Origin of the sequence: Treponema medium (assembly GCF_017161265.1) — a bacterium.
Classification (GTDB): Bacteria; Spirochaetota; Spirochaetia; order Treponematales; family Treponemataceae; genus Treponema; species Treponema medium.
In genome coordinates this window covers 1,095,756-1,211,098 of the sequence record NZ_CP031393.1, presented here as the reverse complement: position 1 = coordinate 1,211,098, position 115,343 = coordinate 1,095,756, and the positions used below count along the sequence as shown (strand labels likewise).

Sequence of the window (115,343 nt, the reverse complement as noted above, 5' to 3'; positions counted from 1 at the left end):
ATCCTTGCCTTTTTTGCAGCTTTGATGATTTCTTCTTTTGTTGCCCCTTTTTTACCTACTCGGATATTTTCTTCGATGGTGTTATCGAAAAGCTGAACATTTTGCATAACGATGCTGATGCGATCCAAAAGCTCATCGTAGGGAATATCCCGAATATCGGTACCGCCGAGTGTAATACTTCCGCCTTGCACATCGTAAAAGCGCAACAGCAAATTCGTAACCGTCGTCTTACCGCTTCCCGATTCTCCTACAAGCGCGGTCATCGTTTTTTCCGGAACGGAAAAAGTTACTCCATTCATTTTGAACTCATCTTGTGCATAGGAAAATGCTACATCTTTAAAAACAATATCGTTTTGTGCAGGAGTAACTCCGTCTGTTTTATCGGCTATTACCTCGGCATGAAGAATTTTTCCCAAGCGGTGATAGCTGTCTACGGCAGACACATAATACATATAGTGCGTTTCCAGAGCTGCAAAAGGTTTATAAAATTCTTTTGAAATGACTGCGATAATCATAAAGCTGAGCACATCAATGCTTCCGCGTAATGCGGCAAGACCTGAATAAATAAAAAGAACAAAATACCCTGCATCGATTAAAAACGAAAAGACCGAAAGCTGTCTTGCCTTAAAACGGGAAGCAGCCTTACTTGTTTCTCCGAATTTTTTTGTCTTTTCAAAAAGCTCATTATCCAGACTTTTATTATGCGAAAAACTTTTGAGCACCGGAATACCGCGTACATATTCGACAAATAAACTCACCATGTCGGCAAGGGCGGAATTATTGTTATGTTCCGTTTTTTGTGCTCCCTTAATTGTGTAAAAAAGATAGGCAAGCGAAAGCGGAATCGACGCGGCCATAACAAGGGCTGCACTAAGGTTGATAAAGCAAAGACCTATAAATACCGTAAAAGCAATAAGAAAATCACCGAACATCCGCGGCCACATGTGCCCTACCACCATCGACATATTGTCCACATCTTTATGAAGAATTGTATTTAATTCTCCCAGCCGTTCATTCGTATAAAATCCCAAACTAAACAGCTTTAATTTTACAATCATCCGCTCCCGTATTTGCTGCACTACATCAAAGCCGGCTCCGTGCTTTTTTAAGTCGGCAATCATATTGCAAAGTCCCTTAAAAACGACCAAGCCTATCAGCATTGCAAAAGTCCCGTAGAGCCCCTGCACATCAATCCCGGCAGCAATCTTAAACAATATCGAAAACACCGTAAGCAACATCCCCACGGAGCTCAATCCGTACAAGGTAAAAAACAGAGAAGAAATACATACATCGATTTTTCCTCTCTTACTCAAAAATGCAAATAATTCTTTATGCATAAAAACTCCTTTTTAGGGGAGGAAAGACACTTTTTCGGATAAAAGATTTCTTGACCTCGAAACTTCGTTGGTGGTTGCCTCCCCTATAACCCCTCCTATCTTCAAAAGAACCGCTTAGGGCTGCCGCCCTAAGAACCCGCTGACGGCAAAGCTTTGAGGTTATACTTTAATAAGCCGGTTATCCTATGCTTGTAGTTTGCATAATGCATACGCCGCTCCTACTTGTTTATCCGCCATAATTTCTCCTCAATTCGGCAGTGAGTAAATTATCAAATTTAGGAACTGTCGAATTCTCACGCTTTCGTAATGCAATGAGAAAGCGCATATAATACAGCGATGTTTCAATGAAAAATATACATCCGTGTACATTTTTCATCTTCGAGTATTTTTGCTTACGCAAAAACTCGATAGAGCTTTAATCACCGCTATCCGTGACAGAAGTACGAAACTCGACGTTGAAACACCGAGCACTTATGTAAAATGTTTCAACATTTCTCCTCAATTTAATTGTTAATTAGGAATTAATTCCCCGAGACTTCCCATCCGGCGGCTTTTTGTTGTTCTTGTATCATTTCAAAGTAGGTGCCGCGCTTTTGCATAAGTTCCGTATGAGTCCCTTTTTCTTCGATGCGGCCGTTTTTCAATACGATGATTTGATCTGCATTACGAATGGTGTTCAGCCGATGAGCGATGACAAAGACGGTTTTACCCTGCATAAGCGTATCCAAGGCGGCGTTGATTTTCCATTCGTTGTCGGCATCGAGTGAGGCAGTCGATTCGTCTAAAAGCACGATGGGCGCATTTTTTAAAAGAGCACGGGCAATAGCAATGCGCTGTCTTTCGCCGCCTGAAAGAGCAGCCCCGCCTTCCGCAAGCAGGGTGTTATATCTGTCAGGCAACTCGCTGATAAACTCATGACATTGAGCCGCCTGTGCCGCAGCGATAACCTCCGATTCCGAAGCATCGGGCTTTCCGATTTTAATATTATTGTAAATGGTGTCCGATAGTAAAATGCTGTCTTGAAACACCGCACTGACGGACTGCAAAAGCGTATCGGGTTCTGTTTCTTTTATATCCTTTCCGCCGATTTTAACCGTACCTTTTTGCGGATCCCAAAAGCGGGCTATTAAATTGGCAATCGTGGTTTTGCCTGAACCTGACGGGCCGATGAGAGCAGTTACCGTTCCCTGCTTTGCCTCAAAAGAAATGGAATGCAATACCGCTGTTTGTTTTGCACCGTCTGTTTTCCGTTCGGCATTAGCTTCACCGCTTTGGTTTTGAAACGTATGGAACGGTTCTCGATAAGAAAATGAAACATCCTCAAAGGAAACGTCAAAAGGCTGACTTTGTTCCTGCCTTGTTTCTCCCACCGTTGTGCCGGTATTTACCTTTGCAGTTCCGGCAGTTTGTACGCACGGTAGGGGCTGAGCCGTATACGCTTTCTGCACATGTTCCGCCGCAGGCTTTAAACCTTTTAGTAAACCGTATGCGTGTTCAAATGAAATTAATACTCCCGAAAGCGCAAGGCTCATCAACATAAAAGCGGTGAGTTTTTCGGGGCTGACCGATCCGCTCTTCAGAATATATACCGAAGATAAAAGAGCAAGCGGTAGTAAAAAATGAGCTGCTATAAAATAGACGGCAGCAGGCAGCGAAAGTTTTATTTCCGCTTTGATATTGGTTTTCCTTACCGTTTCCAACGAGTACAGCATTCTGTCAAATTTTTCTCCGGTTAGATTATACGCCTTAAACACTTTTATTCCTTTAATGTATTCCAGCACAATGGAAATCATACGAGCGGTGAGTCGATGCTTTTCATTTCCGAAATATTCCGCCAAGCTGTTTCCCCAGTGCAAAAACGGAACAAGCACAAGGAGAGCTGCCGTTTGCGCTATCGCCAAGGGAACATCGATATAATACATACCGATTAAAATCAGCGCTGCCGTTACCGCGGTTTTTACCAGTGCGGGAAGCGTATGCGTAATGATCAGTTCAAAATTGGTAATATCTTTTACAAGGGTTTCCAAAAGAGCACCTGAACTGTGCCGGTTAAAATAGCCGAGGCTTAACGCGCGATAGTGATTTGCCAAATCGAGCCGCATTTGCGCACATACTTCCGCACCGCGAGCAAAGCAGAGATAGTAACCCGTGCGGTAAATAATTAAACGGAATACCACCGCTCCCAAACAAATCAGCGAATAGGTAATGATAATTTCTCCGGTCAATGTATTACGTACTAATCCGACCACCGTAAAATAGAGCATAATGTATAAGAGCATACCGCCCACAGAATCAAGCGACATTAAAATAATCGGCAGCCTTAATTCTTTCCGTTTTTCTTTTAATATATGTGCAATCAGTTTTAACATATCAGTTTTCCTCCTTTACATTTATACTACCGTGGTTGAGAGCGGATATATACGTGCGCTGCATCTGTGCATACAAACCGTTTTTATTCATCAGTTCAGTATGGCTACCTTGTTCAGCGATGCTGCCTTTTTCAAAGACAAAAATAGTATCCGCATTTTTTATCGTGTGCAGACGGTGCGCAATCATAATGACCGTTTTTCCTTTGAGCAAATTTTGCAATGCGACTTGGATCTTATGTTCATTTTGAATGTCCGAATATGAAGTTGCTTCATCAAAAATGAGGATAGGCGCATTTTTAACTAACGCACGCGCAATAGAAATCCGCTGCCGCTCTCCGCCTGAAACCTTTACACCCTCTGTGCCGATTTTCGTTTCATAACCGTCGGGTAAACTCATAATAAAATCGTCAATTTGAGCTGCCTGTGCTGCCTTGCGTACTTCCTCCAAAGAAGCGGCACTTCCCATGCGGATATTTTCGAGCAGCGTGTCTTCCAATAAAAACACATCTTGAAATACAAACGAGGTAAGCGCTATAAGGTTCTCTGTTTGCAGTTCCGTAACGGGAATACCGCCGATAGAAATAGTGCCCGCAGAGCTATCCCAATATCGTCCGATAAGCTGGGCGGCGGTGGTTTTGCCTGCACCGGAAGCTCCGACAAAGGCGTTGACGGTTCCCGCCTTTACACATAGCGAAACATCATTTAAAGCGTTCCGTCCGTCTTCTCCATACGAAAATGAAACACCGTCAAACCGGACATCATAACGGCCGTTTAGCGGAAGCGTTTTTGTTCCGCTTTTCATCTGCGGCTCTTCCAAAATTTTTTTTACCGCTGCAAGTCCGCCGCCGAGTTCCATCGACTGCATAGCAATCGTAACCGAATTTAAAAACGATGTATAAAAGCACACCGTCAAAAGAATAAAAATCAAAAAAGAAGAAACGGACAGCGAGCCTCTTACATAAAGGAACCCTCCTGTCGGCAGAGTGAATAAGATTGCCGAATCCAAGATAACCGATGCTGCCGAAAGCGGATTACACGAAGCGGTGCACATCTTTTTCCAGCAAACGGTATACGTCTGTAAAGCGGTTTTATACTGTTGAAATTTTTCGGCTGTTACGCGGTACATCTTCATCACCGGCATTGCAGAAATATATTCCGTAGCCGATGCATTCAAGGCTTCCATATCCTTTGCAAAATCGTTCGCCAATCCCGAAAAATTACTTGCCGCTATCATCATCATTGGAACGGCAATACCGAGCACCATAGGAACAAGCATAACCAATGCCATAAGCCAATGGAGATGCAGCATAAATACAAACATCGCAAGGGGAACAACCGCCGCCTGCGTGAGTTCCAAAGTGCTGTGCGCTAAAAAAGCTTCCACTCTATCGATGTCATCGAACAGGATTGTCTTGATTTTACCCGCTGCATTTTTTTGAAAAAAGCCTGCATTCAGATACGAGATATGTTGCAAGACTTTTATCTTTACCGTATGCATCGTATTAAATGCCGCCGTGTGCGAACAAATTCCCGCAATCGACATCAACACTGCCTGTACCGCTGCTGCTGCAACACACATAACAGCCCAATGTAAAAGCGCTTCCGCACTCATCGACCGAGCAATAATCATTTCCAAAATCCGGTACACCGCAATGTACGGAATCAACGACAACACCGAGCTGATCGCTGCAAGTACCATACCCGCAGCTAATTTTCCCCGCTCCGCCTTAGCCAGTGTAAAAACATACGCCGCTCCAACTTGTTTATCCGCCATAATTTCTCCTCAATTCGGCAGTGAGTAAATTATCAAATTTAGGAACTGTCGAATTCTCGCGCTTTCGAATATTTCTGTTCTTATTTAATTGCTAATTGATACCGGCCTAATTACCCATTACCCATTACCCATTACAAATTACAAATTACCCCACCCGCCAGTTGTCTACTTTGTTTTGGGCTTCGACCATTTCTTTATAAAAGGTGCATCGCGAAATCAATTCTTCATGTGTGCCGGAATCCAGTATGCGGCCTTTATCCATAACGATTATTTTGTCCGCGTTTTGTACGGTGTTCAGGTGATGCGCAATCGTGATAACCGTTTTATTTTTTCTTAATTCTTCGATCGCCTCGTTTATGAGTTTTTCGTTTTCGCTGTCTACGGCAGCCATCGCTTCATCTAAAATAAGAATTGGAGCATTTTTAAGAATCATCCGAGCAATGGATATTCTTTGCTTTTCTCCTCCCGAAAGTTTTACCCCCATCTCTCCGACCCTTGTGTTGTAGCCGTGAGGTAGGGCGAAAATAAAATCATGACATCGTGCTTTTTGAGCGGCTTCTATTACTTCCGCTTGGGAAGCACCTGCCTTACCGATCGCGATATTTTCAAAGATGCTCATATTAAAAAGGATCACTTCCTGCTGAACACTTCCGATAAGAGCGGAAATGCTGTCCGTATCATAGCGTGAAATATCTTTGCCCGAAATTGTGAGCACACCTGAATCAACATCCCAAAAACCCATGATAAGATTCGCAAGCGTGCTTTTACCGCAGCCGCTCGGCCCGACAAGAGCATTTAAAGTGTTTTCTTTACACTGTACCGTAATATCTTTTAACGCAAAGCCGTCTTTTTCATACTTAAAATGTACGTTCTTGCATTCTATATCTCCCGTTTTCAGTTTTTCGCTGATCTTTTCTTTTACAAGAGGCGCACAGAGAATCACCGCTATGCTTTTGAGCTTTTCAGTAAACACGATGGAAAAATGATGGAGGGTTGCGGTTTTACTTATTGCTGACACAAACACCGAAGATAAGATAACGGACAGTATAAACTGAGCGGTAGGAATATTGTTATGTAAGAGCAGTATACTTCCTAACATCATAACCGATACCGCTCCGGCTTCCATAAAAATATCGATAAGCACCATCGGACCCGTAACGGCACCCATACTCTTTTTTACATCTTGCACATAAGAGCGTGCAGAATCCAAAGTCCTACCGCTAAAACACTCTTCTTTTGCAAAGGCCTTTATGACGGCAATATTTTTTACATATTCCATCATATCTTCCCTCATCTGCATTTCTCGTTCAAAATATATTTGGAATTTTTTTTGCATGGTCTTTGCAGATAATTGTTGTACAAGGAACATGAGCGGTACCCCTGTAATCATTATTAATGCGAGCCGGTAATCTATAAAAAGCATTGCAATAAAAACCAGAACAGGAAGCAGCGTTGCCGCCATAATTTCCGGAAGACCGTGCGCCAGATATATTTCAATCTGCTCTACATCGTGTTCAACAATGCTTGTAAGCTCGCCGGTAGTATGCTTTTTAAAAAAGCCTAAATTCAATTTTTTAAGGTGTTCAATTATGGCAAGGCGTAATTCCGTCAATGTACTAAAAGCCCTGTCATGAGCTGTCTTTACGGCAAGATAATTACAACACGCCTTGAGCATAAACGAAATGAAAATACCTCCGGCAATCATTTTAAAATATTCCCTTTCCGCTTTGCCCGAAAATAGGCTGCTTATTACCAGTACCAATAAAACCTGCGGTAGTAAGTCAAACACTATTTTAAGTGCAAGCAGCACATTGGACAAAAAGGTTTTACCCGTCACCTGTTTTTTCAATTCCTTTTCAGTCATATCTACTCCTTTCTACATCTATAATGCGCATGCATATTCGTTGATCTTTAAAACTAAATAATATTGAATATTTATTCAATATTGATAGATAAAATGAGGAGCGAATGAACGCTCCTAAAATAAATTTCCTTCTATACTACTCTAACTAATTACAGCTTACAATGATTCAACTCCATTAAAATAGCACTGATTAAGAACAAAGAGCATATCTTCTGCCCATTTTTCATTTTTATAGTGCCGTGCAATTTCCATAAGCCCTTCAACATAATTATTTGCCAAGATGTGGGCAAGCATGGGATCGTGCTTGGTTTTTGAATATCTCTTTAAACCGTCTTTTATATGCTGTTCCAACCGCTTAACCCACATATCTTTTGCATTCTCATGTTTCGTTCCCGAACTCTTATCCATCAAAATGATGAGTTTTATTCTAGTCTTTAACAGTTTGGGAAGTTGAGATGCTCCGCCCCGATTAAATCTTTCATAGGGGCTTCCGGCTTCCATCTTTTCCTCATCTTCCATCATCTTAATGATGTTATCCAACACACCTGTGACTACTTCATCAAATAATCCTTCCTTATTTTTGAAGTAGGTATAAATAAGCGCAACGGGAATATCAGCCTGTTCTGCAATATCCGTCAGCTTTGCGCTTCTATAATCTTGTTCATAAAATATTTTTTCCGCAGCCGTTAGAATTCTATCCTTGACTTCTTCTTTTAATACCTGCATACTACCTGCGCATTTGAAACGTTATCTTTTCTATCAATACTGAATTATAATTTAATATTAAAAGGAACTCAAATATTTGTCAAGTCTGGCTGACACTTTTGGAAGTATACGACGGGCAGGAACGCAGAATTAGCCGATACATTTGCCCTAGTATTCGTCCGCGGTGAGCAGCGCCAGTTCATCGTGCATGGAACGCCAGCTTTCGTAGCGGTCGGGATGGATATGCCCTGCGTCCAGTTCTTCCAAGATACGGCAGCCGCGCTCGTGAATGTGTGAGCAGGAAAGCCCGAAGGCGCATTGTATTGCTGCGGCCTCCATTTCGGGAAAGTAGAAGATGACTTCTTCCGGTTTAATGCCCCAGAGTGCAAAGTGTCTGATACCGGGCGTGTCGATGATGTTGAACGACAGCCGGGTTCCATCGTGAGCGGTAAAGGTCATCGGTAAAAAAACGCCCTGCGTTGTCGTATGGATACCGCGGTCGTACTTAAACGAAATGTCGGCGGTTTTAAGCGCAAGGTTGGAGTCAAGGCTGTTCAGTAAGCTCGACTTTCCGACGCCCGACTGTCCGGTAACTGCACAAGTCTTGCCCGAAAGGAGACGTGCGAGCGGTTCAAGTCCTTCCCCTGTCTTTGCAGACACTTCGCATACCTGTATACCGATGCGCTGCCAATCCCGTATCCGTTCCCGCACCGATTCCGGAATGCCTAAGTCGATTTTGTTCACAATGATAAGTGCGGGGATACCTTCCGCGGCGGCTTGCACCAATGTACGGTCGGTAAAGCGTGGACGGAAGGGGGGATTGGCAGGGGTGGTAACGCAGAGCAGTAAATCGATGTTTGCCGCTAAAAGTTGCGGACTGCGCGTTTTCTGATTCCAGCGGATAAAACCGTTGCGCCGCGGTATGAGCGCCGTAATTTGCCCCTGATCGGGATGGAGGGTGTCGTATTCAATATCGACCGTATCGCCGGGCGCTAAGGGGTTGTAATACCCGCGGCTTTCTTTCAGTTTTTTCCCCTTAATGGAACAACGTACTACATTGCCTTCGGGTGTGCGTACTGCAAAAAAATTATTTGCGCCGCTTAATACCAGTCCCTGCATTACAGCGCTCCCTGCCAATCGAGGTCGAAAAGTCCGCAATAGCCACGGTACAGCCGGTCGATACGCTCGGTGATTTCGCCGGTAACATAGCAACTGCTGCGGGATGCGTTCCCACCGGCCGGCGGAGGCAGCACATCCAATGCATGGGAAACGACGCCGGGCAAGGAATCGACAACCTTTATTTCCGGAGCGGCGCATTCGGTAAAGGTATCTGCAAGATGCAAAAAGTGAGTGCACGCCAGTACAATCGTATCGACACCGGCGTCTTTAAACTGCCGGATTGCAGGCATTACTGCTTTTCGTTTTTCTTCATCCGGGGCGGTAATCAGTCCGTTTTCAATTTTCGCAACCAGTTCCGCATCCGCCCGTCTTTCGATAGTACAATCGGCGGCAAATGATTCAATCAGTTTATCAAGATACGGGTCGTTGATTGTCCGCGCCGTGGCGATAATCCCAATACGCTTATTCGTACTGACTTCCGCCGCCACCTTTACCGCCGGTACGGTACCGATAAAGGGAATGGAAAAATGTTTGCGCAGCGCATCGAGGGCGGCGGTTGACATCGTATTGCACACCACGATAACCATTGCGGGATCCAAGCGGTTTATTATTTTTTCCGTAACACCGAGGGCATACTTAATCACTCCCTCACGCGTTTTTTCCCCGTAGGGAAAATGTTCCAAATCCGCCACATACGCAGCCGATGCTTGCGGCGCTTTTTTATGAAAATACCGGAAGTACGGCAAGCCGCCTATCCCCGAATCTAAAAAAACATACTTTTTGTGCATTTAATGTAACACCTCGTAAAATAAATTCATAATGCGAAATTCATGATTTTACAATTAAGGATTATAAATTATGCATTATTCTTGAGCAAGGTACATAGAATACAACGGATGCTCCTGTTATAATAACGCCTGTGAAAAATCTTCTTCGGCTCTTTTCGTATTTAAAAGGATTCCGTCTCTTATACTTTCTTGCGCTTATGTTTGCACTGCTTGCTCAGATTGCCGCAGCCCTGCAACCGGGCTTAATCAAAATCACCGTTGATTCGGTGTTGGGTAATGAACCGCTGACGCATACAGCCCTTGAACGGCTCGTTGCGCTGTTCGGAGCAGCTGCAAAGGGAACAAACGGACTGCTCATTATGGCCGCTCTCATTCTTGCATTTGCAATAAGCCGCAGTATATTTACGTTTTTGCAGATGAATACGGCAAATGCGGCAACCGAACGGATTATCCAAAATGTACGGAACCGGCTGTATAATCATATCCAGCTATTGCCATACACATATCACGCAAATGCAAAAACGGGCAATCTTATCCAGCGCTGTACATCCGATGTGGACACCATCCGTATCGCATTATATTCTCAAATCCCCGAAACGGTCGGCTCGGTGTTTTTAATCATATACACTGTCTTTTTAATGATGCAGTCGAACATCAAGCTGGCGCTCATTTCATGTGCAGCGGTTCCGGTTGCGGCAGCTTTTTCTGCCCTCTTCTTTTATGTGATTGAAAAACAGTTTAAAGCCTCAACCGAACAGGAAGCGGCAATGACTGCCGTTCTTCAGGAAAGTCTTACCGGTATCAGAGTGATCAAGGCATTCACTCGTCAACAATACGAGATGGAAAAATTCAAAACAGTCAGCGAAGCGTATATGCAGCGGAATTTGATATTGATACGCTGCTTTGCGTTTTTTTGGTCGGGAGCGGATTTTTTATCGTACACCCAGATTTTTACCGTTATCCTCTACGGAAGTTTTTTAGCATACCGCGGCGAAATTTCAGCGGGAATGTTGATAGCGTTTATCTCGTACATCAGTATGCTGATACAACCGGTGCGGCAGCTTGGACGGATTCTCGGTAATATCGGCAAGGCCTGTGTATCAGTCGGCCGTATTGAAGAAATATTCCGCGAGGAACCTGAGGAGCTTTTCCCCACACAGGAAAAACCGGAGATTAAGGGCAATATCATTTTTGATTCCGTGTCGTTTGCATATCCCGAAGCGGAGAACACACCGGTACTAGATACTGTATCGTTCAGCATCAAACAGGGACAAACGGCGGCAATTTTAGGTCCGACCGGTTCGGGAAAAAGTTCGCTGGTGCATCTGCTTGACCGGCTCTACGACTATACTTCCGGTTCCATCACTATTGACGGTGTAGAATTACGTTCGATAGACAAGGGCTGGATACGGTCGCAGATAGGACTGATTTTGCAGGAACCGTTTCTTTACGCTAAAACAATTATGGAAAATATTAAACTTGCCGCCCCCGATACGAACGATGCCGCCGCACAACGATACGCCCGCATCGCAGCCTTGGACGGAGAGATTCATTATTTTGCAGACGGATATTCGACCGTTGTCGGGGAACGCGGCGTGTCTCTTTCCGGCGGACAGAAGCAGCGGCTGGCGATTGCACGAACGTTGATAAAGGATGCTCCTATTTTGATCTTTGACGATTCACTTTCCGCAGTTGATATGGAAACCGATGCGGCCATCAGAGCTGCCCTCAAAAATGAAAACAAACATAAAACGGTGATTATCATTTCGCACCGCATTGCTACTGTAAAAGATGCAGACATTATTATCGTTTTGGAAAAGGGAAAGATTACGGAACAAGGAACGCATCGTGAGCTGATACAACACGACGGCCTATATAAACGTATTTATGATATTCAGAGTAATCGAGATCGGTGATTCATAGCAAAATTGAATACCTACCGCTTCTCAGCTGCGCTCTGCATCGGAGTGATTGATTGCCGTGCCGTTTGTTAAATTACAGAAAAGCAGTAACCGTATTATAGTGACAGTATGAACATTTCACGGAAATTGCCGATCGGCGTACAGAGTTTTAAAGTATTACGGGAAGATTATTATCTCTATGTAGATAAGACCGAGTATATACAAAGCGGTTGAGTTTATTTCCTCAGCCGCTCACGAAGATTTGGCTCCCCCTTTGCCTTTTCAACACTTGCAGCATATTTTCTTGGGCAAAAAGAACTCTTCAAAGGCTTGTATCTTGAGCAAGCGGAAGAAGAACCGGCTGCACGTTGCGTTTGAAAGCTTTTCTGCAATATACCTGATAATCTCATCAAGATCAGTATTTGCTTTATCGGTTACTCTGACTTTATAAACCATATTTGGACTTTAGCTCTGCCACTGCATCATCAACATCGGTAACACGGCCTTCTTTTACATCCTGCGCCGCTGCATTCAGAAACCGGATTATCTATGAAAGATTATATACAGGCAATCCGGCAGTGTTTGTGTTGGAAACTTCTAAAAACCGCAGTTGTTAGAGATGGCTGTTATCGTGCTCTATATTTTTTCAAGGCTTTTTTAATATCCTTGAACGCCCAATCGTAGTGACTCGATGTTGCAGACACGCAGTAGCTGCCGAGCGTCGTCGTGCCCGTCCAGTCGAAAGCGCCTTTGGAAAAAAGGGCTTCATTGGAAAATGTTTCGATAATCGCCATCACCTCTTTATGCGTTTTTTTGAGCATTGCTTCTGCATCGGTATATGATGTGTTTTGATGTTTTTCCCAAAAAGCAACATTCATCTGGGGATAGGTTTTCCAATTATAGGGTGCCGGCAAAAAAGGGGCAGGTTTCCCGTTTGTGTTGGACCGTATCCAATTCAGCAAAAGACAGTGCCACTCATAGAGGTGAACCAAAACATCCCGCACGTTTTTATCGCGTTCGTTCGGAACAATATCGGCACTCTTTTCTTCGTCAGACATTTCGTCGATTAACGTCCACAGCTTTGCGAATTGGTCAGTTGCGGCTTGGATTAAATCGGATTTGCTGGTAGGTCTTGGCATAGTTTTATGGTTACTCCTTTAGCGTGGGAAGATAGGCTATTGTACCATAGAAAGGTGACTCGTTACTCTAAGCAAAAAATAATTACGTTATTCAAAAGTAATTTCTTGTTGATTTGCATTATATATATCAATTTGATTTTTGATAGTAATTTCATTTACAATCCAGCCTCTAAGAGTACATGCCCGAATAAAATCTTCTATTCGATTAACACCTTTTATTTCTTTAAGCGTTATTACTACACCAAAATTCAAACCACCATGCATTTGCGTATCTAGTCTTTCTTTTGACGTAATTACTATTCCCCATAGTTTGTCTTCGTAGGATTTTAATGCCTGATTTTTCTTCAGCACTTTCGATATAAATTTTGTGTTTTCCCATTTTCTGAATTCTTTACGCGACTGTCTCTCATCAATATATGAGTTTTTATCATCTTGTATATTCTCATTAATATCCTCAATTGTACCATCAGATTTTATCCTTCCAAATTTCAGACTAAGTTCTCTATTGGTATAATCGATTCCTTGCGCCCGCGAGCACTCCGGAAAGTAGCAAATGATTGCACGTGCAATATATGGATATTTGTTATCGTTATCTTTCGGAACAGGTATACCATAATTTGTCGTTTTATATGCTTCAGACGTTCCATATAGTATAAATTTAATCTCATCATTATCTGTGGACAACACTTTTTCTATCTGTATTGGAACCGCCCCATAGCCAAGTAGTTCTTTATATTTCGCTGTAGAAATTTTATATTCCCACCCGGCAGCCGAATCAATAATTAAAGCCTTTGCAGTTTCTCTGGAAAATCCCATAACATCAATAAGAAAGCACATCTTTCTACTTATCCAAGGAGCAGCAAACGATGTTCCATATACTTGTTCCTCGCCGGAAGGCGCATAAGCATTGATCCGTTCGTCGTAGTCTCCGCCATAATAAACTACATCCGGCTTATTAAAGAAAGAAAGGATGGTACCTTTCCTTGAGTATGATGCAGGGGTTCCATTTCTTTTTATCGAATTAACTACAATAGAATTCAATGAATCTGCCGGAGAACCGACACGGATATTGCCGATCCGCTCATCTCTATTATCATTGGTACCTGATACGACAAATACAATATTTTTTCTTGCTTGTAATTCATCAAGAACAGCCGCATCAAAAGAAATAAAATTTTTCGACACTTCTTCATCCGTCCCCAGTGATAGGTTCCAGACATGAATATCAGGATTGTTTTTAACAATATCTTTTAATTTCCGCACTAATTTAACCATTGATATTTTGTTAGTGCAAACACCGAAATGCCGTACTCTAAATCTTCCGCAGCCGTCATCAAGCCAAGGATTCATACGAGGACCGTCGACAATAATAGATGTAATCTCTGTCCCATGTTCCCTACTATTATCGGATATAGTCATTCTTTCAATATCATCTAAATAGTCCGTGTTTTCCACCCAACGACTAAAATAAACATTCTCATCAAACAGAGTATCTATTACTCCTATTATCGGTTCATTGTTGGGGTTTGGTATTTTTATTAACTCCGATGGAGTCTCTTTATTGATAGAATTATATGTTACCTGCGCTAAATCAGATGAAATCATAGAGATTAAATAAGGCACTTTATCGTTCAAATAATCAAACAAATCTCTTGTAACAGCTAATGTGTCTTCACCATAGAACGAATATCTGTATTTTACATCATCTACATCCAGTTTTTCTAATAAGGAATACAAAGTTAATTCCGTCTTATAAAACGTAATCAAAAATGTATTATTAGGGGAGATATTATTCGCTATTTGCGGGATTGAAAACGTTTCAATAACTGAACAATCGACAATCATTCTCCGTATTTTATTCTTTGAAAGACCATACTTCTCATAGTTTTCTGTTTTTAATTTGCTTTTTACCGAATCATGTAATTCATCTGTTTCATTAAAATTTTTAGTAGTCGCCTCTCCATTCAGTTCACCTTTAATAAATTGTTTTACTATCACAAGTTTATTGAGCGTTGCATTAATCGTTTCAACATCAACATAGTAGGTAATGATGTGATTTTCTTCGCCATCAGGTGCATCTGAAAATCGTGCACCTACTATAATATCATTGATATCGGTAGCGGAAGGCTTAAGTAATTCTTTAATTCGATTTGATTTTGCAATGATATCGTTATAACAAACATCAACAAGTAATTTATTCAATATTTTTGGTTTATCTCGATAATACCTTAATACAGCTCTCAGACTTTCCGAAAGGGCATCTATTTTTTCTAAGGAAACGCTCATAGCAGCACGCAAATTTATTGCCCCAAATCCTGAATTATTTTTTTCTTTATTGAATCGTAGCTTAACTTGTAAAATGGAATTCATTATATATCTCTCAACTTTCTTGATACGCTACTTTTAGGAATTTTTGACAGTATTTCTATTTCTCTTGTAGTATATCCTTGCGTACTCAAGTCTTGAATATCTATTGCTCCTGAAAGACCATAAAGGTTAATGTACATCTTTCGCAAATAGTCATACTCGCTCGAATCATCACAAAATGCAATTGCTGTCTTTATTATTTGTTTTAAGTCTCCAGGGTATGGAATTTTTTCCATATTTCCTAATATCTTATTAAATAACCGCGTGTTTATTTTTGCGCTTTTTACATTACGTAAAGTTGCTCTCAGCATTGAGTCTGCTATCTCTATCAAATCTTCTTTTGAATACCTATCAAATGAAATTATTGCATCAAACCTACGTAATAGAGCTTTATCGAATTTATCTATCAAATTTGTCGTTGCTATAATTATTATATGCTCGTTCAGACGTTCTAATTCTTTAAGGAAGACAGATGTGACTCTCCCCATTTCTCGCAAATCATTACTATTAATCCTGTCTAAAACCAGCGAATCGATCTCATCAAAAAGAATAATTGCACGATTGTACGGAAGATGATTAATCTCGTCAAAAAGTTTCACGACATTCTTTGCGGTTTCACCGAGTCTGCTATCGATCAGCTGTTCAAAACTTATTGATAAAATATCTCGATTCAGCATTCGTGCAATTTGATACGCAGATTCCGTTTTCCCACTACCCGGTGCTCCATAGAAAAGAAATTTTGATAAACCAAGCTTTTTATTTATAGTTTTTGAAATTCCAACAACATCTTCCTCGAGAGCATTTGGGAGCAATAACGGTTTCGATGAATATTCCATTTTTGTCAAATATTTGAGATTCCTATAGCTTGTTTGAGGAACATAATAATTTGTATTAGAAACCAGCTCCATTAAATATTGCGCTGTAGATGAATCGTCATTCGCGTCAAAATCTTTTGCTATCTCGGCCACTTCTGTTATAAACGCTTCATCATTTTTTTCTACATGATACCTTATTAAATTAACCAGATTTTGTTTTTTCATCGAAAACACCTCGGATATAAAATATAATATCTTGTAATGGGACAAAAGTCAATATTTTGGGGCATATTTTACACCCAGAAATAAACCCGATACTTGTTCAAATAGAGGCGGCGATCCGCACATGCCTAAAAACCCCTATACTGCGGAGCGGATATGCAAGGAGCACATCATCAATTTTTCTATTTATAGTCTTGCTTGACAATCGGTATATACATTGGACATACTGATTATATGGCATTATCATTAAACGAAATTAAGATACGAGCGCAGCAGTTTATACTGAACTGGAAAGATAAAGCGGCAACTGCGCGGGAAGAAGCGGATGCGCAAACCTTTGAAAACGAGTTTTTTGCAATTTTCGGTGTACCGCGCAATAAAATTGCCGTGTTTGAGCACAAAGTTAAACTATTAGACGGTTCTAATGGATATATCGATCTTTTTTGGAAAGGTTACATTCTCATCGAAATGAAGTCTCCCGGCAAAGACCGGAAAAAAGCCTTTGAACAGGCAAAAGCCTACGCCAATGCGCTGCAGAATGCCGATATGCCGAAGGGCATTTTGATTTGCGATTTTGTTCATTTCGATTATTATCATTTAGAAAAAGATGCGGAACTCACCTCTTTTACGATTGATGAACTGGCGGAGTATATTGAGCTGTTTCTCTTTCTTGCAGGTTATAAAGATGTTGAATATAAAAAGCAGGATGCGGTCAATATCGAAGCAGCGGAAAAGATGGGAGAATTGCACTATACCTTAAAAGAAATCGGTTATACCGGACATCAGCTGGAGTTGTATTTGGTTCGTCTGTTATTTTGTTTGTTTGCTGATGACACCGGTATTTTTGAGCACGATCACTTTATTAAATATATTTTGCAGCGGACGAATGTTGACGGCAGCGATTTAGCGATGCACATTCAAAAGATTTTTGAAGTGCTCAATACGCCGAAAGAAAAGCGGCTTAGAACACTTGATGAGCAGCTGGCTCGTTTTCCGTATATCAACGGAGGACTTTTTAAGGAGCTGCTTCCAACTGCGGATTTTAACCTTCCCTAAAATGCAACAGTCTTAAAAAACTTCAGTTTTTTAAGACTGTTGCATTCGTGCGCGAAACGCGCACACGATAATAAGCGATGTTTGCGCTTGCGCAAACTCGACGTGTTTTTAAACCGCGCTATTTCAGCGGCTTAAAATAAATGCTGCAATGCGGGAAAAACTGATTGAATGCTGTGCACTGGATTGGAGCGGTATTTCTCCGGCAATTTTCGGTGCGATGTTTCAGAGTGTGATGAAGCCGGAAGAACGGCACGCTTTGGGAGCGCACTATACCAGTGAAACAAATATCTTAAAACTCATTCATCCGCTCTTTTTAGATTCTCTGTGGACAGAATTTGATAAATACAAACAGTACACCTCCGAAGCCCGTGTAACAAACTTGAACGCGCTGCATGATAAAATTGCACATTTAACCTTTCTTGATCCCGCCTGCGGCTGTGGGAATTTTTTGGTTATTGCATACCGTGAGCTGCGTCTTTTGGAACTCGCGCTTATTGAAGAATTACAAAGCGCAGATCAGCAGCTGCTTGATGTCGGCGAATATATCAAGGTAAATGTTAATCAGTTTTACGGCATAGAGCTTGAAGAGTTTCCCGCTCAGATTGCACAAACGGCGCTGTGGCTGATGGATCATCAAATGAATAGACTGGTCGGCAGCCGCTTCGGTCAATACTTTGCGCGTATCCCGTTGGTTAATTCCGCGTCGATTGTACAGGGTAATGCGCTTGCGCTTGATTGGGAGACCATCGTACCAAAACATAACCTTTCGTATATTCTGGGAAATCCGCCGTTTTTAGGTGCGCGGGTGATGGAGAAAGAACAGTCTGCGGAGCTTGCAATGCTTTTTAGCGGGGTAAAGAATGCAGGGAATCTTGACTACGTTACGGGCTGGTATAAAAAGGCTGCGGAGTATATTCAAGGAACGCAGATTGAATGCGCCTTTGTTTCTACTAATTCTATTTGTCAGGGGCAGCAGGTACCGATTTTGTGGCCCAATCTTTTTGCGCGCGGGGTGCATATCAATTTTGCGCACCAGACTTTTAAGTGGTCGAATGAAGCGCGGGGAAATGCGGCAGTGTACTGCATTATTGTCGGCTTTTCTCTCCGGAACCGAACGGAAAAGCAACTCTTTTTATATGACGATATAAAAGGAGAGCCGAAAGCTCAAACAGTCAAGCGAATAAATGCTTATTTAGCCGATGCGCAAAATGTGTTTATTGATAGTAGAACAGTACCATTGGATGCCGTTTCCGAAATGGGCATAGGAAATAAGCCGATTGATGATGGAAATTATCTCTTTTCTGATGAAGAAAAAGAGGCGTTTGTAAAACTGGAGCCGCAGTCCGCAGCATATTTTAAGCGCTGGTACGGTTCTGATGAGTTTATCAATAATAAAGTACGCTGGTGCTTATGGCTCGGAGATTGTCCGCCTCATAAGCTTAGAAAAATGCCGTATTCATTGCAGCGTATTGAAAATGTCCGTACATTCCGACAGATGAGCAAAAGTGAGGGAACGCGGAAAATAGCTGATACACCAACACGGTTTCACGTAGAAAATATGCCGGAGTCGGGACATTATCTCCTTGTACCGCGCGTTTCCTCCGAACGCAGGCGCTATATTCCCATCGGCTTTTTAGACACATTCGTTATCGCAAGCGATTCAACGCTTATCGTTCCCAACGCAACGCTGTACGAATTCGGGGTGCTTACTTCGCAAATGCACATGGCGTGGATGCGTACCGTATGCGGGCGGCTCAAAAGCGATTACCGCTATTCTGCACAGATCGTGTATAACAACTTCCCGTGGCCGGATGTTTCGGAAGCACAAAAGGCAGCGATTATTCAAAAGGCGCAAGCGGTATTGGACGCGCGGGCGCAGTTCCCCGATAGCTCCCTTGCCGACTTATACGATCCCAATACTATGCCGCCGGTACTCACCAAAGCGCACGCCGCCCTTGATTCCGCTGTGGATAAGCTGTATCGTAAAACAGCCTTCCCCGACGATGCCGCCCGTGTGGCTTTTTTGTTCGAGCTGTATGGGAAAAAGACGGAGGGGCTGCTTACGGGGAAGCGGAAACAGATATAAAATTAAGGAGATTAGAATACTATGTCTGATATACAATATACTGAACAACTAAAACTTGAAAAATCATCGGATATGGAAACAGTACAGGATCGGAAAAGGCCAAATGATATAGTTTCCTTTCTGCGCAAGAAAGATTTTTTATTTTTAGACTATCTTGGAAACGGCGGATTAGGAGAGACTGTTATACTACTTGATCAAGAAATGCAGATACTGTTTGTATGTAAGAAATATCAGCCCCATTCCAATCAGATTAAAGAAAAATATTATCAATATTTTAAAAATGAAATAAAATTAATGTTTCAACTCTATCATCCTAATATTGTACGAATATTTAATTACTATTTATATCCTGAACAAACCACAGGTTATATTTTGATGGAATATATTGATGGTGAGGATATCTGCACCTATCTAAAAAAGAATCCTGAAAGAATAAACTCTGTTTTTGAACAAGTTATAGAGGCATTTGTATATTTAGAAAGTAACAATATATTACATAGAGATATACGCATAAACAACATATTGGTAAATTTCAATGGTCAGGTTAAAGTTATAGATTTTGGATTTGGGAAAACTATAAATTATGATGATGATTGTGAGAAAAGCATTAGCCTAAATTGGTGGTGTGATAAACCGTATGATTTTACACAGAATATATATAGTCATAAGACAGAAATCTATTTTGTAGGTAAATTATTTGAACAAATCGGTAAGTATCTATATCAAGAAAAGATTTTTTATGAATTTAGATATGAAAGTCTATTATCAGAAATGATACGACTTAATCCATCCGACAGAATACAAAGTTTTTCCGATATAAAAGAAAAAATCCTAAAAGATAATAATCAAAATATCGAATTTTTTACAGATGAAGAAAAAAAGATATATAAAAATTTTATTGATGCACTGGTTACTTCTATTGCAATGATTGATAAAGATGCTTCATATACCACAGATATTGATATAATTATACAGAAGATTCAAAATATATATACCATAAATCAACTTGAAAACGAAGTACAAAATATATCCGATGTTATCCGTACATTTATTTCCGGTAGATTTCGTTATTATCCACAACAACACTATGACTGCTATCTTTTAAAGAATTTTATAAACCTATTAAAGAACTCAAACAATGGAAGAAAAAATATTATATTACTCAACATACATAACAGATTAAACCAGATAGAGCATAACTCTATCGATTTTTTTGATCCAGTTCCTTTTTAGAGTGAAATAATTCACTAGCGCCGAAAACATCTCCGTATAGCAAGATGCGATCAGACTACTTAATTGTTGAGTGCACAGTCATTGCAAAAACATAATAATGACAGCAGCTAATCTTTTAAATAACACCGTATACGGAAGGTGCTAAATAAACATAACAAGAAAGAAGGAAAACAGAGATTGAAAAAATCTATAAAACATTGTATGATTTGGAAATACTAATATGTTGCAAACAACTATCTTAGATTTAGAAGCGCAAGAAGCACTATTTTTCTTTTTAGATTCAAAAATATATTGTTCATTGGATTTTCCTCCGTATATCTCTTTTGGTACATTTCTAACTTCTATTAATAACTTTCTATCGAATCATCCTGATATACTCAAGCACGTACATCCCGAGAATTATGAGAATGTCAATTATATTATAGCATCAAATAAAGACGGAAAATACGATTGGAGGCCTTTTGAATTAATCAATCCTATTCTTTATGTACAGCTTGTAAGGACGATTACAGAAGAACTACATTGGCAAGATATCTGTAAACGATTTAAAGACTTTGCTGCAAACCCAGGCATAGAATGTATGAGTATTCCTGTCGTTCAAAATACATTGCAAACAAATCAGAAAGCACAAATATTCGCATGGTGGGAAAATATTGAACAACGCTCAATTGAATTATCTTTAGATTATGAGTACCTTATTGAAACTGATATAACAAACTGTTACGGCGCGCTCTATACCCATTCGATAGCATGGGCATTACACACAAAAGAAAGGGCAAAACAACAAAGACGGAAAAATTTAATCGGCAATATCATAGATAAATACATTCGTGCAATGCGTTATGGTCAAACAAATGGCATTCCGCAATGTTCTGTTTTGATGGATTTTATTGCTGAAATGGTACTGGGTCATATTGATACATTATTATCGGATCGAATTAAAGCAAATAATATAATCGATTATCATATCTTACGTTACCGTGATGATTATAAGATATTTGTTAACAATCCTCATACAGGAGAACACATCTTAAAAATAATAACCGAGGTTCTTGCTGAATTTGGAATGAAGCCAAATACATTAAAAACAAATACATACGACAATATAATTTTACATGCAATCAAAAAAGACAAACTTGCATGGCTTATAAAGAAACAATCCAATAAAGATTTACAGAAGCATTTGCTGCTAATATACAAACATGCATTAGAATATCCCCATGCAGGAAGTTTAATAGGACCTTTACAAGATTGCTATTTCCGAATAAAGAAAAGCAAACGTTTGCAAAATCATTCTAAGTCATTGATAGCTATCATCGTTGATATAGCCTATCGCAATCCGCGAACATATTCAATATGTGCAGCAATGTTAAGCATAATATTAGCTCAACTGTCGAACAAAGACGAACAAAAAGAAATTATTACCAAAATAAAGAATAAATTTAGCTTAATTCCAAATACAAGTAACATGCTTATATGGCTACAGCGGATAAGCTTATTTTTTAAATTTGATATCGACTATGATGATGCTTTATGCCGTTTGATTGATCATGCCTTCAAAGAGATGGATAATAATTCTTTATCGGATACTGATATAAATCAAATCTGGAATATGGATTGGGTAAGTTCTGAGGAATTAAAAAACATATTGAAAGCAAATAGCATTATCAATAAAACAGAATTCAAAAAACTCTCAAGAGAAATCTTGTTAAAAGAAATAGAAGCTTCATTGATAAGAAACTATTAGATAAAATTATTAACAAATCGGTTGCTTACTATTCCTTCAGCTGTTCAATCTCCTCAAAAAGTTTATGCACATTACAAAACGACACGGCGACATCTTCATCATTCTTATTTTTTTCTTCCAATTTCAATACCGTTTTTTACTTTGTATCTTCCGAGTTTTTCTTGGCATAAAACAGCTCCTTCAATACATTGACGTTCACAAGCGGTAAGGCACCGAATTTGTCGGCATTATACAGCTTTTTGCACGAAACTCCTTTGCGGATCCCTGTATAGTCAGTGATGCTATTGTATACGCTATTACCCTTATCCGTTTATCCATAAAATACAAGCTGTTTTTGCTGAAGACTTGCAAAAGCGAGATCAATTTTTACTTAACGTGCATACAACTTTTGTATCATTACAAGACATGGATTCCATGCGTCCCATAGCGTAGGGAACACTTCAAGCTTTTTGAATCCTTGTTTTTTATAAAAAGCTATTGTTTGATCGTATTCTTTGTAGTGTCCTTCATCGACGGTTTTTACCTGTAAATACTCGTATGTTGTCTTTGCAAAATTTTTCAGTGCTGCAAGCAATAAAGTGCCTACCCCTTTTCTATGATAGGCTTTTTTGACGCCCATGCAGTGTATCTCTCCGCAATCGGTACTCGATTGGCTCAGCGTTATAAATCCGATATATTCACCGTTATCTTTTGCAGCCCATAAGTCCAGTTCTCTTGAATCATGTATATATTCCGCCGTACTTTCAGGCAGACCGAACCATTCGGGCAAGTCTGATAAAACATATTCAACAATTTTAGCTTTTTCATCACTATCTGCTATTTTAAGAATTGTTGTCATAATATGTCCTCCACCGATACCACTCACCCACCCTCCCTCCATGCGTCCCACTCAACCGCTCCCGCTTATTTCAGTCAAAAATCTGCCCGGGCAGCTTTAACTTCTCTTTGTACGGAAAGCCTGCCTCATACACAGCGAAGTCATTCGGATGTTCATCGCAGGCAGCATAGCCCTTCGGCGTAGCATATTCTCCGGTAATACCGGTCAGATAGCCGGGAATTAATTCTTTACAGAGAAAGAACGAAGCATCTGCTCCCTCCGGCAATCCGTGATACCTGATGCCGTATGCACTCGCGTAGGTAAATCCGCTCTTGCCGTAAAAATTGATATTGCCTTCAAAGCATACCGCACCGTAACCGAGCGCCGTTGCTTTATCAAGGGAATAATCCAGCAGTATTTTTCCGTAGCCCTGCCGCTTTAGTTCCGGCGCAATACAAATCGGCCCCATCGTCATAATCGGAAGCGCGCGTCCATCATCAGTTTTAATCAGAGTCCTGACAAAGATATTCTGCCCGATCAACTTCCCGTCTTTTTCCATCACAAAATCAAGCTCGTGCACAAATGCCGGATCATCCCGCAGCTGCTTGAGAATATAATGTTCCTGACACCCCGGGCGGTACACATTCCAAAAACTTTCCCGAACAAGGTTTTCAACATCACGGTATTCTTCTTTTCTTTCCAAATGGATGATATAGTCATTTTTATTCATTGCGAGTTCCTTATGCAGAGAAATGCTTGTCCGAGTAGTATTAATAGGCAGTGTAGAAATGTCAATATGATGATGTAATATTGCATAAATCAACAACGAATAACCGGTAGTACAAAGTCAACAAAACTTCCGGTATGATATCTCTAAAGTTGAAAAAATATTGACACTATCAATAAATCTATCTACAATCAACATACCCCGACGCAAGCGTCGGGGTATGTTGTTCTCATAAGGTGGTTGCAGTCGGCTTTAATACCCTTTGTTACGACGCAAGCGTCGGGGTATTAAACCCTCCGCACGAATAAAGATAAAAGGAGTTACTACTATGGCACAGACAAACATAAATATCCGTATAGATGAGGACTTAAAAAAGCAGTTTGAAGCTTTTTGTTCCGATATTGGAATGACAATGACAACAGCATTTTGCGTATTTGCAAAAACGGCGGTTCGAAAGCAAAAAATACCGTTTGAAATATCAACGGATCCGTTTTACAGTGAAAGCAACATGGCTCACTTACGCCGCGGCATTGAGGCTCTGAATGCCGGGAAAGGCGTAGAGCATGAGCTTATCGAGGCATATGAATGAAAAAAATATGGTTTGATGAAGCTTGGGAAGATTATGAATATTGGCAACTACAAGATAAAAAAACAATAAAGCGTATCAATATGCTGCTTAAAGATATTGAACGGGGAAGCTTTGACGGTATAGGTAAACCGGAGCCTCTAAAGGGCGAATTGAGCGGGTTTTGGAGTCGCCGTATTGATGACGTGAACAGGCTTGTGTACCGAGTGAGTAAAAATACTTTAGAAATCCTTTCCTGCCGTGGACATTACGAAAATTAATTGAATTTTTTGAAAAGCCCCAATAGCATTGTAACGACAAGGTACTATTATGGAACAAGATCAGGAAAACGATTACAACCAGAAGTTTAACGGCGGAGTTTGGAAGCGGATTGTAAAAGAATTTGCGTTCTTTAAATTGCTCTTTATTTCAGGTTTCATTTTTTCAGGGCTTGAAGGAATCTGCGCAATTGCACAACCTAAAATCACCAACTATGTCATCGATGTTTTTGTAAAAGAGCGGAATTTACAGAATTTTATTCCGGTCGTCGTGCTGACCGGTGTCTTCATATTGTTCGCAGTTCTCGTTACGTTTTTCTATATTATGACAATCGGCACGGTCGAAGTAAAGATGTGCAATCGCTTACGAATCCGCTGCTTTAATCATTTACAAAGTCTTTCTCTCTCATTTTACGATGCCAATTCGGTCGGCTCTCTTATGTCACGTATCACCTCGGATATCAATAAATTATCGGAGCTGGTGGCGTGGGGTGTATCCGATTTACTGTGGGGCTTTTTTATGCTGTTCGCGCTCATCTTTACGATGTTCCACGACAATATTAAACTCGCCCTTATTGTATTAACGACCTTTCCGCTGATTATTGCATTGAGCATTTATCTACGCACAAAGATATTAAAAGCGCAACGGAGAGTACGGGCGGTAAATGCGCAGCTGACGGCGGCATATAACGAAGATATTCAAGGTGCAAAGACGACCAAAACGCTCGTGCGTGAGGAGTTGAACGCAAAAGAGTTTTTCGCCAAAACGGAGAATATGAAGGCTGCTTCGATACGCGGGATTTTGCTTTCTTCTATTTTAATGCCTGCGGTACAGATTATCGGATCGTTAGGTACGGGGCTGGTTGTCTTTTACGGCGGAAGTGCCGTTATCTCGCAGACGATTAGTTTGGGACTGCTTGTTGCGTTTCTCTCGTATGTTACTCAGTTCAACGCCCCGCTTGCAGGAGCATCCGCGCTATTTGCGGAACTGATATCGGCACAAGCAGCGGCCGAGCGTATTTTTGCGCTGCTGGAAGAAAAGCCTGATATTCAGGATACGGAAGCGGTTATCAAAAAATACGGCACCGCACTCAACCCGACGGAAGTGCAGCGCCCTGCCATAAAAGGAACCGTACAGTTTGAGCACGTATCATTTTGGTATAAAGAAAGCGAACCTGTTTTAACCGATTTTAATTTGACGGTGCAGGCCGGTGAAACGCTTGCGCTCGTCGGGTCTACCGGAGCGGGAAAGTCTACCATCGTGAATTTATTTTGCCGGTTTTATGAACCGAAGCAGGGAAGTATTTTAATTGATGGAATCGACTACACTGAAATGCCGGAAACATGGATACACGAAAACCTCGGCTATGTACTGCAATCACCTCATTTGTTTTCGGGCACAATCGAAGAGAACATCCGCTACGGCAAGCTTGATGCAACGGAAGAAGAAATTATCGCGGCGGCAAAGCTCGTGGACGCTCACGAATTTATTTCCGCGATGCCGGACGGCTACCAAACGCAGGTAGGCGAAGGCGGAGGGCTGCTTTCAACGGGGCAAAAGCAGCTCATCTCGTTTGCACGCGCCCTTGTGCGGAATCCGCGCCTGTTTGTGTTGGACGAGGCCACTTCTTCCATTGATACGGAAACGGAACAAAAAATTCAAAAAGCGATTGCCGCCGTGCTAAAAAACAGAACCTCATTTGTAGTCGCGCACCGCCTTTCCACTATCCGCAATGCCGATAAAATCATCGTTATCGAAAAAGGCAGAATGATAGAAGCAGGCACGCACGAAGAACTGCTGCAGAAAAAAGGACACTACTATCAGCTCTATTCAATGCAGTTTCTACAGGAAAAAGAAGGGTTGCTGCAGAACGACAGAGACAGAGCGTGATTGTTCTGTGTGCAAGGCATAATCCCCTTGTACTCTGCACAGTGTTGTATTGCTTTTTTATAAACCCTTACGCTACGGTTAAATTCTTTACCCACCGCTCTTTTTTTAATTGATGACCGGCGATGAGCAACTTAAAAAAATCACTCAGCTTTGCAAGGCCGAACATCGCAACAGGCGAAAGCGCGGTAAAGTAAGTAAAGATAATCATCATCGGTAGGAATACGATTGAGTTGACGCTGATATCCACCCATGCGCCGAGCTGCGCATCGCCACCGGCGCGGGAAATTGCGAGCTGCGTGTTAAGATATGACCACAACGGCATATAAAGCGCGATAACCCATACGAGGTTCCTCGTGATGATATGCGAAGCAGGCGAAAGCCGGATAAACACAATGGGAATGATAAAAACGGTAAGAGCTTCGCAGATGCCGACAAAAATACCGAAGATAAAAAAGCCGGAAAGAAACCACCGCGCCTGCTTGCGGGCTTCGTCCAATTTGTTCTGGCCGAGCGAGCTGCCGACAATAATACGTACGCAGGTAAAAATCACCGGAAAGATTAAAAAGAAAATATTTGCAATCGTCCAACCGGCAGCCATGCCCGCAACCACCTCCGCCCCGCCGCGGCTATTATACAGCGCGGCAACAATCGTTTCGGTACCCACCCACGAAATATCGGAGGCAAACACCAGCCCAAGTTTTTTAAACATCTGCATAAATAGTTCCCAGCGTATTTTCCACAGCGCGGTAATTCGCACATAAAACGCAGGCTTTTTGATATGCACATAGATAAGCAGTAGAACAACTTCGGCACAGCGGGCTATCAACGTCGCGTATGCAGCGCCCTTTACCTCCAGACGCGGCGCCCCAAAATTTCCGTAAATCAAAATGTAGTTTCCGCATGTGTTGATTAAAGTAGAGATAATCGCGCTGTACATAATGATCTTTACCTTGCCGATGTCGCGCAAAGAAGAGGCAATCGCCGTTGAGAAAGCTATCGGAATAAAGGTAAGAAGAATGATATGCAGGTATCGCTGTCCCTCAGCTACGATTTCAGGCGCCTGCTGATTTCCGTGTACCAAAAAACCGAGTATATACCTCGAAAAAAAGAACGAGAAAAGAGTAAAAAGCACGGCGCAGGCGAGCATCATAATCTGCTTGAAGCGGTAGACCTGTCGCATCCCGCTTGTGTCTTTTGCACCGTTAAACTGCGACATAAACATACCGCCGGTTTCGGAAAACGTTCCAACTGTTACCAAAAAGAGAAAGGTAAATTGATTGGTGATATTGACCGCGCTCATTTTGATGTCGCCCAGCCCACCGACCATAAAGTTATCAATCAGCGAAACGAGGCTCTGCACAAAGGTTTGAATCATTACCGGCACTGCAAATCCGAGCGCCTGCCGGTAAAAATGGAGCGGACCGATCGAGAATCTTTTTAACTGCATTTTCTGCCCTATAGGTCATCCTTTAACGCGGAAAATTTTGCGTAAGCCGTAGACTTTGCTTCAAAGAAATCCGTTTTGATAAGGTTTGCATTGCTGTACTGACTTACCCAGCTCATTGAGGCGGGTTCTTCACGGTGCCCTTCGTACAAGGGTTCAAAGCCGAGGTTTTCACAGCGGAGGTTGCCGAGGTACTGAATGTAGTCGGTAACCATACCGCGGGTCAGGCCGGGAATGTCGTCACCGATAACGTAATGCCCCCACGCAATTTCCTGCTCGCAACCTTCGCGGATCATACTGCGGAACAGCTCGTTGTTTTCCGGCGTGAATAGCTGCGGTTCTTCTTTTTGCAGCTCATGGATAATCGAGCGGAACAGCCACAGGTGTGTGTTTTCGTCGCGGTTGATGTAGCGGATTTCCTGCACGGAGCCGGGCATCTTGTTGTTCCGACCGAGGTTATAAAAAAACATAAAGCCTGAATAAAAATACACCCCTTCCAGAATGTAATTGGCGACGGCAACCTTGAGCAAGGCAAGCGCACTTTTATCATCCTGAAACTCATTGTATAAATCGCCGATAAACTTGTTCCGCTTGAGTAGATGCGCATCATCCTTCCACTGATAAAGGATGGCGGTCCGCTCATCGGGAGAACAGATGGTATCGAGCATATAGCTGTAGCTCTGCGAATGTACCGCTTCCTGAAATGCCTGAATAGTAAGGCAGAGGTTTACTTCATTCGCGGTAATATACTGTCCGACGCTCGGCAGGTTTGCCGTCTGGATGCTATCCAAAAAAATAAGAAAGGACAGGATTTTATCGTAGGCAGTTTTTTCCGCGGGGCTGAGTTTGCGGTAATCCTGCACATCGGTGTTCATATTGATTTCTTCCGGTATCCAGAAGTTGTTCATGGCCTGCCGGTACCATTCGCTTGCCCACGTATACTTCATATTGTTAAAGTCGTTGAGGTTTGTGGTATTGCCGCCTATCATTTTCCGTAAATGGACTTCGATATCCCCTGTTTCGTTAAAAAGCTTTTTACGGGAAAGTACGGTTTTGTTATCTATCATTAGAATACTCCTATAAAAAATTTTGCAGGATGTTTCCACATCCGAAAAAGTTTTTAGTCATGCGCTTCTGCGCATACGTTAAATAATCAAATTTGCAACACAAATTTGAGATAAAAAACATCGGTGCTATTTTAGCCGTGTTTTTTATCAGCCCACCTTGTATTTTTTTAAAATATATCGAATTGTTGCTCTATAAAAAAGGGGGGAACGCTGTTAAATTATTATTAATTAGATTGTGCGGCAGATTGGTCGGTATCAAATTCCAGAAGGTAGTTGCTGAATACGTTGATAACCGTTGTGCTTTCGTAAACGGTTACCCGCGGCGCCTGTAGGTCGTAAAGATGGATATGCCCGTGTAAAAAATAACGCGGTTTAAACTTCTTTATGAACCATAAAAAGCATTTAAAGCCCACATGGCACGGATCGGGACGGTCATGAATGCCGAAGGGAGCCGCATGAGCGACAAAAATATCTAAATACCGCCCATAACGCAGCTTGTTATAAATGAGGCGCGGCACCAGTGCAAGCAACTGCATCGTCATTTGATGTTCGGTATACTGCCCGATATCGCTATTATACCGGATACTTCCTGAAACTCCTGCCAAAAGTACGCCGCCCTCTCGATGTGTAGTAAAACCGAGATAGGTTGAACCGTATCCTTCAGTCCGATTTTCTGCAATGGATTGCAAAGAGGCGTCCGCTCCAAGATTTTTATGATAGTACGGCAATGCACTGAGATTATGATTCCCAAACGCAAAAAAAAGCGGTTTATTCAATGATGAAACGATAAATTCTAAATACTCCATCGGTAAATCCCCTGCCGAAATCACAAGATCGACATCTTTATACCGCTCTTTAATATTAACACTGTAAATGAGCGGATCGATTTGATCAGAAACGCAGAGGATCTTCATGCTATATGCCTTTTATTGTTTTTAGGATGGACTCCAGTTTGTCTTTATCGATTAATTCAAACGGCCGATTTTCTGCAAAACTCAATGCAGCTCGCGAAAAACCGCTTGAGGTAATAACGACACCCCGCACCAACCCTTGAGCCTTCATCTGTTCATGTAGCGAACGTAAAAAAGAATCACCGATGATGTCGCTATCCCGCGAATAAATAAAGAGTTTGGGCTGTTTCCGTACATTCATCCATTTTTCGGAATTATCTTCTAATGCAATAATAGCGCATCCCTGTTTAATCTCTTTTTGTGACTGAACCGAAAGCGCAAAAGCTTGCTCCGTAACCGCTTTACAGAGTTTGAGGAACGCTTCCGCGCCGACGGTAAGATATTCTTTCATATAATCGTTCGATCGGAGATCTCGATACTGATTCAGTTTATCCGCAACATCTTTATAGTTCGGTGTTACGGTGTGGATTATCTCCCATTGTTCGATGGCACGATCAAGATCTCTCATTTTTTCGTAGCATGCCGCAGCCGCATAGCGGAGCCGCAATGTATCGGGATTCGCATTTTTTGCAGTTATGAGTTTAAGTGCGCGGTCAAACTCAAAAGCAGCTTTTTCAAGACTACTTGCATCAAGATAGCACAAACCGCGTTCGGTAAAGCACTTTTGCCGAAGATCCGCATTGCGGGCTGCCTTTTCAAATGAAGCCAGCGCTTGTGCATATTCTTTTGTTTCACGGAGCAACCGCCCTTGATAGTACAGCGCAGTCGTATTATCCGGTTCAAGCTTCAGTGCGGTAGCAATTTCCTGTTTTGCCTCGCTCATCAGCTTATTGCGGAACAGGAGCAAACCAAGTGCTGCATGCGCTGCCGCATGTTTAGGATTGAGACTAATCACTTGTCGGTAATGAAAAATAGCTTGTTCTGTTTTATTGAGTTGTTCAAAAAGCTGTCCGATTGCATAATAATATTCCGCATTTTGGGGATCGAGCTTTATCAGCAGCGCATATTCGGCAAGGGCTTCGGTATGTTGTTGAAAGCGTTCATACAGCTGCGCAAGTAAATTTCGGAATTCTTTTTCTTGGGCTGTCGATTCAAAGGTCGCCTTACTGATGGTTTTAAATTCCATTAAAGCAAGCTCGGCACGACCGTCAGCCAGATAAGCTTTTCCAAGAAGATAATGGGCTTTTGTATCACGCGGTTTTTTTGCTATAATAGCTTTTGCCCGTTTAATTGCTGTTGTATATTTGCCGGCATTGATATATTTTTCTATTATAGCTGTTTTTTTCGGTGAAATAATCGAACGTATCAGTAAAAAAGCTAATAATAGAATGAAAAAAGCAAGGACACTAATAAAACTAATAAGGTACAAAGACATATTTTTATGGTATAATTTTTGAGAGGTAATGTCAATGAAGCGTATTTGCCGTATAGTATCGGCTCGACAAGTAATTCCGATTATTATGTATCTGTTAACAGCCGTCACATCAGGCTTTACAGAAGATGCTTTAACGCAAGGAAAAAAATTTCTACTGAATAATCAGCCGGATAAGGCCGTACCGCTTTTCTATAAGGCAATGACAGAAGGGAAGAGCGACTCTAAAATCAACTTGTATTTGGGGGTATGCTACATCAGCCTCGGTAAATATACGGAGGCGGAACAGCAACTATTGGCAGGCAAAAGTAAAGATCCCGCAGGTTCATATCTCTACTCATATAATCTGGGAAATATCTATTTTTTACAAAGCCGGTTTACAGAGGCAGAAGAGGCTTATACTGCGGCATTGGCAGCACGCCGCGCCTATCCGCCGGCAGTATTGAATAGAGCGAATACCTATATTAAATTGGAACAATATCCGCAAGCATTGGAAGATTATAAATTTTATTTAAATCTCGACCCCGCTACTTCCCAAAGACAGGCGATTCAGCGTATGGTATCTCTTTTAGAATCAGAACAGCGTGAAGCAGAAATGATTCGAATGCAAGAAGAAGCGCGAAAGCTAGCGGAAGAAGCGGAGCGGAAGGCTGCAGAAGATCGGTATAAAAAGCTACAAGATGAAATAAATGCTCATTTACAATCGGTAGATAATGCTTCTTCCCTTTCCGTCGGTTCGGATGAAACACTTGACTATTCGGAGGACTATAACCTTGAATGATTTACACAAATATTTAATCGGAACGGCAGCAGGTATTATACTATGTCTTTTAATTTGGGGCGGGTACTCTCTTATTTTCGGTGGAAAAGGAACAAATAATGTACCGATTTCAAAAAACGAACTGAACGGCGACGCTATAGGAACCGCAGCAGGGCAATCTTCCGATATTTTAGGAAATAACGGTTTCTTCGCATCCGAAAATGATAACAATGAACTTACGCAAGAGCAACAGGAACGGCTTTTGGCTGCACAAGCTGCAAATGAAAGTCTTGCCCAAAAGTATGGCGCTCAAGACGGAAGTAATATACAAAATCAGCAAAGTTTATTGAATAGTCAAGTAGATGGAACAGGGGATTCCTATCCGGGAGTATTCGGCTATGATGCGCTTGCAGTTAACAGCGGAACACAGGAGCAGGAAACGGCACGGGTAACCGGAAATCAAAAACTTGAGGAAGAACGCAATAAAGTACGCGACTATATTGTGCAAGGGAAAAGTGCCGCCCAGAAAAATCAGCTGACCAATGCGCTTACTGCTTTTGAACATGCTGATGAAGCTATGCCTGATGATAAAGATTTTGAAGCCGCATCGTATCATGATATGGCCTCATCGCTCTTTCTATTATCGAAAACAGCGCCCGATACGCAAACTGCACAAAAAGCTCGGGATGAAGCTGAACGGTATATAAAGAAGTCTCTTGCGGCTCGCAATAATACGGATGCACGTGAACTCTATAGTAATATTATAGCTGAATACCAAAAAGCGGCCGAAGCAAAGCGTCAACAGGCGTTGTTAGCCCAACAGCAAGCGGCAGAACGCGCACGCAAAGAAGATCAAGCGGAACAGCAGCGGAGACAGGTTGTAGAACTGATCGGACAAGGGAAAAATGCGGTGAATAAGCGGCAGGTTGGGGGTGCGATATCCGCCTTCGATAGAGCGGCTGCCTCAATGCCGGACAATAAGCAGTTTGCAAGCGATTCATACATGGAAATGGCTGATGCGATGCTCAACCTTGCACAGCGCTTATCAAATCCGAACGATGTGCAGACGTCGCTGAATAAAGCTGAAAACTACATTAAAGCAGCGCTCGCCGCACAGAACAGCTCCGGCGCCCGCAATCTATACGCTAAAATACTTGATGCACGCAAAGAACAGGAACGGCTTGCTCAGGCAAAAGCCGAGGCTCAACGTAAGCAGCAAGAGCAGGCTGCCCAAGCCGCAGCCCAGAAAAAAGCCGAAGAACAACGCAAAGAACAGGAGCGGCTTGCGCAGGCAAAAGCCGAGGCTCAACGCAAACAGCGAGAACAGGCAGCCCAAGCCGCCGCTCAGAAAAAAGCTGAAGAACAACGCAAAGAGCAGGAACGGCTTGCTCAGGCAAAGGCAGAGGCTCAACGTAAGCAGCAGGAGCAGGCAGTCCAAGCCGCAGCCCAGAAAAAAGCCGAAGAACAACGCAAAGAACAGGAGCGGCTTGCGCAGGCAAAAGCCGAGGCTCAACGTAAGCAGCAGGAGCAGGCTGCCCAAGCCGCAGCCCAGAAAAAAGCCGAAGAACAACGCAAAGAACAGGAGCGGCTTGCGCAGGCAAAAGCCGAGGCTCAACGCAAACAGCAAGAACAGCCTAAAACAGCCGCACACAAACAGGTAGAAAACCTTATAGCGCAAGGAACAGCCGCAGCACAACGCAAGCAGTTGAGTAACGCAATGCTTGCTTTGGACAGAGCAAGCCGCTTCATGCCTAAAGATAATGATTTTGCGGAAGAGTCCTATCGCAAAATGGCTGACGCAATGTTCAACTTGGCGGAAAATTCAACGGACAAGCAGACGAAAGCAAGTGCATTAAAAAAAGCTAATGAGTATATCAAAAAGGGACTTGCAGCAAAGAACACCTCTGAATCGCAAGCCTTAGCTGCAAAAATTACCAATGCGCAATCGGCATTACAAGCGCAAGCAAGTCCCTCTTCAAAACCGCAGACCGCACAGCAAACAAACACGGCAGCTTCACGGCAAACACAGCCCGCTGCACCGCAAAAAAATACCGCCGCAAATAAGGCGAACCAGACTAATACGGTAAACAATGCAAACACACAGGCGGCAGCACAAGCCCGTGCAGCTGCCGAAGCTGCGGCAGCAAAAAAAGCGCAAGCTGAATTAGTGGCTAAAAAGCATGAAGTAGACGCACTGGTACAACAAGGGAAAAAAGCCGCTGCAACCGGCAATTTTGCCGCAGCGCAAAGTGCTTTCAAGAAAGCGGTAGCGCAAATGCCGTCAGGAGATCCCACATTTGCGGCTGAACAATACAGGGAAATGGCGGAAGCCATGCAGTCGCTTTCAAAGACCGACCCCGCCCATAAAGATCAAGCGTTAAAAGAGGCCGCCGACTATATTAAAAAATCAATAGCTTCTAAAAACGATGAGGCCAAGGCTCACTATGTATATGCTCAAATTGCAGATGCCCAAAACAATACTGCGCTTGCAATACAGGAATTGGAGGCAGCCCGCCGATTCGATCCGCAAAATGCTCAATACAATTATGAGTTAGGTAGAAAGTATTTTGCACAGAAAAAATACCCGCAAGCGCGCACCGCTTTTGAACAAGCTGTAAAATCCAATCCGCAATTTGAAGCGGCTTTTTTCAACCTCGGTATGACGCACAAGATTATGAACGCAAATGATGCCGCCCTTACGGCTTTTTCAAAAGCCGCAGCGTTAAAGCCGGATTATGTCCGTGCATGGATTGAAATAGCCCGTATGCAGGATAAAAAGCGCAATTACGGCGAGGCAATTAACAACTACCGGAAAGCACTAGCGTTGGAACCGTCAAATACTTCTGCCTTAAAAGAGATGGCGCAAGTATATTCAAAACAAAAAGATGCCAAACAAGCAGAGCGCTATTTTAAGGAAGCGTTAGCGCTTGGCGATACCGATCCGGTAACGTATTATAACCTTGCTTCAGTACAACTTGAACTCGGCAAGGCGGCAGAAGCGTTACAGAACGCCCAAAAAGCCTTAGCTGTCAACGATAAAGACGCTCGCTTCTTATATACCTACGGATTAGCGCTCGAAAAAAACAATCGGCTGCGCGAAGCTGAGGATTACTACACCCGTGCCGTTACAGCTGACGGGAACTATAGTAAGCCCCGTATCAACCTTGGACGGATTCAGCTTGAAGCAGGGCGCCTCGACAACGCGGAACAGCACCTGTTGGCTGCATATCGGGCGGAGCCTTCAAACTTTGAAGTAAATATGAATTTAGGAAAGCTCTACGGACTAAAAAATCAGTACGGAAAAGCTATCGATTATTATGCTAATGCAATAAAAATGATGCCGAAAGATATTGATGCCCGTCAAAATCTCGCAGCTGTCTACCTATCAGCCGGATTAAAAGAAAATGCACGCGACACCTATCAGGCTATCATCAAAATAAATCCGCAAGCATGGGATAGTTACTATGAGCTCGGAAAAGTGTATATTAGTTTAGATAACAAGGCGGAGGCAAAGGCGGTTTTTGAGCAGTTACTTAAGCAAAAGCCGAATTATCGCAATGCAGCCGAAGTTAAAAAGTTATTAGTTAATCTCTAAAAAATAGTATTTTTAAGGCGAGGAAAACGATTATGGCATCAGGAGAAAAGAAACGGTTATTAAATCTTCCGATTAAGTTGGTTTTAACACAGGAAGGTTCAACTTTCTTTATTAATCAAAACAAGAAGCTGTTGCGATTTACCTTGGCAGGAAATGTTGAAGAGTATGGAATTTCTTTGGACTCTTTTGTACCCGACAACATTCAACGCCTCATCCTCGCAAACTATATTTCAAAGATTGAAATTTCGCAGTCGGAATTAGGTTCTTCTCGCCAAGAAATTATGGATTTATCAAAATTGATTGTATTCTCCCTGTTATACCGTCAATACGATATGTTCATATTTAAACAAATTTTAGCTTCACCGGTAATAAAAAAATGGAACAGACTCAATCCTGCAAATATTATTGATGAGAAAACGCATATTAATCAGAGATATTTAGCAGCGATTTTAAAGAAAAATGAAGATCTCATTTATAAGACAAAAAAAGAAATTCTGGCGCCGCTGTCAGCTTTTATCAGTAAAGAAGATCTTTCTCCAGCAGATAAAAATATGAAACTCTTTCTGAGCGAAAAATTCCTCAATAATCTGCGGCCTTTTATATGGTTTATCATTACAAAATTTAAAACCGCCCCGAACTTCGACCTTATCATACGGACAATCCGTACCAGCCTTAACGAGTATATCGATAAAACGAAAATAGCCGAATATATCTCGCTCGTGCTGATGGAGCTGATCCTAAGTGCAGAAAACATAAATATGCGCAATGAGGCAAAACAGTTATTTCCAAACATGGAAGATCCTCAAGACGCACTTTTCGATCCGAAAGTTCGCCAATTACTTATTGCCGAACTGAAGCGGAAAGAAAAAAAGGTCTTTGTTTCATGGAAAATCGGAGGCGGAAGTACTACTTCAATCGGAACACAGGGAAAGATGCAAATTTCGCTGTACAACGAAGCAAAAGCGAACTCTTCAGAAGCGATAAAAGCGAGTATCAACGACATGAAGAAAGCGGATATTAATAAAAATTCGCTCATCGATTTTTACCGTGCACTACCGGAGGGATCGGATATATGCAGTCTTGGAATGTACTATATTTCGTATTTAATCGAGCAATGCGAAAGTAGAAATGTACACTTTGAATCCAGTGCAAACAAAGCCGCTGCCGATCTGACGGTTGTCAACCTTTCCTTTATGTTCTAGGCCGATGAAGTATCTTTCTTTTACGTGTCTATTATCAGCCGTTTTAGTGTGCACCTCGTGTTCATTTAATACGCCGTCCGTTGTACTTACAAAAAAGCAACGGATATACAGCTATAATCAACAGGGTGCTATAACGGAGCGGCTCGCCGTTTTTATGTTGCTTGAAGACGGTGACGGCAGAAATGATTATAAAAATTTGACGTTGCGTGAAGATGCTACCGGGCTTGAATGGTCTCTCCATCGAGAAAACACCGTTTTTTTACAGGAAGCAGGATATTCCAAGAATGCGCAATGGATAGGTTCAAATAAGTTCAAGTATCCCCGCCGTTTTTTCCCCGCAGGACAATATACGCTTAGAGCTTCCGATTTGGGTGGAAATAAAACGGAGACAACCTTTTCACTGCAAACGCCGCAGATAATCACTTTTTTGCCGTTTGAATTTGCGCTGGAAAATGAGCAATGGACGCTGCACATTACCGATAGCGGTATGTGTTCATATTTTTCATTGATTATGCTGAGTGCTGATTTACAACCTCTTACCGTATATCAACTGCAAACAAACGGCACCGATCGGCAAAACGGCTCACTTGAAACGCTTGAGAATAGCCCCACGGATGCACGGTATATTCAGTGTTTCGGAGAAACTGCCGACCAATCGATCGGTTTTCTCAGTGCACCGCTCCCGTTGCCGTAATTGCTTTTCTGAATATTTAAGTTGACGATATTGTTAACTGTAGTATATAATACAAAAAGTTATCGAAGCGAACTTAACATGAAGGATAGAAATGGATATAGCGCCTTCCTCCATCTTTTGAAAATATACGGACATCTGCGTTGTCTCTTCATAATGATGAGATTTTTCTATTACCAAACAAGTTAAAAAAAGATAGGGGGTTCCAAAGGGGTCTCCCTTTGGTCGTCATTTTTCTTTTTTTAGGGTCGTAGGGAACTATTTTTCTTTTTATCGAAAAAAAAATTCCCTATAAAAGGAGATTTACAATGAAAAAAGCACTTTCAATTCGTTTTAGGCTATTGCGGGCAATCACAATCACGATCATCTCAATTATCAGCTTTATTAGTGCAGTTGTCGGCTATGCACTTTATAGAAGGAATACCGCACAATTTAATAGTTTTACTTCCCAGCAATATAGCAATATAAGAAAATCTATAGATATTTTTATACAAAACGGTAAAAATGTCGTTACCATGCTTGCTTCGCATCCTGCCGTGTTGGGTGCTGATGAAACTATTTACAATTATACGATAGAGGCACAAAAATCAGGAAGAATATATACGCATGACGGAAAAACGGAACAGGAGCTTGTAACACTGTTTAGAGCCGTAGAGGGAAGCTTCACCGAGTTTCAAGATGTCTATATGGGAACCCGATGGGGTGGAATCGCATCTTCATGGACAGGAGAAGATGAGCTAGGGTACGATCCTCGTCAAAGGCCATGGTATAAACAGGCGGTAGAAGCAAACGGAGATATCGTTATCACACCGGTATATATTGCTACAGACAATACGCCCGTCGTAGCGGTAGCAAAGGCCGTAAAAGACAGTAACGGTGCGTTGCTCGGTTGTATTGGCATTGATATCAATTTAACGGATTTAACCTCGTTTATCAGCAGTGTCAAAATAGGAAAGACGGGATATTGTATGCTTATACAGGATGACGGGATGATTTTAGCGACTGCAAATCATAGCGCATTCATTTCTAAGAATCTAAGCGATGTCGATATTGCTTTCTCGGAAATCGTCCAAAAAAAGGAAGGTTCCACTGCTATTACATTGGATGGGAAAAATAGAGAAGCCTATATCTTCCCGCTTCCCGAATTGGGATGGAAACTTATTATCCTTGTAGAAAAAAACGAGATACTTTCGCTGTTTTATGAGCTTGTCAGAATTATGGTACTCATCGGATTGCTGATGTTTGTTATTTATTTCACTTTGGCAATTATTGCTTCCCGTGCGCTTAGACGTTATTTTGCACGGCTTGAGGCTATGTTCGCAAAGATTGCGGCGGGAGATCTTACCGACCGTGTAACGATAAAACGCAATGATGAAATCGGACGGCTTATGACACATTTGAATATAGCCACGGAACATAGCCATACTATGCTGACCGCTTTAAAAGAAGAAGCTGATAAAATGATGGCAATCGGGGCAGACTTATCAAGTAATATGGAAGAAACGGCTGCTGCAGTAAAAGAAATAAGCAACAATGCTGCAATCGTTAAGGAAAAAGCGTTAATGCAAGCTGCCGGTGTAACGGAAACAGCTGCAACTAGCGAACAAATTCAAGGAAAATTAAACCTGCTTGTTGAAGGGATTACAACACAGTCGGAAAATATTACACAGTCTTCGGCATTAATAACGAACACTGCAGAAAATATGCTTCGTGTTAATAAAATACTTTCACAAAATGATGGATTGATTAAAGATGTATACGATCAGATGAGAAACGGTAAAGACGGAGTAAGTACGGCAAATAATTTCGTCAAACAGGTTGCGGAACGGTCAGAAGCATTGCTTGAAGCAAGTCAGATTATTCAGAATATTGCCAGTCAAACAAACCTTTTGGCGATGAATGCGGCGATTGAGGCAGCCCATGCGGGGGAGTCGGGCAAGGGCTTTGCGGTTGTAGCGGATGAAATTAGAAAACTTGCCGAAGAGTCCAATATGCAGGGAAAACAAATAGGAGCGGTTATCAAAGAATCGACGGAAATTATCGCACAAGTTTCTAAAGCAGGTATGCAAGCCGAGAAGACCTTTATAGATGTATATGAACTTATCAGTCAAATTTCGGAAAAAGAAGATACAATTGTAGATCTTATGCATGAGCAAGAAGAAAACGGAACACGGGTTTTATCGGCTATTGAGACAATTAATCAGATAACCAAAAATGTCAGCGCTGCTTCTGTAGAAATGCTTGAGGGTGGTAAACAAATTGCTGCAGAGATGCAAAAACTAGCAGATATTACACGAGAGACGACCGACAATATGACCGAAATAGCTTCCGGAGCCGAACAAATAACCAATGCGATAGGAGAAGTTGTTTCTATCACAGAGCAAAATAAAACCAGTATTGATCATCTTGCACAGGAAGTTAATAAGTTCAAAATCAATTAGGGGAAGACTTTTCTTTTTTTTCGATAAAAAGAAAAGTCTTCCCCTATAACCCCATCTAAAGAAAAACGACGACTTAGGGCTCTGCCCTAAGAACCCGCTTTATTTCCAAGGATGGTTCTAAGATAAAAGCCGGGCAGTTATGATTTTCACGATAACACGTATCAGTACCGCCAAAGGATGGCGGTGGTTTCATACAGACACGAGATTTGCGCTTGTCAAAAATCCGCACGAATCATCAATCAATCCGCCAATGCTTTAACCGGATCCAGCCGCGCTGCTTTAACCGCAGGGCGGAGACCGAAAAAAATACCGATGGTTATCGACACGGCAAATGCAATGAGCGAACCGGTTACATTCGGGGAAAAAAACATCTCAAAATTGTCGGACTGAAAGACGGTTTGAACCAAAAGCATGCTAAGCCCTCCGCCAAGCAGCATACCGAATATGCCACCCGTCAAACTCAACGTCGCGGACTCCACTAAAAACTGATTGCGTATTACCACTTCGCTTGCACCGAGCGCCTTACGGATGCCGATTTCCTTTTTCCGCTCCGTTACGGTAACAAGCATAATATTCATAATGTTGATGCCGCCGACCAAAAGCGACATAACCGCAATCACCGTAAGCACGACGCTAACCAGTCCGATTTGCGAATTGATCTGATTCATCAAGTCTTTTTCCGAAAACGTCCATAAGGCGTTTTCTGTTTTGGCAAACGAATCGGAAAATGCCTTTATCCGCGCCGTTGCTTCGTCAATATATGCAGGATCGTAAATCTGCACCGAAGCAATATCCGAATTGTTTTTGCCGATACCCATATCCTCCGCAACAAATGAACGCGGCACCATAAAAGAACCGATATTGGAAAACCGATTGCGCGGCTTTACAACACCGCATACTTCAAACGAAAATGGAATAAACTGGCGCCCCTGATTATACGGAACGGTAAGTGTAACCCTTTTTCCAATAGCATTTCCTTCGGGGAACAGAACCTTTGCTTCATCTTCAACCAGAATAATTTTGTGCCGTCGGTTCGCAAAATCATCAAGACTAAAACTTTTTCCATAAGACCATTCGTACCCGTTTGCCTCAAGTGCGCCGTATTCGATGCCGACTATCCGCTGATTTTTCAGATAAAACGAATTATGCGAAACCGTTGCGTTGAAAAAGCCTGAATAAAATACGTTTTTTACGTACGGTACATTTTTTTCTAATGCTTCACGGTATTTTTCAGTCAGTTTGATATGATGCTTTTGTTTATCAAAATCCCAGCGAGGCTCAATTTGAATCATATTCATCGCATCAAGGTTGAATAATTTTGCCATACTGACCTGCATAGAACTTCCGATATTGCTGATAACCGTCACAACGGTAACGCCGATTGCAATGCCCAATAGGGACAGTACCGTCCGCAATTTTTTACTGCGGAAATTACCGAACGCATTGATAAAATCTTCTAACATAGCTCTGATCCTCAGGGTAAACGCATCAGGCTGATTTTTTTATATCCCCGCGGAAAAATTGATACTATTCGACCAGAACTGCCAAGGATGGCAGTAGTTCCATACAGCAGCGATGTTTTGTGTACGCACAAAACTCGCCTTCAACTGTTGTACACGGATGTACAACAGTTGAAGATGGTTCAAATGGTCTCACAGTCTCAATTTTTCCGCGATTTTTATCTACTCGGCCTGATACGTTTACTCCTCTTTTCCAAAAAAAATAGTGCAAAATTTTATTCAAAATTTTGCACATCGTAGGTTATATGTACACTTATTCTTCCAGCGCCTTGACGGGATCGAGTTTGCCGGCCTGCCATGCGGGGTACAGCCCGAAGAAAATACCTGCGCCTGCAGAAATCAAAAACGCCATCAACGCGCCCCGCATATTGAACGATAACACAACGTCGCTTCCGCCTGAAAACTGAGATAAAATCGGCGTAACGGCGACAAGACTGATTAAAAAACCTGCTGCAAGACCGATACCGCCGCCGACAATACTGATGGCTGCCGATTCCGTTAAGAACTGCGAAAGAATAGCCCCCGTCGTAGCGCCGATTGCTTTACGGATGCCGATTTCCTGCCGCCGCTCCGCAACCGTTACAAGCATGATATTCATAATGCCGACACCGCCTATCAACAGTGAAAGCCCTGCAATACCGGACAGCACGGCAGCAATCATCGCAAGACTGCTCTGAACCTGTTTTTGCATCGACTGCGCCGACCATATCCGTACCGCATTTTTACTGTTTGCATATTCGTCGGAGGCTGCTTTAATCGCCTCTTCAACAGCTTCGATATCCATTATGGTATCGTACAATTCAACATCAACCGAGTCAGCTTCCTTTCGGCCGAATTGCAGCCTTATAAATGAATGCGGTATCAATACAAACCGCTGCATCTGCCCTACCGTCGTCTGTTTTGTTTTGAGCACGCCGATAACCGTACACGTAAAAAGGAGCGGCGCAGCATTTCCATTGTCCACCGACAGCGTCAGCGTTTTACCTACGGCGCTTCCTTCCGGAAATAGGCCTTTGGCAATATCTTCCCCGATAATAACCTTCTGCGCACCGCTCATAAAATCCGAAGCGGTAAATCCCGTGCCGTATTCAAGATGCCATTTCTGCGCTTCCATATACCCGTATTCTACACCGAAACATTCCTTCGTGCCGGCGTTCAGGCGGCCACGCATGACCGCGGCATTAAACGAATCAAACCAAAAAACGCGTTTTATCTGCGGTATCTTTTTTTTCAGCATATCGGCATAGCGGTCGTTAAAAGTAATTGCAGAATTCCGCCACGACGAAGGCCACACGGCGACTATCGAACTGCTGAAATCCTTAAACACCAACGCAACGCTTGCCTCCAGCGAACGGCTTAAATTCATCGTAATAACAACCGAGCATACACCGATCATAATCCCTAAAAGCGAAAGGAGCGTGCGCATCTTATTGTGCCGGAAATTCTGCAATGCTGAAAGGATATCTTCAAACATGGCCGCCGTCCCGTATGTGTTGTATATGTAATCTCATAGGTTCTCCTAAAAAACGTCCCGCCTAATATTTGCTTAATCTGCATTGCCAAAGGCAAGACCATGTTGAAGCGGGCGTTAGATTTTATTTCTTAATTTCAAGAATTATGTTCGTATCAATGAGAATACGCATATTTTTCATCCAGCGCTTGAGAAAATTCTTTTTCTGCATCTATTTTGCGTTTTACACTGCCTTTGAGACTATTAAAAAAAGATAACCCATTTTCAACCGATGAATCATGAGTATTTTTTTTATAAAAAATTAATGTATTGATTCTTTCAGAAAGCATTTCCAAATCCGGTAATTCAAGAGTATCCAACTGGTCAAAATAGGAATAAGCAATATTAGACATATCAATCTCCTAAGTATTTCCATTATACGGTATTAGTATAGCATAAAAAGCTAACTGGTATAAGTCAGCAAAGCAGCAAAACTTGTCTTGGTTTCATCATGAGCATCGGAGCGTGCGCATTTTATTGTGCCGGAAATTCTGCAAGGCTGAGAGGATATCTTCAAACATGGGCACCGTCCCGTATGTGTTGTATATGTAATCTCATAGGTTCTCCTAGAAAACGTCCCGCCTAACATTTGCATAATCTGCATTGCCAAAGGCAAGGCCATGTTGAAGCGGATGTTAGGCGATAATTCCTTTCTCAACAAGAAATTTAGCAATACCATCATTATCATTTGTCTCAATAACAAACTTTGCAATTGTTTTCAATTCACTAATTGCATTTCCCATTGCCACGGTATTTTTATAAAATTTGAACATTTCAATATCATTGAAATCATCACCAAAACAATATATATCATTAGAACTGATTTTATATTTTTTAGAAATCTCATTAATTGATTTCTCTTTTGATGCATTCTTATTCATTATTTGAATCAGTGTCTTGGAATCCGTCTCTATTATATTACAAATGTTATTAAATTTTTCATTTAAATAATTTAAATCCGAATAAGAATTTATCAATATCTTGTTCGGATTTTTTTGAAGTAGTTCTGCCTCAGTGATAATTTTAGGACCATCCTTTACAGAATAAAAATTCTTAAAATCAAAATCAAAACACGAAAACCATGTATCATTATCTTCGATAGAAATCACGGCAGATTTATCATTTTCTTTTATGTAATAAAAAACTTCTTTAAAGATATTTTTTTCTATAAAATGAGAAAAAGTTACGCCATCAAAACAACGGACAAGAGCACCATTATAATAAATATTATCTGTTGGAACTCCAATTTTCTTAATCTTAGAATCTATGCTTCTCGGAGGACGAGCCGTTGCTATTACAATTTTATGACCGGCTAAATAAAGTTTCTGAACAGCTTTTTTATTAGATTCAGATATTTCTTTTTTAGAATTTAATAAAGTTCCATCTAAATCAAATACAAATAACATTTTTCCTCCAAGCGCCCAGTGAAGCGTCCCGCCTAACATTTGCTTAACCTGCATTGCAAGGCAATGTCAGATTGAAGCGGGTGTTAGGTTTTATTTATTTTACCAAATAGTCTTTACTTCATACAAAGGAATTTTTAAATCTCTTGTTAATATAGTTAGATTATTTTCCATAGCTTGTGCAATAAGCAGTCTATCGAATGGATCTCTATGAATATCAGGTAACTTTTTTATTCTTTCCGCGTCATATTCCGTTGGATGAAGATAAGTAAATTCTTCATTCTCTAGAACAGTTTTTAATTGAGAAACATTAATTTCAAAATCAAGAGTTCTTTTCGCTTGTTTTATCGCAATTTCCCATAATGATACAAAACTAAAAAAGCATCTTTTTGTTTCCATCAAATTTCTTACAGTTGTAGAAAGCTCAGTACTTCCTATCACATACCAAATTATTGCATGAGTATCCAATAAATACATTACATATACTCCGCAAATTCTTCAATTGGTTCGTCAAAATCAGGAGACATTTTACAAGGAATATCTTTTAAACAGCCGAAGCCTTTTTTTTGACTTTGTGATGAAGCATTTTTTTCTAATGTGGTAAATTTAAAGAGAATATAATCCACATAAGACGAAATTTCTTCAAGTGCTGTTTGCGGAAGTAACTTTAATTTCTTTTCAAGACTATTGTATAACACCATATTCCACCTATTTTCTATTAATATATCATAAATTTCAGATTCTTTCTATGAGTATGAAACGATCATATTTTTGAAAATGGGTAATTTCAGATAAATTTGATTAATTTTTATATAAAGCATTGTACTACAAGATTATATAGAAATTGGCACGTACCATAAGTATGATTATTGTAAGCTTGTCCAGATCCATTGCAGCTTGAGCATTTTCCAGTTCCCTGACTTAGAGATTGTTCTTTTCTGCCCATCAGCAGCCAGTTTGAAAATGTCATACGTACTGTCATCTATACGAACAGTAATTGTCCTTGCCATTTTACACCACCACTTCAAATATATTCAAAATATCAACCAGTTGCTTCAGTTATTACCATTTGCTTATTTATTTTCTAAAAAATTATCCGCCGTGTCGGAGATGATTTTTCCGTCTTTAAGGTGAATGGAGCGCGGCGCCATTGCACCGATGTCCGGATCATGGGTAACAATGATAACCGCCGTGCCTTGCCGGTTTATGTCAAAAAAAAGATCGAGTACGGACTGCCCCGTTTCGGAATCGAGCGCTCCAGTCGGCTCGTCGGCAAGAATCAGCTTGGGACGAGTTACAAGGGCGCGAGCAATAGCGACACGCTGTTTTTGTCCGCCCGACAGCTCGCTCGGACGGTGCTTGAGGCGGTTGCTCAATCCTACTTTATCCAGCTCTTCGGCGGCAAGTTTCTTCCGTTCGGAGGCAGGCAGCCCCTGATACCGGAGCGGCAGCATCACGTTTTCGAGAATGGTAAGCGTGGGCAGGAGAAAATACTGCTGAAAGACAAACCCGATCGTTCTATTCCGCAAAAATGCCAAATCTTTTTCGGTCATTTCGGCAGTGTTTTCTCCGTCAACATAGATTGCCCCTGCCGTCGGACGGTCAAGGCAGCCGATCATATTCATACAGGTCGTTTTACCTGAACCGGACGGTCCCATAAGCGAAACAAAGCTCCCTTCCGGTATATCGAACGAGACGCTGCGCAAGGCATGTACTTCGTTTTCTCCCATAAAAAAGGTTTTTACCACCGAATCAAGGGAGACAATCATCCCTGTTTTCACTACGCGTCTCCTAGAAATCTCTATCGTTGTTCAGTTTTGCTTGATTTTTCAACACATCGTTTTCTTGCACGCCGGAGAGAATCTTCACAAAGCCTTTAATATACGGTTCGACGGTTACCGCAATTTCCTGTGTGGTATTGCCAACGACTTTATCGACAAACGGCTTCCCTTCCACATAACGGATGGCGTCTTGTTCTACTATAAGCGCTTCGGAGTCGGCGCCGGTTACGATGGTTCCGTTAAAAGAGTAGCCGGGTAAAATTTTTTCCGGCGGATTATCCAGCCGGATCAGCGTATCGACAACCGTCCGCCCAAGGCTGGTCAGCCGCGCTATTGCCGGATAGGAGATAACCTCCGCCTGCACTTTAATATCCGGTTCGGCGGGGAATGTCATATCAACCTTTTGTCCGACTGCAAGGCGGGACGCATCGCTTTCGGCAATTTCGACCGTGGCTTTAAGAAAACTGCGGTCAATCAACGTACCGAAGGTATCTTTTGCCTTGGCGTATTGCCCTTGCGAAATTATCAAAGCCGCAACAATACCGTCGAACTTTGCATACACTTTGCGGTCGGCGAGCTGTTTTTCCAGAAGCCGCTGTTCCTGTTCCATCAAGCTCAATTTTTGAGAAGAACCGTTTATTTGCTCTTGTTTTATTGCAAATGACTGCCGGGCAACATCATAGCTTTGTTTATCGGTATCAAGCGCAAACAAGAGTGCGCCTTTTTTTACTCTGTCGCCTTCTTTTATCAGAACCTGTTCGATAAACCCCTCGCCGGGCGCTTCTAAAATCTGCGTCTGCGCGGCTTCGATATAACCAGAAACCTCAATTTGATTGTGTTCGATTTCCTTTTTTACCGTTAAAGGCGGCAAATCACCTGTTTTTGTATTTTTAGGCTTCATAAAAACATACCAGCCGCCTACTAGCGCCGCTATGCATACAATAACAATAATTTTCGTTTTCCGCGATTTTTGCTGCCGTGCTGTTAGCGGCTGTTTATTGATACTCATCGTGTCCTCCAATTATATTTTTTAATCTCCCAATATCCGGAACGGTTATTCCCAGCTCTTTTGATATATCCTTGTTCTTTTAATGTTGCAATTGTACGTTCTACCGTCCGGGTCGTTACCTCAAGTTTTTCACTGATTTCTTTTTGCGTGCTCTTGGGGTATTGTATCAGAAAATGCAATACTCTTTGGATAACAGTATCATCGGTAGAAGTACCGACAGCGGTATTCATGTCGGTATTCATGTCGGTATTCATGTCGGTATTCATGTCGGTATTCATACGATATTCATACCGTTTATTATAGAATCTATGCGGCTTCTCCCGTACTACACCGGTATGTATCTCTTTTTTACGGCATTCAAACATCACCATAATATCTTCTGGGTGTACAGTGTACTTGGGTATAGGAGTGTCGTGTTCAATACATGCCTCACAGATTTTTTCGATACCGCGCCCCCATGTTTCTATTAAACCGGCTCTGAAAAAACCATTCGCAATATTCGGATTAAATGGCTTCGAGCGGTGCTTACTCATCAGCGTATCGACCGTCCATCCAGCAGGCAGGATACAATCGTTGGAAATATATAATTTATCTTTATATACACTAATCTGGATAGGAATTTGAGTTGCATAATTTTTGTGAACAATCGCATTATACACCGCCTCCCTAATTGCGGCTTTAGGGAACGGATATGTTTCAATACGAGTAACACCTTCATACGTGATATCGGCTGTCAAATATTTCGTAAACAATAAATCGATTACTTTTTCCGCTTGACTAATCAATGATCCGTGAATTTCATCCATATATGCAATATCAGTATTTGATTTAAAATAACCGACTTTGATATACGCGCCATTAATCCATTTTTCAGGGTCTTGATAAAACAACATCATACCAGCTCTTAAAATATGCCCGTCTTTGACAAGACCTAAATACTCCAATAACTGGGCATCGGTTATCTGTAAATCTTTCTCGTCCATCCTTTTACTCAGGAGCGCTTGATTACGAAAAAGAGCAAAACTGTCGTGCCAGAAATCCTTCATATCAAGTTTTGCCATCGGAACACTATCCCAAGTAAGTCCTGTACGCTCAAACAGAAATTGCGTAAGAGCGGCGCCTTTGAGCAACTGTTTTGTACTGCCACTGCGATAATGATATTCCCCTTTATAATTAACCGGATATGAGCTGGGAGAAACACTAATCTCTAAATACTCTTTAGTATGACTGGTGTGTAAATTTACATCGACAATAATGCCTAATACGTCTCGTACTTTATTAGGAATATCCGTCAGCAGTTTTTTTGCATTTTTTACGCCGACCGTCTCACCCTTATCATCTTTACCGATATATATTTTGCCTCCTTGCGCATTTGCAAAGCCGCATATCCATTTGAGGTACTCTTCCTTCCATTCAGCTTTCCATTCTACATTCTGTTGTTCTTTATGCTTTTCCGTTTTCATAATTCTTTGCCTTATAAGAACCTCTCATTAGAGGCTGTCCTTAGATTTATTCCTGATAGTATTGCATTATCGCTTTTCAAACAGCAGCGCCGTATCGATATTGAAAATCATAACGGCTGTTTTAGCCTTTGCATAGCGAACTTCCGCTTTTTTATACTCAAGTTCTGCTTGCAGGCTTTCAACCTTGCTGATAACACCATTGCGGTACCATTGGGCATGGTCATCGGCATTTTGCTTATAGATGCTTAATTCATCCGCTGTCGCCGTTTGCTGCCATATCATCTGCTCCTTCGCTGTTTTATTAGTATGGAGCTGTTTTTGATACTGTTCCTTTGCATCTTCAATTTTAAGCCGCTCAATCGCATCTTCAAGCTCTGCATTTTTTTTATCGAGTTTCCGATACTGAATCGAAAAAGGATTCCAGCTGAATGACAGTTTAATTGCCGTGTTTTTAGGATCGGAAAGCGGAACCTCGACGCCGGTGTACGCCTTCCCTCCGGGGAATTGCATACTCAATCCGCCTAAGACGGAATGCTCATTTTTTGCGGAGGCGTTGCCGATTTTCGTATTACACAATTTATAACCGGCATCTGCCCCGATGGAAAACGGAGACAGCTCAATATCCCGTTTAGCCACATTTTGAGTATGCTGCTGTTCCGCTTCAACAAGTTTTTTATAAGCAGTTTGAGGATACTGCTCGATATCCGCTGCCTTTTGTACGGGGATGGAATTCCATAGCGATGTTAAAAACATTTGAGGTGCCTCATCGGGTGTAAGACCGCAGCTTTCCGCAAAAGCATGGTATGACGCCGAAAAGTTAAAATCCGCATCCTGATGTTCCCGTTTTGCACCCAACAGCTCTAAATTGGCTGTACGCATTTTTGTAGAACTGTCGGCATACCCTTGTGCCTTTGTTTGATTATATTGAATCTCAGCTTTTACTTCGCTCAGTTCTTTATCAAGCAGTATTGTATAATCGTCCAAAAGCCGCTGGATATCCTGCAAAAACTGCTTTTCGGCAAGTGCCAAACCTTCTTCTTTTGCCCGCCGCGCTTGATCTGCCGCGGATTGCGCAAGGTTAAGCGTATATTTTTTCGCTTCTGCATTTTTGGAATAGATATCGGTAGACACGGAAACCTCGGCACCGGTTTCTTGCCGCTGCCCTACTTTACTATACGGCACACTGAGTTTTATGCCTGTGTTATTGTACGAAGGTAATGCGATATTTGCATACGGTGCAGTTGTAACCCCTCGTTTGTCTGCATCGGTATTAAGAACAAACTGTGTATTGCCACTGCCGACTTCCATTGTTACTAACGATTCGGTTTTTGCTTTTTCTGCTTTGTTGGCTGCAATATCCGCCTGCATTTGCAGCTGCCGGTAATTGCTGTCATGTTCAACACGGTACTGTAAGAGCTTTTGATACACTGAATCTTGAGCCACCCCTGTTTCCGTTTGAGCAAAAAGAACAAAGGCCGCGGATAACCATACCGTTATACAAGCAATCTTTTTCATAGAAGCGAATTACTCCTTGCAGCAATTTTTATAATTTTTGGGAAAATATCTCGGCGATAGCCTCGATAAAGAGCTTGTCGGTATCGGTAAAATGATCGTATTCGGGAGCATCGAGATCAATTACACCGAATAAAATACCGTTGTGGATAATCGGTACAACCAGTTCACTCTTGCTCGCTGCATCACAGGCAATATGCCCGGGAAAAGCGTGCACATCGGGTACCATGATACTTTTCCTACTGACCGCACAATGCCCGCAGACACCTTTGCCATAACTAATTCGATAGCACGCCGGTCGGCCTTGAAAGGGACCAAGCACCAATTCATTACCTTTCATTCGATAAAAACCGGCCCAATTCAAACCGGAAATATGTTCCATAATGAAGGCGCTCGTATTTGCCATTACCGCGATAATATCGGTTTCATTTTCGATTAATGAGTGATATTGAGCTAATTTTTCTTTCATTTTTTTGCTCCTACTTTTATCTTTAACTAAGATCAAAAAACCGTTTTTAATGCTGTCAGTAGCGTTTCTTTAAACGCTATAATACTATTTATAATATAATATATTGTCAAGTATAATATACAAGAATATGCGACAACCGAATCCGATGCGAGGGTTTGTTCCCCCTTAATTATAAATCTAAAAACCGATTATGCTGCGCAAAGTTTCAAGTATTTCGGGCAACTGCATCAGGACAAATATGATACGATTCCCTTCCATTTGCGAAAAACTTTTTAAAATTTTTCGCACTTTGTTTTAAAAGTCGGACAAACACATCAGACGGGTAAATATAAATCGCAAAATCAAGAGGTTGGGCAAGCATTTGAACCGCGGAGAGGTTCAACTCTGCTTGAACAGCCTCCTGATTTTGCGGGGATATTCAAAAAATGTCTGATGCGTTTGCCCGAAAATTCCAGTTATTCACGGTTGACATTTTTCAAGTTCTATGCTCATAATAACAATATGTTACCGTACGCTTACGTCGAGGCAGCTCTTGCCCGCCATGCAGCACCTTGTTTGGCAGGAATTAAACCGGCAAATCTCGTGTCGTTTCCTAGCGCCGATATTCAATGGTGTGATACCTATAACGCAATACTGAATGAGCAGGGCATATATTTTATCCCGCTTTGCGTATGCGAAAATCGCGCCCAAATATTGGTATATCGGAAGGATTTACTCACGTGCCTTTGTTCTCAACCTCAAGTGGCAGCGGCATTACGGTATTTCGGGTATCAGCCGGAATGTGGGCTTGATGCGATTATCATGCGGTTAAAGAAGCGGATGTCTGTTTTAACGGGAGCACAAAACAGACACTGCAGAGAGCGCTTTCCGCATGAAATCGGATTTTTTTTGGGGTATCCGGCTGATGATGTAATGCAGTATGTAAAAACGGGCGGTCGAAATTGTCTGTTTTGCGGATACTGGAAGGTGTACAGCAATCCCGAAAAAGCATTACAAATGTTCCACCAGTATACGGAATGTAAAGAGCGTTTTGCTTTACAGATAAAAAGCGGCAGGACTATCTTTGAGATTGTTTGTGCAGCTTAATGACAGAATAATACTTCTATTATTCTCATCACACTTTATAAGGAGTTTGCTATGGCAAAAGTTGCAGTAGTATTTTGGAGCGGAACCGGTCATACCGAAAAGATGGCTCATTGTATTATGGACGGACTGAAAGCAGGCGGAGCAGAGGCAGAATTATTCCCTGTTGCGCAATTCAGTGCGGATAAATTGGATAGCTATGATAAAATTGCCTTTGGCTGCCCGGCAATGGGTGCGGAAGAGTTGGAACCGGATGAATTTGAACCGTTCTTTGCTTCTATCGAAAATAAACTTTCAGGTCGCAAAATTGCACTGTTCGGTTCTTACGAATGGGCAGACGGCGAATGGATGCAGACATGGGTAGAACGTGCAAAAAGAGACGGAGCCGATGTGTTTGAAGAAGGACTCATCGCTTATGACGATCCCGATGAAGAAGCACAGAAAAAGTGCAAGGAATTCGGCGAACGGTTTGCAAAATAACGGTCAAACACGATAATGAACGGCACAAAGAACGTATCTTTGTGCCGTTTTTTATTTCATAATATAAGTCTTAATCGGAGGGAATCCGTTAAATTCTACGGATGCATAGCTAGCAGTATAGGCGCCTGCAGTGAGAAAATATACCCTATCACCCGGCTTTAGGTTAATTGGAAGTTGATATTTATATTTTTCGTACATAATATCCATACTGTCACAGGTCGGTCCCGCAAGAATCACCTCACCACGTTTACTGCAATTTGAATCCTTTGACGTTACGATAGGATACTTAATACTTTCGTTGAGTGTTTCCACCAATCCATTAAAGACACCTGCATCAACATAAACCCAGCGATGCAAGGCGGTATTATTCTTTCTCGAAACAGTAATAACCTCGGTAACAAGAACACCGGCATCGCCAACCATAGACCGTCCCGGTTCAAGGATGATGCGCGGTCGTTCATCGCCAAAGTCATCGTCAAGATAACGATTAATTTCACTTGCATATTCGGAAAGCTCATTGGTCGGAACGACATACGAAGCAGGAAAGCCGCCTCCCATATTGATCATCTTGAGTTCGATATCTTCTTCTTCTTCAAGAGAACGCATTAAATACTTTGTTTTTGCAATAGCATCGTCCCATTGCCCAATATCCCTTTGTTGACTGCCGACATGAAATGAAATTCCATACGGAACAAGCCCAAGCTCTTTCGCCAAAATACAAAGATCATAAGCCATATCAGGATGGCAGCCAAACTTACGGGAAAGCGGCCAATCGGCACTATTAGTGTTTTCAACCAAGATACGAACATAGACACGCGATTGAGGTGCATATTTTGCAATATTTTTTAAATCTTCTTTACTGTCGGTAACGAATAACCGGATACCTTTTTCATAAAAATATGCAATATCTTTTGCTTTTTTAATTGTATTTCCGTAGGTAAGCCGATCGGGATTGATTCCCAAGGCAAGAATCTTATCGAGCTCATACCGCGAAGCAATATCAAAATTAGCCCCTAACTCGATAAGCAACTTTAGGATTTCTTCATGCGGATTTGCCTTCACTGCGTAGTAAATGTCTGCGGCAGAAAAGAACTTTTTTAATTCAAGATAATTTTTTTTAATCCGATTCAAATTGATAACAACACAAGGTGTTTCGAGTTTTTCGGAAAACTGCAGCAACCTTTTCCACTCTGTTTCGCTAAGATAATCGGTTACGTTCATGTCCGCCTCCGGATGCTTCTATGGATAAATAATATTCATACAGTTCTCTCGCTGTAAAGTGTATTACCATAAGCATATCGTTTTTATCTGTCAATAAATGAATAAGAGATAGTATAACCGATTTTTTTCATTTTTAAAGAGAAAAAATAGAAAAAAATAGCAATAGTTATGACAAAACCAAAAAAATGTGTTTCATAATGACACATATTTTTATTTTTATCAGAAATATTGACCCAATACAGTGTATAAAATGACACATTGCACCGCTAAACGGGGCATAAACACCTCACACAGCCGAATTTTGCCCTTGAAGCTGTTTAAAAAACACCGATAAACGCTCACTTTAAGTTATAAAAAAGCCGTATAAGCGGAATTATTTCAGTCAAAACAGCCTTTTTTCATCCGATTTTCTTATTAGGCATATTGCACAACTTGGCACGTTTATTGCTATATGATTAGTGAAGTTGAAAAACTTCAAGGACTTTCTAAAAGTCCTAACTTGTAAGCCTTTTGGAGGAAAACTATGAACTCACTAAGTATTTTTAATCCCTTATTTGCGGACTCTGTGCTTGATTCATTAAATCACGACAATCCCCATTTCGGAGTTTTCAGTCCGTTGGCAAATGCAACCTATCCGACTGTTGATGTGCGCGAAACAAGCGGCGCCTATATTATGGATATCGATCTTCCCGGTTATACGGAAAAGGACGTTACCATTCACTTAAAAGAACGTGTTTTGACGGTTGCTTCCAATCATGAGGAAACAAAAGAGACGGAAGAAAAGCCTAACGGAGAACAATTCCTTATCCGCGAACGCACACAGCGCCGCTTTGTCAGACGTTTTACCCTGCCTGAAGATATCGACCAAGACAAGGTTGAAGCGGCCTTTAAAAACGGCGTATTAACCGTCACCATACCTCGTAAGGAGCTTGCTCCCCGTCGGCAGATTGCCATAAAGTCAAACTAAGAGATTTCCAATCAATCTGAATAAAGATTGACCGAAGTCGCAGAAACTAAGCGAAAAGCCCTCTGCATGATAATTATGCGGAGGGCTTTTTTATATATTCGCACTGTGTTTATTGGCTTTGAAAATGTTATGCTGTCTTTTCTTATAATAGCAATAACGAATGCTTATTCAATTATCACTAGGGCTGTAGTATTCCTTCAATTTTTTATTAGTATATCATCAAAACAATTATTTTCAATCTAACCTGATATAGATTATCAATATGATACTCCTGCTACATTAGCTTTTCATAACCCAGAAAGTGTGGTACATTCTTTTAGTATAGAGAGTCCTGAAAACTTTGAGATTCTTTATACGGGAGGTCATATATGAAATTGCTGAAAAACATGCAACGGATCGCATTATTAGCAGTTCTTACCTTATATTTAATTTGCTTGACATCTTGCCAAACAGCAAATAGCAGTGCTAAGGCAAAAGGGAAGCCGCATACGTCTACTGAAAATACAAATACGAAAGCAGCCTTGTACCATACAATGGCGAAAACGGTAACGGAGCAATGCCCTATAGAAGTTGATGAAGTAACCACTCTAACAAGACTCGAGTACAAAGAGGAACAGCACGCACTTGTATATACCTATCTTCTCTCCGGCAGTGTATATGAAGAGTTGAGCGCGCAAAAGTGGGCTGTTGTCCAAAAAGCAGCAGCAGAGATGCTGAAAGAAAAGCTCAAGACAAATCAACTGGTTTCACAAGTAAGAAGCGATGCCCTTACATTAATCTATGTTTATAAAGATAAAAACGACAAAGAATTATTTGCTGTAACTCTTTTGCCCGACGAATATTAACGGAAGCTTGCAATCATTCTCACAGTATTTATGGGGCATCTTTAAAACCTGAAATTTTTAAAGATGCTTCTATACTAAGCGCGAGCTGCCAACAGGAGATGTTATGACCCAAAAGCTTTTAAACCGCTCGGCAGGAATACTGCTCCATCCGACTTCTTTTCCCAGTAATGAAGGGATAGGAACACTGGGAAAATCCGCATATAACTTTATCGATTGGCTTTATTCCGCGCACATACGGCTATGGCAGGTACTGCCGCTCGGTCCGACCGGTTACGGGGATTCTCCATACGCTGCGTTCTCCAGTTTTGCAGGGAACCCGCTGTTGATCGACTTGGAAACACTTTTCGAGCAAGGCTATTTAGCTGCCGAAGATATTAAGCTGCCGGAGTACCTCTCTACAGAGGGTAATATCGACTTCGGTTCGGTAGTCTATTGGAAAATACCGCTCTTAAAAAAAGCCGCATCGGCATTTCTTAACAAGATTAAAGACGGTGGCTCCGTCGGCGAAGAATTGAAAGCGGCCTTCCGGCGCTTTCAAAAATCGAATAAACATCTTGATGACTATGCTCTTTTCATGTCGATTAAAGAAGTATACGATGCGCAGGCAGCTCAAGAAGGTGTATCCGGAAAACTGTGGAACAACTATTGGCCGAAAGCCCTTGCCTGCCGCGACATGGAGACATTAAAACGTTGGGCGCAGGAACATCGGCACGAGATTGACCGATATAAGGTCATTCAATTTTTCTTTTTTGAACAGTGGACGCGGCTTCGACAGTATGCAAACGAAAAAGGTATTTCGATTATCGGGGATATCCCGATTTTCGTAGCACCGGATTCTTCGGACGTATGGGCGAATCAAAAACTTTTCCAGCTGGATGAAAACGGCGTACCGACAGCGGTTGCCGGAGTACCGCCCGACTATTTTAGCGCAACGGGGCAGCTGTGGGGAAACCCGCTCTATAATTGGGAGGCGATGAAGGCCGATAAATACCGCTGGTGGATTGACCGCATTGACGCATGTTTAGAACTCGTCGATTATATTCGTATCGATCACTTCCGTGGTTTTGAAGCGTATTGGGCGGTACCCTTCGGTGCTCCGACTGCGGAAAAAGGCGAATGGCTGCCCGGCCCCGATCATCATTTTTTTGAAGCGGTACAGCGCGCCCTACTCAAAAAGAACAGCGAATATGCCAAAGGTTTGCCGATTATTGCCGAAGACCTTGGGGTTATTACCCCGCAGGTGGAGCGTCTCCGCGACGACTTCCATTTGCCGGGAATGAAAATCTTACAGTTCGCTTTCAGCGCCGCAGAGATACGGGAAGTAGGCTTTACCGATGCCTTTTTACCGCACCGGTATACGCAAAATGCTGTCGTGTACACCGGTACTCATGACAACACTACATTGCGGGCATGGCTCGATACTCTTTCGCGGGATGATTTTGAAGTACTGCTGTTCTACCTCTACGGTGAAAGACCTGCCGTAGAATTGCTTGACGAACTGTTTTCGTCTGCCCGCACTGCAGCAGACGACGGGACAGCCTTGCAAGCAGCTGCTTTTAAAGACGATCTCTGCGCCGAACTGATTAAGCAAGCATTTTTCTCCGTGGCAATCTTTGCTGTTATTCCGTTCCAAGACCTGTATGCACTGGGGGCCGAGGCGCGCATGAACGAACCTTCTACACTAGGGAAAAACTGGACGTGGCGCATGCCGCGCGGTTTGCTTACCCCTGAATGTGCCGAATGGCTGAGCGATTTAGTTATTGCATCCGGCAGGTGCGGCAGCAAATAGTTAGAGAACTATTATTTGAACAATCTAAATGGATGAATGCCTGAATAAAAATAGTTATTTCGAAAATAAAATTGTATATTTTTCAGGCATTCCTCGTCTAATCCATACGTCATAACTGATCATGATATTAAAAACATTAGAAACACCTGCAAAAAGTAAAATAATAATTGCAAGGAAAAACAGAAAAATCCCCAATTTCCTTTCTGACGATAAAAGAATTACTATGAGTCCTAGTATACCTCCGATTACCCCATACCATATAATATAGCTTGTTATATTATATGATGAATGATTTGATAAGCCTGAAAAGACAAAACAATAAAAACATAGAGTTAAGCATCCTAAAATATAGCACGCAGCTAATAGTCTAAAAAAAATTTTCATAATTTGCTCTTTTTTATAACTCTACTACCTATCTTATTTGCTTCAAATATTCAGCAATACTTTTTCCCGATTAATAATTCGCATACGGCTTTTGTCTTTGCATCGGCATCTTCTTTTTTTCCGCCAGATTCAAGCCGCTTGATTTCATTCAAAATGATTTGATGATTTTCCGGTGTAACTCTAAATTGCGAAGCAAACAAAATACCAAGCAGCAGCATACAGACCGGCAACACAATAAACATCAACCTGATTTTATTGAGTGTTTCTTGTTTTTGCTGCGGCTTTTGAACCTGCCCGATACCCGAATACTGAAAATCGATTGTGTCTAATAATACTTTTAAATCATATAAATCGGATTTTGTATAAAACTCAAACGGAGTTATTTTTTTATAAATACTTCCATCTTTCCTGTACAAAGACACTACAAGAAATTTATTATCGGCTTGAACAAAGTCTCCGATATGAAACGATGGTACGATAAAATCATCAAATACACTTACCGGAATCTCTGTAAAAGAAGCAGTGTTTTCAAAAAAAGAAGCTGCCTCAGCACTCGCAGTATTTTTGTGTTTTTTGTAAACATTTTTTATTATGCCGTCCGTATCTTTACTGATATATTTTAGATGCAGGTTGCCGTCTTCATACAAGGTATAGTATTTTTCTATTTCCGAAAACGGTGTCGCGGTATTTTTACAGAGCGCTTCGGCTTCCGCAAATTGGCTTTGCATCAAAATTGAAGGTACCGGATTTTTATATCCTATTTTAGTCAACCCAACGCCGATGGTTGGCATAATAATCAAGCCTAAAAACAGCTTCCGCGAAAGCGTCATCGCTGCCGAATAGGTACCAGCTCGCTGCTTTCCGCTCATCACGCGGTCTATATCTGAAATGAACGGCAGCAGCTGATGCGGTATCAAGTTATTTGCCGATATACCTATTCCCATCAGCACCATATTTAGGATGACCCAGACACTACCGGAAGTAGGAGTGTGCAACCCCATCAATACAATCGCGAAGATAAATACGGTAAGCGCAGTAATGTAAACAGGCTTATGCCCTTTCCGATTGATAAGATAGCTATGTACCGGTAACGCTGCCATCATAGTAATAAGAAGGCTCCCCTGCGCAATGACAAAGATACTGCCCTTGTTTAAATAGTCGACAATATAAAAGAGCACAAATGACATGAAAATATCAAGCGCGCCGAAAGAACACACGTACATCGCAATGTGAATTCTGCATGACTTATTTTGAAATAGCGACAAGAAATTTTTTATAAACGACTGATTCGATTTTTCTCCGGCTTCATCTTGGGGAAGTTCCCATGTTTCAAAATAGAGCGGAATCCATGGGAGTGCGAAGATGAGCGCAAATACGCAGCCCATGATAAAATACCCGTGTGCGCTTCCGTTAAAATGATCAATAATAGGTTGCGCCAATATCCCGCCGAGCAGCGTCGCAACAAACGAAAACATCAGACGAGTGCTGTTAAGTTTATTCCGCTCCGAAAAATCTTTTGTTATTTCGGCGCTTAACGCTGCATACGGAATATAGGACACGGTTGAAACGGTAAAAAAAATGATATAGGCAACGGTATAAAAAATAAATTTTCCCGTTTGGCTCTCAATGGTAACTGGAAACCAAATCAAAATAAACGATAGGGCTATTGGAAGAATAGAAACCAAAAACCACACGCGCCGCTTTCCGAACCGTGTCTGCGGCGTGTTATCAGCGATATATCCCATCATCGGATCGGAAACCGCATCCCATACTTTACCGATCGCTGGAATTAATCCTGCCAATGCCGGATGCAATCCGATAACGTTCACCAAATAATACATTGAAAATGTTGTAACAATAAAAAAGCAGCCGCCTCCGTACAAATCCCCGCCGCCATAGGCAAGGTATGTACGCCATGTCATTTTTCTTTCCTTTATATTCATACGCCTATGATACAATAGACTTATAGATAATACAATCAGATCCTTTGAAAATAGAAGGGTATCTGCGTTTTCGGTACGCTGAAATAAATGCTCAACGTATCAGAAGTGGCATTACAAGATTGTTTTTAAAACTTTGATTCAGAGCAAAAAGTAAGCCATTTGACACATTTTCTTCTTGTGGATATACTCACTTTCATTACCGAGGACGATGATAAAACGGAAATAATTATTCCCTCACGAGCGAACAATTCCGAATGAGATCCCTTATGGATAACAATATTTATTACGGCGAATATAAAATTATCGGAAACAGAAAAGTTACATATCAAGACTTAAATGATGCTCCGATATCGACAAGCGAGAGTATAAATTATCTGGATAGAGATATTGCCTATCTTCAATACGGCTTGATATATAAAGAAATGTCTTTAAAAGAATATGCTTTCTACAAGGATGAACAGTGGTATCATAAAAATTACAGGGCAGAATTAATAGGTTTTTCATTGGAGATAGATAAATTAGAAGAATGTATAAAAGCAAAATCAAACGCTCCATTTTATCCCGCAACCGGCGGCAGCTTAAATAATCCGGCAAACAAAAAAGATAAGAATGCAATTTTCAAAGTCTTCGGTTTGGATGGTGATCTTGATTATGAGGGAAATTTAAAACTGCATGAAGAAGCATCGCAGTTCAAGGTTCTCTGTTCCGAATCGGATGTTTCAGAACAGGGTTGAATGAAGAATTATAAATTGGAATAATCACAAATTACGCATTACACATTATAGTATTGGAGGTCTAAATATGAATACCCAAAAAGGGTTATCGGTAAAAGATTTGGTAACAACGGGAATCTTTACCGCATTGATGATTGTGTTTACAATGCTCGGCGGCATGTTTTTTGCACCTAATCCGGTATTGACGTTTTATATGCCGATGGGCTGTGCATTATTGTGCGGTCCGGTGTATTTGCTTTTAGTCGCAAAGGTTCACAAGCGCTGGAGCATTACTATCCTCGGCATCATTTTAGGCTTTGTCTTTTTTGTTACCGGAATGCATTGGTCGATGGCACTCGGCAATATCGGAATGGGCATTATCGCCGACATCGTTGCAGGACTCGGCGCCTATACCAATAAAAAACTCAATGCACTTTCGTATATGCTGTTTATGCTTTCAAACACCTTCACCTATCTCATCTTTTTTATCGACCGGGATGGATGGATACACGCGATGCTGAAAAAAGGCACCGACGCTTCCTACATTGAAACTATGAACACCTCGGCAGCATCATGGATGCCTGTCGTGATTGTCGGCGGAACCTTGCTCGTTGCAGCATTCAGTGCATGGGTAGGCAACAAGATGCTGAAAAAACAATTTGAAAAAGCAGGACTTGTGTAATCGGTCATGACTAGTTATTGCATACACACCGCTTTAATTACCAATTAAACATTACTCATTATCAAAGAAGGTTTTTATGCTCACTCTTGACCCGCGGACAAAGCTTTTTATACTGCTCTTGTGCGTTATTGCTGCCTCTCTTGCACCGTCTCTTGTATACGGAGCCGGGCTTGTGATACTCATCGGTATGATGGGAATCTTGTGCGGGTATTGGCGCAGCGCACTAATGGGGATCGCCGGTTATGCGCTCCTGTATGCGCTTACACTGTGGGCAGCCGGTCTGACGGGCACACTGAAGACAACACTGCTGGCTGCGTTCGGGCTGTTTCACAAGGTATATCCCTGCGGTATGATGGGTGGCTTGTTTATCACTTCAACAAAGGTGAACGAATTTTTATCTGCAATGCATCGGCTCCGTGTTCCGAAAAAGATTGTTATTCCGCTTGCAGTGATGATCCGTTATTTCCCCACAATCGGTGAAGATTGGCGGTACATTAAAGATGCAATGCGGATGCGTGATGTGTCGCCGACGCTTGCAGGATTTGTGAAACAGCCGGTAATGACCGTTGAGTGTATTTACGTGCCATTGTTGTCAGCAGCATCAAAAACAGCTGACGAACTTTCTATCGCTGCCCTTACCCGCGGCATCGAAAATCCCCATCCGCGAACGTGTCTTGTGCAGACTCAATTTAGGTTTGCAGATGCCATCGCCAGTGTGGTCTTTTTACTGTATACAGCGCTGGCATTACTATTATAAAAAGGACTCATACTGTCATGATAACGATACGAGATGTTTCTTTTACCTATACCGGTAATGAAACGGATGGCATACATCATATCAACTTGGAGATACAAAAAGGTGAATGCGTTCTGCTTTGCGGACGTTCCGGTTGCGGCAAAACAACAGTTACGCGGTTGATCAACGGATTAATTCCTTCCTTTTATATGGGCACGCTCACCGGTTCCGTACTCATTGACAATCAGACCGTTGGCGACTTACCGCTGTATAAAATTGCTAAGCGGGTCGGTTCGGTGTTTCAAAATCCGCGGACACAATTTTTTAATGTTGATACCGACAGCGAAATTGCATTCGGTATTGAAAATGAAGGGTATCCGCAGGAGCAACTGGTACAGCGGGTACGGCAAACAGCCGAAGACTTGCATATTGAAACTTTGAGCGGAAGAAATATCTTTGAGCTTTCCGGAGGCGAAAAACAAAAAATCGCCTTTGCTTCGGTGTATGCGATGAATCCCGATATATATGTACTTGATGAACTTTCGTCAAATTTAGACTCGGAATCGATTACTGCGCTGCAAAGCTACATACGGAATATAAAAGCGCAAGGGAAGACAGTCATCGTTGCGGAGCACCGGCTGTATTATTTAGCTGATCTTGTAGATAAAATCGTATATATGGAAAACGGCTGTATTGCCCGCATATTCACACCGGTGGAGTTTAAGTCGCTTTCTGCTGAAACACGTCACGAGATGGGGCTGCGGGCAATTCATTTGCAGGAAGAAATCCTCTCCTTTATACATAATGAGGCGATGGATATTCGGACAAAAACTCCCTGCCGTATGAGCGGAGCAGCGTCGGTTCAGATCACACAAAATACGGCTCAGTCTCCACAACTGCCGGTTCAGCCAGCGCTGGCAGTGCCGCTTACATTAGAGTTGGAGAATGTTTCACTGTACCGTAAGAAAAAACGCATCCTCCATAATCTTTCTTTGTCTGCTCATGCAGGAGAGGTCATTGCAATTACGGGTGCAAACGGTACCGGAAAGACAACCTTTGTCCGTGCATTGTGCGGTCTGCACAAGGAAACATCCGGCCGTTTTCTATGGAACGGCAAGCCGCTTAAACCAAAAGAGCGGTTACAGCGGGCATATATGGTGATGCAGGATGTGAACTACCAGCTTTTTGCCGAAAGCGTAGAGGCAGAATGCTCATTCGGTTTGAAAACAGCACAAGCAGAAGCGGTAGAAGCAGCGCTCAACGCTTTGCATTTAACGGAAATCCGTACACGGCATCCCGGCTCTCTTTCGGGTGGACAAAAACAGCGGGTTGCTATTGCGGCGGGACAGGTAAGCGCTAAGCCGCTGCTTGTGTTTGATGAACCCACAAGCGGACTTGACTACGACAGTATGGCGCGGGTTTCCGCTGTTATCCGCAGCCTTGCAGCAGGGCGCATTATCTTTATCGTTACCCACGACTATGAATTTATACACAAAGCCTGCACGCGGATTGTGCATTTAGGAGAAAACACGTTTGGGCATCTCTAAAAACTTGGTTAGATTTTTAGAGATGCCCGACGAGTATTTTTGATAAGTCTTTACATTGTTATGACTTATCAAAAAACATCGCAAAAAATCTAAGGAAAACCTCTAAAAAACTGAGGTTTTTAGAGGTTCCCGCTTCTTGATGAATACGGAACAAACAGTTAGGTTTACAGTTTTTAGCGGTTCTCTATAAACTGAAATCGCCTTCCGGCGCATTTGACCTACCCTTTTTGTTCACTTTCCAACATTCTTATCATTGACAGTGAACAAAAACTAAAATATACTGCATTTTATATGAAAAGACGATATTTTCAAATTATCGAGTTAATGAAAAAAAATCCGGCGATTACGCAGCGGGATATTGCACGCACATTAAAAATATCACTTGCGTATGTCAATCAAATTCTCTTTGCTATGGAACAGGATGGCCTTCTTAAAACGAACGGATTGCCCGCCATCGGCAAAAGAGTTCTAACCATTAAAGCGCATACCGAATACGATTCGTGTAAAGTTGACAATGCTATTATTATGGCGGCGGGTTTTGGCTCGCGGTTTATTCCGCTCACATACGCGATCCCCAAAGGATTACTGGAGGTTTTCGGCGAACGAATGATTGAACGCCAAATCAAGCAGCTGCAAGAAGCAGGAATTACTGATATTACCGTAGTCGTCGGGTATCTGAAAGAGACCTTTGAATACCTCATCGATAAATACAATGTAAAACTTGTGTATAATCCCGATTTTGAAAATAAAAACAATCTTTCAACGCTGTATCATGTTCGCGATAAACTCAAAAACACCTATATTCTTTCCAGCGACAACTGGCTGCGAAAAAATATGTATCACACGTATGAATACGATTCATGGTATTCGTCGATCAAAGTGAATGAAAAAACAAATGAATGGGTGCTACAGCTTGGCTTACACGACAAGATAATGAAAATAAAGGTCGGCGGCAGGAACGCATGGGTGATGTACGGACCGGTTTATTTCTCGCGTACTTTTTCCGATACCATTCGTCCGATGATCGAAGAAGCCTATCATCGCGAGGATACCGATGACTGGTATTGGGAAGACGTATTGAGCCGTCATTTAAATACGCTAACGATGTTTGCAAATAAACAGCCCTCCAATCAGGTATATGAATTTGAATCGTTGGAAGAGCTGCGCCAATTCGACACCTCATACATGATTTCTACACAGAATAAATGGATGGAATTGATCTCCCGTGTATTCGGACAACCTGAAATGCAGATCAAAAACTTACGTCCGTTGCGGCTTGGAATGACTAATAAATCTTTCATATTTGAACTGAACAACAACAAATATATTTTCCGCATTCCGGGCGCCGGTACTGACATTCTTATCAACCGGAAACAGGAATATGCGGTATATAAAGCGATTGAGCCGCTCGGTATCTCCGATAAGATTATCTATTTTGACCAAATAACCGGTGTAAAAATCAGTCAGTTTGAAGAAAATATGCACATAGCGGATCCTCACAACTCGGATGATTTGGAAGCGTGTATGTGGATAGCCCGTAAGCTGCATACATCCGGTATTACAGTACGACACCGATTTAATTTTAGGGAGCGGATTAATTTTTATGAACAGCAAGCGGAAGCAAAGCACGGTATTCTTTTTTACGATTATGCCGAAGTCCGGGAAAAAATGAACACCTTGCTGGATTTACTCGATACACTTAAAAAACCGGAAGTGCTGACCCATATCGATTTAATCTGCGATAATTTTATTGTCAGCGATGGTGATGTTAAACTGCTCGACTGGGAATACGCCGCGATGTGCGATCCGTTGGCAGACCTTGCAATGTTTTCCATTTACTCTTACTTTTCCGAAGCTCAAATAGCCGATCTTATGCACCGCTACTTCCGCCGCGATCCGGAAAGCGAAGAGAAGTTACGTGTCTATATCTATGTTGCGCTTGCAGGATTCTTATGGGCGCTGTGGACATGTTATAAACAAGCGCTGGGAGAAAATTTCGGTGAGTACGGGCTAAAGATGTACCGATATGCAAAAGATTATTACAAACAAATTATGCAGATGACGGAGTTTATAGATGAACGGAAAGAAGAGAAAAATGATGAACTATCGGAAACAGAATAAAGGCTGGTACGGTTCCGGAGAAATCGATTGGGTTATTACACTTTTACCGCTCATCATTGTAACCGGCACTGCGGCATTACTGCTTACCTTTCCGAAGCAATCGATGAAGGTCATCGATACTCTATGGAACATTTTTGTCAATAAGCTTGGATTTTTCTATATACTTCTTGGCTTCGGCCTAGTGTGTACAGCGTTTTATCTTGCTTTTTCAAAATACGGAGCAATACGGTTAGGCAGTCTCGATAAACCGCGCTATAGCAATTTTACATGGGGCGCCATGATTTTTACCTCTACGATGGCTGCCGATATTTTGTATTGGTCGCTTATCGAATGGGGATATTACTACACAGCATCGCCATTCGGGAAACATCTGCTTACGGCAGCTGAAAAACAAGACTGGGCTGCAACATACCCGCTGTTTCACTGGGGCATTACCCCGTGGAGCTTCCATATCGTATGCGCTGTTGCGTTCGGTTATATGCTCCATGTACGGCAGCGGAAAAAGCAAAAACTTTCTGAAGCGTGTCGCCCCCTTTTCGGTAATAAAATCGACGGCATACTGGGAACCATCATCGATGTATTTTCAGTTGTCGGTCTTTTAGCAGGAACCGCAACGACATTTTCGCTTGCAACACCGCTGTTGTCGCTGGCAATTTCCACCATCTCCGGCATTCCCGAATCACGAATGCTTACCTTGGTTGTACTCTGCATTATTGCAGCGGTATATACCTCGGCTGTTCTGCTGGGGATAAAAGGCATTTCTCATCTGGCAAAGGTTGCCGTTGTGTGTTTTTCAAGCCTCATTGTATTTGTGTTTTTGTTCAGTCCCAAACTCTATATTATCGAAACAAGCATAACCGGCATCGGGAAGATGCTGCAAAACTTTATCTCGCTTTCCACATGGATGGATCCCCTACGGATTTCGGGCGCAGACGGCGCAGGATTCCCACAGCAGTGGACGATTTTTTATTGGGCATATTGGATTGCATGGTTTGTCGCAACGCCGTTCTTTATCGGGACAATCTCGGAAGGGCGAACGGTACGGAATACCGTACTGGGCGGCCTTATGTGCGGCATCGCAGGAACCTATTGCTCGTTTATCGTGCTGGGGAATTACGGGCTTTATTTGGAAACGCATGACTTATTACCGGCAGCCGAGCGGCTCGCTGCAGGTATCCCTCCCGCCGAAATTATTTTAAGCATTTTGGAAACGCTGCCGCTTGCGAAAGTCGGTTTAGTGCTGCTCATCATCACGATGATTGCTCTCTATGCGAGTACATTCGATGCAATTACGATGGTTATCGCATCTTATTCGCAGCGGCAGCTTGAAGGCAACGAACCCAAAAAAAGCCTACGGGCATTTTGGTCAGTTGTCTTTATCTTGCTACCGGCAGCGTTGATTCTTACCGGCAGCAATCTCAGTCAGTTGCAAAGTTTATCAATTATCGCCGCCTTCCCGCTCGGCATCATTATGATCTGCATTATTGTCAGCTTTTTAAAGGATGCGAAGGAGATTATATGAAAAGGAATTGCATTACTGCCGTATTGCTGCTTGCACCGCTTTATCTTTTTGCAGCAGGATTTGACCACTTTGTTTTCGCACCGCATAACGGAATGACAGGCGCAATTCTCGCACATACGTCCCGCTATGCCGATAAAATGTATTTGTATGAAACAATGGCCGGTCCTGCAATCGGATTGGATATCATATTCGTACAAAAGAAAAACGGCTTTACTTTTATGGTCAACAATAATATTATGCCTATTTTTATAATAGAGCATCGTACAGATCCTTATAAACCGCCAGAATCGATGCACGGCGAAGCGCGATCGATGGGATTCGGTATAATCGGTTATTTTGAATTTCTTTTCGGATACACACACGGTATCGGAAGTAATTTTGAGCTTATGGTTGGCATAGGCCCCGCAGGACTGTGGCCGTTAGCGCCTGCTCTTAATATGCGTTTAAGCGGCGCATATTACTTTAATAAAAAATGCGGAATATTTTTCGGGGTCGGCAATAGCCTTGGCTGTTTGCCCTACCCGACACGACGAGACATCAATATTGTTAACGCGACCGTTATTTCAATCGGTCCCGTTTTTAGAATAGACCGATGACATCAACTGCTGCAAGAACTCAGATTTGTCGAAAATAAGACAGGAGGTTCCCAACGAAGGTATAACTTCGGCAGAGAACCTCTCGATCATTATGGCACTTATTTCGTCTTCAAGTTCCGCAATGCGCCGCTCAGCCGTTCGAGGGTTTCAGTAATGACCGATGCGGGAGCTGCAAGGTTAATCCGTTCAAAACCGCGGCCTTCGGCACCGAAGATATATCCTTCATCTAAGAACACTTGCGCCGTCTGCGTCATAAATTCTTCCAAAGCCTTGTGTTCCATTCCCAGCGCCCTAAAATCGAGCCATTGCAAATACGTGCCTTCGATGAGCGGGGCTTTAATTTCGGGATGATGCGTTTGGAAAAACTGCTGCACAATACGCTGATTGGCATCGATTACGGACAAAAATTCATCGAGCCACGCCGCGCACTGCGTATAGCAAATTTCGCAGGCCTTATAGCTCAATGCCGTGAACAATGCTCCCGCCCCAAGCTCTTGAGCGTTTACAAAAGTTTTCCGCATATTCTCATTTTTAATGATGATGTTGCTAATTCCCAAACCGGCAATGTTGAATGTCTTAGACGGTGCGGTAAAGGTGATTGTTCGTTCCGCGAGGTCGTCCCCTAACGATTGGAAAACGGTGTGCGTATACCCCGGCATCACAATATCAAAATGAATTTCGTCCGAAAACAACAAAAGATTATGCTTTAATACGATTTCTTCTATTTTATGCAGCTCTTCTTTTGTCCACACTCTGCCGACAGGATTATGAGGAGAACAAAAGAGCAGTGCTTTATTCCGCGGATTCGCAGCGAGCCGTTCCAATGCTTCGAAGTCAATCGTATAATGGCCATCGTTTTCCTGTAACGAACATGCTGCAACAATCCGCCCCTGCAAGCGTATTGCCCTAAAAAAAGGATAATACACCGGCGACAGCAAAATAACGCCGTCTCCCGGTTCGGTAAAAGCTCTGACCGCATTAAAAATCGCAGGCACGACACCCGCAGTGGGGACAATCCAATCAGGAGCAATCGTCCAATTATGCTGAACCTTCATCCAATTTTGTACCGCTTCTTTATATGTAACAGTCGGCCCCGTATAGCCCAGCACGGCATTATCAAGATAGTGCTTGAGCCCTTCCGTTAATTCCGGCGGCATCTTAAATTCCATATCGGCAACCGAAAGCGGCACAACGGACGAATCGACGTGCGGGTTGACCTGATACATCGCATCCCATTTACGTGAACCTGAACCGGCTCTGTTTACTTTTGTCGTAAAATCATATTTCATATCAATCTCCCTATTATCATGATAATATCACAATTTTATCGGGAATGACGATATTACCTCAACAGCTGTCGGATACAAATCCAAAAACAGCTCCTAAACTGAATTTGTCTTTTCACAATCGTTGGAATTCTTTGCCCCATATTTAAGTTCGGCAAGAACAACAGATGGAATCGCTATATCTCTTTCCATCAACTCTGATTTGAACAAGTGTTGTATTTGTCATTATTGAGTCCTTTTTTAAGCATTTGGTATTCATATATTTGTATTAACATTGTATATTTAAATAAACAGATTTCGAGGGTTAAAGAGCGGTATAAATATTTTGCGAAAAACCGAGAATTGACAGCACACCGAAGTGTGCAAACAAAGAAATTAAAATCAATAGCGCACACCGACAGAAATTACATGTATAAAGCCATAGCTCATAACAACTTACACGTTTCATGTTTTACAATCTTTTACATTAAGTCATTATTATACAATGACTTACACGATTAAAAACATAACATTCCCGTTACTCTAAAAATTCCATATTGTCAAAAAAAGGAAAGTAGTAGTATAATAGCGGTTATGAGTAGTTGTGATTATCGTATTTTTTGGGAAGAAACCGTTAAACAATTAAAAAATGAGATAGGTGAACAGGAAATATCTATGTGGTTCTCGCGTATCGTCTACGAGAGAGCTTCGGATACCACTATCGTTTTATCGGTACCTTCCGAATTTTACCGCGATAATGTGCGGCAGCGATATGAACTCTTTATTGAAAAAAAGCTATTGGAGCTGCTTGGCTCTCGTATCAGCATTGAATTTGAAATAAAACCTCCAGAGAAAACGGATATCCACGCATCACCTAAAAAAAATGCGCATACGCCGAAGGAATCTTCGTCATCAGCTTTCCGTGATCCACAAAAATCGGTACCTCCTGAAGAAAAAAAGAAACATCCCTTGTTAAATGAACGCTATACGTTTGACAAATTCGTTATCGATGCGGACAACCCGCTTCCTGCGAACGCAGCCATTGCCGTTTCGAAGAACCCCGGAACAGCGTATAACCCGTTGTTAATTTACGGAGGCGTAGGGTTGGGTAAAACGCACTTAATGCAGGCAATCGGCAATGCACTGTATCAAAATACCAATCTGAAGATTTTATATGCGCCCGCCGAAACCTTTACGAATGAATATATTGCTCATGTGAATAAAAACAAAATGCATGAATTTAAAAACAAGTACCGTAATGCGGATGTACTGCTGCTTGATGATATCCACTTTTTGGAAAAAAAAGAAGGTACACAGGAAGAATTGTTCCACACTTTTAATGCCCTCTATGAGAGCAACAAGCAAATTGTATTTACGTGCGACCGCCCGGTTGAAGAGCTAAAAAATTTAACCGATCGGCTTCGTTCCCGTTTTACCCGCGGGTTGAGTATTGACTTAAAAATACCTTCGTATGAAACCCGCTGTGCTATTCTATTTAAAAAGCTTCAGGATGAGCATTTCTCCATTCCCGACGAAGTAGTACACCTGATTGCAAAGAATATTTCTTCCAACGTCCGTGATCTGGAAAGTGCCCTCACTAAATTGCAAGCATATTCGGAACTGACCGGTCCCATCACGCTCGAAAATGCCCAACGGCTTTTACAGGATACATTCGGGTCTCCCCGCCAGCATAATATTTCAATCGATACGATTCTAAAAATCGTCGCAGACTATTTCGGTATTTCGTATGTTGATTTAAAGGGAAAAAAACGGACAAAGAATATCTCTTTTCCTCGACAGGTTGCGATGTATCTTGCCCGGGAAATGACCGAATTCTCTACCACGGAAATCGGCGTTGAATTAGGCGGACGAGACCATTCGACGATCATGCACGGGCATCAAAAAATAGAAACACAGACAGCGCTTGAGCCATCGCTCGAGGTTACCATCGCCGAGCTGAAAAAACGCATCACCAACGCCAATCAATAATGCCAACGGGCAAACACATCAGATGAGTGAATTACATTTCGCAGAATAATACAGGCTGTGAGACCATTTGAACCATCTTCGACTGTTGTACATCCGTGTACCTCTCAACCGATGTACGTCCATGTACATCGGTTGAGGACAAGTTTTGTTCCAAAACTTGTTTCTGACCTATCCCACGCCCATCCTTGGGCGCATTGAAGGCGAGATTTGGCTCAATACCGCCATGGACGGCGGGCGGATAGATCAGAAACGACGCTGTACTGACAGGAAGTCAGTGGTTCCAAACAGTATCGAGTTTTTCATCAGGAAAACTCGAAGCTAAAAAATGTACAGGGATGTACATTTTTTAGCGATGCCATCCTTGGCAGTTCTACTTGAACAACCTCACTTATTCTGCGGGGTTATTAAAAAAACGACCTGATGCGTTTGTCCTGATATCCGCAAGAAAATGTTTGGCAGAATTCGATTTTTATGATATACTAATAGGGTATGACTTATGCATCTTTGTCTGCAACGCTCTCAATGCCATACACAACTGAAGATGGAGGTACTTCATCCGATATTGTGGTGTTCGATAAAGACGAACACGCGGTAATCGAACAGATTTTAAAAAGCTTACAAGCTTATGCTCCCGGGGTACTGAGCAACATTGCAAACTATATTACAACATTAGAACAAGTGGCGGTTGCCGTCTCCCGCTACCCCTCAATACAACGCAGTACTGTCCTTGCAGGTGAACATCGATCGGCAGAAACATTGATCGACACACTGTGCAGCAGCGCACCCGCTTCACGTTTACTGACATTACCGACAAAGGTTATTCTTGGAAAAAGCTTTCTGATTGCCAAATTCCAAACATTTTCCGCACTTACCAAAATAGCGATGAATGCTTTTTTTGAAGAAAAAGATATCCAAGCGCTGCGGCGGATTACGCTTCGCGCTATGTTCGCGCTTATGGCGGAAGATGTGTATACGATGCTCCTTGATAATGCCGAGCTTCAGCATGAAACACGAAAAGACATAGCAGAATTATTAACCGAACTATGGGAACATCGGCTGGATGAACACTCCTCATCTTTTGCACCTGTTTTACACAAAGTCTGGACAGCACGAAACAAACTTGCGCCGAACTTCGGCAGTATGCTCGGCGTAAGCGAACTTTTTCTTCTTTCAATGGAGCTGGATGAATCGTGGGAACGGTTTATGATTGCGAAGCTGGCAGACCCTGAAATCGGTCAAGCATTGGAAGAATTTTTATTCGGCATCTCTTATGAAAAGATCAATTTTATCCGCAACGTTTTGAAGGAAAGAAAAGCTTCCGCCCTCAGCAGAGACGAAGCATATAATCTGCTCGGCTTTAAAAGAGAGTTTCCGAGTGATGATCCACGCGGTTTCTATACTTCTTTTATTGACCGGAAAAGCAATGCCGAATCACGGCGGAGACTCCAAGTCCCCGGTCCCAAGCGGACACTCGAAGACCTCTATATCCAGTTCATTTTTGAAGAAGGCTTAAGCGACACATAATACAGCTGTTACAGCGCAAGTTTTAAATCGCCGTCTTTAATCCATCCGATTTTCCGCAACGGCACGGTAAAAAGAATCGTTAGTACAGCGGGAGCGATAAAGTGCAACAGTAAGATAGAAAGATAGATGCTTGCGGTGCTGCGTCCGGTTTCACTCATCGCCGTCAATGCGCCGATTTGTCCTACCAACCCGCACGTTCCCATACCGGAGCCGATGGGTGTATTTTCCAGCTTTAACAGCATAGTTGAAATAGGCCCTAGTACGGCGGATACGGCGATCGGCGGTATCCATATTCGGGGATTTTTAATAATATTCGGCATGTGGAGCATACTGGTGCCGATGCCAACTGCAAAGCTTCCGCCAAATCCGTTATCCCGATAGCTCATCACCGCAAATCCGATCATTTGAGCACAGCATCCCGCCGCAGCCGCTCCTCCTGCAAGCCCCGAAAGAGAAAGCATCATGCAGAGCGCCGCACTACTGATCGGCAGCGTGAGAATGATCCCAACCAATACCGCAAGGCAAACACCCATCAGGAACGGACGTAGGGTTGTCGCTGTCATAATGACGCCTCCGAGCCAATTCATACACGCAGACATATACGGACCGAAAAAGACGGCTATTATGCTGCCGGAAAGAATGGTTACCGTCGGCGTAACGATGAGGTCGATCTTTGTTTCTTTTGAAACCAGTTTCCCCAGCTCGGTACCGACAATGGCGGAAATAAAGGCGCCCACTGCACCGCCGAACATATTACCGGCATACCCGACAATAGAGGCGGAGAATAAGACAAAGGTGTGCGCTTTAAGCGAGTGCGCAACGGCAATACCGATGGCGGCGCCCGTCATATCACGGCATATCGGCCAGATGGTATCGGTCAAAAAGGTGATATGCAGCTGCTGCCCTACGGTTCTCAGTATTGTTCCGACAAGCAAGGATGAAAAAAGCCCCATCGCCATAGCACTCATCGCATCAATAAAATACCGCTTACCGGAAATCTCTATATCTTTTCTTTTTAAGAAAAGCTGTAATTTACTCATATTGAGACAAATCTCCTTATATTCGTGCGGAGAGTTTACTCCCCTGCACTATTTTTTACAAGAATGAACCTCTAAAAAACCAATCGCAATTTAGGGGTGCCCATAAATGGGATAAACCGCATGTACGGCGGCGGAAAAAGCGCCGGTGTTTTTCTTTGTTAAGGTATATAGTTTCAACTCTCCGCATTTGTCAACCAAAGTGCCGTCAGCGCCGGCGATTCCGGTATCGGCTTCTGTTGCCGTTCGGTTGGGCGTCTTTTTTGTATTGTTGATAGAAAGGATAGCAAAACCGCCGTAAGATTTACCGCGGGGACGCAAGGGGCTGCCCGGATTGACAGCTGTAACGCCGCCAAAACCTTCGATACTTTGAATATGCGTATGCCCGTATACGGCGATTGTACAACCGAGATTTTCGGCCGTCATGCTCAATTTACGCCCGTCAAGTTCAACATGGTGCAGATGCCCGTGCGTCAATAAAATCTGCTGTCCGGCTATCATCTTTTGTTGATATACCGGCAGCCCGAACGGTTTTGGGTTTTCGCTATCTGGAAAAACCGGCGGATAGAGCTGGCTGTCGCAGTTCCCCTGCGCCATAATAATCACCGGCGGAATGGTGAGCTTGCCGGCAGCAGCTTCGCGCACAACGGTTATGATATCTTGAGCGCCGTCTCCGGCAAAAAGGCATGCTTGGCATTCCTCGCTAAAAGCCGATAAAATCCACCGCACTGCATCTACGGCTCCATGCGTGTCGGAAAGCAACAAGACAGAAGCAGTATCCGCATATTGCAGCCGGTTATAGAAAGCGGCATCCGCAATAATACCGTTTTCGCAGCGAGTAAAACGGTTCATTGTTTTTCCCCTACGGCGGTCATTTCCAGTCCTTCGCTATCTGCACGCCCGCCGGTCGAAGGCGGTGATAAAATAAGATAATTGTACGAACGGATATTGAGTTCAGGGTCTTTATAGGGCTGCAGTACATACGGTGTACCGCCCCATGCCGCTATCCCCTGCTTTTTTAATATATCGGACGTTGTTGCAACCGCCCGCACAAACCGCGGAAACGGCTCCTGTTCCGGCAACTCGCCGATTTGTTCCACAGCGGTTACGGCACATAGAACCAGTGTCTGTACATCATGCGCAGGGATATTCACCGCCCTGTCGGCCTTTGCAAACGAGTCGGGCAGTTCAAAGTCCACAACAACATCGCTGTAGGCTTCGAGCGGCAAAATCTCTTCTACCGGCAACAGGGAAAAAATATGCAAGTCAGGGTATTTTTCTTTAGCGATACGCAGTATGCGGGCGCCGCCTTCGGGAATACCGATAGAAATAAGCGCCTCGACAGGGTGTGCCGCAAGCCATTCAGTAATCATGGAAAGCCGCGGCTGTTTTGTTTTTGCGGTCATATCGCTGTAGCTTAAAATATGCAGGTTCACCTTTAGACTTTCCGCCGTATAAATATTCGAAAGATAGGTAAATAAATCGGAATACTGATAAAAATCTTTTCCCAGCACAAATAGCAGAGGATGAGCAAGGTCCTTCTTTTGATAAGATTGCTTGCCTGAACCGCTTTTCCCATCGCAAGAAGCAACTCCGGCAATGAAACCGACAATTAAAATTATGAAACCGGTACGAATAACAGTTTGTGTAAAACGGCGCATTACAAAACAGTTCCCCAAATACGATGGATGCGCTGCAACCGAGGAGGATGTCTCAGTATTTTTTTTCATAATTAAATACGCGGCATTTAATTTGAGGCCGCAATTCCTTTTAAAAAATTACGTAACATAAAAGCAATAAGCATGGTTCCTAAAATCATAATGAGGGACAGTGCGTTGATCACCGGAGAAATACCATACCGCACCATCGAAAACACATAAAGCGGCAGCGTCGTGGAACCGGGGCCGGACACAAAAAAAGTAATCACAAAGTCTTCAAGCGACAACGTAACCGACATAAAAAAGCCGGACAAAATAGCCGGAAAAATTGCAGGAATTATCACCTTGAACAAGGTCTGCCGCTCCGTTGCGCCGAGGTCGCGTGCGGCTTCGACAATTGAAAAATCGAACTCTTCAAGACGGGCAAGCACCAACAAAAACACAAAGGGCAAACAGAAAGTGATATGTGCGATAATAATAGAAAGAAAGCCGAGCGGTATGTTGATTGCCGAAAAGAAAATCAGCGTAGACATACCGATAACAACTTCCGGCAGCACCATCGGAAGAATACTCACCGCTTGTACATACCCTCTGCCCCGGAACCGATACCACTGTACGCCGAGACCGGCAAAGGTACCGATAATAACGGAACACAATGCCGAAACAAAGGCAATAAATATGCTGTGCCAAAATGAAGTCCACAATTTTTCAGATTCTAAGAAAAGCGCGGCATACCATTTAAGTGAAAAGCCCGACCATACGACCGCCTTACCTTCGTTAAAGGAAAACACTGCAATAATTACAAGCGGCAAAAATAAAAACAATAGTACAAACACCAGCACTGTAGAGGAAAACCAAGAGCTGTTAAGATTCTTATATGCGCGCCGTGCATGACGCGCCGGTTCGGATTCCCGCTTGCGCTTCCCGAATTTCTGAATTAACCGCCGGTACGGGCTTTTTGCTAAACTATGCCGATAAGGAACCGGCAACGCTTGCTGTTGTAAATCTTGCGGTATATCAGACATGCTCACTCCTTATCATCACTATTTTGCGGCTTGCTTTTCTTGCTTAAAGCTGGCGTACATCATCCAGAGGACACCGGCGGCGCTAACAACGGTAATAAGCACTGAAAAGGCTGAAGCGAGCGGCCAGTTACGGATCTTTGTTACCTGATCGACAATCAGATTACCAATCATATAAGAATCCTTCCCGCCGACTAAAAGCGGCACGGTATAAGAGCCGAATACCGGAATAAAGGTAAAGATGACGGCGGTCAGGATTCCGGCACGGATATTCGGCAGCATAACCTTAAAGATAGCCTCTGTTTTGGTAGCGCCAAGATCTCGTGCAGCTTCCAACAATGAAAAGTCAAACTTGTCGATAGCCGAAAAAATCGGAAAAATCGCATACGGAATAAACATATATACCAACACAAGAATGACCGCTTGCTGATTGTACAAAAACGGAATACTTTCCGTAATGAGGTGCATCTTTTTTAAAAGTCCATTGAGGAAACCTTGAGTACCGAGTATCGAAATCCACGCATTGATTCTAATCAGAGAGTTTGTCCAAAAAGGAATGATAATCAAAAACAAAAAGAACAGCTGATGCTTACTACGCGCAATCGCATATCCGGCAGGAAGCGCAAGCAAGATACAAATCAGTGTTACCGCAATGCTGACACAGAGCGTCCGTACAAATAATAGTCCGTAGCTTGCAGTAAAAAGCTGAATATAGGCGCTGAACGTGAAATGCCGCACTACTCCGCCGTATAATCCTTTTTGAAGAAAGCTATATACGCCGATGATGAGAAGCGGCAGGACAAAAAAGACGGTAAACCATGCTGCCATCGGAAAGGTATACAAAAAGGCGTACTGCCGTCGGGAATGATCTTGCACCATAGTCTTACATACCTTTATGTTAAATCTTCGACGATGTAGCCATCATTGGCCGCCCACGAAACATACACCGTATCCTTCCATTCAATTTCAGGCCCGTCTTCAAGATAATTTTGATGCTGTTTAAAAACCTGCACCACGGTGCCGCATTCCAGCTTTACAAAAAACTTTGATTGGAACCCCGAATAAATCGGCTCTTCTACCTCACCTCGAAAGACGTTCAGTTCCTTTGTCGAAGAGGACGGCTTTTCTAATGAGATGCGGATTTTTTCCGGACGCACGGTAAAACATACCGGCTGCCCCGCTTTGGTTTTATCGTAGTCGGTGATCTTAACCGAAGTTCCCAACGCAGGAGTATCAAGCGTAACCATAAAGCCGTCCGTATGCGGCTCGCACGCAACTACGGTTGCATCAAAGAGATTTGTTTCGCCGATAAACTTTGCAACAAAAGCTGTAGCAGGCTGTTCGTAAATTTCATACGGACTGCCGATTTGCTGCACCTTCCCCTGATTCATCACCGCAATACGGTCGGAAACGGACAGCGCTTCGCTTTGATCATGCGTCACAAAAATAAAGGTAATACCGATTTGGTCGTGCAGTTTATCAAGCTCAATTAAAAGATTTGCCCGCAGTTTAGCATCCAATGCGGAAAGCGGTTCATCCAAGAGCAGCACTCGCGGTTCGTTAATCAGCGCACGGGCAATCGCAACCCGCTGCTTCTGCCCGCCGGAAAGCTGAGACGGCTTTTTGTAGATATGTGCATCGAGCTGCACTAAATGCAGGTATTCTTTAACCCGCCGGTCAATTTCGTCCTGCGGGCGCTTACGAATTCTGAGCGGAAAGGCGATGTTTTCATACACGGACAGGTGCGGAAAAAGCGCGTAGGTTTGAAAGACGGTATTCGATTGCCGTTTATGGGCTTCTATGCCGACAATATTTTGCCCGTCAAAGGTGATAACTCCCGAATCAGGCTGTTCAAATCCGGCAATAATGCGCAGCAACGTTGTTTTCCCACAACCGGAAGGCCCCAATAGCGAGAAAAACTCCCCGCGCTTAATGTGAATAACGGCATTATCCACCGCATGAAAATCTCCAAATGTTTTTGAAACATTTTCGATTGAAACTTCGCACCCTTTCACTGACGCATCGCGCCCCCTTCAACTCGTTATAGGGCACCTCTAAAAACGTTTAGCCGATAAGCGAACTTTTAGAGATGACCTACTATATTTGAAACATTTAACGGTTTATGTCAATATGTACATTTGTCTGTTCAATAATTTAAAAGCAATATATTCATATACGCTGATGTGCATACAAAAGCAATACACTATTCGTGGGGCTATACCGGCTTTCCAGCCTTCATGACGGGCATCTTTTTCAAATGAGTTATTAACATATATTCCCTCCGTTTCTCTTCGTCTTCTTTGGTTTCATTTACTTTTTCTTCCAGCTTTTTGGTAAATGCCGTATTCGGGCTTTGTCCGTTCATGGGGGTAATGAAAGCAAGGGGTTATCCTGAAAGCCCCTGCATACTGCGCGCCGCCTTGAGGTTCATACTGAATCGCTTGTCGAACACTCTATTGTCATCAGCAATGAAGGTAATCTCGGCTCCGATATTGCCGTTACTCCATTCGTGCGCTTGTAAAAAGTCTTTCTTATATGTGAGGATGAGTTTATTGCTTGTCGTTTGCGTGAGGGTATAGTCTTTTTCTATACCGTACTGAGGTTGAGTAGACAGCCCCGGAAAACGGATAACCTTATCGGAGGATGTCGGCATCTTGAGGGTCAATTTTTTGGGATTCCGCAGTTTAATCGTAACTATTACGTCTTCCATCGATGATACATACGATGTCTCTCCTATACTGATATATGGTTTATCGAGCGTAAAATCCGTAGCGGCAACTTCCGTCGACCAATAACTCAAAAATACGTCTATATCTGTAGTAAACTGCGTACAAGCTGCAAACAAAAGGATTAAAAATATTCCGACTGTAATGGTATAAAGTTTACGCATGCGTTTCTCCGTTTTGAGGATAAGGGTATTCTTAAAACTGATAGCGATAAAACAACCGCATTATAGGCTAGGCATTGTCGGTTACTATGCATTATTTTTATTAAAATAACAAGCAGGTCGCCCTCTCACTCTGTCAAAAATCCTAGACAAGAATAGAGAAATATTGTACGGTATGAGCCTGTCGGTTAACAATTTTACCATTTTTAATCGCTTTATTTATAATTAGCTATAGTTAATACAGTAAGGAGCTACGATAAAAAGCTCCGCCTAAAATAGCGTCGGAGCTTTTTATCTCAAGTTTGCTTACGCAAACTTGATTATTTACGTGTGCGCGTAATGCGTGCACGACTAAAAACTTTTTCGGAAACTTATGTTTCCTGCAAAAGTTTTTATAGGAGTGTAACATGACGTTAAAACAAAAAATCATCATACTCGGTTGTAGTATCGCCTTAATCGCAGGCGTACCTCTTTTTGCAAAACCTAAAGCGGTTTCCATTGCGGTCTTTGTACCCGGAATTGTCAAAGGAAACCCGACGTATGAATTGCTCGTAGAGGGTGTACAGGATGCGAAGGCGCAGTTGGACAAAAAGGGGAAACCGGTTACCGTCAAGGTTGTAGAAGGCGGTGTGAATCAGGGTGAATGGCAGAACGGACTGACAGCGCTCGCCCTGAGCAAAAAGTATGATCTCATTATCAGTTCCAATCCTTCGTTGCCGGCAATCGCAGAAAAGGTACTGCAATCCGCGCCCAAACAAAAATTCCTGCTGCTGGACGGCTACCTTGCCGGAAACGCTCAAATAAAAACCGTCGGATTTAATCAGTACGAACAGGGTTACCTCAACGGTTACTACGCCGCGCTCGTCAGCAGCAGTTCAATGAAGAATGCAAACGCTGCGTATAAGATCGGTCTTCTCGCCGGACAGGAGTTTCCGGTTATGAATGACAAAATACGGAAAGGCTACTTGGACGGAGCAAAAGCCGTCAATAAAAACTTTGAGCTGGATTTCCGTGTCCTCGGTAATTGGTATGACGCCGCCAAAGCCTCCGAGCTTGCCGCTTCGATGATCAAAAATAAAGCTGATGTCATCTTAACAATCTGCGGCGGCGGAAATGCCGGAGTTGTTGCCGCTGCCCGGGAACACGGCGCGTATGTGATGTGGTTTGACCGGCCGGGATATTCCTACGGGAAGGACATTGTAGTCGGTTCAACGGAGGTTAGCCAAAAGACAGCCTGTACCGACTCTGTGATTGCTTTTGTAGAAGGACGTTTGGAATTCGGCACTTCGGCAGAACTCGGCATAAAAGACGGTGCGGTAAACTTTGCTTTTGAAGGAGTACCTTCCGCCGTACCGGCAGACATTACTCAAAAAGTACAACAACTGATAGACGGCGTTAAAACCGGAGCATTGACCTTATCCGCTCACTAGGATTCCTTTGTGTTTTCGACGGAAAACTTACGCTTTACGTTTCCGGAAAACGGTATTACGGCTGTAGACGGGGTAAGCATTGAGTTTGAGGCAGGCAAGATACATGCGCTGTTAGGCGAAAACGGCGCCGGAAAGTCAACGCTTGCCCGCCTCTGTACCGGTCATTTACAACCGGACAGTGGCCGCATCCTTTACAATGGCGAAGCGCTGAGCTTACGTTCCGCTGCAGACGGTATTGCACGGGGGCTCGTGCTGACGCCTCAGCATCCGCAGCTTTCGGCGGAGCTTACGGTATGGGAAAACCTTGCAATCGGATTACATACCGCAAAAGATATTGCCGCCAACGTTCTTTCGCCCCAAAAAACTCAAAACGCAATTGCGGCGGCGCTCGCCCGCTACGGTATCGTGCTGCCGCTCATCCCAAAAGCGGAAACACTCGATACGGCGCAGCTGCACTGGGCGGCAATCGGAGAAGCGCTGCTTAAAAATCCTTCCGTGTTCTTCTTAGACGAACCGTCCGCCTCCTTTAGTCCGCAGGAAATTACCCAGCTATACGGCACACTCCGCAGCTGCGCGGACAGGGGCGCATGTATTATCGTAGTAACACACCGCATTCAAGAAGTGTTGAGCTTTATGGACACGGTGCATATTCTGCGAAACGGCAAAACGGTATGGAACGGTTCAATCGATTCTACCGTAAATGTAAACCTCCTGCTGCAAGAAATTTTCGGTTCCGAACAGACGGAATGGACTGCCGCCGAAGTACAATCGGATACTCCGCCGATTCAAGCCGATACCGGTACAGCCGCCGGTTCATCAAACATTAATACTTCATCGTATACAAATACACCACAATCCGACGCACCATCTTCGGAACATCCGTCTGCGGCATCCCCATCCAAAGCAGCGCTAAAGGGCACGCTACAATCGAGTACGGTCTCTCCGGCATCGCAGTTCCAAAGTTCTTCTACATCGCAGTTTCAGGCTCCTTCGTCAAAACCGGCGGCGGGACTGACTGTTTCGCATGTTGCTGCCGTCAGCAACAGAGGAGTCCGCTTTTCGGATTTTTCAATCGATGTTCCGCACGGGAAGATAACCGGAGTCGTCGGCATAAAAAAGCAGGGGCTGGAACTTTTGGAATATCTACTGGTCAACACGCTCAAACCGGACAGCGGTACTATCCGGTTTGACGGGCAGCCCCTAAGCCGCATACCGCGCGAAACCTACGCCTACATCCCCAGCAAGCGGATGAGGAACGGCATTGCCGGCAGACACAGCATTGCGGAGAACCTCTATGTCCGCGCACGTGCCTCGCTGTACCGCTTCGGTATTTACTCCCCCGCGGCGGTTGAAGCATGGAAGCGCAGCTGTTCATTCGATATTCCCCGCTCGTGGAAAGATTCGGTGTTGAGCTTATCAGGCGGTATGATTCAAAAACTGATTTTCAGCCGCGAACTCGACAATCCGCCGCCGCAGTTGGTTATCTGTGCCGAACCCTATTGGGGGCTGGACAGGAAGGTACAGCTTGCACTGCTGCAGCGGCTCCGCAATCTCGCTGAAAAAGGGGCAGCGGTTATCGTGCTCACCTCGGATGTAGACGCTGCGCTTGAAACCTGCGACCGTATTCATGTATTATACCGCGGTGTCCTGACCCGCTTTATGGAACGTTCCGCATATAACCGCGCGGAAATCATTGCGGCGATGATGCAGGCGAGTAAAGATGAATAAAGATACGCAACAACACCGTCTCAAAAAAGCAGCCCCGCTTTTAAACAGTATTATTTCGGTAACCGCAAGCGCAGCCGCGGCGGCAATCTGTTTGGCAGCGCAGAGCGAAGAACCGCTCGAAACGCTTATCGCGTTTTTTATTTCCCCTTTTACCAATACGTTTTATTTCGGCAATATGCTCGACCAAGCCTCACTCATTTTGCTCTGCGCGATGGGTTTTATCCTTCCGGCAAAGGCAGGCTTTTTCAACCTCGGCGGCGAGGGGCAAGCGTATCTCGCTTCGTTTATCGCGGTGGAATTCGCATTGCTGACACCACAGTTCCCGCAGCCCTTCGGCCTTATCGCCGGATGTATACTCGCGGCTCTTTGCTCCGGCCTTTTAGGTTTTATTTCCGCTTTTTTGAAACAATTTCTCGGCATTACCGAACTGATCAGCACCTATTTATTATCCTGCGCACTGCTCCCACTCATCGACTACGGCGTCAACGATATATTCAGAGATTCTGCAAGCAATCTGATGGCAACCCCATATACAACCGAAGCGTGGTTCTTCACTTCTTTTTGGCCTCCTTCGACATTGAATAGCAGTATCTTTTTTACGGTGATAATAACGGCGCTGCTTTTCTGGATGTTCAAGCGTACCCGCTACGGCTACGAACTCGGATTAACCGGCAATAACCGCGCTTTCGCACAATCCCAAGGAATTAAGGTCGGCTTGATTTCAGTCTTGGCGCTGACATTCGGCGCAGCAGCCCACGGACTTGCGGGCGCATTCAGCGTATACGGCTCGCGACACTATGTCTACGCAGGCATTACGTCGGGACTAGGCTGGAGCGGTATCTCCGCCGCGCTTATCGGGCGCAATCATCCGTTGGGTGCGGTATTCGGCGCGCTGTTTTTTGCGTGGATGGAAGCAGGCGGCAAGGCTGCGATGCTCCAGACAAGCACGTCCTTTGACCTTTCGTCAATTGTACAGGGGATTGCGTTTATATTGATAACGGTTGATTTTTTCCGGCAAAAACGAAAAGGAAGTCCTGTATGATAACCGCATCGATTACACTGATTGCACAAGCCGCGCCGCTGCTGATTGCCGCCTGCGCTGCCCTCGTTTCGGAATATGCAGGGCTGTTGAACGTCGGAATAGAAGGACTGATGCTTTTAAGCGCCTTTACGGGAATCGGCGGAATTCTATTAACCGAAAGCCTCGGCGGTCTTATTCCGGGGCTTGCCCTCTCGCTTACGTTGGGTGCAGGGTTAAGTATGTTTATTACCTATCTTGCTATCTATCGTAAAGCCAATATCTACATAGTCGGACTTGCGGTAAACTTAACCGCTGCGGGCTTTGTTTCCATACTGAGTACACGGTTTTTCGGTAACCGGAGTATCGTTGCGCTGCCGCCGGAGCTGCTGCTTCAGCCGCAGCTCGTCAAAACGGCGAGCGCGGCGCTCGCCGTTTTGACCGGCCTCGGACTTGCGCTCTTTTGCCGCTACACCAAAACAGGCTTACGGATAAAGATACTCGGAAAAGATTCTGTATTTTTGGATTCGATTGGGGTGCATACCGCACGGTTAAAGATAGCGGCAATGGGTATGTCCGGGGCGGCGGCGGCGTTGGCAGGCTGCCTGTTATCCCTCCAGCTGGGAGCCTTTGTTCCAAACCAAAGCGCCGGCAAGGGTTGGATCGCCCTCGTGCTTGCGTATGCAGGCGGACGCTCCGTTATCGGAACAATCTGTGCCGCACTGCTGTTCGTCTATCTTGAAAACACCATCGCGGCGGCGCAAATCGGTATGGAACATCCGGCGCTTTTGATCGGCCTGCCTTTCGTGCTCGGCCTCTTCCTGATTATCGCCGAAAAGCTGATTATCCGAATATGGAAGCGGTATAGGGGGAGATGACATCCGTACCTGCCTTATTACCCATTATTGTTACCCGAATAGAATCTTAGGCACTGTCAGCGCCACTGACTTGCCGTTGTATGTGTATGTAATCCGCTCGGTTGCATCATCGAGGATAACGGCGGCGGGTTTGAGTTTCGGCGCAAGGGCAAAATAGGCGGCGACTTCGGAAAGACCTTTTTCTATCGGGAATTTTTCGCTCAAGTCGTGCAGCGAAAATTGAACGGCGCTATGGAGAAATTGACTGCGATACTGTTCAATATGTTTTTTGAGCAAGGCTTCATCAATATAAAATTGATTAAAAATACCGCTTCGCTGCAGCAGCGCTGCCGACTCTTGCTCGGTGAATGATACGATCGGTTCAAAGCTTTGGTTAAGCGGCGGAAGGATAAGCGTCCGTGCCTGCGGGAAATGCAGTACCGCTTTTGTTTGAATACCAAACTCTTTCGGAAAAACAATATCACGCTCGGCTAATTCAAAGGCTTTCGTCTTGATAAAAGCAATAAGTTCGGTCAGCTGTTTGTGATCACCGCAGTCACGCGAAAGCAGCACACGGTTGAGCCGGTGCGTCAGCGAATGGTTGGTGTCGATAATCTTCCGCCCCGCTTCATGCAGATATTGCTTGAGGTGCAGCAGGAAGGAATCCTCCCATGCAATGCCATGCTCGGTTACCTGTGCGATAATCGTCCGGGTTAAGTGATTGATCTCGTTTTTACCGGCATCGGCTGCAAGAAAGTCCCAAAAAGAATCGAAGGTTTGCCCCTGCGGAGTTTCCTTCATTTCCAAATTGGCATCAAGGGCGTAGCCAAGCACCGCGCCTTTTGTTTCGCTCACCGACTGTTTTTTGTATACATCAGCAAGAATGGTTTTAAAATTTTCTTCTACCTGCCGGAAATCCGATAAGAGTTCGCGTGCCGCTTTTGAAACTTCACGTAACCGTTCAACCATTTGCACCGGCGTATACACTTCCGCCTCTCCGGTTGTTTTAATTGCATCTATACGTTGCTGCAATGCTTCTTTCTGTTTTTCAAGTTCTGCAATTTGTGTTTGAGGATCGTGCGTAGTGTTTTCCGAAAGCTCTCTGAGTTTATGCAGAATATCTTGAAAGCGGGATTCTGTACCGATAAACATTTTTGAATCCATCGTATCCAGCCAGGTAAACAGCCGTTCCACTCCCGCGCTCAGTTCGATAATCACATCCTGCCGCTCATTATAGTATTTTTTGATATAGCCGACCTTTTCCGAACACCATTTATTTGCTAAAAAATGAGCGCGCGCCTCGATGCTTTGCGTTGCAAGTCTGAACTCTTCGCTGTTTTGTATTTCTGCCGTTTCCCAATCATACCAATCGTCGATACTGCTATTGTCAAAACCGGAAAATTCCTGTGATCGCAAAAAATCCGCCAGCAGCGTTTCAAACCGATCTGCATTGACGGTTTGCAGATGCCGCTCTCTGAATATTTTAAAAAGAAATGAAATAACCGGTGCGGGATTCTTTGAACGTAAAAGCCGCAATCCCGAATCTTCCGCAATTAAGGTTGCTATATATGCACTGTCAGAGCTTTGCATAACTATTCCTTATCGTTATAAGTGATGCGAGTCTTTCCTTGATAAAATCCTGCGGAAGACGTTCCTGCTCAAGTCTGTTGCACTCGGTGTGTTCCCGCAAATAACGGAAAAGCGCTAACTCTTCGGCGGTGAGACACAGGTCGGCACTATTCCGCTTAGAGGATTTTCCGGGAACGGCAAACTGCGCGAATGTTTGGTAAGTTGTGCTATCCATACAAAATGAGGTAACGTCCGGAAAGATTGCACGAAATTCCGACAGGATTTCAAAACCGTGTTCGTCTATATCCCCGAAGTAATAGAGCTTCTTTTGACGTAGATGGATATTGTGCTGTAATTGTACGGCGGCAAATCCCGAACCGAAAATGCAGAGCCCTTTAGGAACAGTGGGGAATGTCAAATACACCAGCAGATTTTCAACAATAAAAATAGTATCGACGGAATTAAAGCGCAGTGTTGCAAACGATTCAAGCGGTAGTTGTACTTCACCGCTTTTAAGCGTTTCTCCCGCAATAGTTACGCTGATTGCCTCATCCAATAAACGGAGACGGACAAATGGCGATGCCGTGCGAACTCCCCATTCGGCATATATAGCTTCCGCAGTGTTTTGTAATTCCGTTGCTTTTTCTCCCGCGCTACGCCCATTGCAGGATTCAGCAGCGAGCGGTTGTGCTCTATCACTGCGCTGCCCAGCGGTTTCATCTCGATGCCAATCTCTTTTGAGTGCGCAATACAGCGAGAAAATGAGTGCACGGTTTTGTTCGATAAACTTTGTGTGTACTGGAAGCGGAATTTCGCGCAGGTATAATCCGCACGGGCTATGATGTATAAACCAATCCGCGCATAAAAAAAGCTGTTCCCAATACTGTGCGTCAAACGCCTCGGTTAAAACGGAACTATGCTTGACCGTCCAGTCATGCATAATATCTGCAGCATCAAGTTTGAGACATTGCATTTTAATATGTTCGAGGTTTGTTTTGAAATTGCAGGCTTCCGTTTCTTTTTGAATAAATCGCAAAAAATCAGCTTCGCTTTCAAATAGGATTTTTTCAATAATGGTCTGCACTCCCTTACTGCGGGTTTTAACAACAGCACTCATCACCGTGTAGCCGAATCCCTTTGCCTGCTTTGAATGCCGGTACAGTTTTTCCGCTTCCGTTTTCCGCATGGCAAAATCATCCGTTGCGGAACCTCGTGCCGCCGGAATATGCAACGGGAAAAAAGCGTCATCTCCATTAAGTACGGAATACAGATACGGTACGAATTTATGCTCGGCTTTTTTTCTGATCGCTTCAACACTTATCATACTGTTCTTTCTCTTCCCGATATCGGTCAATCGTGATATTCAGTAGGCGCGAGGTATTATCGTTATGCTTTTCGGTAATGTGAACCGATGCGATATAATCTTCTACGATGTTGATTTTATCCATCGGTGTTACGAGAATCATCTGGAGCCCGATCTCTTTAAACAGCTCCATTGCATAGCACGAATTGTCCATATCGATTTTACTGAATACCTCATCGATGATCACCAGCCGTAACGAATATCCCTCTCCACCGGTAATGCCGAATTGAAATGCAATTGCCGATGCTAAAATCGTATAGGTTAATTTTGATTTTTCTCCGCCCGACAAACTTGCAGAATCTTCGTAATATTGTTTTTGCGTATTGTCGTTGAGATAATATTCAATAGCGGCAAAATTAAACCACTGGCGTACGTCCAGCACTTTTTTACGGCGCGGATCATTTTCTTTTAAGTAGGCAATCAGCGTTTCAATTTTTTTATACTCTTCAAATTCCGAACCGGATGTGCGGTTAAAGATGGACGCGGAGTCAGGCAATGCGGCTAACAACAGAGCCTGAAAATCTTTTATGGACTGATCGGTTGTTTTGCGATTTTCCAGCTTGATATACGTCGGAGGATTTTTGCTGTAGGGAATTGTTTTTAAGCTTTTATTCAATTCCTCTATTCCGACAATAATCTGCTGACGTCCGGTATCAAGTATGGTCTTAAAATTGGTAATATCGTTTTTTACGTGCTCATTAAAAATAAGCTTAAATTTTTTCCGGCACGAAGGTAAATCATCGCGGTTCACTCGATCATAAAAGGCTTGAAAGTCTGCAAGCCCCGATACTTCCACTTGGAAATCCCGTACATCAGCCTCCCACGACGGAAACTTCCGCTTTATATCCGGCTTAGGGTTTTTCACTGCGGACATTTTTTCGCGGACTTTCCGCTCCGCATTTCTGACAGCTGTTTCCGCCTGTTCGCTCTCTTTATTCAATGCCAATTCAATCCGATCCCGTTCGGTATCAACGGCTTCAGACTGTTCAAAAGTTTTTTGTACACTGAAATGCTCTGTAAAAATAGCGAGCGCTCTTTGTGTTTCTTCACTTTCTCCATCGGCATACTGATGCAGCTGAGCGGTAAATCGTTCCTGTTTGATGCGGATATCCGTCAACTGCTGTTCCGCTTTTGACGATGTTTCAATATAAGCGGTACGCGCTTCTTCTTTTGTTTGCTTTTCAATTTGCAAACCTTGCAATTTATTTTCAAGCTGCCGCAATTCTTTGTCTCCGCGGAGAATAGCTTCCTTTTCTTCAAGAGACGCATTCAATGCAGCCGAATATTTTTGCACATCAAGATCATCCCAGAATTGCATCTTTTCCAAACTGCTCAAGATAGTAAGCTGATCGGTTATATCATCCTGTTTTTTCTTGCTGTCTTCCAGAGCGGTATCGTCTTTCTCAATTTCGTTTTGCAGTTTTTTCAAGCTGAACGAAAGTTCCTGCCGCTTTTGAATATTATCCCAGCCAAGCACAAATGCTTGCCGACCCGGCTGCTGCGGGCGGTCGTCTTTTTCATGGCGTATTTTTGACTTAATTAAACCCGTCGAGGTAAGCGCCTTGGCTGCCCTGCTAAATGCTTCCGTATCATCAGTACAAATATAATCGAATGTGTCATACAGATACGCTTCAAGCCAATCGGAAAGTTCATGCTTTTTTTGTATCTCTAATTTCGCAATAAGTGAATTTTTTTCAGGGAAACTCTTTTTCAGCTGCGGTTTGGTATCTGTTTTAAGGTAGACGAGCCTGCCTCTTAAATTATGCGTTGCCGCATATTTATTTACCTTTGTATAAAGATGCGGCGGCACCAGTAAACAAAGCGAAAAGTTATGCAGCAGTTTTTCTATCGCAGCTTCCCATCGGCTTTCTTCTTTTGCGACCTGCAATAGCTCTCCGGCAAATACGAGTTCTTTTTCCGAGCAGCCGATATGTGCGCATATTTGATCCCGTATCCCGATATTATGCGCAGGGATATTCGTTGTCCGTTTACTCAGCGATTCCAATTCTTCGATAATTGCTTGTTCTTCTTTTTTATTTACCTGATTTTGCGCATTCCGTTCAAGGCTTGATTCGTAAAGATCATCTTTTTCTTTACTGAGTTTTTCTCTCAATTTCGGCAGCAATGCTGCATTCGCATTAAATTTCTTTTCCGTTTGCGGAATTTCCAAAGATAAAACACGGGCGCACTGTTCATAATCCCGCACATTATTCCGGCATGTCTGCAACCGTAATTCATTGAATTGAATCTTATGCTCAATTTCTTTGATCAGAATTGCCGTGCTATTTTTTTGAATAACTGCTTTAAGCGAATCCATATCGGCATCAAGCTGTTTTATTTCAGCTTCAAGTATATTTCTTTTATTATCAGCGAGCAACTTTTCTTGTTGTAAAACAACTATTCGTTTTGTAATCGTATCCAGGACTGTTTGTATATACCACAGCTGTAAAATCATTTTGAACTGTTTTAATGTTCTGTTCTTTTGCTCGCAGTCTTCAAATATTTTTCCGGCATCTAAAATTTCCTGCAGCAGTCTGAGCTGTTCTTGTGCTTTTTCTATCTCGTTGTATATCTGAGAAAGCTCTTCGTAATGCTTTACCAAATCATCAAAATCGCGTTCGGTATCGCGGCCTTCAAACATATAGGTTCTGATAAAGTCATTTAAGTTGCCGACTCCTTTCAGTCCAACCGTTTGCGAAAAGAGATAGAGTGCCCGATCCGAACGCAAGCCTGCAAGCTGAGAGAATGCTTCTGCATACGGGGCAAAATTATCGGCGTAAAACTTGGTGCCGAATACTTCGGTCATGCGTTTTTTCCAATTGCTCTGCGGTGTAAAATCAATCCCTGCTTTTTGTATCTCTTCAATTGAAAGCCGCGTATGTGTTATCGAATAGATTTTTTGTAAGGCTCCGCCGCCGGAAAAAAAACGCACTTGCATAAGCGTTATCGGTCTTTGATCATCTCCCAACACAAAGCAGCCGAGCAAAATAGAAATACAGTTTTCTTTTGTGCGTAAATTTTTTGCAGTGCCGGAGGTAAATTCTTCCTCACGTTTGTTCCCATACGTCCCCAACACATAGCTGATTTCATCACGTTCCCGCTTACTCTCCGCTCCGGCGGATTGGTTATAAAAGCGCTGCCGCGGCGGCACGATAAGCGACAAAAAAGCATCCACCAGCGTTGTCTTCCCGGAACCGTTTAAACCAGTCAACAGCGTCGCCTTTTTTCCGCACCGCATCGTATACACTTTTGAATCAAAAACACCCCAGTTGTATACTTGAAAAAAATCAAGATACATTCCGTTTTTATCAATATCTTCGGTTTTCAATAAATCAAATTGCATTAGCCGTTCTCCTAAGGTAAACGCATCAGCCGTTTTGGAGTATATTCCCGCAAAATGAGAGGCTGTACCACCAAAGTTTCGCCGCTTTACGGCTCAAATGGTGTTCCAACCTCTTATTTTGCGATATGTGGTCTGGGTGGCTGATGTGTTTACCTTGCTTGTTTTGAAAAAAAATAGGCCGTTCCGTAAACATTAACTATTACCCTATTATTATCCTTAGTTATTCTCTTCAATATGCCAGTAGCCGTTTTTGTCGGCGCCGACACGGGTGATAATATGTTGTTCTTGCAGTTTTTTCATGTTCTTAATAATATTCAACCGTGCAATACCGACAATACCAGCCAGTTCTTCTTGCGTGATATATGGATTATCTTTTATTGCTTGTATGATTTTTTGTTGATTTACCGTAATCTTTTGAGTAATCTTTTGAGTAATCTTTGATTCAGTTGCAAGAATAGACTCAATAGTATCAAAAATCATCGACAGCATAAATTCAATGAAAGCAGTGCTATCGGAATTTGCATCGCTGATACCCAATGCATGATAATATTCAGTTTGGTGCTCTTTAATCAAGGTTTCGATAGGCAGCCATGCAAAAAAAGGTTTCCAGTCTTTCAAGATTACCGTTTGCCAGAGCCGCCCCATTCTGCCGTTACCGTCTTCAAAGGGATGAATAAATTCAAACTCGTAATGAAATACACTGCTTTTAATGAGCGGATGTGCATCCGTATCTTTGAGCCATTGAAATAAATCACCCATCAAAAAGGGTACCCGATCGGCAGGGGGAGCTACATGAACAACGCTCCGTCCATCAAAAATACCAACCCCATCCCTTCTATACTTACCGCTGCGGTTCACCAGTTCATTCATCATCAAACGATGCGCCTGTAGTAAATCTTTTTCTTGATATGGATTTAGTGTTAAAAGCAGTTCATAGGCTTGCACAGCATTTTTTACTTCCCATATTTCATTTGGCGAGCCGAGTACTCTTTTCCCTTCAATAATTGCAGTCATTTGTTCGATAGTCAAAGAATTATTTTCAATTGCCAGCGAAGAATGAATCGTTTTAATACGATTCTTCTTTCTTAGCTGCACACTATGCACAGTATTTTCGAGATTATGTATCTCCCCTATTTTTTCGGAAATCTGAGAAATAAAATTGATTGCTTTTGAGGTAATTTTAAACGGCGGTTCGTATTGCATTGGTATTTTTACTCTATCTCATAACCGGCTAATACAATTTGTTCTTTGCACCATGTTATAACAGTTTCCATATCGGCTAGCGCTTTCCTTGTAAGAGCTTCGTCAATGTCAGGAGATTGCGGATACCGAAAAGTTGCTGCAAAAGGAGTTAAATCATCACCTGCATTTTTTACGGCAACAGGAACGGAAAAAAATGATTCTATTTTGTGGAGCAAAATTGCTAGGTCATGTATTTTAATTACTTCTATTTCTTTTAGAATAAATAAAGCTTTTATTCGTGCGGAGGGTTTAATACCCCGACGCTCTGCGTCGCAACAAAGGGTATTAAAGCCGACTGCAACCACCTTATGAGAACAACATACCTCGACGCTCGCGTCGAGGTTGTTGATTGCTTTTTCTGCAGCTTGCTGACAATGGAAACAAATAATTTCCAGCGGTTGTGGATGCATACTTTCAAAAAGATGGCACGCTGTATTTTGATCCATTTTGACAAAGCGCAGCCATTCTGCTACGTCGCGTTGTATATCATCTTTCATACATTACCACTCCTTCGGTGACAACTGTATTCTCTAATGTCTGTCGCTTACATCGTTCATTAAAATGCGAACGACTATTTACGATAATATCACAGGGGGTTGTCCTATATTCCCTAATAGCCCGATACGCTTGTTGTGAAAGCACAAGAGATTTCTCTTCCCGCTCATCTACCACGACGTAAAAATCATAGTCGCTCGTTTCGGTCTCTTGATTACGTGCGTAGGAGCCGAACAAATAAATCCGTTCCGGGTCAAGCGCTTCTTTAATTTTTTCGGCTATTTGCCGTATCTCTTCAGTTATCATTTGTATTCATTATACCGGATTTTTGACAATTTCTCTACCTTGCTTTTAGAGATGCCCAATCGCAATTCTTTCAAAAAAAGGATATACTGACTGTTGAAAAAGGAGCGCAGTCATAGGAGATTGAATGATGACAGCACAGTGGGCGACAGTCTGCATAAAATTGTTACAAGGGGCTATTTACGAAAATGAGGAACCTGAGGCATGGAAGCTCTTGCAGCAATACCAGCGTGAGATTGCCGCATATTTTGAACAAATCGGTATCAGCCTCTTTATTGAACCGGCCGACGGCTACGCATTTTTAGAGCAAAAAGAGAGCGAAGAAGGGGATTCTAAATCTGTTAAGCTTATCCGGCATTATCCGCTGTCATTTGAGTTATCATTGCTGTGTGTACTGCTGAGGGAGGCCTTGGATCAGTTCGATGTTTCTCAAAATACATCTTCAATCTTAGTACTGAAAGCAAGTGAAATACGCGGGATGCTTTCTATTTATTTTAAAGAAAAAACCGATCAAACAAAACTCTATAAAGAATTAAATAGGTATTTAAATCAAGCTGTAGATATAGGCTTTCTTAAAAACTTGAGCGAAAAAGACCTCAGCAAAACCGGCGATGCAGATATTGACCCTGCGTATGAAGTCCGCAGAATAATACGGGCAAAAGTCAGTGTCGATTTCTTAGCCGAATTTAAAGAGCGGCTGCAAAAGCTTTAGAAACCGGCTAAACCAATATTTCCCGGCAGCCGGTTTGCTCTTTTCGTGAGTTTTAATAGTTGGGCAGACCTTTAAACCCGACGCGCACCGTCTCCTGCCTCGCAAGCAAAAAAGGAAGCCGTCAGGCCGGTCTTTTCGGTATAGACGTTGCCGACGCGGGTGGTAAATTCCGCAATGGCATCTTTTTGCACTAAGGCAATGGCACAACCGCCGAATCCCGCACCGGTCATCCGCGCACCTAAACAACACGGTTCAGCATTAGCGGCATCGGCAAGCGTATCAAGTTCAAGACCGGTTACTTCATAGTCGTACCGCAGCGAGGCGTGGGACGCTTTGAGCAGCTCACCGAGTTTGGGCAAGTTACCGGCTTTTAGCGCTGCGACCGCTGCAAGTACCCGTTCGTTTTCCGTAATGCAATGGCGCACTCGTTTAAAAATACGCTCATCAGCTATCGCTTCAGCAACCATACCCAAATCGGCAGAGGTCAAATCGCAGAGATTATAAACAGGCTTAATCTTCTGTAAAAGAGCAAGTCCTTCCATACATTCGGCGCAGCGTTCATTGTACTTTGAGTCCACAAGCGCACGTTGCTTATTGGAATTCATCACGACAATGCGGTAATCACCCAAAACAAGCGGTACGTATTCATACTCAAGCGTTGCCGTATCAAGCAGCATCGCACATTCTTTTTTACCCATTGCGATACTGAACTGATCCATAATTCCGCACTGCATATTCATAAAGACATGCTCGGACTCCTGCCCCATCTTGGCAAGCTCTACCGGATCAACCTTAAAGCCGAACAATTCGGCGACTGCACGCCCGAAGCCAACTTCCAGCGCAGCCGATGAAGAAATACCGCCGCCCGCAGGCAACTTGCTAAAAAACAGTACCTCAAAACCGCTTGTCAGTTTGTGTCCGCCTTTTTGCAGCATCGCGAGCATACCGTTCAGATAATTCGCATATTGATTTTCTCTCCGGTACCGGAAAGTTTCCGTAGAAGAAAATTCAAGCGCGCCCGGAAACCGTATATCATCATAGATAATTTTTGTGTCGAGGCGTTTGCGCAACAGCACATAAAGATAGCGGTCGATCGCCGCAGGGAACACCTTCCCGCCGTTATAATCGATATGCTCCCCGATAATATTGATACGGGCAGGGGAGGCAATCATCATGATTTCTTCCGTACCTGCTCCATACCGCTCGGTAAAAGCCTTTGTCAATTCCGCCTTCATCTTATCTTCCGGCAAATCGGTTAAAAACTGTATAAATTCGTGCTGTGTCATAGTGCCCCTCCCTTTAGGATTATCACAGCAGACTGTTTTTTAACAACCCCGCAGAATAATAGGTTGCTTAACCAGAATTGAACCTGCGGTTCAAATGGTTGCTCAACCTCATTATTCTGCGATTCTGATTTATCTGTCTGCTGTGATAATCCTTCTGCTAAATAAACTGTGTGAAATTTTTGACAAAATTTCACACAAAAGGTAAGCAACCGTTTGAAATATTTTTGGTACGGTTGCCTTATTCTGTTGCCCAACGATTACTCTTATTTTCGGCATTAGTGGGCTGGTGTTTTATAACCAGCCGCTTACAGTACCGATGAAAGGTCTGCGATGACGGTATCGATTCGTCTATTGATAATATGAGTAACGGTAAACGTTATTCGTCCGCAAGAGATCCTTTCTTTAGTATGCGGCAAATATCCCCATTTTTCAAGTAGAAAACCACCGAGCGTGTCATAATAATCGGAGTGAAAATCGGTGTGCAACAATTCGTTGCAATCTTCCAGTCGCAGAGCGCCGGGAAGGATAAGCTGCGATGTATTGATAAAGCGCACCGAATGCATCGGGTCGTTCCGCGCCTTACCGTACTCATCCTGCACCGTGCTGAACACTGCAGCAATGATATCATCCATCGTGATAAGTCCTGCCACACCGCCGTGTTCATCAATGACGATTGCGATATTTTGCATCTTGGCATTCATCGCTTTGATGATAGAAAAGATGGAAGCTCCCTCGGGAACAAAAATCGCAGGACGCTGTAAAGCCTCAAGTTCAGGCTCCCGCTGCTCCTGCAAAGCAAACAACAACGTTTTATAATGGATAATGCCGGTAACGGTATTGGTTTCGGAATCGTAGACCGGCAAGCGGGAAAAACGACTGCGACGGAACTGTTCGATAACCTGCGGAAATGTCGCGGCAGCATCGACGTAAGCAATCGCCGTACGCGGCGTCATAATATTGCGGAGTTTTACATCCTGCAGCAAAACAGCCTTACGCAGCAACGCTTCTTCTCCAGCAGCAAGGGCGCCGTCTTCTTGCCCGATATGCACGAGCAGTTGAAGATCTTTTTCTTTGAGCGTATCCGACGTTGTTTTCGAGTGGGCATTACACAGCTTGAGGGCTGCTTTTGTCAACAGCGAGAACACCGCCACAATGGGACGGAGCAATGTGTAACACACATACAACGGCAGCGAGGCTTTCTTGCCGATCGATTCCGCCCGTTCGGCTGCCAGCGCTTTGGGAAAAATTTCGGCAAGGATGATAATGAGTACGGTAATCACCGCAGTCGCTGCGGGAACGGCCTGCGCACCGAACACATTAAGAGTAAAGGCAGTAATAAGTCCCGAATTCAACGTATTGACAAAATTGGTGCCGATAAGCGCAGTCGTAACGATTTTTTCTTTCATTTCTACGAGCCGAGCCAACCGTTGAGCATTCCTGCGGGAGCTTTTTTTAAGATTACGATATTCCGATCGTGTAATAGCGGTTACTGCCGTTTCGGTACCGGAAAAAAAGGCTGCGCAGGCGAGTAGGATAATTATTTCAACACTGATAACAACGAGGTTCATTCTTCCGCCTGCATCCGCACTTCAATTTGCACAATACGGTTTGCTTCAACCTTCGTTACGGTAAAAAGATACGGTTCTGCGGTGATTGAATAACCTGCCGCCGGAATTTCGCCCGCTTTTTCCATAATGTAGCCGCCGATAGTGTCGCTATACTGCGATTCAAGGTTGAGGTTCAGCTTTTCGTTTAAATCGGCGAGCCGGGTAATGCCTGCGATGGAGAAAGCATCCACTGCTTCGGCTTCATCACGAAGGGCACTCGCATCACCGGTTCCTGTCCGTAGCGATGCGGTTGGGGATGCGCTTGCCGACATGGAGTTCGATGCAATCTCCGCAGGCGTTACACCGAATTCGATTGCTGCCGGAGGCGTCCGCAATTCGTGTACAGCCGGTACCATACCTAATTTACTTGCAGCCGGTATAGCCGCAAGCTGTCCGGATTTGCTTACCGTCGGTAGAACTGCCGCTGTGTTATCCGGTACAGCCTGTGCCGTTCCTGCCGTATCAGCATGTATGCTTATATCCGCGGCAGCAGTGTGAGTGTTCATGCCTATCGCTGCGGTGTCTGTGTTTGCTGACTTCGGTTTGGTAGTTTGATCCGGTTGCAGCGGTTGCCCTGCCCTTCCCTGCTCACCGGCAGCATCTCCTTTTGTAGCGATATCTGTTTGTCCGGCTGTACCAGTTTGCACGGTGATGTCTGCCGGTACGTCGGTATCTCGTACATCATATTCGTCAAGAATACTGCCGAATATTTCTTCGCTGACATCCTCAACGGTTATCAGCCCTGCAGTGCCGCCGTACTCGTCAAGTACAATCGCCATTGTCTGCTGCTCGGTATGGAACTTTTTTTCCACTTGAGCGAGCTTCGTTGTTTCAAACACAAAAAGCGGCTTACGCAGATAGGCACTTACCTGAAAGGCAGCGCTTCCGTCTAAGTACTCAGGGGAAAAGAGAAAGTCTTTAATATAGAAGAAACCTTGTATTTCATCGATATTCGTACTGTATACCGGAAAGCGCGAAAATCGGGATTTTTTTGACAGTTCAATAATTTCTTCCGCAGATGCTCCGATATGAATTGCCGTAATATCACGCCGCGGCGTCATCACGCTGCGGACGGAAAAGTCGCCGTAGCGGAGAATGTTTGTCAGCAGTGTACGTTCATCACTGCCGATAAAGCCGCTTTCTTCCCGTGCCTGAAAAAACTCGCGTAAATCCGCCTCGGTAACAGCCGCCGTGTTTTGCGCTTCATGGATACCGCAAAGCCGCAGCAAAATACCGGTAACCGCAGAAAAAAGCGTAACAACCGGTGAGAGGATCGCCATCAATAATAGAATGAATCGGGCAAATGCGAGGCTCAAGGCATCGGGGTACACCAACGCAATCGACTTAGGCAAAATTTCACCGAAGATCAATAGCAGCACCGTACCTGCGGCAACCGCAATACCCAAGCCGGAATCCCCGAATATCCGCAGCGCGGCAGCAGTCAGCACTACGGAAATAGCGATGTTGACAATACTGTTCCCTATCAAAATCGTCGATAAAAATTTTTGTTTATTTTGCAGAATCTTTTCCGCTCGCGCTGCCGCACGGTTATTCCGTTCGCGCAAAAAACGCAACTTGAGTTTATTTAAAGATAAGAACGCTGTCTCCGCCGACGAAAAAAACATCGACAGCAAAAACAACGCTAATAAACTGATGAGCAGTAAGACTATATGCGGGGGTTCTCCAGTATCCATATTCGATAGATTATATTAAAATGAATTGTTAAAAATGTCAATTTTTTACATAAAAGTGCTTCCGACTTGACAAAATACGATACGACATATACCTTTTTATTAAGAATATAATTCTTAAAGGAGTGTAAAATAAAAGCCGTACAAATAGCACGGCTTTTATTTACTCAAGCTTGCTCAAGCGCAAACTTGTATATCATAAGCACGTTCTCACTTCGTTACGAACGTGCTTAAAAAGTCAATCGAAAGTTGATACTTTCTTCTTGACTTTTTATAGGAGGAGATATGAGAAAAGAGTTCCGCATTACGGCGTTGGTAGTAGGTATCCTTTCTATTATTGCAGGTATCTATATGTTCGTCAGCCCGATTACCAGCTTAGCATCGTTTTCGTTTTTTTTCGCAGCGGTTATGTTTATAAACGGTGTTTATGAAATTATCCATTATTTTGCAGACAAAGAAGATCATATCTTGATTGTTTTGCTGAACGGTATTCTCACTATCCTACTTTCAATTCTCGTACTATCCAGTCCTTTGTTTGCAGCAGCAACGATTATTCCATATTTCTTTGCCTGTTGGATATTGTTCAGCGGTATTACACGTTTTATTATCAGCTTTAAAATCCGCTATATAACCAGAAGAGGTGGCTTTTATTTACTGTTAGTAGGCATACTGGGTATCATCTGTGGAATCGTTATGCTGATGCATCCGCTCTTTACAAGCCTATTCGTCGCATATATGATCGGCTTCGACTTTATCTATCACGGTGTTATCAGCATCGTTTTATTCTTTAGAGGACGATAACCGATTAGAAGATATCATCAACTGATGCGCGGCTCTGTGCATTAGTTGATGATAAGTGTAGCGGTTTTTCTTTTCTGTAACCAACACGATTTTTTTAGAACAATACCGTTTATTATTTAGTAATTCTTCTATTACTTTTTTAGATGAGTTTGTATAACCGCATAAAACGATATGACTTTGAATATTCAAATTTCCGGTTTTCCCCATTTTTTTAACTTTGTACGGTTATCCGTAATGGGTAACCGTACTTGATTCGTTGTTTTACAGTATTGGCTACTTTAACGCCTTGTGGCAGAACCACCAGTCAAAGCCTTCGTATTCCTTGAGCCGCTTTTCAGCATCTTTTACGTTAGAAGCAGGCGGCACAATTGCGTGATCTTTGATTAAGCCGTTTTCGGGCCAGTTGGCAGGCAGCGCGACATTTTCCTTGTCGGAAATCTGCAACGCCTTTACCGCACGCAAAATTTCTTTCATGTTTCTGCCGATTTCCTGCGGATAATACAGTACCAACCGGAGTTTTCCTTCGGGATCGACGATGAATACGGCACGAACTGTGTTAGTTCCTTTACCGGGATGCAGCAGACCAAGCGCATTTGCAATGGAATCGTTTGCAGCAATAACAGGGAAGGTAATCTGCACATTGAGCTTATCTTTCATCCATTCAATCCATTTAATATGACTGAATACCTGATCGACAGAAAGACCGACCAATTTTACACCGAGCTTGTCAAATTCGGGCATCAATTCCTGAAAACCGACAAACTCTGTTGTGCAGACAGGGGTAAAATCGGCAGGATGGCTGAATACGATAAACCACGAGCCTTTCAGGTCTGCCGGTAATGTCATCGGTCCTTGTGTAGTTTGTACTTGTAAAGTGGGAAATGCATCGCCCAAGAGCGGCATGTTAATTCTTTCGTCCATAAAACATCTCCTTAAATCTTAATAATGATTCTTAATATATCATACTTTTGAAAAAAAGGCAAGCGCTTCATATCTTTTTGTATTTCTTTTATCACCTTTTCGTAAATGAATTCCCGCACCGGCTCGGTTTTCCTGTATAGCACCCTATGTTATTGAGTGTATTTCAGTATATACTGAACCTATGTGGAAATTATTGGCATTTCTTTCCGCGGTGTTTGCCGCTTTTACGTCGATTTTTGCGAAATATGGTATGAAAAATATCGACTCAACGCTCGCGACGGCGGTAAGAACCGTTGTGGTGCTTGTGCTGGCGTGGGGCATTATTTTTGCGAACGGGAATATCAAAGGCATAAAGGATTTAACAGCTACTAATTGGGTGTTCCTTATTCTTTCGGGGCTTGCAACCGGTGCGTCATGGCTGTGCTATTTTAAGGCGATACAGATCGGTGAAGTGTCGCGCGTTGCGCCGATCGATAAGCTGAGCGTTGTGCTTACGTTGATTTTGTCGTGCCTTATTCTGCATGAAAAACTGACAATAAAAACTGCCCTCGGCAGCGTACTCATCACCGCAGGTACCCTGCTGTTTTTGTAGGTACCGACCTTTTGCATAAAATTTTGTTCGATTAACTTATTCTCTTGTAGTTTTTTTGCCGTTATGCGATGATATCTCCCTGATGATCGATATTTATACTGAAATCCGCAAGCGGTACGGAAATGTCCGGCGCGCCCGCGGTTACTATTTATACACGGAAAAGAATATCCGGCTGCTTGATCTCTGGCTTGACGGCGGAAAAGCAATTTTAGGCAGAAGAACGGGACAGGCAAATCTGGTTTGTAAGCAATTTCTGGATAAGGGGCTCACCGGCTTTTTGCCGACCAAGGCTGACGCTCAATTACAGCGTGCGTTGGACGCCATGCTGCCGGATTATCCCGTTATCCGCTGGTATGAAACGCAGGGTAAGGCGGAACGGATAGCCGGTTCTGTGATGCCGGCCGGTCAAAACGGTACGGTACAGCCGCTGCCGGTATGGCGGCCGTTTTTAGACCTTGCTCCCGCTTCCGATTCTCAAGAGCCGATAGCCGATAGTATCATGTTGGTAACGCCCGCCTATCCGGTACCGTGCGGCATTATCGCTGCCGGCAGCCGGTTTGAAGAACGCTTGCCGCCTTCCGATGTGCTGTTCCCGCCGTTTGCGTACAGCCTTGCGCGGGCATTTTTCGATTTGAAACATAAGATGGAAGAACTTCAACTCAAAGAAATTAACATCGAAGACGGACACCATTCTGAGACGGCGGGACGGAGCGCAAGGGTAAGCCATACAATAGCAAAGAAACGTCAGGCGGCGCTCAACCGGAAAGCCGAAGCGGAGCGCCTCATTCCCGGCGTGTGGACACAAAAAGGTTGGTACCTCTTCCCTCATATTCCCGAAGCCGAATACCCTGCGTTCTTTTTGCAGGCGCTTGATGCTCACGTATTAATCTCTCCCGAATATGATATACCTTCCATTTTACCCGATTGCGAAAGCTACGCAGAATTAATCCGATTTTTAAAATTGAGGAATACTTGATGAAAAAAGCTCCCTTTACGCTGATTTATGCTGATGATGATATGATTGCGGTGAATAAAGCCGCCGGTCTTTTAGTTGCTGCCGACCGTTGGGATAGTGAAGCCCCGCGGCTCGACCTGCTCATTCAAAAAGAGCTGCCGCAGATTGCGCCGTTGTGTCAAAAACTCTATGCCGTACACCGGATTGATAAAGACACCTCCGGTATTTTGCTCTATGCCCTCAATGCGGAGGCGCACCGTGCGTTGAATACCGCATTTCAAGAGAGGGAGATAAAAAAAACATACCGGCTGCTGATTCACGGGCGGGTGCAGGAAGAACAATTTACTGTTGACCTGCCGCTGCGCGCCGACGGAGATGCGCTGCACCGTACCGTTGTAGATAAACGGCGCGGCAAGGAAGCGATAACGCATTTTACGGTACTGGAAACGTTCCGGCAATTCTCCCTGCTTGAGGCTCGCCCCGTAACCGGCAGGACGCATCAGATTAGGGCGCACCTTGCAGCCGCCGGTTACCCGATTGTCTGCGATTCGCTGTACGGCAGCGGTAAACCGGTACTCCTTTCCGAGCTCAAACAGCGATGGCGCGGTGATGTGTATACGGAACAGCCACTTATCCGGCGGCTTGCGCTTCATGCCTATCAGCTTGAAGGAATTCATCCGCAAACGCACGAGCCTTTCTCCTTTACTGCGGAATACGCTAAGGATTTTAAGAGTACGGTGCATCAGCTTCAAAAGCTGTAGGAGAGTGTTACAGTTATCAGTGTAATCGCATCGATACTATTTCAAACAGGAGTATTCCCTTTGTGCGAAATTTTGAATAAAATTTCGCACATTTTTTCGGCAACAGGGCAAATGCATCAGGCAGAGAAGATAAAAAATCGCAGAAAAAATGAGGTTGTGAGACCATTTGAACCGCGAAGTGGTTCAACTCTGGTTGAACAACCTTATTTTTTCTGCGGGGTTATTTAAACACCGACTGATGTGTTTGCCCTGAGGAACCTCTGTTGAACCTCTTGCATAAGATATCGGTTTCTGCTATAGTAGCACCATTATCGGCGCCGTGCCCAAGTGGTAAGGGAGAGGTCTGCAAAACCTTCATTCATCAGTTCGATTCTGATCGGCGCCTTTTTCTCCCTCTATTCGTTCAATTTGATAATCCAAATGCACAATTAAAATTCCGTACAATACTATCGCTAAATTCTTTTACAGCAGCTTCATCTATGCTGATTTCTTCAAGTGCCACCGTGGACGATTCATACTGTTTGATAACGCCTGTCCGTTTTACCGCATCGGAACCGGTTTGCTGTACCGGAACGGCTCCTGTGTACCGCAGGTTTGCACATTGCGCCGTAACTGCGATAATATCGCGGGGATGGGAGTAAGGCTCCGCTTTGAGCCTCATATATGGGGCATCGGTTTCCGTTAAGAGACGGGTACTATCGAACGAGGCAGCCATTGCACACACGGATTTCTGCCCGCGGAGCACTGCCTTACCGAGCGAAAAATAAGCGTTGACGCCTTTTTTAAGAAATGCCGACGCCTCTTGCGGACTGCCTCCCCAGCCGTGAAAGATAACTGCCGGCAGTTTTTTTAACCGAGGTACCGAATCAAAGATGAGCGGCAGCGCTTTCCGGCAATGAATCACCACCGGCAGCTGAAAGTTGTGTGCCCACCGTAATTGCATATCCCATACTGTTTGCTGCATCGGCAAGAGTTGTTTATACTCATCATTAAAAAGATCGAATCCACATTCTCCAATCGCTTGAATTTCTTTCTTTTCCAAAAGGCGGTATAAAAATTCCGCTTCATCGGTTACGGAATTTTGGGGATGGATGCCGAAGGAAAAAAGTACGTGCTGTTGTGCAGAGGACTGTAAATGAGTTTCGCTTTGGTGTAGGTCTATTCCTTCGGTAAGAGAACCAGCGCCGCCGCATACATTGCGTTCAAAGAGGCGACGGTGCCGTTCATATTCGGTATGATCATGCGCCGAGCAGCAAAGCGATACCGGATACGCAAACGGTTCGTCTACATTTCCGGCACCGCCTACAGAGGCGCACGTATCAAAATAATCTGCAGGATGGAGATGGGCATCAATGTACATACATTGAGACTATTTACGCCTTGAACGTCAAGCCGCCCTTTCCGGCATCCACCGTAATGTCGGTCTTGCCGACGAATGCGCCAGAAAGCAGCTCTTTGGCGAGCTTGTTTTCAAGTTCGGTTTGGATAGCCCGCTTTAAGGGACGCGCGCCGTACAAGGGATCGTAGCCGATATCGGCGAGGAAGTCCTTTGCAGCATCCGTTACAGTCAAATGCAGGCGGCGTGCTTCAAGCCGTGCGGAAACAGCCTGCAGCTGAATATCGACAATCTTGCGGATATGCTCTTTGCCGAGCCGTCTAAAGGTTAAAAGCTCATCTATGCGGTTCAAAAACTCAGGGCGGAAATGCTGTTTGAGCAGATCTTTAATCTGCGCAGTCATTTCTTCCGGAGTGTCCGCCGCTAAAATCAGCTCCGAGCCGAGATTGCTCGTCATGATGATAATCGTGTTGCGGAAGTCGATTACCCTGCCTTGTCCGTCCGTCAGCCGCCCGTCATCCAGTATCTGCAAGAAAACATTGAACACATCGGGATGCGCTTTTTCAATTTCGTCAAAGAGCACCACGCTGTACGGACGGCGGCGCACTGCTTCGGTCAACTGTCCGCCTTCGTCATAGCCCACGTAGCCGGGCGGCGCTCCGATTAAGCGACTCACCGAATGCTTTTCCATGTATTCGCTCATGTCGATACGGGTAAGCGCCCGGTCATCGTTAAAGAGGAAGTCCGCAAGGGTGCGCGCCAGTTCGGTTTTACCCACACCGGTAGGCCCGATACAGAGGAAGCTGCCGAGCGGGCGGTTGGGGTCGGAAAGTCCTGCCCGGTTCCGTCTAATGGCATCCGCAACCGCCTGTACTGCCTGATCTTGTCCGACAACCCGTTTCTGCAATACCGATTCCAGATCGAGGTACTTCTGCTGTTCGCTCGCCAGCATCTTTGCAACGGGAATACCCGTCCACATCGAAACGATCTTAGCGATATCCTCTTCGGACACCTCTTCGCGGAGAAGCTGTCCGCTGCTGCCCGCTTTTTTTGCAAGCTCCGCAGTAACCGCGGCAATCTTTTTTTCCAGTTCCGGTATGCGTCCGTATTTCAGCTCGGCTGCCTTATTCAAATTACCGTCGCGCGTAAACTGCGTTTCTTCGCGGCGCAGCTGCTCAAGCTCTTCCTTATATTTCCGCGACTCGTTGATGCGGGTCTTTTCGTTTTGCCACTGAGCCTGCATCACATTCCGCTTTTCAGTTAAGTCGGACAGCTCCTGCTCCAACTTCTCCAACCGCTCTTTTGAAGCAGCGTCCGTTTCTTTTGAAAGCGACACTTTCTCGATGTTCATCTGGAGGATTTTGCGCTCCACCTGATCAAGTTCAACCGGTTGGCTTTCAATTTCCATTTTAAGCCTACTGGCTGCCTCGTCCACAAGGTCGATTGCCTTATCAGGCAAAAAGCGGTTGGTGATATAGCGGTTGGAAAGCACCGCTGCTGCGATGAGCGCCTCATCCTTAATACGCACACCGTGGTGTACCTCGTACTTTTCCTGCAAGCCGCGCAGAATGGCAATGGTGTCCTCTACATTCGGTTCGGGACAGTATACTTGCTGGAAGCGGCGCTCAAGGGCGCTGTCCTTTTCGATATACTTACGGTACTCATCCAAGGTGGTCGCACCGATAGCCCGCAGCTCACCGCGCGCCAAGGCAGGCTTTAAGAGGTTGGAAGCGTCCATCGCCCCTTCGCTTGCACCGGCGCCGACAAGGGTATGCAGCTCATCGATAAAGAGGATGATGCAGCCCTCGGCTTTCTGCACCTCGGAAATAACCGCTTTGAGGCGTTCCTCAAATTCGCCGCGGAACTTAGCACCGGCAACCAAGGCGCCGAGGTCAAGCGATAAGAGCTTTTTTCCGCGCAGGCTATCCGGCACGTCGCCAGACACAATCCGGCGGGCAAGTCCTTCGACAATAGCGGTTTTACCGACACCCGGCTCACCGATCAATACGGGGTTGTTTTTAGTGCGGCGCGAAAGTACCTGCATTACCCGCCGGATTTCTTCATCGCGTCCGATAACGGGATCGATTTTTTCTTCTCGTGCAAGTTCGGTCAAATCGCGGCAGTATTTTTCCAGACTGTTGAACGTCGCTTCGGGATCCTCGCTGGTAACCCGCTGATTTCCCCGCACATCTTTTAAGGCTCTCAACGCCGCATCGTAGGTAATACCGTGCGAGCGGAGCAGTTCGCCAACCTCATCATCGCTTTTAGTAAGCGCAAGAAGAATGTGCTCCGTAGAAACATACTCATCCTTGAGCGAAGCGGCGATCTTTTCCGCCTGAGCGCAGAGTTTTGTTAAAACCGGCGACATATAGACCTGTGCAGAGTCGCCCGTTACCCGCGGTTTTTTATCCAAAATAACATCGAGCGCATCAAGAATCTGATCAGTTGATGCACCGATCTTCTCAATGAGCGGCGGTACAATCCCCTCCTCTTGATCCAAGAGTTTGTATAAGAGATGAACCGGCTCAATCTGACTGTGATTGTCCTGTTCGGCAAGCGAGGCTGCATCCTGCAATGCCTCACGTGCTTTCACTGTGTATTTGTCTATATTCATACAATAAATGTACGCACAAAATGGAAAAACGGCAATAAAATTTTTTTAGCAAACGGTGGCTTATGCTACGGTGTAAAACGAATCCGCTGCCAATAGTTGTTATACAGCTCTAGGTTTGCGCCAAGGTCTTTTTTGAGAATACAGTCATTAAGATCGTCGAGCGCGTAGTGCGGTCGTTTCTTTTGGTAGTACCCAGCTTCCGTGTGGATGGAAGGCGGAAATCCGAACGTATCTAAGAACTCGGCATAAACGGTAGGTTCAAGCACAAAGTTGATAAAGGCATGTGCAAGTTCCGGATGAGGGGCTCCTTTGGGAATACAGAAGCTGTCGATATACAAGCCTGAATGAACGCCTTGCGGAATAAAGAAGTCAACATACTGCGTTTGATCTTCCTGCAACTCTGCAAAAATTGCCTCTGCATATCCTTGCACCGCTAAAAAATCCCCCGACGCAAAAGATTTTGCAAAGCCGTCCGCATCAAACTTTATGAGATTCGGTTTCCAATTGTTTTGGATTAGACGATATGCTTGTTCCAGCTCATCGGGATTGGTGCTGTTCGGCTCATACCCCAAAGAACCTAATGCAGCGCCGAGTACTTCCCTCATATCATCCATCATCGTCATTCTATTTTTTAAATCTGCCCGTTCAAAGATATTCCAGCCGCGCTCATAATCGGGCACTTCCTTGGTGTTTACCGCAATGCCAGCCGCACCCATATAATACGGTACTGAAAATTCCATTTTGGGGTCATACTCTATTCGATGGAGTACATCCAGACGTAGATAGCGGATGTTCGGAATTTTTGAAACATCAATAGGCTCAAGCATATTGAGTTTTATCATAATGGAAACATAGTCTGCCGACGGGATAACAAGGTCGTAGCCTTTTGAACCAGCCATGAGTTTGGCAAACATATCTTCATTGGACGCAAAATCATCGTAGACAACTTTGACCTTGTATTTTTTTTCAAAAGCGTGGATAACGGAATCGGGCGTGTAGTATGTCCAATTATACAGATAGAGAACTGCTTCTCGTGTGTCGCGGCAAGTGGTAAAAACAATAAGACAAGAGAGTATTACTACGATGCATAAAAAAATAGAACCTGTCCTTTTAAAACGATGATCCATAGTCTACCTCACGATGATATTGTATATAGGGCATCTCTAAAAACTTGGTTAGATTTTTAGAGATGCCCGACGAGTTTAAAATTAAGTCTTTATACAATAATGACTTAATTTTAAACATCGCAACTGAATCTAAGGAAAACCTCTAAAAAACTGAGGTTTTTAGAGGTTCCCTATAGAATATACAAGAAATAACCCATAGATGACAAGCTCGGTGGCAAGGGAAAATGCAGGGAAACATAGCAAAACACATCAGGTAGTTTTTTGAATACCTTCACGAATATACCTGTTTGCTCTAAGCAAATAACGAATTTGCCGAATCTGGATGTTCGTGTTATAATATCGATATGAACATTACACGGAAATTACCGGTGGGAATACAGAGTTTTGAAAAACTCCGCCGTGACGGATATCTCTATGTTGATAAGACGGCATTTGCATGGAATCTTGTTCAATCATCCAGTCCATATTTCTTAAGCCGCCCGCGGCGGTTTGGAAAAAGCCTATTTCTTTCTACATTAGCGGCATATTTTTTAGGTCAAAAAGAGTTGTTCAAAGGACTTTATCTTGAACAAGCCGAGGAAGAAGCAGCTGTTCAAGAAAGCAGAGATGCGTGGCAAGAATATCCTGTACTATATTTAGATTTTAATACAAAAAATTATTCGGATGAGCAGGCCTTAGCAGCTATCTTGAATGCGCATCTCCGCGATTGGGAAGAAGCTTTTATGCTGGAACAGAGAGAGGAAGCGCCGGATGGCCGGTTAAAAGACCTCATTCAACGTATCTACCGAAAAACCGGTAAGCCGGTTGTTATCCTCGTAGACGAATACGACAAACCGCTTCTGCAAACAATAGGCGTAAACGAAGAACTGAATGAACGATACCGCAATGCACTCAAAGCGTTTTACTCAGTGATCAAAACCTGCGACCAATATATCCGTTTTACTTTTTTAACAGGTGTTACAAAGTTCAGTAAAATCAGCATTTTTAGCGATCTGAATAACTTAAACGATATCAGTTTGTTGCCGAAGTATGCCGGTATCTGCGGCATCAGCCAAAATGAATTGGAAAGTACCTTTGCTCCTGAAATTAAAGCGCTTGCACAGGCGAATGAGCTTACCTATGATGAAACTCTCAAACAGCTAAAGCAAAATTATGACGGCTACTGTTTTGCTCAGGCAGCGGAAAACATATATAACCCGTTTAGCCTGTTACGGGTATTTGACGGGCAACTTTTCCAAAGCTATTGGTTTAGTACAGGAACACCAACTTTTTTGATTAATTACCTCAAAGACGCGCACTACTTTATCCCTGATTTGGACGGAAAGGTTGAACTTGATGAAGAAGGTTTACAAACATATCGAGCCTTTGCAAAGGAGCCGTTTCCGATTCTCTTTCAATCAGGATATCTAACGATTAAAGAATACATAAAAGAGGCACGGTTGTACCGGCTCGGCTTTCCGAATGATGAGGTGCGGTATGGCTTTTTAAAGAACTTGCTGCCTGCATATTCATCGGTTCAACCTGATGAAACAGGAAAGTCGATATGGCGGTTTGCGGAAGATATCCGCAAGGGCGATGTAAACGGCTTTATGGAACGGCTTCAGTCGATCATAGCCGGTATTTCTTATGACAACTTCACTGAAGAAAACCTGAAACTGCGGGAGCAGAATTATCAGACTGCTGTGTATCTCGTGTTTACGCTGATGGGACAGTTCGTACAGACGGAAGTCCACTGCTCAACCGGTCGTAGTGATTGCGTAATTACTACCGCGGATAGCATCTATATTTTTGAATTTAAGCTCAGCAGCAATGGTAGCGCAGAAGATGCGCTCGCACAGATAAAAGAGAAAAACTATGCCGCACAGTACAAGACAGACAGAAAGAAGATTGTGCTGATTGGTGCAGACTTCAATGAACAAGCACGTACTATTAAGGAGTGGAAAACAGAGCGCTTTCAGTTCGATTGATAGATACGGCAGCTGGAGTATGATACTGGGCAATATGCGGCGACGGAATCATTAATTATAAACACCTCAGCATTTCAGACTGCTATATTATCCATAACAATACAGCCCCATGTACTCCTTTATCCCTACAGCCATTATATGGAAGAGAGGTTTTCTGTAACAAAAAAAAAGCAAAAAAGTTACAAAATTAATGATTGACAAATGAAAAAAAATCTTATAGCATATATCTAATTAAAGTTGGTCGCTAAAAAGCGTGTTACGCTTTGGCCAAAAAAGTATTAAAGGAGGTATTTTTCATTATGAAAAAATATCTACTCGTAAGCTTGACTATTCTTTTTGCTGCTACTTTTGTGTGGGCAGAAGGTGCTACAACTGTAGAGCCAAGCGTCGATATTGAAGCCGACGCAACATTAAGCTGGGGATTTGACCTTGGCTCAAAGACTAACCCGGATTTTAAGAACGGATTTAAAAACGAAGCGTCTTGGGGTGTAAACTTCCCGCTTCTCGCGAAGGCTAATAAAACTTCTACCAAGAACGATGTACCCGTATACGGCGAAATCACCTTAAAGAATGTGGCTCTGAATCTTGTCAGCGAAAAAGACAGCGGCGGACATTTTACTATGGACGGGAAAGTAGATAGTCTTGCAGCTAAATTGGTTATCTACGGCGCTTATGTAACTGTTTTTAATAAACCGAGCTTTGCGTCAAACTATGCTGAAATATGGGAACCTGCTGATACTGACCTGTATATGCCAGAAGACTATAGATTTAAACCCTCATTTGGTGGCTATGGTACAAAGATCGGCTATGCAAACAAGGACTTTATGGACTTGGATGTCGGTTTAAAACTTGGTTCCAGCAGCAACTGGGCTCCTGATGATCCGTCCGCAATCCAGCATATGAAACATTTTGATGGAAGCACTAGATTGGAAGAAGGTGAGTATATATACATATACGATCCTTCAACAGGATTTTGGGCATGGCTACAAGGTGGTGGTAAGGGCACATGGAATGGAGATCCTTTGTGGTTCCCGCCAGCAGGTGACTATTATTTTACCGCTACAAAGAAGGGAGATGTCACGGTATATCATTACGGAATCGGCTTTGATTTTTCTATGAAGCCGCTTGATAAAATGCTTGCATTTGCCCTTACCGTTAACTCTACATTTGGCAAACAGTACAAAAAGGTTGATGATGGTCTTCTTAATCTCGGTTTTGAAGTAACCTCAGAACCGGTGGATGGATTAAAGTTAAAGGCTGGCTTTGATGGTAAGTATGTGTTTGATAAAAAAGCATTTGATTGGGATACTGTCTTTACTGCTGAATACAAATGGGTAGGCGCCGGTGTGTATGTTGGTTCAGCTGGTACACCTATTGGAAAGAGTTTAAGCGGTCTCCCTGCTGATAACCGTACAGATATGGCAGTGTTTGCACAGTTTGCAACAAAGGGCGATAAAGAAGATGCAACCAACTTAGTAGAAGGCTTGGATGCAGGTGTCTATGTCGGTATGTATAAACTGCTTGATAAGGCTCATAAATTCCCGTTCTTTGCAAAGGTTTGGGGTGCATATACGGTTAATATCAACGATTCTATGTGGATAAAGCCGTTCGCAAATCTTTGGCTTGAAACCGACCATGGTACTCAAGCTGTTGGTCTTGCTTATAACCTTGGTGTAACTTACAGCCCTGTTGAAAAGGTTGAAGTAACGGCAAAATGGAGTCATGGCAAAATTAATACTGATACTCATAATGGTATTATCAAAGCTTCTGTTATCGACAGCGAACACAGAGGTCGTTTTGTTCTTTCACTTAAAGTTAGCTACTAAGCCGTATTTAGCCTTATAGCTAAACTTAAAAGCCTGTTCCGCACTACGCGGAGCAGGCTTTTTTTGTCTGTAATAGGTAGTGTTAATTCATAATTCTACAATTATTATTCATACACGGAAGACGTAACACCCCATAGCTCTCTGTATCGGACTATGTTGAGTTTCCTTTTTTAGCTCAAACTCCATCTTATGGAGCACGAATCACTGTGTCGATCATATAAAAGCGCCTACCGGAAGCTTTCAAAATGCTCACATCCATGCTATAATAGAACCCGTAAGAGGGAAGCAGCTATGAGTACGGTAAACAGAAAATACAAAGATTCCGTCTTTGTAGATCTTTTCAGTGAAGACGAAAAGGCAAAAGAAAACTTTTTATCGCTGTATAATGCCTTACACGGAACAATACTTAAAGATACAGCACAACTAAAAATAGTCAGACTCGATCAAGTTCTTTATATGGCATTCTATAATGATGTATCCTATCTCGTTGATAATAAGATTATCGTGCTCGCAGAGCATCAATCAACCATAAATCCCAATATGCCTCTCCGCTGTCTTGAGTATGTCAGTCGCCTGTATGAAACGCTTTTTGAATCAAAAGAAAAATACAGCCGGAAGCTTTTAAACATTCCAACGCCGGAATTCTACGTCTTTTACAATGGGGCAGAACCGTATTTATGTGATACAACATTAAAACTATCAGATGCTTTTATAGAAAAGGCAGGAGAAGTAAATCTTGAATTGACCGTTCAGGTAATAAACATTAATCAGCAAGATAAACATCCGGTGTTGGCAAACTGTCAAACTATGAAAGAATACAGCATATTTGTGGAAACAGTCAGAAAATGGAAAGAGCTAGATCCGCTAAACGGTTTTGAAAAAGCGATCGAGGAATGCATAGCAAATAATATTTTGAAAGAGTATCTCAAACGTAAGACCAAGGAGGTGTTGAATATGTTACTTGCTGAATATGATTATGAAACAGATATAGCAGTGCAACGAGCCGAAGAACGAGAAATAGCTTTTGCCCAAGGTGTTGAACAGGGTATTGAACAAGGTATCGAGCAGGGTATCGAGCAGGGTATTGAACAAGGTTCTTACCAAAAAGCTCGTGAAACTGCTGTAGCATTTAAAAGACTCGGCATTGATATTGCCAAAATAGCAGAAGGAACTGGCTTAACCGTACAGGAAGTAGAAGCCTTGAGCTAATTCAGAAGTTATGAATTCCCCAAAAAAACTAAACTACCCGCGCCCCTGTAGACACAAAAAAGAGCCGATAAGCATTCACCTACCGGCTCTTTGCTTTCTGCATTCTTCCCTACAAAAGCACCTCAGGGATTTTACCCTTAGTCAATTGTATAAACTGAAAAAAATGAGTATAGTCCTTTCATGCTCGAATTTTTAGCGCTTTGCGCAGTCGGCGCCGAGCCGATCCTTTCAAATGAATTAAAACTGTTAGACTTTAAACCGGTTAACCGATTGCCGGGACGTGTTTTTTTTACCCCTACACTGAAGGAGCCGGAAGTCGTAAGCATTATGCGTGCGAACTTTTACCTCCGCACTGCGGACAGGCTCTATCTCGTCCTTAAAGAATTTGCCGCTGATAACTTCGATACCCTGTATGACACCGTTGCCGCAGTAGATTGGCAGCGTTTTTTTCCCAAAGATTCCAAGATAACGGTAGACAAGGTGAGAACCTTTAAGAGTAAACTCGCTTCCGAACATGCAGTGCAGCGGGCTGTTCATAAGGCGGTATGCACCGCGCTCTGTTCCGCATGGAAGATGGATGTATTACCGGAAACGGGAAGGGAGTACAGCATACGCATATATATAGAACATAACCGCGTGTATCTGCTGCTTGACCTTTCGGGAGAACCGCTGCACCGGCGGGGATACCGATTAAGCGGAGGCACTGCGCCGATGAGGGAAACGCTGGCGGCTGTTCTGTTGCAATGTATGCAATGGAAACGGAAGCTGCCGCTGCACGATGCTTTTTGCGGGTCGGGTACCATCCCGATTGAAGCGGCATTGTATGCCTATAATATCCCCCCCGGAATCGGCCGCAGCTTTGCCTTTGAAACCTTTTCCTGTTATTCATCTAAAAAAGACCGGCAGCTTATTGAAGAAGAACGCCGGCGCGGTGCGCTCAATATCCGCACGGATTGCTTGGTACGGGTGAGCGGTTCCGACAACGATCCTGAGGCGGTACGGCTTGCTCAAACCAATGCGGAGCGCGCCTGTATGCTTGCAGGTAAAGCGTTGCAGCGGATTGGAAAAGATAACCGTATCCCGCGCCCCGAATTTATCCAAGCTGATTTTAGTGAGTTGGCTGCGCCGTATCCCGAAGGAGTGCTCCTTTCCAATCCGCCTTACGGAGACCGCCTCGGGGATGAACAGGAAGCAACTGCGCTCTACGAAAAAATGACGTCCATTCCGCACGAGTTTGACAACTGGCGTTTAGGTTTTATTACCGACAAACCGGCTTTTGCAGACATATTCCTGCATGCAGGCATTACGCTCAAAAAGCGGCCGTTAAAAAGCGGCAATCTCGACACCTGCCTGTATTATTACGGGCTATAGCAAGAGCTTATATGCAGGCATTTTTTTCTACCGTACATACGGTATTTACCGGTATCGTGCTGCAAGCGGTGCCGTTCATGCTGCTGGGAGCGCTTTTATCCTCGGCGCTATATGCTTTTGTTCCCGACCGGCTGCTTATCAAGCTTTTTCCTAAAAAATACGGGATCGGCTTTTTAACGGCGCTCTTTGCCGGAGCGTTGTTCCCCGTTTGCGAATGTGCGGCAGTTCCATTGATGCGCAGCCTGATTAAAAAAGGCGTCGCGATGCCAATCGCGGTTACTTTTATGCTTGCGTCCCCCATCGTCAACCCTATTTCGATTGTCTCGACCCTGTACGCGTTCCCACAACAGCCATCTGTGGCGTTCTACCGGCTGTACTTCGGTTTACTGATTGCATTCGGAATTGGGCTTTTACTGCTATTTTACCCCGAAGAAAAATATTTAAAGGAAGATTTTGATAGGGAGCCGGCCGCGCAGCCGCATTCCCTTGGCGGTGCTGCTGCGTTTCGCCTTGCAACAGGCAGAACAAGGACACAAAACAGCCGCAGCGAAGCTCAATCGGACAATTTCGAGGGCACCGCTGCAAAAAGCAAAGCACAATGGCTGCAAGCAAAAGTATACACGCTGCTGATGCACACCTGTTCGGAATTTTTTACCACAGGTCCTTTTTTAATCTTCGGCGCTTTTATCACCGCCCTGATACGCGCGGTCGTGCCTCAGGAGTTTTTCAGCATCACAAGCAGCAGTACGGCAGGTTCGCTTCTTGTGATGATGCTTTTTGCTTTTGTATTTTCCGCTTGCTCTACTTCCGACGCCTTTATCGCCCGCAGCTTTTTAAACAGATTTTCCTTCGGTTCAATTCTCGGTTTTTTAGTATACGGCCCGATGATGGATATAAAAAACCTCTTTATGCTGTTGTCTTTGTTTAAAAAGCGGTTTGTGATAGAGCTTACCCTTATTATCACGGCAATCAATTTTATCGGTATTTCAATGTTGGTTCGACTGTTTTTATGATTGGAGGGGCTTCGGAGAAAAAATTTGCAATTTTCCTCTTGACTTTTTATTCCAATAAGTATATTATTACCGCCATTACGGGGGCGTAGCGAAGCTGGTTATCGCGCTGGCCTGTCACGCCGGAGATCGCGGGTTCGAGCCCCGTCGCTCCCGAAGAAGCTCACCGCGCAAGTGGTGAGCTTTTATTTTTATAATCGTTAAGATATAATCACACAAACGGGCAGTAGCGCAGGGGTAGCGCGCTTGGTTCGGGACCAAGAAGTCGGGGGTTCAAATCCCCCCTGCCCGATCTCTCCTAAAGTTGAAAAGCAAAAAAATCTATCAATAGCATTGCATTTGAGATATTGAGTAGATTACAAATTAAAGCTATAGTTTCGCTATGCAGCCGTTGTGTCGCTTTTTTTCAGTATTTTTTATCATTTTTTTCCTCTTATCACAAAATCTTTTCGCGCAGGATGTAAAATCTTTTGATACCGCTGAAAAGATAAAAAAGTTCCCGGTAAGCGGATTTATCGCTTTTTCGGTAAACACTATGATTGCCGAAAGCCGCGAATATGTCTGCGATTACGAGCTAATCTTAAGCGATCTGAAATGGCCGCTTACCCCCTCGGCTTCTTATACGATTTACGGCGGCGTATATTTCCCTAAAGGCATTCACATCGAAGGAAATATTTCGTTTATGCAGCCGATGTCTACGGCTCCTATGACTGATTCGGACTTTGAAGGTATACAAGCAACACCTCCGCAGACAGGTATAACAAAATTTTCCGAACATAACTGTACGATTATGGGTGGATTAAGCTGGGCAGCAAAACTCGGTTTACAGTTACCGATGCCGCAAACTGCTGCAATGCGGAGTGCCGGTGTTCTATTCACGGTAGAACCAATGCTCAGTTTTTACTACTCAACAATCAGCTGGCATTCCTACGGCGGCTATCTGCAATATGCAAAAATAAGGCCGAACGGAACGTATGAACCATGGTCTAAAGCATTACCTAAAGTACCGCATAACGGCCCAGCAGTATCATATCAACAGCAAATAATGATACCGGCAATAGGAGTCGGTTTTGAAGCAACACTCCCGCATAAACTAACGCTTTTATCGGATTTTCACCTTACTGCCGGCATTATGGCTTTTGCAGAAGATATTCACCATGAACGTAATATGCGATTCGTCGATATTCTGGGCGGCGGCTGGGCGATGCACGGCAATATCCGATTACAGTGGAACTGTCTGCCGTTCTT

General features: G+C 43.4%; 94 protein-coding genes, 3 tRNA genes and 1 pseudogene (2 of these 98 cut by a window edge). 46 read left to right on the top strand and 52 right to left on the bottom strand.

Features of this window, described 5'->3' with window-relative positions:
* From DWB79_RS05415 to murI, 7 genes are all read right to left on the bottom strand, one after another.
* Window positions 1-1,337, bottom strand: partial view of an ABC transporter ATP-binding protein gene (locus DWB79_RS05415; protein WP_016523034.1) — the 5' portion only. It extends 388 nt beyond the left edge of the window; only the first 1,337 of its 1,725 coding nucleotides appear in the window; it begins with the start codon at window positions 1,335-1,337; its stop codon lies off the left edge, out of view.
* Between the two features lie 521 nt (window positions 1,338-1,858).
* Complete coding sequence (locus tag DWB79_RS05410) at window positions 1,859-3,706, bottom strand: ABC transporter ATP-binding protein (RefSeq protein WP_016523033.1); 1,848 nt, start codon at window positions 3,704-3,706, stop codon at window positions 1,859-1,861.
* A 1-nt stretch (window position 3,707) separates the two neighbouring features.
* Window positions 3,708-5,480, bottom strand: a complete 1,773-nt coding sequence (locus tag DWB79_RS05405) for an ABC transporter ATP-binding protein (protein ID WP_016523032.1) — start codon at window positions 5,478-5,480, stop codon at window positions 3,708-3,710.
* A 145-nt stretch (window positions 5,481-5,625) separates the two neighbouring features.
* Window positions 5,626-7,344 carry an ABC transporter ATP-binding protein gene (locus tag DWB79_RS05400; RefSeq protein WP_016523031.1) on the bottom strand — a complete coding sequence of 573 codons (1,719 nt, stop codon included), beginning with the start codon at window positions 7,342-7,344 and terminating at the stop codon, window positions 5,626-5,628.
* A gap of 156 nt (window positions 7,345-7,500) precedes the next feature.
* Complete coding sequence (locus DWB79_RS05395; RefSeq protein WP_016523030.1) at window positions 7,501-8,070, bottom strand: TetR/AcrR family transcriptional regulator; 570 nt, start codon at window positions 8,068-8,070, stop codon at window positions 7,501-7,503.
* 147 nt (window positions 8,071-8,217) lie between these two features.
* A complete protein-coding gene (rsgA, locus tag DWB79_RS05390; RefSeq protein WP_016523029.1) occupies window positions 8,218-9,168 on the bottom strand; it encodes a ribosome small subunit-dependent GTPase A in 951 nt (316 codons plus the stop codon).
* Window positions 9,168-9,956, bottom strand: a complete 789-nt coding sequence (gene murI / locus DWB79_RS05385) for a glutamate racemase (RefSeq protein ID WP_016523028.1) — start codon at window positions 9,954-9,956, stop codon at window positions 9,168-9,170. Before murI ends, rsgA begins: the two co-directional genes overlap by 1 nt.
* Window positions 9,957-10,087: 131 nt before the next feature.
* Here murI and DWB79_RS05380 point away from each other — a divergent pair, with 131 nt between their 5' ends.
* Window positions 10,088-11,872, top strand: a complete 1,785-nt coding sequence (locus DWB79_RS05380) for an ABC transporter ATP-binding protein (protein ID WP_040859071.1) — start codon at window positions 10,088-10,090, stop codon at window positions 11,870-11,872.
* Window positions 11,873-11,986: 114 nt separating this feature from the next.
* A pseudogene (locus tag DWB79_RS05375) lies at window positions 11,987-12,226 on the top strand (AAA family ATPase); the annotation flags it as partial.
* Here the strand turns inward: DWB79_RS05375 and DWB79_RS12030 are convergent.
* From DWB79_RS12030 to DWB79_RS12175, 4 genes are all read right to left on the bottom strand, one after another.
* Window positions 12,140-12,313: a type II toxin-antitoxin system RelE/ParE family toxin gene (locus tag DWB79_RS12030; protein ID WP_245541348.1), complete on the bottom strand. Its 174-nt coding sequence runs from the start codon at window positions 12,311-12,313 to the stop codon at window positions 12,140-12,142. The pseudogene DWB79_RS05375 and the gene DWB79_RS12030 sit on opposite strands and share 87 nt — an antisense overlap.
* Before the next feature lie 170 nt (window positions 12,314-12,483).
* Window positions 12,484-12,996 (bottom strand): ClbS/DfsB family four-helix bundle protein, encoded by a 513-nt coding sequence (locus DWB79_RS05370; protein ID WP_016523026.1) that lies wholly within the window; start codon window positions 12,994-12,996, stop codon window positions 12,484-12,486.
* 87 nt (window positions 12,997-13,083) lie between these two features.
* A complete protein-coding gene (locus DWB79_RS05365; protein ID WP_016523025.1) occupies window positions 13,084-15,366 on the bottom strand; it encodes a S8 family peptidase in 2,283 nt (760 codons plus the stop codon).
* Window positions 15,366-16,403: an ATP-binding protein gene (locus tag DWB79_RS12175; RefSeq protein WP_016523024.1), complete on the bottom strand. Its 1,038-nt coding sequence runs from the start codon at window positions 16,401-16,403 to the stop codon at window positions 15,366-15,368. Before DWB79_RS12175 ends, DWB79_RS05365 begins: the two co-directional genes overlap by 1 nt.
* Window positions 16,404-16,634: 231 nt before the next feature.
* On the opposite strand from DWB79_RS12175, the gene DWB79_RS05355 reads away from it, so the two are divergent.
* From DWB79_RS05355 to DWB79_RS05340, 4 genes are all read left to right on the top strand, one after another.
* The gene (locus tag DWB79_RS05355; RefSeq protein ID WP_016523023.1) at window positions 16,635-17,456 is read left to right on the top strand and encodes a type IIL restriction-modification enzyme MmeI; all 822 of its coding nucleotides are present in this window, start codon (window positions 16,635-16,637) and stop codon (window positions 17,454-17,456) included.
* Window positions 17,457-17,604: 148 nt separating this feature from the next.
* A complete protein-coding gene (locus DWB79_RS12020; RefSeq protein ID WP_016523022.1) occupies window positions 17,605-19,542 on the top strand; it encodes a class I SAM-dependent DNA methyltransferase in 1,938 nt (645 codons plus the stop codon).
* A gap of 21 nt (window positions 19,543-19,563) precedes the next feature.
* On the top strand, window positions 19,564-20,775 hold the full coding sequence (locus tag DWB79_RS05345; RefSeq protein WP_016523021.1) for a protein kinase family protein: 1,212 nt from the start codon (window positions 19,564-19,566) through the stop codon (window positions 20,773-20,775).
* Between the two features lie 220 nt (window positions 20,776-20,995).
* Window positions 20,996-22,522 (top strand): RNA-directed DNA polymerase, encoded by a 1,527-nt coding sequence (locus DWB79_RS05340; RefSeq protein WP_016523020.1) that lies wholly within the window; start codon window positions 20,996-20,998, stop codon window positions 22,520-22,522.
* Window positions 22,523-22,892: 370 nt separating this feature from the next.
* Here the strand turns inward: DWB79_RS05340 and DWB79_RS05335 are convergent, their stop codons facing one another.
* Both DWB79_RS05335 and DWB79_RS05330 read right to left on the bottom strand, forming a co-directional pair.
* Window positions 22,893-23,360, bottom strand: a complete 468-nt coding sequence (locus tag DWB79_RS05335; protein WP_040859070.1) for a GNAT family N-acetyltransferase — start codon at window positions 23,358-23,360, stop codon at window positions 22,893-22,895.
* A gap of 70 nt (window positions 23,361-23,430) precedes the next feature.
* Window positions 23,431-24,069, bottom strand: a complete 639-nt coding sequence (locus DWB79_RS05330; protein WP_016523018.1) for a GNAT family N-acetyltransferase — start codon at window positions 24,067-24,069, stop codon at window positions 23,431-23,433.
* Between the two features lie 325 nt (window positions 24,070-24,394).
* On the opposite strand from DWB79_RS05330, the gene DWB79_RS05325 reads away from it, so the two are divergent.
* The 3 genes from DWB79_RS05325 to DWB79_RS05315 are packed head-to-tail and all read left to right on the top strand — an operon-like array spanning window position 24,395 to window position 26,800.
* The gene (locus DWB79_RS05325) at window positions 24,395-24,655 is read left to right on the top strand and encodes a type II toxin-antitoxin system RelB/DinJ family antitoxin (protein ID WP_016523017.1); all 261 of its coding nucleotides are present in this window, start codon (window positions 24,395-24,397) and stop codon (window positions 24,653-24,655) included.
* Window positions 24,652-24,912: a Txe/YoeB family addiction module toxin gene (locus tag DWB79_RS05320; protein WP_016523016.1), complete on the top strand. Its 261-nt coding sequence runs from the start codon at window positions 24,652-24,654 to the stop codon at window positions 24,910-24,912. The genes DWB79_RS05325 and DWB79_RS05320 overlap by 4 nt, the downstream gene beginning before the upstream one ends.
* A 49-nt stretch (window positions 24,913-24,961) precedes the next feature.
* Complete coding sequence (locus tag DWB79_RS05315) at window positions 24,962-26,800, top strand: ABC transporter ATP-binding protein (protein ID WP_016523015.1); 1,839 nt, start codon at window positions 24,962-24,964, stop codon at window positions 26,798-26,800.
* 67 nt (window positions 26,801-26,867) lie between these two features.
* On the opposite strand, the gene DWB79_RS05310 is transcribed toward DWB79_RS05315, so the two are convergent.
* The 4 genes from DWB79_RS05310 to DWB79_RS05295 all read right to left on the bottom strand — a co-directional run bounded on the left by DWB79_RS05310 (window position 26,868) and on the right by DWB79_RS05295 (window position 31,597).
* Window positions 26,868-28,247: an MATE family efflux transporter gene (locus DWB79_RS05310; RefSeq protein ID WP_016523014.1), complete on the bottom strand. Its 1,380-nt coding sequence runs from the start codon at window positions 28,245-28,247 to the stop codon at window positions 26,868-26,870.
* 8 nt (window positions 28,248-28,255) lie between these two features.
* Window positions 28,256-29,311, bottom strand: coding sequence for a ribonucleotide-diphosphate reductase subunit beta (locus DWB79_RS05305; RefSeq protein ID WP_016523013.1), 1,056 nt, complete (start codon window positions 29,309-29,311; stop codon window positions 28,256-28,258).
* 224 nt (window positions 29,312-29,535) lie between these two features.
* Complete coding sequence (locus DWB79_RS05300) at window positions 29,536-30,225, bottom strand: metallophosphoesterase (protein ID WP_016523012.1); 690 nt, start codon at window positions 30,223-30,225, stop codon at window positions 29,536-29,538.
* Window position 30,226: 1 nt separating this feature from the next.
* Window positions 30,227-31,597, bottom strand: coding sequence for a tetratricopeptide repeat protein (locus DWB79_RS05295; protein WP_016523011.1), 1,371 nt, complete (start codon window positions 31,595-31,597; stop codon window positions 30,227-30,229).
* Between the two features lie 34 nt (window positions 31,598-31,631).
* Between DWB79_RS05295 and DWB79_RS05290 the strand changes: the two genes are divergently transcribed.
* The 5 genes from DWB79_RS05290 (at window position 31,632) to DWB79_RS05270 (ending at window position 40,283) form a co-directional block, all read left to right on the top strand.
* Window positions 31,632-32,375 carry a tetratricopeptide repeat protein gene (locus DWB79_RS05290; protein ID WP_016523010.1) on the top strand — a complete coding sequence of 248 codons (744 nt, stop codon included), beginning with the start codon at window positions 31,632-31,634 and terminating at the stop codon, window positions 32,373-32,375.
* Complete coding sequence (locus tag DWB79_RS05285) at window positions 32,368-35,949, top strand: tetratricopeptide repeat protein (RefSeq protein ID WP_206181059.1); 3,582 nt, start codon at window positions 32,368-32,370, stop codon at window positions 35,947-35,949. Before DWB79_RS05290 ends, DWB79_RS05285 begins: the two co-directional genes overlap by 8 nt.
* 32 nt (window positions 35,950-35,981) lie before the next feature.
* Window positions 35,982-37,151, top strand: coding sequence for a DUF8084 family protein (locus tag DWB79_RS05280; protein WP_016523007.1), 1,170 nt, complete (start codon window positions 35,982-35,984; stop codon window positions 37,149-37,151).
* A 4-nt stretch (window positions 37,152-37,155) separates the two neighbouring features.
* Window positions 37,156-37,845, top strand: coding sequence for a hypothetical protein (locus DWB79_RS05275; protein WP_016523006.1), 690 nt, complete (start codon window positions 37,156-37,158; stop codon window positions 37,843-37,845).
* Window positions 37,846-38,150: 305 nt separating this feature from the next.
* A complete protein-coding gene (locus DWB79_RS05270) occupies window positions 38,151-40,283 on the top strand; it encodes a methyl-accepting chemotaxis protein (protein ID WP_016523005.1) in 2,133 nt (710 codons plus the stop codon).
* Window positions 40,284-40,522: 239 nt separating this feature from the next.
* On the opposite strand, the gene DWB79_RS05265 is transcribed toward DWB79_RS05270, so the two are convergent.
* From DWB79_RS05265 to DWB79_RS05215, 11 genes are all read right to left on the bottom strand, one after another.
* Entirely contained in the window at window positions 40,523-41,746 is a 1,224-nt protein-coding gene (locus tag DWB79_RS05265; RefSeq protein WP_016523004.1) for an ABC transporter permease, read from the bottom strand.
* 310 nt (window positions 41,747-42,056) lie between these two features.
* Window positions 42,057-43,277, bottom strand: coding sequence for an ABC transporter permease (locus DWB79_RS05260; RefSeq protein ID WP_016523003.1), 1,221 nt, complete (start codon window positions 43,275-43,277; stop codon window positions 42,057-42,059).
* Window positions 43,278-43,429: 152 nt separating this feature from the next.
* Window positions 43,430-43,666, bottom strand: coding sequence for a hypothetical protein (locus DWB79_RS05255; RefSeq protein WP_016523002.1), 237 nt, complete (start codon window positions 43,664-43,666; stop codon window positions 43,430-43,432).
* 282 nt (window positions 43,667-43,948) lie between these two features.
* Complete coding sequence (locus tag DWB79_RS05250; protein ID WP_245541299.1) at window positions 43,949-44,758, bottom strand: HAD family hydrolase; 810 nt, start codon at window positions 44,756-44,758, stop codon at window positions 43,949-43,951.
* A gap of 60 nt (window positions 44,759-44,818) precedes the next feature.
* Window positions 44,819-45,193 carry a type II toxin-antitoxin system VapC family toxin gene (locus DWB79_RS05245; RefSeq protein WP_016522999.1) on the bottom strand — a complete coding sequence of 125 codons (375 nt, stop codon included), beginning with the start codon at window positions 45,191-45,193 and terminating at the stop codon, window positions 44,819-44,821.
* On the bottom strand, window positions 45,193-45,417 hold the full coding sequence (locus DWB79_RS05240; RefSeq protein ID WP_016522998.1) for a DUF2281 domain-containing protein: 225 nt from the start codon (window positions 45,415-45,417) through the stop codon (window positions 45,193-45,195). The genes DWB79_RS05245 and DWB79_RS05240 overlap by 1 nt, the downstream gene beginning before the upstream one ends.
* 372 nt (window positions 45,418-45,789) lie before the next feature.
* Window positions 45,790-46,485 (bottom strand): ABC transporter ATP-binding protein, encoded by a 696-nt coding sequence (locus DWB79_RS05235; RefSeq protein WP_040859449.1) that lies wholly within the window; start codon window positions 46,483-46,485, stop codon window positions 45,790-45,792.
* Between the two features lie 22 nt (window positions 46,486-46,507).
* On the bottom strand, window positions 46,508-47,506 hold the full coding sequence (locus DWB79_RS05230; RefSeq protein WP_016522995.1) for an efflux RND transporter periplasmic adaptor subunit: 999 nt from the start codon (window positions 47,504-47,506) through the stop codon (window positions 46,508-46,510).
* Window positions 47,503-48,969 carry an ATP-binding protein gene (locus DWB79_RS05225; RefSeq protein WP_016522994.1) on the bottom strand — a complete coding sequence of 489 codons (1,467 nt, stop codon included), beginning with the start codon at window positions 48,967-48,969 and terminating at the stop codon, window positions 47,503-47,505. The genes DWB79_RS05230 and DWB79_RS05225 overlap by 4 nt, the downstream gene beginning before the upstream one ends.
* 66 nt (window positions 48,970-49,035) lie before the next feature.
* Window positions 49,036-50,484: a hypothetical protein gene (locus tag DWB79_RS05220; RefSeq protein WP_016522993.1), complete on the bottom strand. Its 1,449-nt coding sequence runs from the start codon at window positions 50,482-50,484 to the stop codon at window positions 49,036-49,038.
* Window positions 50,485-50,512: 28 nt separating this feature from the next.
* Window positions 50,513-50,950: a GAF domain-containing protein gene (locus tag DWB79_RS05215; protein WP_016522992.1), complete on the bottom strand. Its 438-nt coding sequence runs from the start codon at window positions 50,948-50,950 to the stop codon at window positions 50,513-50,515.
* A gap of 501 nt (window positions 50,951-51,451) precedes the next feature.
* Between DWB79_RS05215 and DWB79_RS05210 the strand changes: the two genes are divergently transcribed.
* Complete coding sequence (locus DWB79_RS05210) at window positions 51,452-52,036, top strand: DUF3793 family protein (protein WP_016522991.1); 585 nt, start codon at window positions 51,452-51,454, stop codon at window positions 52,034-52,036.
* 51 nt (window positions 52,037-52,087) lie between these two features.
* Window positions 52,088-52,513 (top strand): flavodoxin, encoded by a 426-nt coding sequence (locus DWB79_RS05205; protein ID WP_016522990.1) that lies wholly within the window; start codon window positions 52,088-52,090, stop codon window positions 52,511-52,513.
* A 51-nt stretch (window positions 52,514-52,564) separates the two neighbouring features.
* Here DWB79_RS05205 and DWB79_RS05200 read toward each other — a convergent pair whose 3' ends face one another.
* The gene (locus DWB79_RS05200) at window positions 52,565-53,734 is read right to left on the bottom strand and encodes a type III PLP-dependent enzyme (protein WP_016522989.1); all 1,170 of its coding nucleotides are present in this window, start codon (window positions 53,732-53,734) and stop codon (window positions 52,565-52,567) included.
* Between the two features lie 523 nt (window positions 53,735-54,257).
* Here DWB79_RS05200 and DWB79_RS05195 point away from each other — a divergent pair.
* The 3 genes from DWB79_RS05195 to malQ all read left to right on the top strand — a co-directional run bounded on the left by DWB79_RS05195 (window position 54,258) and on the right by malQ (window position 57,335).
* Complete coding sequence (locus tag DWB79_RS05195; protein ID WP_016522988.1) at window positions 54,258-54,701, top strand: Hsp20/alpha crystallin family protein; 444 nt, start codon at window positions 54,258-54,260, stop codon at window positions 54,699-54,701.
* A 368-nt stretch (window positions 54,702-55,069) separates the two neighbouring features.
* Window positions 55,070-55,546: a hypothetical protein gene (locus DWB79_RS05190; protein ID WP_016522987.1), complete on the top strand. Its 477-nt coding sequence runs from the start codon at window positions 55,070-55,072 to the stop codon at window positions 55,544-55,546.
* Window positions 55,547-55,649: 103 nt separating this feature from the next.
* Window positions 55,650-57,335, top strand: a complete 1,686-nt coding sequence (malQ, locus tag DWB79_RS05185; RefSeq protein ID WP_016522986.1) for a 4-alpha-glucanotransferase — start codon at window positions 55,650-55,652, stop codon at window positions 57,333-57,335.
* Between the two features lie 434 nt (window positions 57,336-57,769).
* On the opposite strand, the gene DWB79_RS05180 is transcribed toward malQ, so the two are convergent.
* Window positions 57,770-59,641 carry an MFS transporter gene (locus tag DWB79_RS05180; RefSeq protein ID WP_016522984.1) on the bottom strand — a complete coding sequence of 624 codons (1,872 nt, stop codon included), beginning with the start codon at window positions 59,639-59,641 and terminating at the stop codon, window positions 57,770-57,772.
* 287 nt (window positions 59,642-59,928) lie between these two features.
* Between DWB79_RS05180 and DWB79_RS05175 the strand changes: the two genes are divergently transcribed.
* The 7 genes from DWB79_RS05175 (at window position 59,929) to DWB79_RS05145 (ending at window position 67,579) form a co-directional block, all read left to right on the top strand.
* On the top strand, window positions 59,929-60,396 hold the full coding sequence (locus DWB79_RS05175; RefSeq protein WP_016522983.1) for a hypothetical protein: 468 nt from the start codon (window positions 59,929-59,931) through the stop codon (window positions 60,394-60,396).
* 67 nt (window positions 60,397-60,463) lie between these two features.
* Window positions 60,464-61,057, top strand: a complete 594-nt coding sequence (locus tag DWB79_RS05170; RefSeq protein WP_016522982.1) for an MptD family putative ECF transporter S component — start codon at window positions 60,464-60,466, stop codon at window positions 61,055-61,057.
* A 76-nt stretch (window positions 61,058-61,133) separates the two neighbouring features.
* Window positions 61,134-61,814 (top strand): energy-coupling factor transporter transmembrane component T, encoded by a 681-nt coding sequence (locus tag DWB79_RS05165; protein WP_016522981.1) that lies wholly within the window; start codon window positions 61,134-61,136, stop codon window positions 61,812-61,814.
* A 17-nt stretch (window positions 61,815-61,831) separates the two neighbouring features.
* Window positions 61,832-63,340 (top strand): ABC transporter ATP-binding protein, encoded by a 1,509-nt coding sequence (locus DWB79_RS05160; protein ID WP_016522980.1) that lies wholly within the window; start codon window positions 61,832-61,834, stop codon window positions 63,338-63,340.
* A gap of 291 nt (window positions 63,341-63,631) precedes the next feature.
* Window positions 63,632-65,461 carry a sugar phosphate nucleotidyltransferase gene (locus tag DWB79_RS05155; protein WP_016522979.1) on the top strand — a complete coding sequence of 610 codons (1,830 nt, stop codon included), beginning with the start codon at window positions 63,632-63,634 and terminating at the stop codon, window positions 65,459-65,461.
* Window positions 65,439-66,983, top strand: coding sequence for a BCCT family transporter (locus DWB79_RS05150; protein WP_040859445.1), 1,545 nt, complete (start codon window positions 65,439-65,441; stop codon window positions 66,981-66,983). The genes DWB79_RS05155 and DWB79_RS05150 overlap by 23 nt, the downstream gene beginning before the upstream one ends.
* Window positions 66,980-67,579 carry a DUF2715 domain-containing protein gene (locus DWB79_RS05145; RefSeq protein ID WP_016522977.1) on the top strand — a complete coding sequence of 200 codons (600 nt, stop codon included), beginning with the start codon at window positions 66,980-66,982 and terminating at the stop codon, window positions 67,577-67,579. The genes DWB79_RS05150 and DWB79_RS05145 overlap by 4 nt, the downstream gene beginning before the upstream one ends.
* A 98-nt stretch (window positions 67,580-67,677) precedes the next feature.
* Here the strand turns inward: DWB79_RS05145 and DWB79_RS05140 are convergent, their stop codons facing one another.
* On the bottom strand, window positions 67,678-68,868 hold the full coding sequence (locus tag DWB79_RS05140) for a MalY/PatB family protein (protein ID WP_016522976.1): 1,191 nt from the start codon (window positions 68,866-68,868) through the stop codon (window positions 67,678-67,680).
* 570 nt (window positions 68,869-69,438) lie between these two features.
* On the opposite strand from DWB79_RS05140, the gene dnaA reads away from it, so the two are divergent.
* On the top strand, window positions 69,439-70,833 hold the full coding sequence (dnaA, locus tag DWB79_RS05135; protein WP_016522975.1) for a chromosomal replication initiator protein DnaA: 1,395 nt from the start codon (window positions 69,439-69,441) through the stop codon (window positions 70,831-70,833).
* 489 nt (window positions 70,834-71,322) lie between these two features.
* Window positions 71,323-72,357 carry a hypothetical protein gene (locus DWB79_RS05130; RefSeq protein WP_016522974.1) on the top strand — a complete coding sequence of 345 codons (1,035 nt, stop codon included), beginning with the start codon at window positions 71,323-71,325 and terminating at the stop codon, window positions 72,355-72,357.
* An 8-nt stretch (window positions 72,358-72,365) separates the two neighbouring features.
* Here DWB79_RS05130 and DWB79_RS05125 read toward each other — a convergent pair whose 3' ends face one another.
* From DWB79_RS05125 to DWB79_RS05090, 8 genes are all read right to left on the bottom strand, one after another.
* Window positions 72,366-73,397 carry a PTS sugar transporter subunit IIC gene (locus DWB79_RS05125; protein ID WP_016522973.1) on the bottom strand — a complete coding sequence of 344 codons (1,032 nt, stop codon included), beginning with the start codon at window positions 73,395-73,397 and terminating at the stop codon, window positions 72,366-72,368.
* A 90-nt stretch (window positions 73,398-73,487) separates the two neighbouring features.
* Window positions 73,488-74,246, bottom strand: coding sequence for a YfcE family phosphodiesterase (locus DWB79_RS05120; RefSeq protein WP_016522972.1), 759 nt, complete (start codon window positions 74,244-74,246; stop codon window positions 73,488-73,490).
* The gene (locus tag DWB79_RS05115; protein ID WP_016522971.1) at window positions 74,243-75,124 is read right to left on the bottom strand and encodes a hypothetical protein; all 882 of its coding nucleotides are present in this window, start codon (window positions 75,122-75,124) and stop codon (window positions 74,243-74,245) included. Before DWB79_RS05115 ends, DWB79_RS05120 begins: the two co-directional genes overlap by 4 nt.
* A 17-nt stretch (window positions 75,125-75,141) precedes the next feature.
* Entirely contained in the window at window positions 75,142-76,077 is a 936-nt protein-coding gene (locus DWB79_RS05110) for an ABC transporter permease (RefSeq protein ID WP_016522970.1), read from the bottom strand.
* Window positions 76,078-76,095: 18 nt separating this feature from the next.
* Entirely contained in the window at window positions 76,096-76,953 is an 858-nt protein-coding gene (locus tag DWB79_RS05105) for an ABC transporter permease (RefSeq protein WP_016522969.1), read from the bottom strand.
* A gap of 14 nt (window positions 76,954-76,967) precedes the next feature.
* Entirely contained in the window at window positions 76,968-78,089 is a 1,122-nt protein-coding gene (locus DWB79_RS05100; RefSeq protein WP_016522968.1) for an ABC transporter ATP-binding protein, read from the bottom strand.
* 200 nt (window positions 78,090-78,289) lie between these two features.
* Entirely contained in the window at window positions 78,290-78,439 is a 150-nt protein-coding gene (locus DWB79_RS05095; RefSeq protein ID WP_156831502.1) for a hypothetical protein, read from the bottom strand.
* A gap of 21 nt (window positions 78,440-78,460) precedes the next feature.
* Window positions 78,461-78,964, bottom strand: a complete 504-nt coding sequence (locus DWB79_RS05090) for a hypothetical protein (RefSeq protein WP_016522967.1) — start codon at window positions 78,962-78,964, stop codon at window positions 78,461-78,463.
* A 404-nt stretch (window positions 78,965-79,368) separates the two neighbouring features.
* On the opposite strand from DWB79_RS05090, the gene DWB79_RS05085 reads away from it, so the two are divergent.
* The 4 genes from DWB79_RS05085 to DWB79_RS05065 are packed head-to-tail and all read left to right on the top strand — an operon-like array spanning window position 79,369 to window position 84,015.
* Window positions 79,369-80,391, top strand: a complete 1,023-nt coding sequence (locus DWB79_RS05085; RefSeq protein ID WP_016522966.1) for a BMP family ABC transporter substrate-binding protein — start codon at window positions 79,369-79,371, stop codon at window positions 80,389-80,391.
* Window positions 80,392-80,400: 9 nt separating this feature from the next.
* Window positions 80,401-82,119 (top strand): ATP-binding cassette domain-containing protein, encoded by a 1,719-nt coding sequence (locus DWB79_RS12015; protein WP_016522965.1) that lies wholly within the window; start codon window positions 80,401-80,403, stop codon window positions 82,117-82,119.
* Complete coding sequence (locus tag DWB79_RS05070) at window positions 82,112-83,161, top strand: ABC transporter permease (RefSeq protein WP_016522964.1); 1,050 nt, start codon at window positions 82,112-82,114, stop codon at window positions 83,159-83,161. Before DWB79_RS12015 ends, DWB79_RS05070 begins: the two co-directional genes overlap by 8 nt.
* On the top strand, window positions 83,158-84,015 hold the full coding sequence (locus DWB79_RS05065) for an ABC transporter permease subunit (protein ID WP_016522963.1): 858 nt from the start codon (window positions 83,158-83,160) through the stop codon (window positions 84,013-84,015). The genes DWB79_RS05070 and DWB79_RS05065 overlap by 4 nt, the downstream gene beginning before the upstream one ends.
* Window positions 84,016-84,045: 30 nt before the next feature.
* Here the strand turns inward: DWB79_RS05065 and DWB79_RS05060 are convergent, their stop codons facing one another.
* The 6 genes from DWB79_RS05060 to DWB79_RS05035 all read right to left on the bottom strand — a co-directional run bounded on the left by DWB79_RS05060 (window position 84,046) and on the right by DWB79_RS05035 (window position 92,312).
* Entirely contained in the window at window positions 84,046-85,584 is a 1,539-nt protein-coding gene (locus tag DWB79_RS05060; RefSeq protein ID WP_016522962.1) for a DUF3375 family protein, read from the bottom strand.
* The gene (locus tag DWB79_RS05055; RefSeq protein ID WP_016522961.1) at window positions 85,571-86,887 is read right to left on the bottom strand and encodes a DUF3322 and DUF2220 domain-containing protein; all 1,317 of its coding nucleotides are present in this window, start codon (window positions 86,885-86,887) and stop codon (window positions 85,571-85,573) included. The genes DWB79_RS05060 and DWB79_RS05055 overlap by 14 nt, the downstream gene beginning before the upstream one ends.
* Window positions 86,874-90,269, bottom strand: a complete 3,396-nt coding sequence (locus DWB79_RS05050) for an ATP-binding protein (protein WP_016522960.1) — start codon at window positions 90,267-90,269, stop codon at window positions 86,874-86,876. The genes DWB79_RS05055 and DWB79_RS05050 overlap by 14 nt, the downstream gene beginning before the upstream one ends.
* 216 nt (window positions 90,270-90,485) lie before the next feature.
* Complete coding sequence (locus DWB79_RS05045) at window positions 90,486-91,472, bottom strand: Fic family protein (RefSeq protein ID WP_016522959.1); 987 nt, start codon at window positions 91,470-91,472, stop codon at window positions 90,486-90,488.
* 8 nt (window positions 91,473-91,480) lie between these two features.
* The gene (locus DWB79_RS05040; RefSeq protein ID WP_016522958.1) at window positions 91,481-92,008 is read right to left on the bottom strand and encodes a HEPN domain-containing protein; all 528 of its coding nucleotides are present in this window, start codon (window positions 92,006-92,008) and stop codon (window positions 91,481-91,483) included.
* Window positions 91,998-92,312, bottom strand: coding sequence for a nucleotidyltransferase domain-containing protein (locus tag DWB79_RS05035; protein ID WP_016522957.1), 315 nt, complete (start codon window positions 92,310-92,312; stop codon window positions 91,998-92,000). Before DWB79_RS05035 ends, DWB79_RS05040 begins: the two co-directional genes overlap by 11 nt.
* Before the next feature lie 124 nt (window positions 92,313-92,436).
* Here DWB79_RS05035 and DWB79_RS05030 point away from each other — a divergent pair, with 124 nt between their 5' ends.
* Entirely contained in the window at window positions 92,437-93,021 is a 585-nt protein-coding gene (locus tag DWB79_RS05030; RefSeq protein ID WP_016522956.1) for a DUF4194 domain-containing protein, read from the top strand.
* A gap of 71 nt (window positions 93,022-93,092) precedes the next feature.
* On the opposite strand, the gene DWB79_RS05025 is transcribed toward DWB79_RS05030, so the two are convergent.
* From DWB79_RS05025 to DWB79_RS05010, 3 genes are all read right to left on the bottom strand, one after another.
* Window positions 93,093-94,307 (bottom strand): galactokinase, encoded by a 1,215-nt coding sequence (locus DWB79_RS05025; RefSeq protein WP_016522955.1) that lies wholly within the window; start codon window positions 94,305-94,307, stop codon window positions 93,093-93,095.
* A gap of 305 nt (window positions 94,308-94,612) precedes the next feature.
* The gene (locus tag DWB79_RS05020) at window positions 94,613-95,875 is read right to left on the bottom strand and encodes a hemolysin family protein (RefSeq protein WP_016522954.1); all 1,263 of its coding nucleotides are present in this window, start codon (window positions 95,873-95,875) and stop codon (window positions 94,613-94,615) included.
* Entirely contained in the window at window positions 95,872-97,608 is a 1,737-nt protein-coding gene (locus DWB79_RS05010; protein WP_016522953.1) for a hemolysin family protein, read from the bottom strand. The genes DWB79_RS05020 and DWB79_RS05010 overlap by 4 nt, the downstream gene beginning before the upstream one ends.
* Window positions 97,609-97,890: 282 nt before the next feature.
* On the opposite strand from DWB79_RS05010, the gene DWB79_RS05005 reads away from it, so the two are divergent.
* Window positions 97,891-98,406, top strand: coding sequence for an HdeD family acid-resistance protein (locus tag DWB79_RS05005; protein WP_016522952.1), 516 nt, complete (start codon window positions 97,891-97,893; stop codon window positions 98,404-98,406).
* 273 nt (window positions 98,407-98,679) lie between these two features.
* Here DWB79_RS05005 and DWB79_RS05000 read toward each other — a convergent pair whose 3' ends face one another.
* On the bottom strand, window positions 98,680-99,327 hold the full coding sequence (locus tag DWB79_RS05000) for a peroxiredoxin (RefSeq protein ID WP_016522951.1): 648 nt from the start codon (window positions 99,325-99,327) through the stop codon (window positions 98,680-98,682).
* Between the two features lie 181 nt (window positions 99,328-99,508).
* Between DWB79_RS05000 and DWB79_RS04995 the strand changes: the two genes are divergently transcribed.
* The 4 genes from DWB79_RS04995 (at window position 99,509) to DWB79_RS04980 (ending at window position 102,020) form a co-directional block, all read left to right on the top strand.
* The gene (locus tag DWB79_RS04995) at window positions 99,509-99,919 is read left to right on the top strand and encodes an EamA family transporter (RefSeq protein ID WP_016522950.1); all 411 of its coding nucleotides are present in this window, start codon (window positions 99,509-99,511) and stop codon (window positions 99,917-99,919) included.
* 82 nt (window positions 99,920-100,001) lie between these two features.
* Window positions 100,002-100,895: a hypothetical protein gene (locus DWB79_RS04990; RefSeq protein WP_016522949.1), complete on the top strand. Its 894-nt coding sequence runs from the start codon at window positions 100,002-100,004 to the stop codon at window positions 100,893-100,895.
* The gene (locus DWB79_RS04985) at window positions 100,895-101,635 is read left to right on the top strand and encodes an RluA family pseudouridine synthase (protein ID WP_016522948.1); all 741 of its coding nucleotides are present in this window, start codon (window positions 100,895-100,897) and stop codon (window positions 101,633-101,635) included. The genes DWB79_RS04990 and DWB79_RS04985 overlap by 1 nt, the downstream gene beginning before the upstream one ends.
* Before the next feature lie 313 nt (window positions 101,636-101,948).
* Window positions 101,949-102,020 (top strand) — tRNA-Cys (locus tag DWB79_RS04980).
* A gap of 18 nt (window positions 102,021-102,038) precedes the next feature.
* On the opposite strand, the gene DWB79_RS04975 is transcribed toward DWB79_RS04980, so the two are convergent.
* The 3 genes from DWB79_RS04975 to DWB79_RS04965 all read right to left on the bottom strand — a co-directional run bounded on the left by DWB79_RS04975 (window position 102,039) and on the right by DWB79_RS04965 (window position 106,712).
* Window positions 102,039-102,995: a TatD family hydrolase gene (locus DWB79_RS04975; RefSeq protein ID WP_016522947.1), complete on the bottom strand. Its 957-nt coding sequence runs from the start codon at window positions 102,993-102,995 to the stop codon at window positions 102,039-102,041.
* A 13-nt stretch (window positions 102,996-103,008) separates the two neighbouring features.
* A complete protein-coding gene (gene clpB / locus DWB79_RS04970) occupies window positions 103,009-105,585 on the bottom strand; it encodes an ATP-dependent chaperone ClpB (RefSeq protein ID WP_016522946.1) in 2,577 nt (858 codons plus the stop codon).
* Window positions 105,586-105,650: 65 nt separating this feature from the next.
* A complete protein-coding gene (locus DWB79_RS04965; protein ID WP_016522945.1) occupies window positions 105,651-106,712 on the bottom strand; it encodes an extracellular solute-binding protein in 1,062 nt (353 codons plus the stop codon).
* A 344-nt stretch (window positions 106,713-107,056) separates the two neighbouring features.
* On the opposite strand from DWB79_RS04965, the gene DWB79_RS04960 reads away from it, so the two are divergent.
* The 8 genes from DWB79_RS04960 to DWB79_RS04925 form a co-directional block, all read left to right on the top strand.
* Window positions 107,057-108,679: an ATP-binding protein gene (locus tag DWB79_RS04960; protein WP_016522944.1), complete on the top strand. Its 1,623-nt coding sequence runs from the start codon at window positions 107,057-107,059 to the stop codon at window positions 108,677-108,679.
* Between the two features lie 299 nt (window positions 108,680-108,978).
* The gene (gene msp, locus DWB79_RS04955) at window positions 108,979-110,505 is read left to right on the top strand and encodes a major outer sheath protein Msp (protein ID WP_016522943.1); all 1,527 of its coding nucleotides are present in this window, start codon (window positions 108,979-108,981) and stop codon (window positions 110,503-110,505) included.
* A 291-nt stretch (window positions 110,506-110,796) separates the two neighbouring features.
* On the top strand, window positions 110,797-111,714 hold the full coding sequence (locus DWB79_RS04950) for an Rpn family recombination-promoting nuclease/putative transposase (protein WP_016522942.1): 918 nt from the start codon (window positions 110,797-110,799) through the stop codon (window positions 111,712-111,714).
* A 180-nt stretch (window positions 111,715-111,894) separates the two neighbouring features.
* The gene (locus DWB79_RS04945) at window positions 111,895-113,085 is read left to right on the top strand and encodes a THUMP domain-containing class I SAM-dependent RNA methyltransferase (protein WP_016522941.1); all 1,191 of its coding nucleotides are present in this window, start codon (window positions 111,895-111,897) and stop codon (window positions 113,083-113,085) included.
* Window positions 113,086-113,096: 11 nt separating this feature from the next.
* Window positions 113,097-114,098, top strand: a complete 1,002-nt coding sequence (locus DWB79_RS04940) for a permease (protein ID WP_016522940.1) — start codon at window positions 113,097-113,099, stop codon at window positions 114,096-114,098.
* A gap of 79 nt (window positions 114,099-114,177) precedes the next feature.
* Window positions 114,178-114,251, top strand: a tRNA-Asp gene (locus DWB79_RS04935).
* A gap of 64 nt (window positions 114,252-114,315) precedes the next feature.
* Window positions 114,316-114,387: transfer RNA gene (locus DWB79_RS04930), tRNA-Pro, on the top strand.
* A 90-nt stretch (window positions 114,388-114,477) separates the two neighbouring features.
* Window positions 114,478-115,343, top strand: partial view of an omptin family outer membrane protease gene (locus DWB79_RS04925; protein WP_016522939.1) — the 5' portion only. The gene runs 175 nt beyond the window's last position; 866 of the gene's 1,041 nt are visible here — the first part of the coding sequence; its start codon is at window positions 114,478-114,480; its stop codon lies beyond the right edge, outside the window.

Excerpts from the sequence above, each read along its gene's own strand:
- DWB79_RS05095 (WP_156831502.1), bottom strand. The coding sequence starts at position 78,439 with ATGAACGGACAAAGCCCGAATACGGCATTTACCAAAAAGCTGGAAGAA.
- DWB79_RS05225 (WP_016522994.1), bottom strand. The coding sequence starts at position 48,969 with ATGAAAACGGAAAAGCATAAAGAACAACAGAATGTAGAATGGAAAGCT.
- DWB79_RS05215 (WP_016522992.1), bottom strand. The coding sequence starts at position 50,950 with ATGAAAGAAAAATTAGCTCAATATCACTCATTAATCGAAAATGAAACC.
- DWB79_RS05000 (WP_016522951.1), bottom strand. The coding sequence starts at position 99,327 with ATGGACGAAAGAATTAACATGCCGCTCTTGGGCGATGCATTTCCCACT.
- DWB79_RS05305 (WP_016523013.1), bottom strand. The coding sequence starts at position 29,311 with ATGATAGATAACAAAACCGTACTTTCCCGTAAAAAGCTTTTTAACGAA.
- DWB79_RS05195 (WP_016522988.1), top strand. The coding sequence starts at position 54,258 with ATGAACTCACTAAGTATTTTTAATCCCTTATTTGCGGACTCTGTGCTT.
- DWB79_RS04945 (WP_016522941.1), top strand. The coding sequence starts at position 111,895 with ATGCTCGAATTTTTAGCGCTTTGCGCAGTCGGCGCCGAGCCGATCCTT.
- DWB79_RS05290 (WP_016523010.1), top strand. The coding sequence starts at position 31,632 with ATGAAGCGTATTTGCCGTATAGTATCGGCTCGACAAGTAATTCCGATT.
- DWB79_RS05320 (WP_016523016.1), top strand. The coding sequence starts at position 24,652 with ATGAAAAAAATATGGTTTGATGAAGCTTGGGAAGATTATGAATATTGG.
- DWB79_RS05230 (WP_016522995.1), bottom strand. The coding sequence starts at position 47,506 with ATGAGTATCAATAAACAGCCGCTAACAGCACGGCAGCAAAAATCGCGG.
- DWB79_RS05240 (WP_016522998.1), bottom strand. The coding sequence starts at position 45,417 with ATGGTGTTATACAATAGTCTTGAAAAGAAATTAAAGTTACTTCCGCAA.
- DWB79_RS05165 (WP_016522981.1), top strand. The coding sequence starts at position 61,134 with ATGCTCACTCTTGACCCGCGGACAAAGCTTTTTATACTGCTCTTGTGC.
- DWB79_RS05395 (WP_016523030.1), bottom strand. The coding sequence starts at position 8,070 with ATGCAGGTATTAAAAGAAGAAGTCAAGGATAGAATTCTAACGGCTGCG.
- DWB79_RS05110 (WP_016522970.1), bottom strand. The coding sequence starts at position 76,077 with ATGTCTGATATACCGCAAGATTTACAACAGCAAGCGTTGCCGGTTCCT.
- DWB79_RS05330 (WP_016523018.1), bottom strand. The coding sequence starts at position 24,069 with ATGAATAAAAATGACTATATCATCCATTTGGAAAGAAAAGAAGAATAC.
- DWB79_RS05065 (WP_016522963.1), top strand. The coding sequence starts at position 83,158 with ATGATAACCGCATCGATTACACTGATTGCACAAGCCGCGCCGCTGCTG.
- DWB79_RS05205 (WP_016522990.1), top strand. The coding sequence starts at position 52,088 with ATGGCAAAAGTTGCAGTAGTATTTTGGAGCGGAACCGGTCATACCGAA.
- DWB79_RS04985 (WP_016522948.1), top strand. The coding sequence starts at position 100,895 with ATGAAAAAAGCTCCCTTTACGCTGATTTATGCTGATGATGATATGATT.
- DWB79_RS12175 (WP_016523024.1), bottom strand. The coding sequence starts at position 16,403 with ATGAAAAAACAAAATCTGGTTAATTTAATAAGGTATCATGTAGAAAAA.
- DWB79_RS05315 (WP_016523015.1), top strand. The coding sequence starts at position 24,962 with ATGGAACAAGATCAGGAAAACGATTACAACCAGAAGTTTAACGGCGGA.
- DWB79_RS05040 (WP_016522958.1), bottom strand. The coding sequence starts at position 92,008 with ATGAAAGATGATATACAACGCGACGTAGCAGAATGGCTGCGCTTTGTC.
- DWB79_RS05180 (WP_016522984.1), bottom strand. The coding sequence starts at position 59,641 with ATGACATGGCGTACATACCTTGCCTATGGCGGCGGGGATTTGTACGGA.
- DWB79_RS05175 (WP_016522983.1), top strand. The coding sequence starts at position 59,929 with ATGGATAACAATATTTATTACGGCGAATATAAAATTATCGGAAACAGA.
- DWB79_RS05300 (WP_016523012.1), bottom strand. The coding sequence starts at position 30,225 with ATGAAGATCCTCTGCGTTTCTGATCAAATCGATCCGCTCATTTACAGT.
- DWB79_RS05405 (WP_016523032.1), bottom strand. The coding sequence starts at position 5,480 with ATGGCGGATAAACAAGTTGGAGCGGCGTATGTTTTTACACTGGCTAAG.
- DWB79_RS05280 (WP_016523007.1), top strand. The coding sequence starts at position 35,982 with ATGGCATCAGGAGAAAAGAAACGGTTATTAAATCTTCCGATTAAGTTG.
- DWB79_RS04995 (WP_016522950.1), top strand. The coding sequence starts at position 99,509 with ATGTGGAAATTATTGGCATTTCTTTCCGCGGTGTTTGCCGCTTTTACG.
- DWB79_RS05155 (WP_016522979.1), top strand. The coding sequence starts at position 63,632 with ATGAAAAGACGATATTTTCAAATTATCGAGTTAATGAAAAAAAATCCG.
- DWB79_RS05060 (WP_016522962.1), bottom strand. The coding sequence starts at position 85,584 with ATGCAAAGCTCTGACAGTGCATATATAGCAACCTTAATTGCGGAAGAT.
- DWB79_RS05150 (WP_040859445.1), top strand. The coding sequence starts at position 65,439 with ATGAACTATCGGAAACAGAATAAAGGCTGGTACGGTTCCGGAGAAATC.
- clpB (WP_016522946.1), bottom strand. The coding sequence starts at position 105,585 with ATGAATATAGACAAATACACAGTGAAAGCACGTGAGGCATTGCAGGAT.
- DWB79_RS05070 (WP_016522964.1), top strand. The coding sequence starts at position 82,112 with ATGAATAAAGATACGCAACAACACCGTCTCAAAAAAGCAGCCCCGCTT.
- DWB79_RS05340 (WP_016523020.1), top strand. The coding sequence starts at position 20,996 with ATGTTGCAAACAACTATCTTAGATTTAGAAGCGCAAGAAGCACTATTT.
- DWB79_RS04965 (WP_016522945.1), bottom strand. The coding sequence starts at position 106,712 with ATGGATCATCGTTTTAAAAGGACAGGTTCTATTTTTTTATGCATCGTA.
- DWB79_RS05245 (WP_016522999.1), bottom strand. The coding sequence starts at position 45,193 with ATGTATTTATTGGATACTCATGCAATAATTTGGTATGTGATAGGAAGT.
- DWB79_RS04940 (WP_016522940.1), top strand. The coding sequence starts at position 113,097 with ATGCAGGCATTTTTTTCTACCGTACATACGGTATTTACCGGTATCGTG.
- DWB79_RS05025 (WP_016522955.1), bottom strand. The coding sequence starts at position 94,307 with ATGACACAGCACGAATTTATACAGTTTTTAACCGATTTGCCGGAAGAT.
- DWB79_RS05090 (WP_016522967.1), bottom strand. The coding sequence starts at position 78,964 with ATGCGTAAACTTTATACCATTACAGTCGGAATATTTTTAATCCTTTTG.
- DWB79_RS05160 (WP_016522980.1), top strand. The coding sequence starts at position 61,832 with ATGATAACGATACGAGATGTTTCTTTTACCTATACCGGTAATGAAACG.
- rsgA (WP_016523029.1), bottom strand. The coding sequence starts at position 9,168 with ATGCAGGGACTGGTATTAAGCGGCGCAAATAATTTTTTTGCAGTACGC.
- DWB79_RS05130 (WP_016522974.1), top strand. The coding sequence starts at position 71,323 with ATGACTTATGCATCTTTGTCTGCAACGCTCTCAATGCCATACACAACT.
- dnaA (WP_016522975.1), top strand. The coding sequence starts at position 69,439 with ATGAGTAGTTGTGATTATCGTATTTTTTGGGAAGAAACCGTTAAACAA.
- DWB79_RS05035 (WP_016522957.1), bottom strand. The coding sequence starts at position 92,312 with ATGATAACTGAAGAGATACGGCAAATAGCCGAAAAAATTAAAGAAGCG.
- DWB79_RS05145 (WP_016522977.1), top strand. The coding sequence starts at position 66,980 with ATGAAAAGGAATTGCATTACTGCCGTATTGCTGCTTGCACCGCTTTAT.
- DWB79_RS05370 (WP_016523026.1), bottom strand. The coding sequence starts at position 12,996 with ATGCCAAGACCTACCAGCAAATCCGATTTAATCCAAGCCGCAACTGAC.
- DWB79_RS05200 (WP_016522989.1), bottom strand. The coding sequence starts at position 53,734 with ATGAACGTAACCGATTATCTTAGCGAAACAGAGTGGAAAAGGTTGCTG.
- DWB79_RS05020 (WP_016522954.1), bottom strand. The coding sequence starts at position 95,875 with ATGAACCTCGTTGTTATCAGTGTTGAAATAATTATCCTACTCGCCTGC.
- DWB79_RS05010 (WP_016522953.1), bottom strand. The coding sequence starts at position 97,608 with ATGGATACTGGAGAACCCCCGCATATAGTCTTACTGCTCATCAGTTTA.
- DWB79_RS12030 (WP_245541348.1), bottom strand. The coding sequence starts at position 12,313 with ATGGTTTATAAAGTCAGAGTAACCGATAAAGCAAATACTGATCTTGAT.
- DWB79_RS05235 (WP_040859449.1), bottom strand. The coding sequence starts at position 46,485 with ATGATTGTCTCCCTTGATTCGGTGGTAAAAACCTTTTTTATGGGAGAA.
- DWB79_RS05265 (WP_016523004.1), bottom strand. The coding sequence starts at position 41,746 with ATGTTAGAAGATTTTATCAATGCGTTCGGTAATTTCCGCAGTAAAAAA.
- DWB79_RS05400 (WP_016523031.1), bottom strand. The coding sequence starts at position 7,344 with ATGACTGAAAAGGAATTGAAAAAACAGGTGACGGGTAAAACCTTTTTG.
- DWB79_RS05220 (WP_016522993.1), bottom strand. The coding sequence starts at position 50,484 with ATGAAAAAGATTGCTTGTATAACGGTATGGTTATCCGCGGCCTTTGTT.
- DWB79_RS05270 (WP_016523005.1), top strand. The coding sequence starts at position 38,151 with ATGAAAAAAGCACTTTCAATTCGTTTTAGGCTATTGCGGGCAATCACA.
- DWB79_RS05250 (WP_245541299.1), bottom strand. The coding sequence starts at position 44,758 with ATGTTAGGCGGGACGCTTCACTGGGCGCTTGGAGGAAAAATGTTATTT.
- DWB79_RS04975 (WP_016522947.1), bottom strand. The coding sequence starts at position 102,995 with ATGTACATTGATGCCCATCTCCATCCTGCAGATTATTTTGATACGTGC.
- DWB79_RS05365 (WP_016523025.1), bottom strand. The coding sequence starts at position 15,366 with ATGAATTCCATTTTACAAGTTAAGCTACGATTCAATAAAGAAAAAAAT.
- DWB79_RS05260 (WP_016523003.1), bottom strand. The coding sequence starts at position 43,277 with ATGTTTGAAGATATCCTTTCAGCATTGCAGAATTTCCGGCACAATAAG.
- DWB79_RS05345 (WP_016523021.1), top strand. The coding sequence starts at position 19,564 with ATGTCTGATATACAATATACTGAACAACTAAAACTTGAAAAATCATCG.
- DWB79_RS05050 (WP_016522960.1), bottom strand. The coding sequence starts at position 90,269 with ATGCAATTTGATTTATTGAAAACCGAAGATATTGATAAAAACGGAATG.
- msp (WP_016522943.1), top strand. The coding sequence starts at position 108,979 with ATGAAAAAATATCTACTCGTAAGCTTGACTATTCTTTTTGCTGCTACT.
- DWB79_RS05055 (WP_016522961.1), bottom strand. The coding sequence starts at position 86,887 with ATGATAAGTGTTGAAGCGATCAGAAAAAAAGCCGAGCATAAATTCGTA.
- DWB79_RS05105 (WP_016522969.1), bottom strand. The coding sequence starts at position 76,953 with ATGGTGCAAGATCATTCCCGACGGCAGTACGCCTTTTTGTATACCTTT.
- DWB79_RS05335 (WP_040859070.1), bottom strand. The coding sequence starts at position 23,360 with ATGACAACAATTCTTAAAATAGCAGATAGTGATGAAAAAGCTAAAATT.
- malQ (WP_016522986.1), top strand. The coding sequence starts at position 55,650 with ATGACCCAAAAGCTTTTAAACCGCTCGGCAGGAATACTGCTCCATCCG.
- DWB79_RS05190 (WP_016522987.1), top strand. The coding sequence starts at position 55,070 with ATGAAATTGCTGAAAAACATGCAACGGATCGCATTATTAGCAGTTCTT.
- DWB79_RS05295 (WP_016523011.1), bottom strand. The coding sequence starts at position 31,597 with ATGTCTTTGTACCTTATTAGTTTTATTAGTGTCCTTGCTTTTTTCATT.
- DWB79_RS05170 (WP_016522982.1), top strand. The coding sequence starts at position 60,464 with ATGAATACCCAAAAAGGGTTATCGGTAAAAGATTTGGTAACAACGGGA.
- DWB79_RS04950 (WP_016522942.1), top strand. The coding sequence starts at position 110,797 with ATGAGTACGGTAAACAGAAAATACAAAGATTCCGTCTTTGTAGATCTT.
- DWB79_RS05045 (WP_016522959.1), bottom strand. The coding sequence starts at position 91,472 with ATGCAATACGAACCGCCGTTTAAAATTACCTCAAAAGCAATCAATTTT.
- DWB79_RS05005 (WP_016522952.1), top strand. The coding sequence starts at position 97,891 with ATGAGAAAAGAGTTCCGCATTACGGCGTTGGTAGTAGGTATCCTTTCT.
- DWB79_RS05275 (WP_016523006.1), top strand. The coding sequence starts at position 37,156 with ATGAAGTATCTTTCTTTTACGTGTCTATTATCAGCCGTTTTAGTGTGC.
- DWB79_RS05085 (WP_016522966.1), top strand. The coding sequence starts at position 79,369 with ATGACGTTAAAACAAAAAATCATCATACTCGGTTGTAGTATCGCCTTA.
- DWB79_RS05255 (WP_016523002.1), bottom strand. The coding sequence starts at position 43,666 with ATGTCTAATATTGCTTATTCCTATTTTGACCAGTTGGATACTCTTGAA.
- DWB79_RS04960 (WP_016522944.1), top strand. The coding sequence starts at position 107,057 with ATGAACATTACACGGAAATTACCGGTGGGAATACAGAGTTTTGAAAAA.
- DWB79_RS05210 (WP_016522991.1), top strand. The coding sequence starts at position 51,452 with ATGTTACCGTACGCTTACGTCGAGGCAGCTCTTGCCCGCCATGCAGCA.
- DWB79_RS05115 (WP_016522971.1), bottom strand. The coding sequence starts at position 75,124 with ATGAAAAAAAATACTGAGACATCCTCCTCGGTTGCAGCGCATCCATCG.
- DWB79_RS05140 (WP_016522976.1), bottom strand. The coding sequence starts at position 68,868 with ATGAAATATGATTTTACGACAAAAGTAAACAGAGCCGGTTCAGGTTCA.
- DWB79_RS05120 (WP_016522972.1), bottom strand. The coding sequence starts at position 74,246 with ATGAACCGTTTTACTCGCTGCGAAAACGGTATTATTGCGGATGCCGCT.
- DWB79_RS05325 (WP_016523017.1), top strand. The coding sequence starts at position 24,395 with ATGGCACAGACAAACATAAATATCCGTATAGATGAGGACTTAAAAAAG.
- DWB79_RS05125 (WP_016522973.1), bottom strand. The coding sequence starts at position 73,397 with ATGAGTAAATTACAGCTTTTCTTAAAAAGAAAAGATATAGAGATTTCC.
- murI (WP_016523028.1), bottom strand. The coding sequence starts at position 9,956 with ATGCACAAAAAGTATGTTTTTTTAGATTCGGGGATAGGCGGCTTGCCG.
- DWB79_RS12020 (WP_016523022.1), top strand. The coding sequence starts at position 17,605 with ATGCGGGAAAAACTGATTGAATGCTGTGCACTGGATTGGAGCGGTATT.
- DWB79_RS05310 (WP_016523014.1), bottom strand. The coding sequence starts at position 28,247 with ATGCAGTTAAAAAGATTCTCGATCGGTCCGCTCCATTTTTACCGGCAG.
- DWB79_RS05355 (WP_016523023.1), top strand. The coding sequence starts at position 16,635 with ATGGCATTATCATTAAACGAAATTAAGATACGAGCGCAGCAGTTTATA.
- DWB79_RS05410 (WP_016523033.1), bottom strand. The coding sequence starts at position 3,706 with ATGTTAAAACTGATTGCACATATATTAAAAGAAAAACGGAAAGAATTA.
- DWB79_RS04990 (WP_016522949.1), top strand. The coding sequence starts at position 100,002 with ATGATCGATATTTATACTGAAATCCGCAAGCGGTACGGAAATGTCCGG.
- DWB79_RS05030 (WP_016522956.1), top strand. The coding sequence starts at position 92,437 with ATGATGACAGCACAGTGGGCGACAGTCTGCATAAAATTGTTACAAGGG.